114 protein-coding genes (2 of these 114 running past the window's edge) are annotated in these 111,447 nt (G+C 69.7%); 50 read left to right on the plus strand and 64 right to left on the minus strand.

Features of this window, described 5'->3' with window-relative positions; all coding sequences use genetic code 11:
- The 3 genes from L324_RS11340 to L324_RS11350 all read right to left on the minus strand — a co-directional run.
- Positions 1-230 carry the 5' portion of an ATP-grasp domain-containing protein gene (locus L324_RS11340; protein WP_037306260.1) on the minus strand. 1,027 nt of this gene lie to the left of the window's left edge, so 230 of the gene's 1,257 nt are visible here — the first part of the coding sequence; it begins with the start codon at positions 228-230; the stop codon falls past the left edge of the window.
- A gap of 269 nt (positions 231-499) precedes the next feature.
- Positions 500-868, minus strand: a complete 369-nt coding sequence (locus L324_RS11345) for a hypothetical protein (RefSeq protein ID WP_037306261.1) — start codon at positions 866-868, stop codon at positions 500-502.
- A gap of 144 nt (positions 869-1,012) precedes the next feature.
- The gene (locus L324_RS11350) at positions 1,013-1,420 is read right to left on the minus strand and encodes a VOC family protein (protein WP_037306262.1); all 408 of its coding nucleotides are present in this window, start codon (positions 1,418-1,420) and stop codon (positions 1,013-1,015) included.
- A gap of 333 nt (positions 1,421-1,753) precedes the next feature.
- Here L324_RS11350 and L324_RS11355 point away from each other — a divergent pair, with 333 nt between their 5' ends.
- Both L324_RS11355 and L324_RS11360 read left to right on the plus strand, forming a co-directional pair.
- Positions 1,754-2,233 carry a DUF2975 domain-containing protein gene (locus L324_RS11355; protein ID WP_037306264.1) on the plus strand — a complete coding sequence of 160 codons (480 nt, stop codon included), beginning with the start codon at positions 1,754-1,756 and terminating at the stop codon, positions 2,231-2,233.
- Positions 2,233-2,445: a helix-turn-helix domain-containing protein gene (locus L324_RS11360; RefSeq protein ID WP_037306265.1), complete on the plus strand. Its 213-nt coding sequence runs from the start codon at positions 2,233-2,235 to the stop codon at positions 2,443-2,445. Before L324_RS11355 ends, L324_RS11360 begins: the two co-directional genes overlap by 1 nt.
- Positions 2,446-2,451: 6 nt before the next feature.
- Here the strand turns inward: L324_RS11360 and L324_RS11365 are convergent, their stop codons facing one another.
- Positions 2,452-3,765: a cytochrome P450 gene (locus L324_RS11365; protein ID WP_037306266.1), complete on the minus strand. Its 1,314-nt coding sequence runs from the start codon at positions 3,763-3,765 to the stop codon at positions 2,452-2,454.
- 70 nt (positions 3,766-3,835) lie between these two features.
- On the opposite strand from L324_RS11365, the gene L324_RS11370 reads away from it, so the two are divergent.
- Positions 3,836-4,456, plus strand: a complete 621-nt coding sequence (locus L324_RS11370; protein ID WP_037306267.1) for a UdgX family uracil-DNA binding protein — start codon at positions 3,836-3,838, stop codon at positions 4,454-4,456.
- A 1-nt stretch (position 4,457) separates the two neighbouring features.
- Here L324_RS11370 and L324_RS11375 read toward each other — a convergent pair whose 3' ends face one another.
- Positions 4,458-4,652 (minus strand): hypothetical protein, encoded by a 195-nt coding sequence (locus tag L324_RS11375; RefSeq protein ID WP_037306421.1) that lies wholly within the window; start codon positions 4,650-4,652, stop codon positions 4,458-4,460.
- Positions 4,653-4,735: 83 nt separating this feature from the next.
- On the minus strand, positions 4,736-5,698 hold the full coding sequence (locus L324_RS11380) for a TIGR03557 family F420-dependent LLM class oxidoreductase (protein ID WP_037306268.1): 963 nt from the start codon (positions 5,696-5,698) through the stop codon (positions 4,736-4,738).
- Positions 5,699-5,809: 111 nt separating this feature from the next.
- On the opposite strand from L324_RS11380, the gene L324_RS11385 reads away from it, so the two are divergent.
- The 3 genes from L324_RS11385 to L324_RS11395 all read left to right on the plus strand — a co-directional run bounded on the left by L324_RS11385 (position 5,810) and on the right by L324_RS11395 (position 7,444).
- The gene (locus L324_RS11385) at positions 5,810-6,142 is read left to right on the plus strand and encodes a hypothetical protein (protein WP_037306269.1); all 333 of its coding nucleotides are present in this window, start codon (positions 5,810-5,812) and stop codon (positions 6,140-6,142) included.
- A gap of 64 nt (positions 6,143-6,206) precedes the next feature.
- Positions 6,207-6,659, plus strand: a complete 453-nt coding sequence (locus tag L324_RS11390) for an ATP-binding protein (RefSeq protein ID WP_037306270.1) — start codon at positions 6,207-6,209, stop codon at positions 6,657-6,659.
- Positions 6,656-7,444, plus strand: a complete 789-nt coding sequence (locus L324_RS11395; protein WP_037306271.1) for a SigB/SigF/SigG family RNA polymerase sigma factor — start codon at positions 6,656-6,658, stop codon at positions 7,442-7,444. Before L324_RS11390 ends, L324_RS11395 begins: the two co-directional genes overlap by 4 nt.
- Positions 7,445-7,746: 302 nt before the next feature.
- On the opposite strand, the gene L324_RS11400 is transcribed toward L324_RS11395, so the two are convergent.
- The 3 genes from L324_RS11400 to L324_RS11410 all read right to left on the minus strand — a co-directional run bounded on the left by L324_RS11400 (position 7,747) and on the right by L324_RS11410 (position 9,130).
- Positions 7,747-8,076, minus strand: a complete 330-nt coding sequence (locus L324_RS11400) for a DUF3140 domain-containing protein (RefSeq protein ID WP_037306422.1) — start codon at positions 8,074-8,076, stop codon at positions 7,747-7,749.
- Between the two features lie 30 nt (positions 8,077-8,106).
- The gene (locus tag L324_RS11405) at positions 8,107-8,571 is read right to left on the minus strand and encodes a hypothetical protein (RefSeq protein ID WP_037306272.1); all 465 of its coding nucleotides are present in this window, start codon (positions 8,569-8,571) and stop codon (positions 8,107-8,109) included.
- Between the two features lie 97 nt (positions 8,572-8,668).
- Complete coding sequence (locus L324_RS11410) at positions 8,669-9,130, minus strand: SRPBCC family protein (protein ID WP_037306273.1); 462 nt, start codon at positions 9,128-9,130, stop codon at positions 8,669-8,671.
- A 137-nt stretch (positions 9,131-9,267) separates the two neighbouring features.
- On the opposite strand from L324_RS11410, the gene L324_RS11415 reads away from it, so the two are divergent.
- The 6 genes from L324_RS11415 to L324_RS11440 are packed head-to-tail and all read left to right on the plus strand — an operon-like array spanning position 9,268 to position 13,894.
- Positions 9,268-9,681 (plus strand): phage holin family protein, encoded by a 414-nt coding sequence (locus L324_RS11415; RefSeq protein ID WP_037306274.1) that lies wholly within the window; start codon positions 9,268-9,270, stop codon positions 9,679-9,681.
- Positions 9,678-9,983 (plus strand): DUF3618 domain-containing protein, encoded by a 306-nt coding sequence (locus tag L324_RS11420; RefSeq protein ID WP_037306275.1) that lies wholly within the window; start codon positions 9,678-9,680, stop codon positions 9,981-9,983. The genes L324_RS11415 and L324_RS11420 overlap by 4 nt, the downstream gene beginning before the upstream one ends.
- The gene (locus L324_RS11425; protein ID WP_037306277.1) at positions 9,980-10,246 is read left to right on the plus strand and encodes a DUF4235 domain-containing protein; all 267 of its coding nucleotides are present in this window, start codon (positions 9,980-9,982) and stop codon (positions 10,244-10,246) included. Before L324_RS11420 ends, L324_RS11425 begins: the two co-directional genes overlap by 4 nt.
- 15 nt (positions 10,247-10,261) lie before the next feature.
- Positions 10,262-11,557 (plus strand): NAD(P)/FAD-dependent oxidoreductase, encoded by a 1,296-nt coding sequence (locus tag L324_RS11430; protein WP_037306278.1) that lies wholly within the window; start codon positions 10,262-10,264, stop codon positions 11,555-11,557.
- Between the two features lie 13 nt (positions 11,558-11,570).
- Positions 11,571-12,074, plus strand: coding sequence for a hypothetical protein (locus tag L324_RS11435; protein WP_037306280.1), 504 nt, complete (start codon positions 11,571-11,573; stop codon positions 12,072-12,074).
- Between the two features lie 29 nt (positions 12,075-12,103).
- Positions 12,104-13,894, plus strand: coding sequence for a thiamine pyrophosphate-requiring protein (locus L324_RS11440; protein WP_037306281.1), 1,791 nt, complete (start codon positions 12,104-12,106; stop codon positions 13,892-13,894).
- A 3-nt stretch (positions 13,895-13,897) separates the two neighbouring features.
- Here L324_RS11440 and L324_RS11445 read toward each other — a convergent pair whose 3' ends face one another.
- From L324_RS11445 to L324_RS11455, 3 genes are all read right to left on the minus strand, one after another.
- Positions 13,898-14,659: a glucose 1-dehydrogenase gene (locus L324_RS11445; protein WP_037306282.1), complete on the minus strand. Its 762-nt coding sequence runs from the start codon at positions 14,657-14,659 to the stop codon at positions 13,898-13,900.
- Positions 14,660-14,708: 49 nt separating this feature from the next.
- Positions 14,709-15,305, minus strand: a complete 597-nt coding sequence (locus tag L324_RS11450) for a TetR/AcrR family transcriptional regulator (RefSeq protein ID WP_037306283.1) — start codon at positions 15,303-15,305, stop codon at positions 14,709-14,711.
- Between the two features lie 232 nt (positions 15,306-15,537).
- Positions 15,538-15,906 (minus strand): winged helix-turn-helix transcriptional regulator, encoded by a 369-nt coding sequence (locus L324_RS11455; RefSeq protein ID WP_037306285.1) that lies wholly within the window; start codon positions 15,904-15,906, stop codon positions 15,538-15,540.
- Positions 15,907-15,968: 62 nt separating this feature from the next.
- On the opposite strand from L324_RS11455, the gene L324_RS11460 reads away from it, so the two are divergent.
- Positions 15,969-16,505 (plus strand): GNAT family N-acetyltransferase, encoded by a 537-nt coding sequence (locus L324_RS11460; RefSeq protein WP_037306286.1) that lies wholly within the window; start codon positions 15,969-15,971, stop codon positions 16,503-16,505.
- Between the two features lie 25 nt (positions 16,506-16,530).
- Here the strand turns inward: L324_RS11460 and L324_RS11465 are convergent, their stop codons facing one another.
- Positions 16,531-17,604 carry a TetR/AcrR family transcriptional regulator gene (locus L324_RS11465; protein WP_037306287.1) on the minus strand — a complete coding sequence of 358 codons (1,074 nt, stop codon included), beginning with the start codon at positions 17,602-17,604 and terminating at the stop codon, positions 16,531-16,533.
- Between the two features lie 106 nt (positions 17,605-17,710).
- Here L324_RS11465 and L324_RS11470 point away from each other — a divergent pair, with 106 nt between their 5' ends.
- Together L324_RS11470 and L324_RS11475 are read left to right on the plus strand one after the other, a co-directional pair.
- A complete protein-coding gene (locus tag L324_RS11470) occupies positions 17,711-18,901 on the plus strand; it encodes a cytochrome P450 (protein WP_037306288.1) in 1,191 nt (396 codons plus the stop codon).
- Between the two features lie 26 nt (positions 18,902-18,927).
- Complete coding sequence (locus L324_RS11475) at positions 18,928-19,785, plus strand: LLM class F420-dependent oxidoreductase (protein WP_037306290.1); 858 nt, start codon at positions 18,928-18,930, stop codon at positions 19,783-19,785.
- Here L324_RS11475 and L324_RS11480 read toward each other — a convergent pair.
- Positions 19,766-21,166, minus strand: coding sequence for a serine/threonine-protein kinase (locus tag L324_RS11480; RefSeq protein WP_081736295.1), 1,401 nt, complete (start codon positions 21,164-21,166; stop codon positions 19,766-19,768). The two genes, L324_RS11475 and L324_RS11480, sit on opposite strands and share 20 nt — an antisense overlap.
- A 230-nt stretch (positions 21,167-21,396) precedes the next feature.
- Between L324_RS11480 and L324_RS11485 the strand changes: the two genes are divergently transcribed.
- Both L324_RS11485 and L324_RS11490 read left to right on the plus strand, forming a co-directional pair.
- Positions 21,397-22,089 carry an IclR family transcriptional regulator gene (locus L324_RS11485; protein WP_037306293.1) on the plus strand — a complete coding sequence of 231 codons (693 nt, stop codon included), beginning with the start codon at positions 21,397-21,399 and terminating at the stop codon, positions 22,087-22,089.
- A gap of 342 nt (positions 22,090-22,431) precedes the next feature.
- Positions 22,432-23,994, plus strand: a complete 1,563-nt coding sequence (locus L324_RS11490) for an amidase (protein WP_051173856.1) — start codon at positions 22,432-22,434, stop codon at positions 23,992-23,994.
- A 38-nt stretch (positions 23,995-24,032) separates the two neighbouring features.
- Here the strand turns inward: L324_RS11490 and L324_RS11495 are convergent, their stop codons facing one another.
- The 6 genes from L324_RS11495 to L324_RS11520 form a co-directional block, all read right to left on the minus strand.
- Entirely contained in the window at positions 24,033-24,584 is a 552-nt protein-coding gene (locus L324_RS11495) for a TetR/AcrR family transcriptional regulator (protein WP_037306296.1), read from the minus strand.
- 171 nt (positions 24,585-24,755) lie between these two features.
- Positions 24,756-26,513, minus strand: a complete 1,758-nt coding sequence (kstD, locus tag L324_RS11500; protein WP_037306297.1) for a 3-oxosteroid 1-dehydrogenase — start codon at positions 26,511-26,513, stop codon at positions 24,756-24,758.
- 143 nt (positions 26,514-26,656) lie between these two features.
- On the minus strand, positions 26,657-27,694 hold the full coding sequence (locus L324_RS11505; protein WP_037306298.1) for an LLM class flavin-dependent oxidoreductase: 1,038 nt from the start codon (positions 27,692-27,694) through the stop codon (positions 26,657-26,659).
- Positions 27,694-28,212, minus strand: a complete 519-nt coding sequence (locus L324_RS11510; protein WP_037306423.1) for an SRPBCC family protein — start codon at positions 28,210-28,212, stop codon at positions 27,694-27,696. Before L324_RS11510 ends, L324_RS11505 begins: the two co-directional genes overlap by 1 nt.
- Before the next feature lie 48 nt (positions 28,213-28,260).
- Positions 28,261-28,776 (minus strand): winged helix-turn-helix transcriptional regulator, encoded by a 516-nt coding sequence (locus L324_RS11515; protein WP_037306300.1) that lies wholly within the window; start codon positions 28,774-28,776, stop codon positions 28,261-28,263.
- Between the two features lie 60 nt (positions 28,777-28,836).
- The gene (locus tag L324_RS11520) at positions 28,837-29,760 is read right to left on the minus strand and encodes an NsdA family TPR-like regulatory protein (RefSeq protein ID WP_051173857.1); all 924 of its coding nucleotides are present in this window, start codon (positions 29,758-29,760) and stop codon (positions 28,837-28,839) included.
- A gap of 546 nt (positions 29,761-30,306) precedes the next feature.
- Here L324_RS11520 and L324_RS11525 point away from each other — a divergent pair.
- Entirely contained in the window at positions 30,307-30,720 is a 414-nt protein-coding gene (locus tag L324_RS11525) for an SsgA family sporulation/cell division regulator (protein ID WP_037306302.1), read from the plus strand.
- A 177-nt stretch (positions 30,721-30,897) separates the two neighbouring features.
- Here the strand turns inward: L324_RS11525 and L324_RS11530 are convergent, their stop codons facing one another.
- Positions 30,898-31,878 carry an RICIN domain-containing protein gene (locus tag L324_RS11530; RefSeq protein WP_037306303.1) on the minus strand — a complete coding sequence of 327 codons (981 nt, stop codon included), beginning with the start codon at positions 31,876-31,878 and terminating at the stop codon, positions 30,898-30,900.
- A 143-nt stretch (positions 31,879-32,021) separates the two neighbouring features.
- Between L324_RS11530 and L324_RS42760 the strand changes: the two genes are divergently transcribed.
- Both L324_RS42760 and L324_RS11540 read left to right on the plus strand, forming a co-directional pair.
- Positions 32,022-32,768, plus strand: a complete 747-nt coding sequence (locus L324_RS42760; protein ID WP_161780848.1) for a hypothetical protein — start codon at positions 32,022-32,024, stop codon at positions 32,766-32,768.
- Positions 32,765-34,300 (plus strand): hypothetical protein, encoded by a 1,536-nt coding sequence (locus L324_RS11540; protein ID WP_037306305.1) that lies wholly within the window; start codon positions 32,765-32,767, stop codon positions 34,298-34,300. Before L324_RS42760 ends, L324_RS11540 begins: the two co-directional genes overlap by 4 nt.
- 51 nt (positions 34,301-34,351) lie before the next feature.
- On the opposite strand, the gene fgd is transcribed toward L324_RS11540, so the two are convergent.
- A complete protein-coding gene (fgd, locus tag L324_RS11545) occupies positions 34,352-35,356 on the minus strand; it encodes a glucose-6-phosphate dehydrogenase (coenzyme-F420) (RefSeq protein WP_037306307.1) in 1,005 nt (334 codons plus the stop codon).
- A 377-nt stretch (positions 35,357-35,733) separates the two neighbouring features.
- Complete coding sequence (locus L324_RS11550) at positions 35,734-36,234, minus strand: DIP1984 family protein (protein ID WP_235783494.1); 501 nt, start codon at positions 36,232-36,234, stop codon at positions 35,734-35,736.
- A gap of 132 nt (positions 36,235-36,366) precedes the next feature.
- Between L324_RS11550 and L324_RS11555 the strand changes: the two genes are divergently transcribed.
- Entirely contained in the window at positions 36,367-36,780 is a 414-nt protein-coding gene (locus L324_RS11555; RefSeq protein ID WP_037306309.1) for a four-helix bundle copper-binding protein, read from the plus strand.
- A 51-nt stretch (positions 36,781-36,831) separates the two neighbouring features.
- Here L324_RS11555 and L324_RS11560 read toward each other — a convergent pair whose 3' ends face one another.
- Both L324_RS11560 and L324_RS11565 read right to left on the minus strand, forming a co-directional pair.
- Entirely contained in the window at positions 36,832-37,248 is a 417-nt protein-coding gene (locus L324_RS11560; RefSeq protein WP_037306310.1) for a CBS domain-containing protein, read from the minus strand.
- Between the two features lie 62 nt (positions 37,249-37,310).
- Entirely contained in the window at positions 37,311-38,504 is a 1,194-nt protein-coding gene (locus tag L324_RS11565) for a zinc-dependent alcohol dehydrogenase (protein WP_037306312.1), read from the minus strand.
- Positions 38,505-38,602: 98 nt separating this feature from the next.
- Here L324_RS11565 and L324_RS11570 point away from each other — a divergent pair, with 98 nt between their 5' ends.
- Positions 38,603-38,962 (plus strand): VOC family protein, encoded by a 360-nt coding sequence (locus tag L324_RS11570; RefSeq protein ID WP_037306314.1) that lies wholly within the window; start codon positions 38,603-38,605, stop codon positions 38,960-38,962.
- Between the two features lie 23 nt (positions 38,963-38,985).
- Here the strand turns inward: L324_RS11570 and L324_RS11575 are convergent, their stop codons facing one another.
- The gene (locus L324_RS11575; protein WP_037306315.1) at positions 38,986-39,186 is read right to left on the minus strand and encodes a hypothetical protein; all 201 of its coding nucleotides are present in this window, start codon (positions 39,184-39,186) and stop codon (positions 38,986-38,988) included.
- A 129-nt stretch (positions 39,187-39,315) separates the two neighbouring features.
- Between L324_RS11575 and L324_RS11580 the strand changes: the two genes are divergently transcribed.
- Positions 39,316-39,822: a GNAT family N-acetyltransferase gene (locus L324_RS11580; protein ID WP_063624588.1), complete on the plus strand. Its 507-nt coding sequence runs from the start codon at positions 39,316-39,318 to the stop codon at positions 39,820-39,822.
- Here the strand turns inward: L324_RS11580 and L324_RS11585 are convergent.
- On the minus strand, positions 39,747-40,682 hold the full coding sequence (locus tag L324_RS11585) for a DMT family transporter (protein WP_037306317.1): 936 nt from the start codon (positions 40,680-40,682) through the stop codon (positions 39,747-39,749). The two genes, L324_RS11580 and L324_RS11585, sit on opposite strands and share 76 nt — an antisense overlap.
- A gap of 453 nt (positions 40,683-41,135) precedes the next feature.
- Between L324_RS11585 and L324_RS11590 the strand changes: the two genes are divergently transcribed.
- A complete protein-coding gene (locus L324_RS11590) occupies positions 41,136-43,418 on the plus strand; it encodes a helix-turn-helix domain-containing protein (protein WP_235783495.1) in 2,283 nt (760 codons plus the stop codon).
- Between the two features lie 77 nt (positions 43,419-43,495).
- On the opposite strand, the gene L324_RS11595 is transcribed toward L324_RS11590, so the two are convergent.
- Complete coding sequence (locus tag L324_RS11595) at positions 43,496-44,719, minus strand: cytochrome P450 family protein (protein WP_037306319.1); 1,224 nt, start codon at positions 44,717-44,719, stop codon at positions 43,496-43,498.
- A 140-nt stretch (positions 44,720-44,859) separates the two neighbouring features.
- Here L324_RS11595 and L324_RS11600 point away from each other — a divergent pair, with 140 nt between their 5' ends.
- Complete coding sequence (locus L324_RS11600) at positions 44,860-46,398, plus strand: GGDEF domain-containing protein (protein ID WP_037306320.1); 1,539 nt, start codon at positions 44,860-44,862, stop codon at positions 46,396-46,398.
- 21 nt (positions 46,399-46,419) lie between these two features.
- Here the strand turns inward: L324_RS11600 and L324_RS11605 are convergent, their stop codons facing one another.
- Positions 46,420-47,376, minus strand: a complete 957-nt coding sequence (locus L324_RS11605) for a phosphatase PAP2 family protein (protein ID WP_037306321.1) — start codon at positions 47,374-47,376, stop codon at positions 46,420-46,422.
- Between the two features lie 110 nt (positions 47,377-47,486).
- Between L324_RS11605 and L324_RS11610 the strand changes: the two genes are divergently transcribed.
- The 4 genes from L324_RS11610 to L324_RS11625 all read left to right on the plus strand — a co-directional run bounded on the left by L324_RS11610 (position 47,487) and on the right by L324_RS11625 (position 50,946).
- Complete coding sequence (locus L324_RS11610) at positions 47,487-48,179, plus strand: response regulator (protein ID WP_037306322.1); 693 nt, start codon at positions 47,487-47,489, stop codon at positions 48,177-48,179.
- Positions 48,176-49,588 carry an ATP-binding protein gene (locus L324_RS11615; RefSeq protein ID WP_037306323.1) on the plus strand — a complete coding sequence of 471 codons (1,413 nt, stop codon included), beginning with the start codon at positions 48,176-48,178 and terminating at the stop codon, positions 49,586-49,588. Before L324_RS11610 ends, L324_RS11615 begins: the two co-directional genes overlap by 4 nt.
- Positions 49,585-50,082, plus strand: a complete 498-nt coding sequence (locus tag L324_RS11620) for a GerMN domain-containing protein (protein ID WP_037306324.1) — start codon at positions 49,585-49,587, stop codon at positions 50,080-50,082. The genes L324_RS11615 and L324_RS11620 overlap by 4 nt, the downstream gene beginning before the upstream one ends.
- A gap of 195 nt (positions 50,083-50,277) precedes the next feature.
- The gene (locus L324_RS11625) at positions 50,278-50,946 is read left to right on the plus strand and encodes a VldE C-terminal domain-containing protein (RefSeq protein WP_037306325.1); all 669 of its coding nucleotides are present in this window, start codon (positions 50,278-50,280) and stop codon (positions 50,944-50,946) included.
- 10 nt (positions 50,947-50,956) lie between these two features.
- Here L324_RS11625 and rnhA read toward each other — a convergent pair whose 3' ends face one another.
- From rnhA to L324_RS11650, 5 genes are read right to left on the minus strand one after another with little or no spacing between them, the layout of a single operon-like run.
- Positions 50,957-51,439: a ribonuclease HI gene (gene rnhA, locus L324_RS11630; protein ID WP_037306326.1), complete on the minus strand. Its 483-nt coding sequence runs from the start codon at positions 51,437-51,439 to the stop codon at positions 50,957-50,959.
- A gap of 21 nt (positions 51,440-51,460) precedes the next feature.
- A complete protein-coding gene (gene dinB / locus L324_RS11635; protein WP_037306327.1) occupies positions 51,461-52,651 on the minus strand; it encodes a DNA polymerase IV in 1,191 nt (396 codons plus the stop codon).
- 42 nt (positions 52,652-52,693) lie between these two features.
- Positions 52,694-53,701, minus strand: coding sequence for a MerR family transcriptional regulator (locus L324_RS11640; protein ID WP_037306328.1), 1,008 nt, complete (start codon positions 53,699-53,701; stop codon positions 52,694-52,696).
- Complete coding sequence (locus tag L324_RS11645; protein WP_037306329.1) at positions 53,701-54,369, minus strand: HEAT repeat domain-containing protein; 669 nt, start codon at positions 54,367-54,369, stop codon at positions 53,701-53,703. Before L324_RS11645 ends, L324_RS11640 begins: the two co-directional genes overlap by 1 nt.
- A 39-nt stretch (positions 54,370-54,408) precedes the next feature.
- Positions 54,409-54,837, minus strand: a complete 429-nt coding sequence (locus L324_RS11650) for a DUF6010 family protein (protein ID WP_037306330.1) — start codon at positions 54,835-54,837, stop codon at positions 54,409-54,411.
- A gap of 92 nt (positions 54,838-54,929) precedes the next feature.
- On the opposite strand from L324_RS11650, the gene L324_RS11655 reads away from it, so the two are divergent.
- Positions 54,930-55,868: a GlxA family transcriptional regulator gene (locus L324_RS11655; protein WP_037306332.1), complete on the plus strand. Its 939-nt coding sequence runs from the start codon at positions 54,930-54,932 to the stop codon at positions 55,866-55,868.
- A gap of 106 nt (positions 55,869-55,974) precedes the next feature.
- Positions 55,975-57,714 (plus strand): discoidin domain-containing protein, encoded by a 1,740-nt coding sequence (locus L324_RS11660; protein WP_037306333.1) that lies wholly within the window; start codon positions 55,975-55,977, stop codon positions 57,712-57,714.
- A gap of 1 nt (position 57,715) precedes the next feature.
- Here L324_RS11660 and L324_RS11665 read toward each other — a convergent pair whose 3' ends face one another.
- The gene (locus L324_RS11665; RefSeq protein WP_037306334.1) at positions 57,716-58,006 is read right to left on the minus strand and encodes a hypothetical protein; all 291 of its coding nucleotides are present in this window, start codon (positions 58,004-58,006) and stop codon (positions 57,716-57,718) included.
- Positions 58,007-58,146: 140 nt separating this feature from the next.
- Between L324_RS11665 and L324_RS11670 the strand changes: the two genes are divergently transcribed.
- The 4 genes from L324_RS11670 to L324_RS11685 all read left to right on the plus strand — a co-directional run bounded on the left by L324_RS11670 (position 58,147) and on the right by L324_RS11685 (position 68,505).
- The gene (locus L324_RS11670) at positions 58,147-59,406 is read left to right on the plus strand and encodes an MFS transporter (RefSeq protein WP_037306335.1); all 1,260 of its coding nucleotides are present in this window, start codon (positions 58,147-58,149) and stop codon (positions 59,404-59,406) included.
- Between the two features lie 254 nt (positions 59,407-59,660).
- Positions 59,661-60,959, plus strand: coding sequence for a GGDEF domain-containing protein (locus L324_RS11675; protein ID WP_438938448.1), 1,299 nt, complete (start codon positions 59,661-59,663; stop codon positions 60,957-60,959).
- Positions 60,960-61,086: 127 nt separating this feature from the next.
- Positions 61,087-62,265, plus strand: a complete 1,179-nt coding sequence (locus tag L324_RS11680; protein WP_051173858.1) for an HNH endonuclease signature motif containing protein — start codon at positions 61,087-61,089, stop codon at positions 62,263-62,265.
- Between the two features lie 750 nt (positions 62,266-63,015).
- On the plus strand, positions 63,016-68,505 hold the full coding sequence (locus L324_RS11685) for an ATP-binding protein (RefSeq protein WP_037306337.1): 5,490 nt from the start codon (positions 63,016-63,018) through the stop codon (positions 68,503-68,505).
- A gap of 78 nt (positions 68,506-68,583) precedes the next feature.
- Here L324_RS11685 and L324_RS11690 read toward each other — a convergent pair whose 3' ends face one another.
- The 3 genes from L324_RS11690 to L324_RS11700 form a co-directional block, all read right to left on the minus strand.
- Positions 68,584-69,123, minus strand: coding sequence for a bifunctional nuclease family protein (locus L324_RS11690; RefSeq protein ID WP_037306338.1), 540 nt, complete (start codon positions 69,121-69,123; stop codon positions 68,584-68,586).
- An 11-nt stretch (positions 69,124-69,134) separates the two neighbouring features.
- The gene (gene ctaD, locus L324_RS11695) at positions 69,135-70,904 is read right to left on the minus strand and encodes an aa3-type cytochrome oxidase subunit I (RefSeq protein ID WP_037306340.1); all 1,770 of its coding nucleotides are present in this window, start codon (positions 70,902-70,904) and stop codon (positions 69,135-69,137) included.
- 107 nt (positions 70,905-71,011) lie between these two features.
- Positions 71,012-71,920: a LysR family transcriptional regulator gene (locus L324_RS11700; protein ID WP_037306341.1), complete on the minus strand. Its 909-nt coding sequence runs from the start codon at positions 71,918-71,920 to the stop codon at positions 71,012-71,014.
- 71 nt (positions 71,921-71,991) lie between these two features.
- On the opposite strand from L324_RS11700, the gene L324_RS11705 reads away from it, so the two are divergent.
- A complete protein-coding gene (locus L324_RS11705) occupies positions 71,992-72,984 on the plus strand; it encodes a YeiH family protein (protein WP_037306342.1) in 993 nt (330 codons plus the stop codon).
- On the opposite strand, the gene L324_RS11710 is transcribed toward L324_RS11705, so the two are convergent.
- Both L324_RS11710 and L324_RS11715 read right to left on the minus strand, forming a co-directional pair.
- Positions 72,962-74,137: an MFS transporter gene (locus L324_RS11710; protein WP_081736296.1), complete on the minus strand. Its 1,176-nt coding sequence runs from the start codon at positions 74,135-74,137 to the stop codon at positions 72,962-72,964. The genes L324_RS11705 and L324_RS11710 overlap by 23 nt on opposite strands.
- A 56-nt stretch (positions 74,138-74,193) precedes the next feature.
- Positions 74,194-75,090 carry a DMT family transporter gene (locus tag L324_RS11715; RefSeq protein WP_037306343.1) on the minus strand — a complete coding sequence of 299 codons (897 nt, stop codon included), beginning with the start codon at positions 75,088-75,090 and terminating at the stop codon, positions 74,194-74,196.
- On the opposite strand from L324_RS11715, the gene L324_RS11720 reads away from it, so the two are divergent.
- Positions 75,089-76,513, plus strand: coding sequence for an aminotransferase-like domain-containing protein (locus L324_RS11720; RefSeq protein ID WP_037306344.1), 1,425 nt, complete (start codon positions 75,089-75,091; stop codon positions 76,511-76,513). The two genes, L324_RS11715 and L324_RS11720, sit on opposite strands and share 2 nt — an antisense overlap.
- Positions 76,514-76,563: 50 nt before the next feature.
- Complete coding sequence (locus L324_RS11725) at positions 76,564-77,262, plus strand: Crp/Fnr family transcriptional regulator (RefSeq protein WP_051173859.1); 699 nt, start codon at positions 76,564-76,566, stop codon at positions 77,260-77,262.
- Here the strand turns inward: L324_RS11725 and L324_RS11730 are convergent.
- A complete protein-coding gene (locus L324_RS11730; protein WP_037306345.1) occupies positions 77,234-77,794 on the minus strand; it encodes a hypothetical protein in 561 nt (186 codons plus the stop codon). The two genes, L324_RS11725 and L324_RS11730, sit on opposite strands and share 29 nt — an antisense overlap.
- 12 nt (positions 77,795-77,806) lie before the next feature.
- Positions 77,807-78,403: a hypothetical protein gene (locus L324_RS11735; protein WP_037306346.1), complete on the minus strand. Its 597-nt coding sequence runs from the start codon at positions 78,401-78,403 to the stop codon at positions 77,807-77,809.
- A gap of 173 nt (positions 78,404-78,576) precedes the next feature.
- On the opposite strand from L324_RS11735, the gene L324_RS11740 reads away from it, so the two are divergent.
- Complete coding sequence (locus L324_RS11740) at positions 78,577-80,094, plus strand: sialidase family protein (protein WP_037306347.1); 1,518 nt, start codon at positions 78,577-78,579, stop codon at positions 80,092-80,094.
- Positions 80,095-80,150: 56 nt separating this feature from the next.
- Here the strand turns inward: L324_RS11740 and L324_RS11745 are convergent, their stop codons facing one another.
- From L324_RS11745 to L324_RS11765, 5 genes are all read right to left on the minus strand, one after another.
- The gene (locus L324_RS11745) at positions 80,151-81,560 is read right to left on the minus strand and encodes an MDR family MFS transporter (protein WP_051173860.1); all 1,410 of its coding nucleotides are present in this window, start codon (positions 81,558-81,560) and stop codon (positions 80,151-80,153) included.
- A gap of 173 nt (positions 81,561-81,733) precedes the next feature.
- On the minus strand, positions 81,734-82,201 hold the full coding sequence (locus L324_RS11750; RefSeq protein WP_037306348.1) for a UCP014422 family protein: 468 nt from the start codon (positions 82,199-82,201) through the stop codon (positions 81,734-81,736).
- On the minus strand, positions 82,202-82,471 hold the full coding sequence (locus tag L324_RS11755) for a DUF1905 domain-containing protein (RefSeq protein ID WP_037306349.1): 270 nt from the start codon (positions 82,469-82,471) through the stop codon (positions 82,202-82,204).
- A 40-nt stretch (positions 82,472-82,511) separates the two neighbouring features.
- Positions 82,512-83,018, minus strand: a complete 507-nt coding sequence (locus tag L324_RS11760; protein WP_037306350.1) for a flavodoxin domain-containing protein — start codon at positions 83,016-83,018, stop codon at positions 82,512-82,514.
- A gap of 90 nt (positions 83,019-83,108) precedes the next feature.
- The gene (locus L324_RS11765) at positions 83,109-84,317 is read right to left on the minus strand and encodes a nitric oxide synthase oxygenase (RefSeq protein ID WP_037306351.1); all 1,209 of its coding nucleotides are present in this window, start codon (positions 84,315-84,317) and stop codon (positions 83,109-83,111) included.
- A 389-nt stretch (positions 84,318-84,706) separates the two neighbouring features.
- Here L324_RS11765 and L324_RS11770 point away from each other — a divergent pair, with 389 nt between their 5' ends.
- On the plus strand, positions 84,707-85,723 hold the full coding sequence (locus L324_RS11770) for a CobW family GTP-binding protein (protein ID WP_037306352.1): 1,017 nt from the start codon (positions 84,707-84,709) through the stop codon (positions 85,721-85,723).
- 2 nt (positions 85,724-85,725) lie between these two features.
- On the opposite strand, the gene L324_RS11775 is transcribed toward L324_RS11770, so the two are convergent.
- Positions 85,726-86,361 carry a hypothetical protein gene (locus L324_RS11775; protein WP_235783496.1) on the minus strand — a complete coding sequence of 212 codons (636 nt, stop codon included), beginning with the start codon at positions 86,359-86,361 and terminating at the stop codon, positions 85,726-85,728.
- Positions 86,362-86,688: 327 nt separating this feature from the next.
- Between L324_RS11775 and L324_RS11780 the strand changes: the two genes are divergently transcribed.
- Positions 86,689-86,961: a hypothetical protein gene (locus tag L324_RS11780; protein WP_037306433.1), complete on the plus strand. Its 273-nt coding sequence runs from the start codon at positions 86,689-86,691 to the stop codon at positions 86,959-86,961.
- 71 nt (positions 86,962-87,032) lie between these two features.
- On the opposite strand, the gene ligD is transcribed toward L324_RS11780, so the two are convergent.
- The 3 genes from ligD to L324_RS11795 are packed head-to-tail and all read right to left on the minus strand — an operon-like array spanning position 87,033 to position 90,321.
- Positions 87,033-88,040 carry a non-homologous end-joining DNA ligase gene (gene ligD / locus L324_RS11785; protein WP_037306353.1) on the minus strand — a complete coding sequence of 336 codons (1,008 nt, stop codon included), beginning with the start codon at positions 88,038-88,040 and terminating at the stop codon, positions 87,033-87,035.
- Positions 88,037-89,116, minus strand: coding sequence for an ATP-dependent DNA ligase (locus L324_RS11790; RefSeq protein ID WP_177342623.1), 1,080 nt, complete (start codon positions 89,114-89,116; stop codon positions 88,037-88,039). The genes ligD and L324_RS11790 overlap by 4 nt, the downstream gene beginning before the upstream one ends.
- Before the next feature lie 50 nt (positions 89,117-89,166).
- On the minus strand, positions 89,167-90,321 hold the full coding sequence (locus L324_RS11795) for a DUF1015 family protein (RefSeq protein ID WP_081736297.1): 1,155 nt from the start codon (positions 90,319-90,321) through the stop codon (positions 89,167-89,169).
- A 111-nt stretch (positions 90,322-90,432) separates the two neighbouring features.
- Here L324_RS11795 and L324_RS11800 point away from each other — a divergent pair, with 111 nt between their 5' ends.
- Positions 90,433-91,953: an MDR family MFS transporter gene (locus L324_RS11800; protein WP_037306354.1), complete on the plus strand. Its 1,521-nt coding sequence runs from the start codon at positions 90,433-90,435 to the stop codon at positions 91,951-91,953.
- Positions 91,954-91,960: 7 nt separating this feature from the next.
- Here the strand turns inward: L324_RS11800 and L324_RS11805 are convergent, their stop codons facing one another.
- A complete protein-coding gene (locus L324_RS11805; protein WP_081736298.1) occupies positions 91,961-92,851 on the minus strand; it encodes a TIGR03854 family LLM class F420-dependent oxidoreductase in 891 nt (296 codons plus the stop codon).
- A 169-nt stretch (positions 92,852-93,020) separates the two neighbouring features.
- Between L324_RS11805 and L324_RS11810 the strand changes: the two genes are divergently transcribed.
- Positions 93,021-93,767, plus strand: coding sequence for a thioesterase II family protein (locus L324_RS11810; protein ID WP_201769652.1), 747 nt, complete (start codon positions 93,021-93,023; stop codon positions 93,765-93,767).
- A gap of 7 nt (positions 93,768-93,774) precedes the next feature.
- On the opposite strand, the gene L324_RS11815 is transcribed toward L324_RS11810, so the two are convergent.
- Positions 93,775-94,206, minus strand: coding sequence for a DUF6292 family protein (locus tag L324_RS11815; RefSeq protein WP_037306357.1), 432 nt, complete (start codon positions 94,204-94,206; stop codon positions 93,775-93,777).
- Positions 94,207-94,306: 100 nt separating this feature from the next.
- On the minus strand, positions 94,307-94,750 hold the full coding sequence (locus L324_RS11820; RefSeq protein ID WP_037306438.1) for a MarR family winged helix-turn-helix transcriptional regulator: 444 nt from the start codon (positions 94,748-94,750) through the stop codon (positions 94,307-94,309).
- Between the two features lie 115 nt (positions 94,751-94,865).
- Here L324_RS11820 and L324_RS11825 point away from each other — a divergent pair, with 115 nt between their 5' ends.
- Complete coding sequence (locus tag L324_RS11825; protein ID WP_037306358.1) at positions 94,866-95,258, plus strand: DUF5313 domain-containing protein; 393 nt, start codon at positions 94,866-94,868, stop codon at positions 95,256-95,258.
- A 25-nt stretch (positions 95,259-95,283) separates the two neighbouring features.
- Positions 95,284-96,219 carry a pseudouridine synthase gene (locus tag L324_RS11830; protein ID WP_037306359.1) on the plus strand — a complete coding sequence of 312 codons (936 nt, stop codon included), beginning with the start codon at positions 95,284-95,286 and terminating at the stop codon, positions 96,217-96,219.
- 7 nt (positions 96,220-96,226) lie between these two features.
- Here the strand turns inward: L324_RS11830 and L324_RS11835 are convergent, their stop codons facing one another.
- From L324_RS11835 to L324_RS44005, 3 genes are all read right to left on the minus strand, one after another.
- A complete protein-coding gene (locus tag L324_RS11835; protein ID WP_037306360.1) occupies positions 96,227-96,832 on the minus strand; it encodes a hypothetical protein in 606 nt (201 codons plus the stop codon).
- Positions 96,833-96,957: 125 nt separating this feature from the next.
- Positions 96,958-97,737 (minus strand): alpha/beta fold hydrolase, encoded by a 780-nt coding sequence (locus tag L324_RS11840; RefSeq protein ID WP_037306361.1) that lies wholly within the window; start codon positions 97,735-97,737, stop codon positions 96,958-96,960.
- A gap of 50 nt (positions 97,738-97,787) precedes the next feature.
- A complete protein-coding gene (locus L324_RS44005; protein WP_037306362.1) occupies positions 97,788-98,030 on the minus strand; it encodes a hypothetical protein in 243 nt (80 codons plus the stop codon).
- An 88-nt stretch (positions 98,031-98,118) separates the two neighbouring features.
- Between L324_RS44005 and L324_RS11850 the strand changes: the two genes are divergently transcribed.
- The gene (locus L324_RS11850; RefSeq protein WP_037306363.1) at positions 98,119-98,745 is read left to right on the plus strand and encodes an alpha-ketoglutarate-dependent dioxygenase AlkB; all 627 of its coding nucleotides are present in this window, start codon (positions 98,119-98,121) and stop codon (positions 98,743-98,745) included.
- Between the two features lie 3 nt (positions 98,746-98,748).
- On the opposite strand, the gene L324_RS11855 is transcribed toward L324_RS11850, so the two are convergent.
- A complete protein-coding gene (locus tag L324_RS11855) occupies positions 98,749-100,023 on the minus strand; it encodes a cytochrome P450 (protein WP_037306365.1) in 1,275 nt (424 codons plus the stop codon).
- 430 nt (positions 100,024-100,453) lie between these two features.
- Here L324_RS11855 and L324_RS11860 point away from each other — a divergent pair, with 430 nt between their 5' ends.
- Positions 100,454-103,582: an ATP-binding protein gene (locus L324_RS11860; RefSeq protein WP_051173861.1), complete on the plus strand. Its 3,129-nt coding sequence runs from the start codon at positions 100,454-100,456 to the stop codon at positions 103,580-103,582.
- Positions 103,583-103,600: 18 nt separating this feature from the next.
- Here L324_RS11860 and L324_RS11865 read toward each other — a convergent pair whose 3' ends face one another.
- The 5 genes from L324_RS11865 to L324_RS11885 form a co-directional block, all read right to left on the minus strand.
- Entirely contained in the window at positions 103,601-104,452 is an 852-nt protein-coding gene (locus L324_RS11865; RefSeq protein ID WP_037306366.1) for an ABC transporter permease, read from the minus strand.
- Entirely contained in the window at positions 104,449-105,429 is a 981-nt protein-coding gene (locus tag L324_RS11870; RefSeq protein ID WP_037306367.1) for a daunorubicin resistance protein DrrA family ABC transporter ATP-binding protein, read from the minus strand. Before L324_RS11870 ends, L324_RS11865 begins: the two co-directional genes overlap by 4 nt.
- Before the next feature lie 24 nt (positions 105,430-105,453).
- Positions 105,454-106,008 carry an NADPH-dependent FMN reductase gene (locus L324_RS11875; protein WP_037306368.1) on the minus strand — a complete coding sequence of 185 codons (555 nt, stop codon included), beginning with the start codon at positions 106,006-106,008 and terminating at the stop codon, positions 105,454-105,456.
- Positions 106,009-106,118: 110 nt separating this feature from the next.
- The gene (locus L324_RS11880) at positions 106,119-107,018 is read right to left on the minus strand and encodes an ROK family protein (protein WP_037306369.1); all 900 of its coding nucleotides are present in this window, start codon (positions 107,016-107,018) and stop codon (positions 106,119-106,121) included.
- A complete protein-coding gene (locus L324_RS11885) occupies positions 107,015-108,424 on the minus strand; it encodes an APC family permease (protein ID WP_037306370.1) in 1,410 nt (469 codons plus the stop codon). The genes L324_RS11880 and L324_RS11885 overlap by 4 nt, the downstream gene beginning before the upstream one ends.
- A 214-nt stretch (positions 108,425-108,638) precedes the next feature.
- On the opposite strand from L324_RS11885, the gene L324_RS11890 reads away from it, so the two are divergent.
- Together L324_RS11890 and L324_RS11895 are read left to right on the plus strand one after the other, a co-directional pair.
- Complete coding sequence (locus tag L324_RS11890; RefSeq protein WP_037306372.1) at positions 108,639-109,142, plus strand: hypothetical protein; 504 nt, start codon at positions 108,639-108,641, stop codon at positions 109,140-109,142.
- Complete coding sequence (locus L324_RS11895) at positions 109,139-110,038, plus strand: hypothetical protein (RefSeq protein WP_037306373.1); 900 nt, start codon at positions 109,139-109,141, stop codon at positions 110,036-110,038. Before L324_RS11890 ends, L324_RS11895 begins: the two co-directional genes overlap by 4 nt.
- Here L324_RS11895 and L324_RS11900 read toward each other — a convergent pair.
- Positions 110,035-110,868: an alpha/beta hydrolase family protein gene (locus L324_RS11900; protein WP_235783497.1), complete on the minus strand. Its 834-nt coding sequence runs from the start codon at positions 110,866-110,868 to the stop codon at positions 110,035-110,037. The two genes, L324_RS11895 and L324_RS11900, sit on opposite strands and share 4 nt — an antisense overlap.
- Positions 110,869-111,052: 184 nt before the next feature.
- Here L324_RS11900 and L324_RS11905 point away from each other — a divergent pair, with 184 nt between their 5' ends.
- Positions 111,053-111,447 carry the 5' end (the start) of a J domain-containing protein gene (locus tag L324_RS11905; protein WP_037306376.1) on the plus strand. The gene runs 688 nt beyond the window's last position, so the window shows 395 of its 1,083 coding nt (coding positions 1-395); the start codon lies at positions 111,053-111,055; its stop codon lies beyond the right edge, outside the window.

Here is a 111,447-nt window from a genome sequence, read left to right on the forward strand (position 1 = left end):
ACCCCGAGTACCGGCGTGGCCGCGTTCACCGCGCGGGCCGCGGCCAGTACGGCGTCGCGGTCCTGCAGATCCAGCACCGTGCCGCCGGTGATGTGACGCTCCTGCCAGGTCTGTTCGGTCCCGGTGAACAACCACAAGGGATGCCGGTGCCCGGCCGACGCCAACAGGTACTCCCGGTACGGCCGCATCCCGCAGCCGATGACCAGGACAACACCCTCCGCTGAGCTCATTCCCTCTCCCCACCAGCCCGTCGCTTCGTCGCGGGCTACTACATCCCGGGGATTGGTTGACCGGAACCCTTGATTCGCGCAGAACAATCAACGGGATGCGCTGGGAGGTCACGTCTCGCGGTGCCTGTCTGAAGTGCCTACGTCGCCGGCGGCTGCCCTCGCCCCCGGTCCGTGAAGGCCTCCTTGAGGGTCTCTGGGTCTCTCAAGGAGACCTTCACGGAAGTCGTGTTCGCTACAGACGGCACACCGGCACAGCCTCGGCGGCCGGTCTAGTTGCGGTTCCCGTAGGACTGCTCGCACGGATATCCGTCGCGGTCGGCGTCCCAGCTCAGCGGACGGCCCGCGGCCACCCAGGCGTTGAACGCGTACTCGAAGGAGTACCCCTCGGCGAGAAGCCGCTGACACGAAGTGAGCCGTTGGACCGTGGGCGCCCGGGTGACCGTCACCGGCGGCTCCACGACGACCACCGAAGTAGGCGGCGGAGGAGCGACGACCACGGCGGTGGTCGTCGCGGGCGGAACGAGCTCGCGCACCACGGTGATCGGGGTACCCGCGGTCGGTGTCCCGCACCCGCCCAGTCCCCACGCGGTAACGGCGGTACCTGCCGAAACCAGCAGTGCCGCGAACTTCCTGTTCATATCCTTGCCTCCCGATGGAACCGTCGGACCTTCTCCGGAAAAGGTCGGCGGTTCCATCGGTGTCATGACATGAATCGCGTGATCGAGGCCCTAAGTCCCCGGAAGTCGGGAGCCATGGCAGGGCCCGCACCGGGCCGGAAAGCCCTAGGACTGGACGACGTTCACCATCCACGAGATGCCGAACTTGTCGGTGCAGGCACCGAATTCGTCACCCCACATCTGCTTTTCGAACGGGACCGAAACGGTGCCTTCGGCGGAAAGTTTCTGCCAATACCCGCGCAATTCCTCACCGTCGTCACCACTGAGACTGATCGACAGATTGGTACCCGGCTTGTGCTCCATGCCCGGCGGCGTGTCCGAGGCCATGATCGTGTACCCGCTCGGCGAATCGAGCTGGGAGTGCATGATCTGGTCTTCCACGGGCGAACCCGCCATCCCGGATTCGCCGAAGGTGTTCAGCGTGAGTTCCCCGCCGAACACCGACTTGTAGAACTCCATGGCCTGCCGGGCGTCACCGGCGAAGCTGATATACGGATTGAGACGGGAAGCCATTGGACGCTCCTTCGGATCGGGTCACGAGCATCCTGACAGACACCCCCGGACGCGACAATGGCAGAACTACGGCCGGGTGAGTCCTTTCCGGCAGCGAAAAGGTGCGCGTGACAAGTAACGCATTCAGAGGACTAAATGCACGAGGGGAACTCGCGCCGAAGCCGACGTCACTTTGTCGCGAACACCGTTCCGCCGCCGGTACTTGCCGACGCCTCGCCCACGACGGCGCCACAGCGCACGCCGGGGCGCCACGGCGTGCGCCAGGACCAGGCCGGGCTCGTTAGGCGATAGCTACCGATTGACTTTCGATAGATAACGCGCGAAACTCGACGCATGATCACAGGGCAACGGGCGGTCGCGCCCCTCAGAGTGTTCCTCGTGCTGCTGTTCGGGATCCTGGTCCTCTTCCAGACCATGTCCCTGCCCGGCCAGTTCGCGCATATGGCGCGGCAAGACCCCGAAATGGCTTACCTGCGCTGGCCCGCGACGGCCGTTTCGGTCTTCTGGGTGCTGTGCGTCCAGGTCGTCGTGGTGGCGACCTGGCAGCTGCTCACCCTGGTCAAGAAGGACCGGATCTTCACCGAGGCGTCCCTGCGCTGGGTGGACGCGATCGTCTGGGCGATCCTCGCCGGCTGGCTGGTCCTCGCGGGCGTGTTCCTCTACGTCGGCTTCAACGCCGACGACCCTGGCCTGCCGCTACTGCTGTTCCTGGCGTTGATCGGAGTCGCCGTCCTGGGTCTCCTCATGGTCGTGATGCGCACACTGCTGAAGCAGGCCACCACGCTGCGGTCCGATCTGGAACAGGTGATCTGATGCCGATCGTCGTCCGCATCGACGTCGAGCTGGCCAAACGCAAGATGAGCGTCGGCGAGTTCGCCGACCTCGTCGGGCTCACCCCGGCGAACGTGGCCGTACTCAAGAACGGTCGCGCCAAGGCGGTCCGGTTCAGCACCCTGGAAGCGATGTGCCGGGTCCTCCAGTGCCAGCCCGGCGACCTGCTCGAATGGGTCGACGACGAGGCCTAGCCGCGCTCAGCCGGAGACCAGCTCGAACTTCAGGTGGAAGTTGTCCAATGTCGCGGGCAACGGCCGCTCCGGGCCGAGGATCGCGCCGGAGACCAGCGTGAAGCGGCGGTCTCGGATCAGGTGGGCGAGCATCGTGCTCGCGCAGAACAGCACCAGGTCCCGGCCGGGGCAGATGGCGGGCCCGGCGCTGAAGGGGACCAGCGCCGGGTTGCCCGCGGCGCTGCCGTCCAGCCAGATCTCGGGTTCGAACCGGTCGGCGTACGGCATGGACTCCGGATCGCGGTGGAAGAACGGGGTGAAGATCAGCACCGTGGTCCCCGGCGGGCCCCAGGCGGTGTCGGCGGTGCTCTCCCGCAGGAGCGCCGGCGTGGTCGGCCACAACCGGACCGATTCGAGGGCGCAGGCACGCAGGTAGGCGAACTGGTTCGGGCCACCCGGATCGGCGTCGCGGACTTCCTCGTCGGCCCGTTCGCGCGCGGCGGGGTGGGTGGCGAGCAGCGCGAGCGTACGGAAGGTGACGATCCCCGCGGCGTCGAACGCGAAGAGCCAATGAGCCACCTGGTCCGCGACGATCTCGGGTTTCCGTTCCGCTTCGGCCGACGCGATCACCTCGGCGAGGCTGCCCGGCTCGACCCGCTCCAGATGTTCGAGGAGCCGCGTGCGGAATCGGGCGTAAAGGCTTTCACGCCGGGGATGCGCGTAGGCCCAGTTCGCGTCCTTGCGCAGCCGGGCGAGCATGTCGGTGAGTACGTCGTCGTCCGCGGCCGACTCACCCAGGACGACCTGGCGGACGATCCGCCACCAGGCGATGTTGAAGGTGTCCCAATCCAGGGTTCCGTTGTCCCACAACGATTCCGCTTCCTTGGCGATCACCACCGCGAAGGGCTCGGCGAGGTCGTGCAGCGGACGGCCGGGTTCGAGGACCTCCTCGTTGAACCGACGGCGCGGGGGCCGGTCGGCCGCGTCCGAGATCAGCACGCCGTGCGGCTGGAAATGCCCGAGCGCGGCCCTCTTCTCCTTCGTTGACGGGCTGAAAGGCACCGGGGCGGCGGCCAGCACCTCGGCGACGTCCTCACCGGAAAGCGCCAGGTCGATCGACCGCCCGGGGACGCGCAAGCGCAACGGCCCCGGGCCGTACCGGGACCTCAGCCGCCCGAGCAGCCGGACCGCCGGCCGGTCCAGTTGCAGTTTCTGGGCCGCGGCCAGGCCGAGTGGCCTGCGTTTGATCACCCCGCCCGCGAGGGTGGGTAGAACGACCTGCGCGGCGACGCGGAGCGTGTCCTGGACGGAGGCGGTGGCCGGTTCGGTGTCGGTACCCATGCCGGTCGGTTACCCGCCGCGGTCGGCGTGAAACGGTTTGACCGCGCGACGAGCCGGGAAATCGGCCGGAATGGCGACCAAGGCACCCGGGGCGGCTCCGCCCGACACCACCGATCTGGACCGTCTCCGCGAGGCGGCGTCCTCCTGTCACGGATGCGATCTCTACCGCGACGCGACCCAGACCGTCTTCGGCGAAGGGCCTCGCCAGGCGGAGATCATGGTGGTCGGCGAACAACCCGGCGACCAGGAGGACCGGGCGGGCGCCCCGTTCGTCGGGCCCGCCGGGCGGCTGCTCGACCGGGCCTTCGACGAAGCGGGTTTCGACCGGCGGAAGATCTACGTCACCAACGCGGTCAAGCATTTCAAGTTCAAACGTGACGAACGGGGCAAGCGGCGCATCCACAAGACGCCGTCGAGGACCGAGGTCGTCGCGTGTCGCCCGTGGCTGCACGCGGAACTGACGGCCATCCATCCGGAGCTGCTGATCTTCCTCGGCGCGACGGCGGCGAAGGCGCTGCTGGGCGATGATTTCCGCATCACGCGGAGTCGTGGGGAGCGGATCGAGCTACCCGAATTCGACGTCACCGCGGTCGCCACGGTTCACCCGTCCGCCGTACTGCGCGCGCCGGACCGCGACGAGGCCTACCAGGCCTTCGTCGCGGACCTCGTGGCTGCGCGCGGCGGCCGCTGAATCAGGCCACTTCGGAGCTGCGGCCGCTGCTCTCGTGCAGGCCCAGCATGTCCAGCAGCTTCGCGCAGTCGTCCGCGCTCCTGGCGCGTGAGGCGACGGCGAGTGCCGCCTTCCGGCGTACCGCCTGCTGTTCCGGCGAGTCCTGTCCCTCCGGGAGCAGGTCCGGTACCGGGTGAAGGCCGAGTTCGTTGCTCATCTGTTCCCCCTTCGGATGAAGGCCGTCGTAGGGCCAAGTACCCACGACAGCCGGCTTGAACACAGGTGACTCCGTTCGGGTGATCAGCCCCGCAACGCCGGAAGCAGCTTGTCCTCGGCGAACCGGAGGAAACCCTCCTGCTGATCGCCGCCGATCTGGATCAGGGCTAGGTCGGTGAAGCCCGCGGCCTCGTACTCGGCGGCCTGCTTCACGATCTGCTCGACGTCCGGTCCGCACGGGATGGACGCGGCGACGTCCTCCGGTTTGACGAACTGCGTGGCCCCGGCGAACCCCGCGGGCCCCGGCAACTCGGCGTTGACCTTCCAGCCGCCACCGAACCAGCGGAACTGCTCGTGCGCGCGCTGGATGGCGGCGTCGCGGTCCTCGCCCCAGGAGATCGGCATCTGGGCGATCTTCCGGCTGGGCGGGCCGAGTTTGGTGGCGTCCCATTCCCGGCTCAGCGACGCGTCCGGCTCCACCGCGATCATCGCGTCGGCGATCGGGGCGAACCTGGTCACCGACTGTGACCCGGACACCGCGACGGCGATCGGGACCCGCTGCTCCGGGAGGTCCCACAGCTTGGCCGAGTCCACGCGGAAGTGCTCACCCGCGTAGTTGAAGTACCCGCCGTCGAACAGCCCGCCGATGATCTGGACGGCTTCGGCCAGCATCTCGTGGCGGACATTCGCCGGTGGCCAGCCCTGGCCGATGACGTGCTCGTTGAGGTTCTCCCCCGCACCGAGCCCGAGGGTGAACCGGCCGTCCGAGAGCGCCTGGACGGTCGCCGCCTTCTGTGCCACCACCGCCGGGTGATAACGCATGATCGGGCAGGTCACGAAGGTCATCAGTTCGACCCGTTCGGTGCTCTGCGTGACCGCTCCCAGCACGCTCCACGCGTACGGCGAATGGCCCTGTTCGTCCAGCCAAGGCGAGTAGTGGTCGCTCATCACCTCGAAGTCGAAACCCGCCTTCTCCGCTCCGGCGGCGTACCCGACCAGGTCCTTCGGTCCGGCCTGTTCGGTCATGAGTGTGTAGCCGATGCGCATCGAAGCCTCCCTTCGCGTCTGACCTTCGCGTACCCGCCGGTTCCCGCGATCAACCGGACGTTTATCCGGCGAATCGATCGGGGTACCTGACCCGGGAAGAGAGGAGCAGCCATGCCTCAGCAGAGTTGGAGCGACAAACGAGAACGTCAGTACGAACACATCAAGGAATCGGCGAAGGACCGCGGCGCGAGCACCGACCGGGCCGAGGAGATCGCCGCGCGCACGGTCAACAAGAACCGCGCGCAGGCGGGCGAGGCGCGCGAGGCGAGCCGCACCTCCGTGCAGGACATGTCACCTCAGCGGCGGGGTGGCAAACGCTCGGGGAAGCGGCTGGGCCCGAACGGCCCGACCAAGGATCAGCTGTACAACGAAGCGAAGAAACGCAACGTCAAGGGTCGCTCGAAGATGTCCAAAAAGGACCTTCAGCAGGCCCTTGGCCGTTGATCACGCGTCCCGCGGCGGGCTCCCTCCGCGGTTGTCCCACGGCGACGGACGGATAGGTTTCGGAATGGATGCACATGGACGGGGCGGTCTCACCCCCCAAACCCGGCCACCGTCGGACGGTATGTTCGACCGGGTCGAACTCCGCCTGCCCGCCGAGGCGGAACAGATTCCCCTCGTCCGCACGCTCACCCATGGGGTGGTGTCCCGTGCGGACTTCGGCTTGGACGCCATTTCAGACGCGAAGATGGCCGTCGACGAAGCCTGTTCCCAACTCGTCCAGCCCGCGGAACTGGGAGCCGTGCTGTGCTGTGTGTTTCACGAGATTCCCGAGGGCATCGCCGTCTCGATCTCCACGCGGACGACGAAGCCCTATCTGCCGAGCGAAACGACGTTCGGCTGGCATGTCCTGACGACCTTGACGCATTCGGTGACGGCGCACTGCGCGCCGATCCCCGGCGAAACAGGGGGTACGACGACGATCGACCTCGTCCTGGCCCCGGGAACGAGCGACGGGTGAGCGGGGAGCGCAAAACACTCGCCCGGCAAGCGGACGACTACGCCCATTGCGAACCCCTCTTCGAAGAGCTGGCCGCCTTGCCGGAGGACTCTCCGCGCCGCCGGGAACTGCGCGCCCGGCTGGTCACGGAGCTACTGCCGCTCGCCGAGCACATCGCGACCAGGTTCTCCGGCCGGGGCGAGCCCCGCGAGGATCTGGTGCAGGTGGCGCGAATCGGCCTGATCAACGCAGTCGACCGCTTCGACCCCGGCCGCGGCCACGATTTCCTCTCCTTCGCCGTACCCACGGTCATGGGCGAGGTGCGGCGGCACTTCCGCGACACCGGCTGGTCGGTCCGGGTACCGAGGCGGCTCAAGGAACTCCACGTTTCGCTCAGCCAGGGCACGGCCGCGCTGTCCCAGAGCCTCGGCCGCGCGCCGACGCCGACCGAACTCGCCGAGTACCTCGGGCTCGAAGTCAACGAGGTGCGTGAAGGGTTGCTCGCCGGCCAGGCGTACCAGACGTTGTCGGTGGACAAGCCGGTCCACGACGACGCCACCGAAGCCCTCTCCCTCGCCGACACGATCGGCGAAGAGGATCACGACATGGCGTTGGTGGAGACCCATGAGGCGCTGCAACCGTTGCTGCGGGAACTCCCGAAACGGGAACGCGCGATCCTCGTGATGCGGTTCTTCGGGGGCTACACCCAGACGCAGATCGCGGAGAAGGTCGGCATCTCGCAGATGCACGTTTCGCGGCTGCTTTCCCAGACGCTGGACCAGTTGCGGGGCAAGCTCTCGGAATGAGCCCCACACAGACTCGTGAGTGGTATTGACGGTTCTAACCGTCAATACCACTCACGAGCCTGAACCGACCCTGCCCCTTCGCCCCCATGCCCCGTATGAGGTCCGTGAAGCGATCCACCGGTAATGGTGGGTTGGGATGGTCGTGAGTGGTAAGTGTCGTTAGAACGACACTTACCACTCACGACCAGCGGCTCTGCGACTTGCCGGGACCCTGCTCTCCAGGTAGGGAATGAGCCCCAAAGACTCGTGAGTGGTAATGACGGTTCTAACCGTCATTACCACTCACGAGGGGTTGGGCACTGTCAGACGGGTTTCAGCGGGTCGTGCCCCAGCGACATCAGCCTGTGCCGCCAGTGCGCCTCACCCGCGACCGGTTCCAGGTCGTCTCGCCGCTGGTCCTCGACCCGCCGGACGACCGAGCGCATCACCCGCTCGTCCTCGGCGGTGAGGTCGGTCCTGCGCTTGCCGAGGATGCTGAGCACATGCCGTCCGGTCGGCGTTCCCGCCTGGTCCGGCAGCGCTTCGTCCTCGTCGTCGGCCGACCGCGTGCGCAGCCAGTCGGCCAGTTCCCGCGAGGTCATGTTGACCACGCGATGGAACTCGTCCCACAGTTCGTCTTCGATCTCGTGCACGGCGAAACCTCCTGCCAGCACTCGACTTTCCTACGGCGTCGTGTACGGCGCGTGCTGCTCGATCGACGGGCTCGCGGTCGGGAATCGTCCTTCCTGACCGGGAACCGGGGTCACCGTGGTGCCCTGCTGTTCGGGCTCGACACGCTGCCGCGGGCGGTTGATCACCGCTTCGGCCTCCTGCTCACCACGGATCCGCGAGAGCACGCTGAGCGTGATCGCGTGGGCGATGGCCAGCACCAGCAACAGAACACCCAGCCTGCCCACCACACCCGGCAGGTCACTGCCGCCGATGTCGACGGTCGACAGCAAGGCCAGCACGCCCAGCGTCGCGAGGTGGAACAACACCGTGACGAGCCAGGTCATGGACGCCCCGGCGGCCGGATCGCCGTGGGAACCTCGCAGGTAGCGCTTACCGCTCTGGTAGATGATCAGGCCGTCGAGCATGACCAGTGCCACCCCGATGACGAGGAAGGCTACGTACGCGTTGGTAGTCATGCCGGGACGCTCCCTTCGTTAAGGACCTCACCCACTGAAGTACCCGGGACCTTCGCCTGGAAAACGCCGCTTTCCAGGCGAAGGTCCCGGGAACGGGTCAGCTGCCGGGGCGGTCGACGTCGCCGCGCCACGCGCCGGACTCGTGACCGCGGCTCTCGATGAACTCCTTGAACCGCTTCAGGTCGCCCTTGACCCGGCGATCGAGGACACCGAGTTTGTCGGCGACGTTCTCGGCGAAGCCCTCGGGGTCGATCTCCATCTGCGCCGTGACCCGGGTCTTGTTGTCGTCAAGGCGATGGAAGGTGATGACGCCCGCGTGGTCGGGACCGGAGTCCGAGGTCCACGCGACGCGCTCGTCGGGATGTTGTTCGGTGATGGTCGCGTCGAATTCCCGGCTCACACCACCGAATTTGGTCACCCAGTGGGTGTGGGTCGCGTCGATTTGACGGATCTCCTCGACGCCCTCCATGAACTTCGGGAAGGACTCGAACTGCGTCCATTGGTTGTACGCGGTCTTGACCGGTACTTCGACGTCCACCATTTCGGTGATCGTGCTCATGCATCCTCCTGTCGGTTGGGTGCTTTTCGAGCCGGCACTCTTTCGGCTACCCGGTGCCCGGGAGGCCGAAACTCGCGGTGATTGACCGCCCGTACTCCCGGGTACCCGGCGAGCAGAACGCTCCGAGGAGGTGCTCCATGATCGAACAAACCCACCGGAAGCCGCCGTCAGACAAGTCGGTCGGCGAATTGGTCTCCGACCTGAGCGACGAGGTCAAGCACTTGGTGCGCGACGAGATGCGGCTGGCCGTATTCGAGTTGCAGGGCAAGGGAAAGCGGATGGGCGTCGGCGCCGGGCTGTTCGGCGCGGCCGGGATCTTCGCCCTGTTCGGCCTCGCGACCCTGATCGCCGCGGTGGTACTGGCACTCGCGCTGGTGATGCCCGCGTGGCTGGCGGCCGTGGTGACCGGCGCGGCGCTGCTGCTGATCGGCGGGCTTTCGGCCGTCATCGGCCGCAAGGAGGTCGCGAGCGCGACCCCGCCGGTGCCGGAAGAGGCCATCGAAGGCGTCCGCAAGGATGTCGACACCGTCAAGCAGGGAGTGCGCTCATGAGTGATTTCCCCAAGAACGCCGAAGAAGCCCGCGCCGATCGCGACGTGACCCGCGAGGAACTCACCGAGACCCTCGACGCATTGGGCCAGAAACTCGACGTGAAGGCCCGGGTCAACGACAACCTGGACGCCAAGGTCGACCAGGCCGGCGAAAAGATCGCCGAAAAGATTTCGGAGCCCGCCGCGGAAAAGTTCCGTCAGGGCACCGAAGTCGTCCGCGCCAACCCCCTGCCGGTCTTCGCCGGGATCCTCGCGCTGCTCGTGACGATCCGCCTGATCATGCGAAAGAGGTCTTCTTCGTGAACAAGGTCCTCTACAAACCGATGAACATGGTCATCAGCGCCCTCGGCGGGATCCTCGCCGGCGCCGCGTTCAAGCAGATCTGGAAACGCGTCAGCGGTGACGAGGACGCGCCGGACGCCATGGACCGGGACTTCACCTGGACCCAGGTGATCGTCGCGGCCGCCGCGCAGGGCGCGATCTTCGGCGCGGTGAAGGCGGCCACGGAACGAGCGGGCGCGGTCGGCTATCGCAAGGCGACCGGCGACTGGCCCACCAAGGACTGACCCGGAAGGGTGACGATGCGCGTAGTGATCATCGGCGGCGGCTTCGCCGGCTACAACGCCGCCAAGACCCTGCTCAAATCGGTAGATGACGACACTGAGATCGTCGTGCTGAACCCGACCGACTACTTCCTCTATCTTCCCTTGCTGCCCGAGGTCGCCGCCGGGATCCTCGAACCCCGGCGCATCTCGGTGTCCATCCCGGGGACCCTGCGCGGTGTGCGGCTGGTGCTCGGCACCGCGACGTCGGTCGACTTCGACGGCCGCAGCGTGAGCTATACCGACCCCGAAGACCGCGACTGCCGAATCGGATACGACAGGCTCGTGCTGGCCGTGGGCAGTGTCAACAAACTGCTGCCGATCCCCGGCGTATGCGAGTACGCCCACGGCTTCCGTGGCCTTCCCGAGGCGCTCTACCTCCGGGACCACGTCACCCGGCAGATAGAACTCGCCGCGTCCGCGACGGATCCGGCCGAACGCGACGCGCGGTGCACGTTCGTCGTCGTCGGCGCCGGGTACACCGGGACCGAGGTCGCCGCGCAAGGTCCGGCGTTCACCGCCGCGCTCGCCGCGCGGCATCCCGAACTCGAAGGCCAGAAGATCCAGTGGCTGCTGCTGGACGTGGCCGACCGCGTCCTGCCGGAACTCGACCCGCGCCTGGGCGCCACCGCCGACGAGGTGCTGCGGTCACGCGGCGTCGAGGTGCTGATGAAGACGTCGGTCGACAACGCCGGCGACAAGGGCGTGGAACTGACCTCCGGCGAATCCGTGCCGACGCACACCCTCGTCTGGTGTGTCGGGGTGCGGCCGGATCCGCTGGTCGAGGACCTGGGTCTCAAGACGGCCAAGGGCAGGCTCGTCGTCACGGCGCAGCTGAACGTCCCCGGGCGCCGGGACGTCTACGCGTGCGGCGACGCGGCCGCCGTCCCGGATCTGACGCGGCCGGGCGAGTACACGCCGATGACGGCCCAGCACGCCGAGCGGCAGGGAAAACTGGCCGGACGGAACGTGGCCGCGTCACTCGGGCATGGCTCGCACGGTACCTACCGGCACAACGATCTCGGCTTCGTCGTCGACCTCGGCGCCCATCAGGCCGCGGCGAATCCCTTGCACATCCCCCTTTCCGGGCTCGCCGCCAAGGCGGTCACGCGCGGCTACCATCTGCTGGCCATGCCGGGCAACCGGCTGCGGACCGCCACCGACTGGGCGCTGGAAGCGGTGGGCAAACGCCAAACCGTCCAATTAGGACTTGTCCGGTCAGGCTCAGTGCCATTGGACACCGATTCCCCGGAGCTTCCCCGTACCAGGTGTTAGAAGAAAGGTGACCATGTCCGGCGAATCCGATTCCGTCCGGGCCGAGGGACCCTCGGTCGTCACCGATGGCGGGAACGAGGCGGCGAAACTCGTCGTCCTCGATCCCGCGGGCGAAGGCAAGCACGGTGAACTCCCGGCGACCTGGCGGCCGCTCACGGCCCAGCGTCAGGTCATCTGGTGCCGTCTGCCGGTGGACGGCGCGTTGACCCAGGCCGAGGACGTGGTCGGCGACGCGGAACCCGGTGGCCCGCCGATCGACCTCGTGGCGAGCGGGGAGGCCGCCGCGGACGCGCTGCGGCTGGCCGAACGGCATCCGGGCGCGGTCGGCCACGTCCTGCTGGTCGATCCCGTACCGGACGAGAACTCCGAGCAGGCCGAGCGGGTGCGGTCGGCGGGGACCGAGGTCGAAGTGCTTCCCCACAGCACCGGCGAACCGTTCAACCGGATCCCGCCGCCACTGCCGCTCGGGCATCCGGACGTCGTCGCCGGGATCACCAAGATCCTCGAGGACGTTTAGCCGCCGGAGGGCGGCGGTATCCGGCGCCCATGAGCGAAACCGTTGCTGACCATGTACTGACCAGGTTGCGTGAATGGGACGTCGGGCAGGTCTTCGCCTATCCCGGCGACGGGATCAACGGGCTGGTGACCGCGTTCGGCGCGGCGGGCGACAAACCTCGCTTCGTGCAGACACGCCACGAGGAGATGGCGGCGTTCGCGGCCGTCGGGTACGCGAAGCTGAGCGGACGGCCGGGCGTCTGCATGGCGACGTCCGGCCCTGGCGCGATCCACCTGCTCAACGGCCTGTACGACGCCAAACTCGACCATGTGCCGGTGGTCGCGATCGTCGGGCAGACGGCGCGCAGCGCGATGGGTGGCAGTTATCAGCAGGAGGTGGACCTCCAGGCGTTGTTCAAGGACGTCGCGAGCGAGTACCTCGTCGAGGTGAACGTTCCCGAACAGCTGCCGAACGCGCTCGACCGCGCCCTGCGCACGGCGATGGCCCAGCGCGCGCCCACGGCGCTGATCATCCCGGCGGATCTGCAGGAGGAGACCTACCGCCCACCGCAGCACGAGTTCAAGCACGTGCCGTCCTCCCCGCCGGATCACCCACGAGCCAGCGTCATCCCGCCGACCGAAGAGATCACCCGGGCCGCGGAAGTGCTGAACGCGGGCGAAAAGGTCGCGATCCTGATCGGGCAAGGCGCGCGCAACGCCGTCACCGAGCTGCGTGAGGTCGCCGACCTCACCGGCGCCGGCGTGGCGAAAGCATTGCTGGGCAAGGACGTCCTGTCCGACGACCTGCCGTACGTCACCGGCTCGATCGGCCTGCTCGGCACCCGGCCCACCTACGAGATGATGCGGGACTGCGACACGCTCCTGATCGTCGGTTCGAATATGCCGTACGCGCAGTTCCTGCCGGAATTCGGCCAGGCACGCGCCGTCCAGATCGACATCGACCCCCGGTTCCTCGGACTGCGCTATCCCACCGAGGTCAACCTGCTCGGCGACGCGAAGGGCACTCTGCAGCAGCTGATCCCGGTGCTGGAACGCAAAACCGGACGCGGCTGGCGGGAGAAGATCGAGAAGAACACCGCCGCATGGCAGGAGACCGTGACCCGCCAGGCGATGCTGGAGGCGGATCCGGTCAACCCGATGCGCATCGTGCACGAACTGTCCCAGCGGATCCCCGAGGACGCCATCGTCACCGCGGACTCCGGTTCGGCGACCAACTGGTACGCCAGGAATCTGCGCATGCGCGGCCGGATGCGCGGCACGCTCTCCGGGACGCTGGCGACGATGGGTTCCGGTGTCCCGTACGCGATCGGCGCGAAGTTCGCCCACCCCGACCGTCCGGTTGTCGCGCTGGTCGGCGACGGGGCGATGCAGATGAATGGGATGGCCGAGCTGATGACCATCGCCCGGTATCGCGAACTGTGGGCCGATCAGCGATGCGTCATCTGCGTGTTCCACAACGGCGACTTGAACCAGGTCACCTGGGAGCTGCGCGCGATGGGCGGCTCGCCCAAGTTCGAACCTTCGCAGAGTCTGCCGGAAGTGTCCTATTCGGACTTCGCGCTCGAAGTCGGCCTCGGCGGGATCGCCGTCGACGATCCCGCCCGGCTCGGGGAAGCGTGGGACGTCGCGCTGTCGGCCGACGTGCCGACCGTGCTCGACGTCCGCTGCGATCCCGAGGTGCCGCCGATCCCGCCGCACGCCACCTTCGACCAGCTCAAATCGATGACCGAAGCCGTCCTCAAGGGCGAGCCCGACGCCTGGCACCTCGTGACGCAGGGGATCAAGACGAAGATGCAGGAACTGCTGCCTTCGCGCCATTAAGGCTCAGGCGCTCGCACCGCCGTCGAGGACCATGTCGTGCCCGACGACGTACGCGGATTCGTCCGAGGCCAGCCAGAGCACCGCCGCGGCGATCTCTTCGACCGCGCCGATCCGGCCGATCGGGATGACCGCACGGAGCCGTTCGGCGCGGTCGGCCTCGGTTTCCCCCGGCCGGAGCGACATGCCGGTGTCGGTGGCGCCGGGGCTGACGGCGTTGATGCGGATCCCTTCGGCGATGTGGTCGCGGGCGGCGGTGCGGGTCAGCACGCTCACAGCAGCCTTCGAAGCGGCATAGGCGGCCATCCCCGACAGGCGGCTGTGCGAGCCGAGGTTGGACGCCATGTTGACGATCACTCCCCCGCCACCTGCCCGCATCTGCGCGATCTCGTGCTTCATCGACAGCCAGGTGCCGGTGAGGTTGGTGTGCACCACGGCGGTGAACCCCTCTTCGTCGAGATCGGCGGTCGGCGCCGGGCTGCCGAGCACCCCGGCGTTGTTGAACGCGACGTCGAGTTTTCCGTGACGCCGCACGGTTTCGGCGACGAGGCGTTCGACCTCGGCGCCGACGCCCACGTCCGCGGTCACCGCGTCGGCCTTGCCGCCCTCGGCTTCGATCTCCTTCACCGTCTGACGCAGTTTCTCGCCGTCCCGGCCGGAGACGACGACCTGCGCGCCTTCACGCGCGAAGGCCACCGCCGTGGCACGGCCGATCCCGGAACCTCCGCCCGTGACCAGGACGACCTTGCCGCTGAATCGCTTCCCCACAGTAGCCAACTTTCTGGTCTGATCGTTCTAGTATTTGGTCCTGAAAAAATCACCGCGGACGAGCGGCTTCGAGTACCGCGATGGCCTGCTTCGCCGTCGCGCGGGCCCGCGGCGCGGGATCCGGCCCTTTGCTCAGCACCCGCATCCCCTGCAGGACGGTGAGCAGGAAGCCGGCGAGCGCCTCCGGATCCGCGGTGGCGTCGAGTTCGCCTTGCGCCTTCGCCCGGCTCAACGCCATCCGCAAGGCCAGGTCGAGCGCGTCCCAGCTGCGCTCGACCACGCGCGCGACCTCGGGATCCTTCGGCATCATCTCCATGGCCGCGTTGACCACGAAACAGCCGTGGCGCCCCGATTCGCCGAGGATCTCGGCGAGATAGCGCTCGATGAGCCGCCGCACCCCCGCGAGTGCGGGCCCCGGTCCGGCGAAGTCCTCGACGAACCGCTCGTTGCCCCGGGCGACGTACCGGTTCAAAGCCGTCAGGTACAGCTCGTGCTTGGTACCGAACGTCGCGTAGAGACTCGCTTTGCCGATACCGAGCGCGGAGACGAGGTCGTTGACCGAAGTGGCCTCGTAACCCTGTCGCCAGAACAGTTCCAGCGCGGCGTCACAGGCCGCGTCGACGTCGAATTCCTTCACCCGGGACACGAGAGTCAACCTACCCGTATCTGGAACAGTCAGTCAAATAAGTACCGGTGTGCCCTGGGTCTCTTGAGTGGTCGGCGCGCGCAGCTTGATCAACACAGGATCAGGGACATACCCCGGAACCCGGCGCACCCCGAGTGTGGAGGATTCGGGACGTTCAACGTCCCGAATCCTCCACACTCGAACCCCACACGGCTTTGTGAGTGGCGATGACGGTTCTAACCGTCATTACCACTCACGAGGGCGAGTCGTAGGCCGACCGGGCCTTCTCCACCTTCGGCAGGTTCTCCGTCGACCAGTCCGCCAGGGTCGCGAACAGTGGCGCCAGGCTCCGGCCGAGGTCACTGATCTCGTACTCCACCCGGGGCGGCACCTCCGCGTGATAGGTCCGCGTGACCAGGCCGTCGCGTTCCAGCTGCCGCAGCCGCTGGGTCAGCACCTTCGGCGTGATCGTGCCGATGCGCCGCTCGAGTTCGACGAACCGCTGCCTGCCGAACTCGTTGAGCGCCCACAGGATCGGCGTGGTCCAGCGGCTGAAGACGAGGTCGACCACCGGGGCGATCGGACAGGCCTGCTCGGGGGGCGTCGAGGTTTCGGCACGCATACGGGACTCGCTTTCCTGAGGATACCAATGCTACCCGGACGAGGACGGCGTAACGTTCTGTCATGGACTTGACCACCGAAAGGCTCGTCGTCCGTGACTGGTCCGAGGACGACGCCGAAGCCGCGCTGGCGATCTACGGCACCACCGACGTGACCCGGTGGCTGACCCCGGCGATGGACCGGGTGGCCGACGTCGCGGCCATGCGCTCGGTACTGCAGGCCTGGCAGCAGGCGCAGCCCAATCTCGTGCCGCCGCGCGGAAGATGGGCGGTGCGGCGCAAGGAAGACGGCGTGGTCGTCGGCGGGCTGGGCATCCATCTGCTGCCACCGTACGAAGAGGACCTGGAGATCAGCTGGCAGCTGCATCCGGACGCCTGGGGCGAGGGGTACGCCGCCGAGGCCGCCCGCGCGCTGATCTCCTGGGCGTTCACCCAGGACACGGACGAACTCTTCGCCGTCGCGCGGCCGAACAACGTGCGCGCCATCGCGACCGCGAAACGGCTCGGCATGGTCTGGGTCGGGGAAACCGAGAAGTACTACGGACTTCGCCTGCAGGTGTACCGGATCCGGCACACGGACCTCACGTCTCGTGAGTGGTGATGACGGTTCTAACCGTCATCACCACTCACGAGACCGTAAGACCGCCCGTCACCGAGACGGCGTGCCCCGCACCGCGCCCGTCCGCGCCGGCGGTGATCCTCCCCCGTTCGACCCGGACCGCGGCCTCGGTCTCGTCGCTGACGGCGAGCACCCCCGCGGCGGCCGCCAAGGTCCCGGTCACGTCGCACACCACACGCAGCCCCGGCCAGGCCCGCTCCGGGAAGGCCTGTCGCAGGCCACCGCACACCTCCGCCACGAGCAGCCGGGTCAGCGGGACCAGTTCGTCGGGCTCGCTGGTCACGACGGCCACGGTGACGTCGCCGCCGTAGGCCCGGACGGCCTCCTCGGCGCCGGCCAGCCGGTGGGTGCCCAGGACGACGACCACGCCGTCGGCGGGCACGAACGGTTCGGCGCGCACGAGGTCCACGGCCTCGGGCGGTGACCAGGGCCGGTCGGCCGCCTGCGCGGTGGGCGCGAACACCGGCGGCGCCCACCAGTCGTTGAGGGACAGGCCCGCCAGCCGTTCGCAGGCGCTCACGACGTCGAACGGTTCGACCAGCCCCGGCGCCGCGGCCGCCAGCTGGCCCGCGCCGTGCAAGGTGGTCAGCACGGTCTCCGCGAGCCGGACGCGCCGCGGGATCGGCGCTCCCGCCGGGCGATCCGGCGGGTCCAGGCGCTCCAGCGCGAGCCCGAGCACCAGCCCGTTGAGCTTCACCAGCTGCGCGAAGGGACGCCGGATCCGCTCGTCCGCGAGTACTTCCGGCATCAGGTCGCGGGCGAGGCCCGCCTGCTCGTCGTCCAGGGGGAACGCCGCCACCCTCGCCCTGGCCAGCGCCCCCAGCGCGTCGTGCGGCGTCTCGCCCGGCACGGCGTGCGGCGCCCCGGCGGACCGTTCCGCCAGGTCGGCCAGTACGGCGAAGTACAGCGCGCGTTTGCCGGGGAAGTTCGAGTAGACCGCGCCGCGGGTGAGTTCCGCCCGTTCGGCGATGACGTCGATCTTGGCCTCGCGGAAACCCCGCGCCGCGAACTCGTCGCGGGCGGCGGCCAGCACTTTCGCGCGGTTGCGCTCCTGCGTCTCCGCCCTGCTCAGCCGGACCATCGGTCTCCTGTCAGCCACCACGATTGCCCTCGGACCCGGATCAAGATACCTTGACCATTCAGATGATGAGAACATCTGATTTGAACATCCGAACTGGGAGACCACTTTGTCCGACGTTCCCGAGATCCTCCTGACCGACCCCGACGTCCTGCGGGATCCGTTCACCGCGTACAGCCCGGTCCGCGAACGCTCCCCGATCGCCAAGCTCTCCGCGCCGGGGTTCTCGATGTGGGCGGTCCTGCGCCATGAAGAGGCACGGAAGATGCTGAGCGACCCGCGCTTCGCCCTGAGCCCGGCCAGCTACCAGCGCATGGAGATCCCCGAGCACTGCCGCCCGTACATGCGGTCCATGCAGGAGATCGAAGGCCCGGAGCACGTCCGGCTCCGGCGTCTCGTGTCCCCCGCGTTCACCCCGCGCAAGGCCGCCGCGCTCCGCCCGGGAATCGAGCGGCTCGTGGACGACCTCCTCGACGACCTCGCCGGACAGGACCGGATCGACCTGGTCACCGCCTTCGCGCGCCCCCTGCCGGTCGACGTGATCTGCGCACTGGTCGGCATTCCCGAAACCCACCGTCCGCGCTGGCGCGAGTACGGCACCATGGTCGCGGCCGGCGACGGTCCGGGGCTCGCGAAGGCTGTCCCCGGGATCGTCGAGGACTCGCTCGCCGCCATCGCGAACCGGAAACTCGAACCCGCCGAGGACGTCGTCTCGCAGTTGCTCCAGATCCAGGCCGAAGACGGCGACAGGCTCAGCGAAACCGAACTGGTCGCCCTCGTCTGGCAGCTGGTACTGGGCGGTCAGGTGCCCGGCAACCTCATCGCCAACGCCGTCGAGGTCCTGCTCGCCCATCCCGCCCAGCTGGCCGCGCTCCGCGAAGACCCGGACCTCATGCCCGGCGCGGTCGAGGAACTGATGCGCTGGTGCAGCCCGCAGTTGCTGACGGTCCCCCGGATCACCACCACCGACGTCCGGATCGGCGACGTCCTGATCCCCGAAGGAGAACCTGTTACCGTCGCGATCGCGGCGGCGAACCGGGACCCGCGGGCCTTCCACGACCCGGACGTCTTCGACATCCGGCGCGCGGCGGGACCGGCGTGGCACCTGGCGTTCGCCCACGGCCCGCATTTCTGTCTCGGCGCCTCGCTGGCCAGGGTGCAGACCGAAGTCGCGCTCACCGCACTGCTGCGCCGATTCCCCGATCTGGCGCTCGCGGACGGCCTGCTCAGGATCCCGGACCCGGGCACCTGGCGACTGAACGCCCTGCCGGTCACCCTGCGTGCGGCGGTTGCGAACTGAAACACGTTCTAATAATGTGACCGGCTGTGAGACACGGGATCGTGCTGTTCACCAGTGACCGGGGCATCACCCCGGCGGCCGCCGCCCGGGCGGCGGAGGCCGCGGGCTTCGACGCCTTCCACGTGCCCGAGCACACGCACATCCCGGTCAAACGGGAAGCTCCGCATCCGCGCACCGGCGATTCGTCGCTGCCCGACGACCGCTACCTCCGCACGCTGGATCCCTGGGTCGCGCTGGCCACGGCGGCCTCGGTGACCACGCGGATCCGGCTCGCGACGGCCGTGGCCCTCCCGGTCGAGAGCGACCCGATCACGCTGGCGAAGACGATCGCCAGCCTCGATCACCTCTCGGCCGGGCGGGTCACGCTCGGCGTCGGCTTCGGCTGGAACGTCGACGAACTGGCCGACCACGGTGTCCCGGGCGGCAGACGGCGGACGGTCCTGCGCGAGTACCTCGAAGCGATGCGCGCGCTCTGGACCGACGACGAAGCCTCGTACGCGGGCGAATTCGTCTCGTTCGGGGCGAGCTGGGCCTGGCCGAAACCGGTACAGGCGCACATCCCGGTGATCGTCGGCGCGGGCGGGACGGAAAAGACGTTCCGCTGGATCGCGCAGTCGGCCGACGGCTGGCTCACCACGCCGGGTGACACGGATATCGAGGACAAGGCCCGCAGGCTGCGCGAGATCTGGCGCGAAGCGGGCCGCTCCGGGGAGCCGGAGATCTCGGCGCTCGGCGTCCGCCCGGACCCGGGGAAACTGGCGGCGCTGGAAGCGGCCGGGGTCACCGAGACGATCTTCGGTCTTCCAGACCGTTCCCCCGAAGAGGTCGAAGCCTGGCTTCAGCGCCTCGCCGGGAAACTCGGCCTCAGCGCTGGGAGTCGATGAGGTAGCGGCCGTCCTGCTGCACCATGACGAAGGTGGCCCGCTCCGTCGTCGTCCCCCCGGACGCCTTGACGTAGGTGAGCGTCGCCGTCACCGTGGTGCCGGATTCGGACACGTTCGACACGGTCACCGCGCGGTAGTCCTTCCAGAAGTTCGAGTACCGCTCGAAACTCTGGTTCTTGGTCCGCTTGAAGTTGTCGGTCAGCGTCGCGAAACCGGCCTGCAGGTTCCCCGGGATGAGGCCGTAGTACGCCGCGAGCGCCTGCCCCGGCGTCTGTGCCGGAGGCGGCGGCGCCGCCGAAGACGACGAGGTCGGTGGCGGCGGTGACGAAGACGGAGGCGGCGAGGAAGGTGTCGGCGACGGTTCGGCGGACGACGGCGCCGGGGTGGCGGTCTGCGACTGCGAACCGGCGGGCGGTGCCGCGTCCGAGGGGGTGTCCTCGCCGCGGGTGAGCACCACGACCACGGCGGCGATGACGGCCGCGAGCACGAGGAACGCGACGATCACGCCGATCAGGACGCCTTTGCGCGCCCGCGGCGGCGGCTCCTCGGCGACCAGCGTCGTCGGCTCCCCCGCAGCCAGCGCCCGCAGCTCCCGCTCGGTCTCGGTCATCGTCGGCCTGCTGTCCGGCCGGACGTCGAGCAGCCTGGTCAGCAGCGGGGTGAGGATGCCCGATTTGACCGGTGGGGTGATCTCCCCGCTCGACGCGCGGTACAGCAGCGCGATCGGGTTCTCCGCCGTGCCGTAGGGCGTGCCGCCTTCGAGCGCGGTGTACAGCGTCGCGCCGAGCGAGAACACGTCGGAAGCGAAAGTGGCGTCCTCACCGCGGGCGACCTCGGGCGCCAGGAACGCCGGCGTCCCGGAGATCTCGCCGGTCGCGGTGAGCTGGACGTCACCCATCGCCCGCGAGATCCCGAAGTCGGTGATCTTGACGGTGCCGTCCTCGCCGAGCAGGACGTTGCCGGGCTTGATGTCGCGGTGGACGATGCCCGCCCGGTGCGCGGCCGCCAGCGCCGAGCACAGCTGGATGGCGAGCCGGATGACGTCGTCGACCTCCATCGGCCCTTCGCGGAGTTTGTCCGCGAGGCTGGTCGAGGGGAGGTACTCCATGATGATCCACGGGCGGTCCTGCTCGTCGATCACGCCGAAGACGGTGATGGCGTGCGGATGCACCAGCCTCGCGGCGATCCTGGCCTCGCGCAGCGCGCGGTTCTTGGCCTCGTCGGCCTTCTGTTCCCCTTGCCCGTGCGGCAGAAGGAGTTCCTTGACCGCGACCGTGCGCTCCAGGTTGTCGTCACGCGCCCGCCACACGGTGCCCATGGAGCCGCCGCCGACGGGCTCGATGAGATCGAACCGGTCGGCGAGGCGGCGGATCTCCTCCATTATCGACGTCCCCCTGGAGCTGTGGTGTTCGCGCGAACCTTGCCAGCATGCCAGGAACGTGCCGGGACGCCGGACCCGGCACGGCCGTTTCCGGGCGCGGTGTCGGTCACGTCGCGGACTGGGCCGTTCAGCGGAACGCCGCCCCTACGGCTGCCCGAAAGTTCGTATCCCGGACCGCCGTGAGCGCACTTTACTTCTTCGGTGTGGCCTGATCTCGAGAAAGGGCGGCGATGCGGGAAACCATCGGCGGACGCGGCGTACTGGAAGGCGCGTTCGCCTTGCTCGAAGCACTCGACGAGCTCGGCGGGCAGGCCGGGCTGACCCAGCTGGTGCGGACCACCGGGCTCCCGAAGACCACCGTGCACCGGCTCCTCGACCAGCTGACCGACCTCGGCGCGGTCGAGCGGGCGGGCCGTGGTTACCGGATCGGCTCGCGGGTGTTCCGGCTCGGCCGGTTCTGGCAGCCCGAACTCCGGGACCTGGCCAGGGAATGGCTGCCGGTGCTTTCCGCGCGGATGCGCGTGAGCCTCGTGCTGGTGGTGCCGAGGGAGGGCCGCGCGCTGGTCGCGGCGGGGGCCGTCCTGCCCGCCGACGAGGTCCCCGTGTCGCCGGGCAGCCCGTTGCCGCCGGGGACCGCCGCCGGACGGCTGCTGGCCGCCCATCACCCCGCGCTCGCGGAACCCGACGCCGACGCGCTGGAGATCCGCGCGGCCGGGTACGCGGCGGAATCGGAGACCATCGCGGCGGGCCTCGCCTGCGCGGCCGTCGGCGTCAGGACCCCGGACGGCCGGGTCGGCGCGGCACTGGCCGCCGTCCTGCCCGCCCGGCGCGACCCGGTTTCGGCGGTCGCCGGACTGGCGGGCACCGCGCGTTCTTTCAGCGCCGCGCTCGCCGAGAGTTCACCGGCGAACCGGGCCGGATGATCGACGAAAGCCGAACAATTCACGATCAATTCAAGCGGTACTTTCGTCGCCGAATTCCGGTGGAATATTTCTGACGAAGTGCGCCATTTTCGCGAACCGTCTCACGCTGCGTCCGCGACCGGGAGCACCGAGTGCGGAATCCGGCCATTTTCCCTTGCCGTTCACTCATTTCCGTGACCACTCGCTCACCGGCGGCCGAGCGGCCGACAATTCAATCGCTTTTCCTCCTGCTCCATTCGGCGGTTCTGGACGGAGGCGGCCCACGTACGGTTCAGGCATTCTTTCGACATAGGAGGGAATTCCTTGAAAAGACGTCTTGCGGCCGTGTCCGCATTTCTCGTCATGGTGTTCGTCGCGTCCGCGACCTCGGCCGTCCCGGCGCAGGCCACGTCCCTTTCCGGACGTCCGGTCGTGGCCGGGATCGACCTGGAGCGGGCGACGATCCCCGATCTGCAGCGGGCGATGCGCTCCGGACGGCTGTCCTCGGTCGAGCTGACGGCCTTCTACCTGCACCGGATCCGCAAGCTGAACCCGACACTGCACGCGGTGCTCACCACGAACCCGGACGCGCTGCGGCTCGCCGCGGCCAGTGACCTGCGGCGGCTCCGGCACCAGTCGAAGGGCCCGATGGACGGCATCCCGGTGCTGCTGAAGGACAACATCGACACCGCCGACCGCCAGCCGACCACGGCCGGATCGACCGCGCTGCTGGAATCCCGCCCCTACCGCGACGCCGGCGTGGTGGAGAACCTGCGTGAGGCCGGGGCGGTCATCCTCGGCAAGGCCAACCTGTCGGAGTGGTCGAGCTACCGTTCCACCAGTTCGTCGAACGGCTGGAGCCCGCTCGCGGGCCAGACCGCGAACCCCTATGTCCTCGACCGCAACCCGTGCGGCTCGTCGGCCGGTTCGGGGGTCGCGGTCGCGGCGCATCTGGCGACCGTCGCCGTCGGGACCGAGACGGACGGTTCGGTCACCTGCCCGTCCGGCGCCAACGGCATCGTGGGCGTCAAGCCGAGCCTCGGGCTGGTCAGCCGCAGCGGGATCGTGCCGGTGTCGAAACAGCAGGACACCGCGGGCCCGATGGCGCGCAACGTGGTCGACGCCGCGATCCTGCTCTCGGCCCTCAACGGCGCCGACCGCCGCGACCCGATCACCGTCGACGCCGCCAGGCAGTCGCTGGACGACTACACGAAGTTCCTGCGCCCCGATGCCCTGCGCGGCAAGCGGATCGGCGTCTGGCGCGAGGTGTACACCCCGGACGACGCGACGAAGGCGGCGTTCGAGCAGGCACTGACCAGGCTCCGGAAGCTCGGCGCGACCACGGTGGAGATCACGATCCCGTACCTGGACGTCATCGCGGCCAACGAGTTCCCCGCGATCAGGACCGAGTTCAAGCACGACATGAACGCCTACCTCGCGTCCACCGGCGGCAAGCACCCCGCCGACCTGGCCGGGCTGATCCAGTACAACCTGGACCACGCGGCGGTCGAAATGCCGTACTGGACCCACAACCTGTGGGACCGGTCGCAGGCCACCACCGGTGATCTCACCGATCCGGCCTACCGCGCGATGCGGGAAGCCGCGACGAGCGCGGCCCGGCGGGGTCTCGACGAGACGCTGCGCGGCGGCGGTCTGGACGCGATCGTGGCGCCGACCAACAACGCCGCGTGGAAGACGCAGCTCGGTGTCGGTGACGGCGCGCTGCTCATCGACTCGTCCGGACCGGCGGCGGTGTCGGGGTACGCCAACATGACCGTCCCGATGGCCTACTCCGGGCCGTTGCCGCTGGGACTGTCGATCATGGGCGGCCGGTTCAGCGAACCGTCGCTCCTGGCCATCGCCTACGCCTTCGAGCAGGACACGAAGGTCCGGCGGCTGCCGACGTTCATCCCCACCATCGGCTGAGCATGGCCCGCCGCCGGACCGATCCCGGCGGCGGGCCGCTACCCGGCCTTGGCGTCCACCAGGAACGCGAGACTGCGATCGACCTCAGTGACCGCGGAACCCGGCTCGACGTGGCCGTCGATCACCAGCGTGGCCAGGCCGTGGAGGAGGCACCAGAGGGTGCTGGCGAACCCGCCGGGGTCGGCGCCCTCCCCCAGTCGTTCGGCCAGCACCACACGGGTCGCCCGGTGCGCCCCGGCGAGTTCCGGGTACCCGGCGCGGTCACCGATCCCGGCGCCCATCATCAGCCGGTACAAGGCGGGATTCTCCAGTGCGAAGCCGAGGTAGGAGTGTCCGAGCGCGGTCACCGTCCCGGCGCCGCAGCCCCGCAGGCACGCCTGCAATTCGGCATGTCCCTCCAGCGCGACCGCCACGAGCAGCGCGTCCTTGTCCCGGAAGTGCCGGTACGGCGCCGCGGTGGACGCGCCCACCTTCGCGACCGTGCCGCGCAGGCTCACCCCTTCGGGACCTCGCTCGACGAGGACCTCACGCGCGGCCAGTACGAGCGCACGACGCAGGTCCCCGTGGTGGTAAGCACGTTTGATGATCATGGCGGACCCCCCAGTCCTTGCTGCCACGGAACGCCTCACCTTAGCCGAGGCGGGAGCGCCGCGGGTCCGGTGCGCCACTAGAGCGGCTGAAGGACGCTTTCACCGCATCCGATGCGGGGAAAGCGCCCTTCACCGCGTGAGATGAGAGCAAAGGGCCCTTCAGCCCGTCCGTTACGTCGGCTGATCGGCCAGGTCGTTCGCCGCGACGTACCCGAAGGTCATCGCCGGCCCGATCGTCGACCCGGCGCCCGCGTAACTGGGGCCCATCACCGCCGCACTGGCGTTCCCGGCGGCGTACAGGCCGGTGATGACCGAACCGTCGGGGCGCAGGACCCGCGCCCGCGCGTCGGTGCGCATCCCGCCCTTGGTGCCGAGGTCGCCGGGGACGATCTTGAACGCGTAGAACGGCGGTTCCCAGAGCGCGGCGAGGCAGGAGTTCGGCAGGATGTACGGGTCGGTGTAGTAATGGTCGTAGACACTGGCGCCGCGCCGGAAGTCACCGTCCACACCGGACAGTGCCTGGCCGTTGAACCGGTTGACCGTGGCGCGCAGCGCCTGCGGCGGGACGCCGATCGCGGTGCCGAGCCCCTCCACGGTCCACGCCTTCTTCACCGCGCCCGCCGAGTACCACTCATCGGGAAGGGGCAGCAGCGGCGCGATGTCCCGGAAGAGGTAGCGGTTGCGGTAGTTCTGGTCGACGACCAGCCACGCCGGGATGGTGGGCGACGTCGGGTTCCGGTCGTACATCGTGTGCACGACGTCGCTGTAGGGCGCCGCCTCGTTGACGAACCGCTTGCCCGTGCCGTCCACCATGAGGCCGCCGGGCAGGGTCCGCTCGGCGAGGCAGAAGTACGGCTCCCCCGGCAGCGGGATCGCCGGGCCCCACCAGGCGTCGTCCATCAGGTCCAGCGCGGCCCCGGCGCGTTTCCCCGCCAGGATCCCGTCCCCGGTGTTCGACCGGGCCCCGACCGTCCATTGTGTACCGATCGGCTGGCGCTGGTATTCCGCCCGCATGGCGGCGTTGTGCTCGAAGCCGCCCGAGCCGATGATGACGCCGCGCCGGGCTTTGACCACACCCGCCGCGACGGTGACCCCGGTGACCTTCCCGCTCTCGATGACGAGATCGGTCAACGGCGTGTTCAGCCAGACCGGGACGCCGGCCCGCTGGAGCCCGGCCCGCAGCCCCGCGGCCAGCGACTGTCCCATGGTGAGCGGTTTCTGCCCGGCGAGCGCGGCGGCGGTGCCGCGCGCGAGGCAGGCCGCGGCCACGGCGGCGCCCTTCGGGTTGACCGCGGCCAGCGCGAGCCATTTGTAGTCCGCGCTGAACACGACCATCCCGGCGGGCGTGGCGAGGTAGGGCGGATTCAGGTTGGCCAGTTCGGCGCCGAGGACGTTCCCGTCGAGCTGGCCGGGTTCGATCGAGCGGCCGTCCGGCATCCCGCCGGGCAGCTCCGGGTAGTAGTCGCTGTAGCCCTCCATCCACCGGAACCGCAGCGGGCTGTTGGCCATCACGAACGAGAGCATCGCCGGGCCGTTGGCGAGGAAGGCCTGTTGCCGGGAGACGGGGACCGACGGGCCGACCACGGCGGCCAAGTACCGGGCGGCCAGTTCCGGGCTGTCGCGGACGCCCGCCGCGGCCAGCACCGGATTGCACGGAATCCAGATCCCCGCCCCCGACCGGGCCGCCGAACCGCCGAATTTCGCCGCCTTCTCCAGTACGACACAGCTGAGCCCGCGTCGGGCCGCCGTCAGCGCGGCGGTCATCCCCGCCGCGCCCGCGCCGACCACGACGACGTCGTACTCACCGATGACCGCGGCGTCGGCCGAAGCCGTCCCGGCGAACGGCAGGCCCGCGACGAACGCGATCCCGGCACCGGCGGCGGTACCGCGGAGGACCTGGCGTCTGGACAGCCGGCTGTCGGGCTTCATGAGTCCTCCTCGCGTCGCGATCGAGCGAGGTCATGTTCTCCAGCCGACGGCGAAAGTGAAACAAGTTCTACCCGCTTGGAGCACGCCGGGACGGCCACGCTCGGCCGGTCACCCCAACCGGCGCGGGCATTCGGCCGAACTCCTCAGTCCACGGCCCGCACCAGGTCCAGCGCGCGGCCGAGCGTGGTGAGCCGGTCGGCGACCGTCTCCCCCGCCGGATACAGCCGGACCGTGCCGACCCCGGCGGCGCGCCACACCCGCAGCCGTTCGGCCACCATGGCTTCGGTGCCGATCAGCGTCGTGCCGAGCACCATTTCGTCGGTCACCAGCCCGGCCGCGCCTTCCCGGTCGCCCGCCTGCCAGCGCTCCCGCACCGCCTCGGCGGCTTCGGCCCAGCCCTGCCTGCTGTAGGCGTTGTTGTAGAAGTTCGTCTTCGCCGAGCCCATCCCGCCGAGGCTGAACGCGAGTTCGGCCTTGCGGCCCGCGACCATCCCGCACAACTCGTCTTCATCCCTGGCGAAAGCGACCTCGGCGCCCTGGCAGATTTCGAGATCCGCCCGCGACCGGCCTGCTTTGGCGAGACCCGCGTCGAGATGCGAGAAGTAGGCTTCCGCACCCTCCGGCACGAAACTGGTGCCCAGCCAGCCGTCCGCGATCTCGCCGGTCAGCTCCAGCAGCTTCGGCGACAGCGTGGCCAGATGGATCGGGATGTCCGGATTCGGCGTCAGCGAAAGCCGCATCGGCTTGGCCTCACCCGGCCGCGGGATCTCGAATTCCTTGCCGGAGAAGGCGACCTTCTCCCCCGCGAACGCCTGGCGGATGATCGCGACCGTCTCCCGCATCCGCGTCAGCGGGCGGGCGAACGGAACGCCGTGCAGACCCTCGATCACCTGCGGTCCCGAAGCGCCGAGTCCGAGGACGAACCGGCCGCCGGAGAGTTCCGAAAGCGTCAACGCCGCCTGCGCGATCGCGACCGGCGACCGGGTGCCGAGCTGGATGATCCCCGAGCCGAGCCGGATCCGCCCGGTCCGCGCGGCGAGATAGCCGAGCACGGACGGCGCGTCCGACCCCCATGCCTCGGCGACCCAGCAGTCGTCGAGGCCGAGTTTCTCCGCCTCCAGCACGAAATCCAGCGTCTCCCGCCAGCCGCGCGAGGCCTCGACCGTGGTCGCCGTCCGCATCACGCGCGAGCCGCCTCGGCCCGCTCCTTGATCGCGGCGAGCGTCCCGGTCATCGCGTTCTCGAACTCGCGCAGCCGGACGAAGACGATCTTCTCCTCCTTGTCCGGCATCTGGTCGATGGCCAGCGAAAGGCCCGACCGTCCCGGCCCGAGCCGCATCCATTGCCGGAGCTTCGTACCGCCGTTCTCGGGCTCCAGCGTGAAGCGCCACAACGCCGTCGGCGTCTCGGGATCGTGAACCGCCCAGGCGAACACGCGCGGCGCCTCGCATTCGACGACGTGCGACGTCGTCTCCCATTCGCCCAGCGCGTCGTGTTTGCTGCGCCCGACGAACCGCCTGCCCACCGCTGCGGTGCCCTCCTGGCCGTCGCACCATTCGGCCGCCTGGAGTTCCGGGCTCATCTCCGGCATCAGCCGTACGTCCGAGACGATCGACCAGACCAGTTCCGGGGCAGCATCGACCCATGCCTGGACCTCCACCGTCGGCCTGTCGGCGTATTTGGCGCCGGTCCACTCCATCGTGGCCACCTCCGCGTGCTCGTGACCTGGATAGTTGCGTAGATAGACCTACCTTGTCAAACCTTCCTGGGCGGCGAAGCGGCGCACCACGTCGGGGCGGCTCGCGAGCTTGGGCGGGTATCCGGGCCCCAGCCGCGCGCGGGTGTTCTCCGCGGTGAGCGTCCCGGCGCAGTGCGCGCAGACGACCTCCGCGTGCGTGTCGTGCCCGCAGGTGTCGTGATGGAGGGTGACCGGCGGACCGGCCTCCTCGGAGAGCCAGCGGTCCCCCCAGCGCGACATCGCGGCGAGCACCCCGTAGAAATCGGCGCCCTTCTCGGTCAGGACGTAGTCATAGCGGACCGGCTCGGTCTGGTAGGCGCGCTTCTCCAGCAACCCCTCGCCGACCAGGCGGCGCAGCCGGTCGGCGAGGGTGTTCCGCGCGATCCCGAGCTCCTGCTGGAACTCGTCGAACCGGCGGATCCCGTAGAACGCCTCCCGCAGGACCAGCGGCGTCCACCAGTCGCCGAGCAGGTCCATGGTGCGCGCGATCGAGCACGGCCACTGCGCGAACGAAGTCCGTTTCATGTCGGCGAGCCTACGCCCGGTGAAATTGATCCGGTCATTCCTCCACCTATTCTCCCGCGATCAGGCACTGGCGCGAAATGTTGCGATCCGGTCAAGGAGATCCCGCGCATTAATGTCACTTACCCGCCTCCGCACGCATTCCGACAGCGGCCGCAAACGATCCCGCGTGCGGGCGGAACGGATTCCGCCCGCGATCTCCATCGCGGCCAGCCCGACCTCCGCCGCGTGGTCGAGATCGCCCTCCAGGGCGTGGTCGACGGCGAGCCAGATCATCGTCAGCGACCGGCTGCGCGCCATGTCCGGGCCATAGCCGTCGACGGCTTCGGTGAGCGCGGGGATGGCCTCCCGGCTGTGACCGACGTCGACGAGCCTGGCCAGTTCGGTGCGCACCGTGCCGATCATCGCGGCCATGTCGTTGACGGTGAAGAACGCCGACCACGACGGGGCCGCGTCCCCGCAGCAACTCGCGAACTGTTCCGGCGCACGGGAAAGCTTGTCCAGCGCTTGCCGGACATCACCGAGCAGCGCGTAGGCCCACGCCTCGTTCGCCGACAGGATCGCCTGCGAAAGCGGCGTTCCCGCCCGCCGTGCCGCGAGTTGCCCTTGCCCGAACTGATCGAGCGCCTCGGCCGGGGAGCGGTGATGCAGATACATCCGGCCGAGCCGGTAATGGACGTTGGCGACGAGATCGTCGTTGCGGGCCTCCGCCGCGAGTTCGAGCGCGCGACGGAAGTGCCGCTCGGCGCGGACGGGACGGCCGGAGTCGAATTCCGTCCAGCCGACCAGATTGTGCAGATCCGCTACCACTCCCGCCAGCCGCCGGGCCAGCGCCTCGGACATGATCCCCCGCCGCAGCGCGGCGCCGTAGGGTTCCAGCACCCGCAGCAGCTCCCGGCACGCCCCGCCGCCTTCCCGGTAGTCGCGGGCCCGGAGTGCCTTGATGACACCCTCGAGCCGGTCGATGTCGGCCTGCCCGACGCGCATCGGGAGCCGGTCAATCACGACGGCGCTCCTGGACACGCGGCACCGCCGGACCGGTCCCCCGCCCGGCCCGGCACGAAACCGGGAGGCGCTCCGGCGACCCCTGCGGCCGCGAGCCGGAAACGACGTCGCGCCGCCGATGATCTTGCCCGGGAATGGTGACGGTGATTCGCACACCCATTGAGAGGTCCTTCCCAATCCACAACGGCCAAAGCTCGTCGAGGTCCAGGACAGAGCCGCGCCGATCCCTGACGAATTCTCGAACGGCGCCAGATGATGTTAACCACGATAAATATCGAAACCATCCGCCGAATGGTGGGGCAATTATCATTCACCGGAATATGCACGTGCGGAATCTCTTTCTTTTGCACGGATGCCCGCTTTCCCGCGACGCTCACCGCACGTGCTCAGCGAAGACCGTCCGTGAGCACATGAGACACAGCTCTCAGCCGAACGTGTGAAAGTTGTCAACTCGGGTCACGAAAAGGCTTCACATTGCGTTATCCATAGCTGAAGATCAACAGCAACCGAACGTAAGGGGCTGAAGCGTTGGACAAGGAAAACGACCTCATCCGGGGGACGATCGTCTTCGGTCTGCGCACTTTCGGTGCGGACCCCCTCCCTGTCCGCGCCGACCTCGAGTACGACCCCGAAGACCCCTACGCCGTTGTGGTGGCTTACCACTCGGGCGGCGGGACGGTCCGGTGGATGTTCGGCCGCGATCTGCTCGCGGACGGCCTCCTCACCCCATCGGGTGAGGGCGACGTGATCATCAGCCCGGCCGACGACGCCTCGATCGTGATTTTCGCCCTCAGCGCACCCGACGGCTGCGCGGTCCTCGAAGCCCCGGCGCAGGAGCTGGCCGAGTTCCTCGACCGCACCTACGACGCGGTCCCCGCCGGTTCCGAGCCCGAGTGGTTCGACTTCGACCAGGAGATCGGCAAGCTCGTCACCGAATCCTGACCGGCCTGGGGGCCTAGGCCGTGTCCTGCAAGTCTTGTTCGCGGTCTTCGCGCCCAGGCGGCCCCTGACGGCACGGGCGGATGCGGCCGAGTACGACCCGGTACGAGGCCGATCCGCCCGCACCGCCAGGAACCACCTGGATCACGAAGCCCATCGAACAGACTTACAGGACACGGCCTAGACCACCGAATCGACGAGGAACACCTGGGCGGCGGTGCCGTCGCACCGATCCTGGATGAGCTGGACGCCGGTCTCGCCGCTTCCCTTGTACACCCCGACACACCACCTGGCGCCGGCGGCCGACTTGAGCAGGTACCCCTTCACCGGCGCGGCCACCGGCTCGAAGGCGAACCGCTGATCGGCACGTCCTGGCTCGCAGTTGTCACCCGCCAGCAGGGTCGACGCGTCCGTGCCGCCGTAGTCGACGGTCACACAGCCCTCGCCGTGCTCCGGACTGTGCAGGAGCAGCCGGTACCCGCCCTCGACCTTCTCGACCGACATCGGCGGCGACGCCGTCGCGCAGTCCTGCTGGCCGAGCACGATCCGCTCCTCCCGCACGAACTTCTCCGGCCCCTCCCCCACGCACAGCCCGGTATGCGCGAGCCGGACTCGCGTCCGCCCGGTCGGCGGCGCGGCCACGTCGGCGTTCTCGGCGTCCGGAACCGTCGTCGGAGCCGGTGCCGCGGCTGACGAAGAACCCGTGGTGACGACGGGCTGGTCCCGCGGCGGATCGTCGAATACCACCAGCCCGGCCACCACCAGGAGCGCCACGGCCGCCACCCCGGCCACGGGCCAGAGCAATCTCGGCCGCCGTCGCGGGGAAGCCTCCGGGACACTCTCCGGCTCGGCGGGCTCGGGCGCCGGTTCCGGTTCCCGCTCCGACGCGGCCAGATCGGCCCGCACCGCCAGCCAGCGCTCGACCGTCTCGTCGTCGGTGCCGCAGGCACGGACGAACGCCGCCAGCAGATCGGCCCTCGGCAGGGTGTCCCGCGAAAGCGCCCCGCTGATCGTCGAACTCGGCAACGGCGTCCCCGCCTTCGCGGCCCGGCGTTCGAGAACGCGGTAACTCAGATCGCTGCGGACGCGAAGGGCGCGCATCGCCGCGACGAACTGCGCCGCATCGGTGACTTCACGCGGATCCGGCCAGTCTTCGGCCACGACGGTTCCTCCCCAGGTCGGTGGACCCGGCCGAGTCTAGGGGTGTCCGGGATCGTCCGGAACCGTCCGGAAAACCTTGTCCGAGCTGGGGCGGACGGCTTCATTCGGCAACGTCCGACGCTGAGGATGAAAGGAAGTGCCGAATGCCGCGACGTCAATTCCGCCCGGTCCGGCGGCGACGAGCCCCCGGCCCGCTGGCCTGGGCCGGGTTCGCGGGAGGGGTGACCATGGGAGCGCTCGCGGCCACGCTGATCGCCGGGAACGACGGGCAGCCGCCGCCCCCGACGACCCAGCTCGCCGCGGGCGAACTGCCGGAAACGCTCAAGAACCTCGTCACCGAATACCTCGCCGAGGAGGGGTACCGGCCGGCCGCGGGTGCCGGTGAAGAACCGCCTCCCGCCCCGCCACCGGCTCCGGCCGACGTCCCTCCCCCGGCACCCGCACCCGCCGTGCCGGTCCCCTTGCCCGTTCCGATGCCGGTTCCGGTGGCACCCGTTGCGACCCGCACCGGACCGGGATCCTGGCCGATCGAGTCCGCGCCGGAGCCGGTCGCCCTGCCCCTTCGGGTTCCACCGCCGGTGATCCAGGCCGCGGCGGCGGACGTGGGCGCCGCGATCGAGGCGGTACCCGACGTGGCCGAGGCGGCGCCCGAGGTGGTGAAGGCCGCCGTCGACACCGCGCCCGTCACCTCGCGGACCGAGATCGGCACCCCGCCCGAGCCGGCCGTGGTGGCGGCGGAAGACCAGGTCTCCTTCGCGGCCCAGGAAAGCACGCCCCGGATAGCACGTCAGGTCGAAGCGGCCCCCGAACCCGAGGTCTCGGCCCACACGATCACCGAGGTGAGTTCGGGCGACGCGATCGTCGTCCCGGCCGAGAGCGAGGTCGGATGAATCCGCTGGTGAAGCCTCCCCGGGCCCTCGGGACCGGCACACTCGCCGTCGCGGGCCTGATGACCGCGACCGTTCTGATGTCCGGATTGTCGAACTCTCTCGACCCCGCGCCGGGGACGGGAATCCAGCAGGTCGCGTTCACCACCGACCCGCCGCCCGAGAACACCGGACCGGCCAAGGAGAAACTGAAGGCCAAGATCCTGGCCAAGATGCTCGATCTGGCCGCACCGCTCGACCCGGCGGACCCGAAGTACCACCGGAAGCTGTATCAGCAGGTGCTGGCCAACCGGGCCATCGCCAAGCTGAGCAGCCCGAGCATCTCCTCGACGGACATCCAAAGCCTGCTGACGGACGCCTTCGAGATCCACCGCAGGTCCCGGCAGACGGCGAAAGGCCTGCTGGATCGCATGTCCAAAGTGGACGAACAGGTCGCCGCCCTGCGACGGCAGGTGGCCGCCGCGAAGACCGAGAAGGCGCGAGCCAAGGCCACCACCAAGCTCACGCAGGCGACGAACAGCCGCAGGGAGCTGAACAAACTCCTCAAAGCCGCCGAGCACCACGCCAAGCCGTTCAACCGGGACGCCTACATCCAGACTCTCAAGCGCGCGATCTGGGGACTCGAGCAGCAGGTCAACAGCAAGCTCGGCAAGGAGTCGAAGAAGAAGGTCAACGATCGTCTCGACCAGGCCCGCAAGGACCTGGCGACGGCGGTCGAGGATCGCGAGCGCGGCCGCAGGCGCGGCGACGACGACGGCGGCACTCCGGCCAGGCGCGGGGATCCCCGGCAACCACCGAAGAACCCGACGACCGGTGCCAGGACTTCGGTGACTCCGAAGACGGGGACGGGGCGCGTACCGACGTCGGGCTACGGTGTCGACAAGGCGCTACGAGGGTCGAGCCAGGTTCGGGCCGGCATCGGCGCCATGCAGGGTGTGGTGCCGCCGTTCTCCATCAAGGAGGTCCACGACAACCCCTATCTGCCCACCGCGTACCGGTTCGCCGAAGCACTGCAGTCGGCGCCGACGGAGAAGAACAGGCGGTTCATCGAGGACGCGATCCTCCGGCACGTCCTTCCCGATCCGCACAAACGGAAGACGTTCCTCCAAGCCCTGCGGGACACCTACCGGCCGCAGATCGTGCCGGACGGCAAGGGCGGCTACGTCAAGGCCGTCAACCCGATCCGGAAGGAGTGGGAGGACCACATCACGAGGGCCTTCCCCACGAAGGTGCCGACGCCGCGTCAACAGGCGATCCGCAAACAGGAGCAGATCGATCGCGCGGACACGCGGCGCGGCGGCGCGATCAAAAAGCCTCTCACGCCGAGGGAAGCGGCGATTCTCAAACAGGAGCGGATCGACCGGGAGGACACGCGACGCGGTGGCCCGATCAGGAGGCCGGTCTATTCGCGTCAGGACGCGATCGCCAAACAGGAACGTATCGACCGCGCGGACGCGCAACGGGATGGCACCGCCAAGAAGTCCACGAAGAAGCCGACGGGGAAGAAGGGCAAGAACCTGCCGTCGGCGGTGTGAAACCGGGGGTACGGGTAGCGGTGCCGTGCGGGCGCCGCTACCCGTTCCGGGTCAGCCGAGTTCGCGCAACCCGGGGACGACCTGCTCCGAGAACGAACGCAGGAACCGCTCCTGGTCGTGGCCGGGACCGTGGAAGACGAGGTGGTTGAACCCCGCCTCGACGTAGGGCTTGATCTGCTCGACGGCGTCGGCCGGATCGGAGGTGACGATCCAGCGGCGGGCGACCTGCTCGATCGGCAGCGCGTCCGCGGCCTTCTCCATCTCCGCCGGGTCCTCGATGCCCGCCTTCTGTTCCGGGGTGAGCGAAAGCGGTGCCCAGAACCGGGTGTTCTCCAGCGCCTGCGCCGGATCCGGGTCGTAGGACAGTTTGATCTCGATCATCTTGTCGATGTCGCCGGTGCTCCGGCCCACCTGCTCGGCGCCTTCGGCGACCGCCGGGAGCAGCTTCTCGGTGTAGAGGTCCATCCCCTTGCCGCTGGTGCAGATGAAGCCGTCACCCTGCTTGCCGACGTACTTCGCCATGACCGGGCCGCCGGCCGCGATGTAGATCGGCACCCCGCCCTCGGGACGGTCGTACACGGTGGCGTCGGTGGTCTGGTAGTACTCGCCCTCGAAGGTCACCCGCTCCTCGGACCACAGTTTGCGCATCAGCTCGATCGCCTCGCGCAGCCGCGCGAACCGCTCCTTGAACGCGGGCCACTCGATCCGGGCCACCGCGACCTCGTTGAGCGCCTCGCCGCTGCCGACGCCGAGCAGGATCCGGCCCGGGTACAGGCTGCCGAGGGTGCCGAACGCCTGCGCCACCACGGCCGGGTTGTAGCGGAACGTCGCGGTCAGCACGCTGGTGCCGAGGACCACCCGTTCGGTGCGCTCGCCGACCGCCGCCATCCACGCGAACGAGAACGGCGCGTGCCCGCCCTGATGCCGCCAGGGCTGGAAATGGTCGCTGACCATCACGCTGTCCAGCCCGACCTGCTCGGCGAGCACGGAGTACTCGACGAGGTCGCGCGGGCCGAACTGCTCGGCCGACGCCTTGTAACCGATCTTCAGTGCCATCCGGGGTCACCACCTGGGCTCAAGGGTTGTTCTCCCTCACCTTGGCACAGAGTCGATCAGGTCCGCCCCTGCTTCGACCGCGCGAAGGGTGTCGGGAACACCACTCGGATGGCGGGAATGCGGAGCGCGTGCCGGTGGGGGCACTCGCGATTCCGGGCCGGACGTGGAAATGCCCCGTACCCACCCTCACCTTCCGGGACCGGCACGTGGTGATGAACTGTGCCGTTTGCGCCGTCACCTGTGCGCCGTGCTGGGCTGAGTTGTGATCGGGGAGTCGAACCCCACGCTGCCCACCACGTACCAGGCGAGCCGGTGAAACCGCCGGCCCTCGGCTTGTGCCCGCTTCCCGGAGGGCTACCCGCTTTCCACGTCCGGCCTCAGTCGAGGAGGTCGGTTTCCCAGTTGACGCGCTGGATCCGGACGTCGACCGCCCGGATCTCCTCCGCGACCCGGTCCGCGCGCGACCGCAGTTCCGCGACGGGGAGCGCGGAGAAGTACCGCAGTTCCGAACGGAGTTGACGGCCGTAGCCGCCCTGGTTGCGGCCCGCCGCGGCGTCGGCGGCCGCGGTGAGGACGCCGTGCCGGAGGCGGAGGACGTCGCGGCGCGCGATCGCGTCGGTGATCGTGCCTTCCCCGAGCGGGGTCGCGGCGTTCGTCCGGTTGATCCGCTGGATCAGCGATTCCAGTTCGTCCAGCGTTGTTTCGGCTTCGGCGAGCAGGGCGACCGCGTCTTCGGCGGGCTCCTCACCCTCTTGGTGCCGCGCGTTGTCGACGATCCGGGCGCGCAGTTGCTCCACCTTCTTCGTCGCGTCGGCGCGCAAGGCGAGCGCTTCGGCCAGCTTGATCCGGTTGGCACCGGCTCCCTTCGTTTCGGACATGCCGGAAGTATCGCGAAGATCGACGGGGAGAGCATTCGATTTTCCGGCTGAAGACGCCGAGATCCCTGCTTCCCCAGGTGTGGAAACGGGCCGGACGGGGTACTCCTCCAGGCCCGAATCCAGGAGGTGTGGATGACCACGACCGACGACATGCTGCGCAGCCATCCCGGCGACCTGGCCCCACTCGACGAGGGGGCGCTCGCGCGCTGCGTCGAAGCATGTCTCGCGTGCGCCCAGGCGTGTGTCGCCTGCGCGGACGCCTGTCTCTCCGAGCCGGACGACGTCGTCCCGGCCTTGCGCGCCTGTATCCGGCTGACCCAGGACTGCGCCGACTTCTGCACGGCGGCCGCGAGAGCGGTCTCCCGCCAGACCGGCGCCGACCACACGGTGCTGCGCGCGGTCCTGCGCGCCTGCGTGACGATCTGCGGTGCCTGCGCACGCGAATGCGAGACCCACGCCGGACGGCACGACCATTGCCGCGTCTGCGCGGAACAGTGCCGCGCGGGCGAGAAGGCCTGCCAGGACCTGCTCGACACCTTGCCCTGACACGAAAGGGGCCCCACGCGTGCGGGGCCCCCTTTTCCGTGACGGCGGAACTCAGTCGTAGGACAGCGCCTCGACCAGTTCCCCGCTGTCCGGGTTGGGCAGCGCCTTGGCCACGTCGGCCTGCGCGACGATCCCGACGAGCTTGTGCCCGTCGATCACCGGCAGCCGCCGGACCTTGTGGTTCGCCATGGTGCGCATGATCTCTTCGGCGTCGTCGTCCGCACCGATCGTCACCGCTTCACCCTGCGCCAGTTCCGAGGCGTGCAAAGCCCTCGGGTCCTTGCCCTCGGCCAGGACCTTCACCACGATGTCGCGGTCGGTCAGCATGCCCTGGAGCTTGCCGTCCTCCCCGCAGATCGGCAGCGCGCCGACCGAGTGGGAGGCCATCTTCTTCGCCGCTTCGAGGACGGTTTCGGAGCCGGACACACAGGTCGCGTCCGCTGTCATGATGTCCCGCGCGGTAGTCATCCTTCACTCCCTTCGTTGAGGATCCGCTGCTATCGGGTACCCGCTGCGCGCGAACCGACACCTCAAGCCGCCGAAGGCCGCAGAAGGATCTTGACCGCGCCGTCCTGTTTCTTCTGGAAGATCTCGTAGGCGTGCGGCGCCTCGTCCAGCGGCAGCTTGTGCGTCGCGAAACCCTCGACACCGAGGGGGTCGGCGTCGTCGGTGACCAGCGGCATGACGTCGTCGATCCAGCGCCGGACGTTGGCCTGCCCCATCCGCAGCGTGATCTGCTTGTCGAACAGTTCCATCATCGGCAGCGGGTCGAGCATGCCGCCGTAGACACCGCTCAGCGAGATCGTGCCGCCACGCCGGACCGCGTCGATGGCCGCGTACACCACGCTGAGCCGGTCGATCGCGGCCTTCTCGGTGATCTTCGCGCCGATCGGATCGGGCAGGAGGCCGACGAGGTTCTGCGCGAGCCGCCCGACCGGGGCGCCGTGCGCCTCCATGCCGACGGCGTCGATCACCGAGTCCGCTCCCCGGCCGTCGGTGGCCTCGCGGATGAGGTCGCCGATGTACTTGTGCTCGCGCGTGTCGTAGGTGACGACCCCGGCCGCGGCCGCCTTCGCGAGGCGTTCGGGCACCAGGTCGATGCCGATGACCTTGCCCGCGCCCCGGTGTTTCGCGATGCGGCAGCAGAACTGCCCGATCGGGCCCAGCCCGAAGACGACGACCGTGCCGCCCTCGGGGATGTTCGCGTAGTCGACGGCCTGCCACGCCGTCGGCACGACGTCGGACAGGTAGACGAACCGCTCGTCCGGCGGGCCGTCGGGCACCTTGATCGGGCCGTACTGCGCCTGGGGCACGCGCAGGTATTCGGCCTGGCCACCGGGAACCTGGCCGTAGAGCTTGGTGTAGCCGAGCAGCGCCGCGCCCTTGCCGCGGTCGGTGACCTGCGTGGTCTCGCATTGCGACTGCAGGCCGCGCTCGCACATGAAGCAGTGGCCGCAAGAGATGTTGAAGGGCACCACGACGCGGTCGCCGGGCTTGAGGCCCGTCACCTCGCTCCCGACCTCTTCGACCACGCCCATCGGCTCGTGCCCGAGGATGTCGCCCTCGTCGATGAAGGCACCGAGGACCTCGTACAGATGCAGGTCGGACCCGCAGATCCCGGTCGAGGTGATCCGGACGATGGCGTCGGTCGGTTCGACCAGCTTCGGATCGGGCACGGTGTCCACCCGGACATCGCGTTTGCCGTGCCAGGTGACGGCCTTCATGATGCTCCCTCCGGCGAATGCGGCGAATGGCTCTGTCGCCCGCCGGATGCCCGGATGCGCATCCGGCAAACCTCGCCGGTCCGTGGCACCGTGGAAGGATGCGAACCCGGATGCTCGCCGTCGCCGTCGACTGCCGAGAAGCCGAAGCACTGGCCGCGTTCTGGAAGGAGGCACTCGGCTATCCCGAAACCGAGCGCTGGACCGACGGCCACGGCGTGACCTACGTCGAAGTGAAGAGCCCTGGCCTGCCGAGCCTGCTCTTCCAGCCGGTCCCCGAGGAGAAGTCCGGCAAGAACCGGCTGCACCTCGACCTCGCCCCGACCGAACTCGAGCAGCGCGAAGAGGTCGCCAGGCTCGTGTCACTCGGCGCCAAGATCATCGACGACCCCGAGTCCGACCACTGGGTGGTCATGAGCGACCCGGAAGGCAACGAGTTCTGCGTGCTGCCCCGGCACTGAGGCGTCCTGTGTCCCGTGTGGACTCAGGCGGCCTCTTCGCCGGATCCGGTCGCGGGCGCGGCGTGCAGCCCGAGCATCTCCAGCAGCATCCGGCAATCGGTCGCGTCGCGGGCGTTCGCGACCACCGTTTCGGTCGCCTTGCGCAGCACGGCCGCGCGCACGGCCGTTTCCCCGCCGTCGACCAGTTCCCCGGCCGGGCGCAGTGCTTCGTACGGGTTCCCCATGACCCACCTCCACCCTTCCCTTTCGTTGATACCTGATTTCGGCTGAGAACACCCCCTGTTTTCTTGCGGTTCCCGGCGCCGCTCACGTTCTAGACTGGCGCCACTCGAAACGAGCGGACGGAGCGGGAACTGACCACCGAGTTGCGCGGGGAGATCGTGATACTGGCCCCGGTCACCGAAGCCCACGTCCCGGAACTGCGGCGGATCATCGGCACGGCCGAGGTCAGGGCGCGCTGGGGCTCGGTGGACGATTCCCCCACCTGGCCGTTCGACGACCCCCTGACGACCTGCTTCACCGTCCTGGAAGACGGCGCCGTCCGGGGCCTGGTCCAGTACGGCGAAGAAGAGGACCCGATGTACCGGCACGCGTCGGTCGACCTCTTCCTCGACCCGGCGGCGCACGGCCGCGGGCTGGGCACGGACACCGTCCGCACGATGGCCCGCCACCTCGTGCACGATCGCGGGCATCACCGGCTGGTGATCGACCCCGCCGTGGACAACGACGCCGCGATCCGCTGTTACAAGGCCGTCGGCTTCCGCGAGGTCGGCGTGATGCGCCGTTACGAACGCGACACCGAGGGCGACGGCTGGCACGACGGGTTGCTGATGGACTTGCTCGCCGAAGACCTCACGTAGCGCGTCAGCGCGACACCGAGCAGCACCACCGCCATCCCGGCGAGCACGCGCGGGCCGAGGTCCTCGCCGAGGACCACCGCGCCCAGCGCGACCGAAACGACCGGCAGCAGGTAGCCGACCGTCGCCGCGGAGGTCGCGCCTTCGTCCTCGATGAGCCGGTAGTTGAGATAGAAGGTGACGCCGGTGCCGAAGATCCCGAGGACGACGACGGCGATCAGCGCGGTCACGTTCAGCGGCCCGGTCGGCGTCGCGTCGAACGGCAGCGCGAGCGCGCTGAGCCCGGTGGCGGTCAGCAGCTGCGCGGCCGAGATCGCGATCGGCCCGCCCTCGCCGACGAGTTTCCGTCCCATGTAAGCGAAAGCGACGGCATAGCTGACACCGGCGCCGAGCAGGGCCAGCGTCCCCCAGCCGAGCAGGCCGCTCTTCTGCCACGGCGCGAAGATCAGCAGGATCCCGGCGAAACCGAGGACCAGCCCGCCGACCCGGACCGGCGTGACGCGGCGTTCGCCGCCGATCCCGATGCCGATCAGCAACGACCACAGTGGGGTCGTCGCGTTCATCACCCCGGCGACCCCGGAATCCACGGTCAGTTCACCGATGCTGAACAACGCGAACGGCAAGGCGTTGCAGAAGAAGGCGGCGACGAGCAGCCTGCCCCAGATCCGGCGGCCCCGCGGAAGGCGCTGTCCGGCCCAGCGGCTCAGCACGAGGAGGACGGCCGCGCCGAGGGCGCAGCGGACGACGGTGACCTGGATGGGCGACAGCCCGGTCAACGCGAGTTTGATCCACAGGAATCCCGATCCCCACAGGAGGGCGAGAACGCCCATCCGGACCAGGGTTCCTGGCGCGCCGATGCTCACGTTGATCCTTTCGCCGGGCTGCTCGATACCTCTCCAAGCTGCCTCGGCGAACCCGACAGGACAAGTGAAAAGATCTTCACCGACGTTAAGGGGTGCTACATGTTCCGAACGGTCACGGCCGTGGCCGCCGGGAAGGCGACCACGACCGGCTCCGAGGAGATCAGTACTCGCCCGGTTGCTCGCAAGGCGGAACAGGGCCTGCTCACATTTCACGGTCGCGCATGATCCACCTCCCTCTCGACGGGCGCACCGGTGGGGAACGGGCGCGTTCTCGCACAGTTTGGAGGCTTTCTTTCCTTCTCCGCACACCCGGTGGCCGTGTTGTGACCCATGTAATGGGAAGGTTGTCGCGCGCGGAGCCATTCCGCCCAGCGTCGAATCGGCAGATGGCCCTGCCCGCCGTCGCGCCGGTATGGCACGATCTGCCGCGGAGCAGGGAGAAAGGTGCTTCTGGTGACCGAGAATTCCGGCTCGGCCAGATCCGGGGAAACCGGGAAAGCACGGGCGGAACCACGGCCGGTTTCGACGGCCGCGTGGGCGTTCGGGCGCGCATTGCGGCAACGGCGGCAGGCGAAAGGCCTGGCGCTGCGCGAACTCCAGAAACTCGCCTATGTCGACAAGAGTCTCATCAGCCGGGTCGAACGGGGGCTCACCCCGCCGAGCGCGGAATTCGCCGAAGCCTGTGATCGCGCGCTGGAGGCGGGCGGGACGCTCATCGTGCTCGCCGAGGCCGCCCGCGCGGAACCCTACGTTCACCTTCCCCCGCCGCCGAGCCATTTCGTCGGCCGTGAAGAACACTTCGCGCTGCTCGACGAAAAAGTGTTCGAAGGACCGGCCAAAGTGGTCTTCGTGGCCGGCCCGCCCGGGGTCGGTAAGACCGCGCTCGTCCTGAAATGGGCGAACCGGCGGCAGGAGGAATTCGACGGCGTCCTCTGGTCGGATCTGCGCGGATACGCGGCGGGTTCCCCCGCCCAGCCCGCCGACATCCTCGACGATCTCCTCCGCTGCGTCGGCGTGCGCCCCGACCGGATCCCCGCCGAGGAGCACATGCGGCTCGCGCTCCTGCGCGGTCTGCTGCGCGGCCAGCGCACACTCGTCGTACTGGACAACGCCCTCGACTCGCACCAGGTACGGCCGGTGCTGCCCGGCACCCCGGACACCACCGTGCTGATCACCAGCAGACGACGGCTCTCCGGCCTGGTCGTCGGCAGCGGCGCGGTCCAGGTTTCCTTGGAGCCACTGGAAGATCTCGAAGCGACGCGGCTCATGGCCGACCTCATCGGCGACGAACGCGCGGCGGGTGATCCCGAAGGCGTCGGCAGGCTCGTCCGGCTGTGCGCGGCGCTGCCGCTGGCGGTGAACATCGCCGCCGAACGGGTCGCCACCCATCCGCACCAGAGCGTCGGGGACCTCGCCCGCGAACTCGTCGCCGAGGGACGGCGGCTGGAACTGCTCGCGGTCGACGACGACGCCGTCGGGGTCCGTGCCGCCTTCAGCTGGTCCTACCGCGCGCTCGACGCCGACACCGCCCGCATGTTCCGGTTGCTCGGCCTCCACCCCGGCCCGCGGTTCACCGCCGCTGCGGCCGCCGCGCTCGCCGGACTGCCCGAACACGACGCGAGACGCCTTGTCGACAAACTCGTCCAGGCGCATCTCGTGCAGCAGGTCGGCGCGCGGTACTACCGGTTCCACGATCTGCTCCGCGTCTACGCCGCCGAAGAGGCCACCGCCGGACAATGGCGGGACGAGCGGCAGGCGGCGGTATCCCGGCTGACCCACTGGTACCTCTACGCGGCCAACGCGGCGAGCTGGACGCTGACCCCGGCCCGCGACCACCACGTCGACCTCGGCCCCGCCCCCGAAGGCGTCGAGCCGTTGCGGTTCGCCACCTTCGACGAGGCCTACATCTGGTGCGCGTCGGAGATGCCGAGCATCACCGGCGTCGCGCGGCTGGCGCTGGACCACGGGCTGTACGAGATCGGCTGGCGGCTGCCGGTGGAGATGTTCGACTACCACCTGCTCGGCAGGCCGTGGCAGACCTGGATCTCCAGCCACGACGTGGCCATCGAGTCCGCGAAGGCGGGCGGCGACCTCGGCGGGCTGGCGTGGTCGGCGATCAACCTCGCCGAGGCGCACCGGCGGCGCGGCGACCTCGACCGCGCGCACGAGCTGTACAGCCAGGCCGTCGGCATCTCCGACGAGATCGGCGAGAACCCGAGTCTCGGCTGGGCGCTGGTGGGTCTCGGCAACATCGCGCACGAACGCGAGGACTACGCCGAAGCCGTCCGCCTGGTCGAACAGAGTGTGGAGGTGAACGCGCGGATCGGGTACCAGCTCGGCGAAGCGACCGCGCGGGTCCACCTCGGCCGCGCCTATCGCGACCTCGGCGACCGCGACCTGGCCCTCGACCACGGCCGTCGCGCCCTGGACGTCTACGCGAAGGACGCCGACCAGCACGGCATGGGCTTCGCGCTGGTGCCGCTGGCCCGGACCTGCCGCCGCTTCGGCGACCTGGAGCAGGCGCTCGAGTACTGCGAGCAGGCCCTGACCGCCTACCGGAACTGCGGCGACGTCTGGGGCCAGGCCGACGCGCTCGACGAACGCGGCTGCGCGCTCGCCGCGCAGGGCAACCCCGAAGCGGCGAGGGCGGCCTGGCGGGACGCGCTCCAGCTCGTCATGGACCTCGACGACCGGAAGGCGAGCGTGCTGCGAGGCCGTCTCGAAGGTTCGGCCTAGCCCTCGGACACGATGGTCGTGAGTGGTAAGTGCCGTTAGAACGGCACTTACCACTCACGACCACCTGGGCACGTGGCTCAGCCGAGCGTCACCGGCAGGTGGTGCAGGCCGCGGGTGATCGCGCTCGGCCACCAGACGAGCCGGTCTTCGGACACGGTCAGCGTCATCGACGGTGCGCGGTCGAACAACGTCTCCAGCGCCGCGGACGCCTGCATCCGCGCGAGCGCGGCGCCGATGCAGATATGCGGGCCGAGACCGAAGGCCACGTGCCGTACCGGCCGCTCGCCCGGGCGGAAGGCGAGCGGTTCGGGGTGGACCTCCGGGTCGCGGTTGGCCGCCAGCAACGACAACAGGATCGGGTCGCCCGCCTCCATACGCCGCCCGGCCAGTTCCATCGGCTCGGTGACGAAACGCCAGCTGGTGTTCTGCAACGGGGTGTCGCGACGCAGGACCTCCTCGATGACGAGCGTCAGCCGCGAGCCGTCGGCGCGGACGCGGGCCGCCTCCTCCGGATGCGTGATGAGGGTCAGCGCGGTGGACGCGATGAGACTGATCGTGGTCTCGTGCCCGGCGATCAGCGTGAGGAACGCCGTCGCGGCGACCTCCTCCTCGGTGAGCTTTCCGGCGGCCTCCTGCGCGAGCAGATCGCTGATCAGGTCCGCGCCGGGTTCGGCCCGTTTCCGCGCGACGACGCCGGCGAGCAGTTCGTCCAGGTCGTCGGTCGCCTTCAGCATCGACGGCATGTCGGTGACGTCGCCGGCGGCGACCACCAGCGCGGGCGGGCGGACCTCGTCCAGGAGGGTGTCCGGGATGCCGATCAGCTCGCAGATCGACCGGATCCCCAGCGGGTAGGCGAAATCCTCGACGAGGTCGCCCTCGCCGCGCTCCAGGATCGGGTCGAGCAGTTCGTTCGCCAGCTGATGCGTACGGTCACGCATATGCTGCAGCCGCCGCGGCCCGAACGCGCCGGCGCACGCCTTCCGCAGCCTCGCGTGTTCGTCGCCCTCGACGTTGTTCATATGCCCGATGAGCGTCGGCCGGTGGTCCGCGGGCAGTCCGAGATTGGCCTTGCGCCAGTGGTCCGCGGCCACGGACGGGCATTTCGACAACCGGGGGTCGGCCATCGCGGAGACGACGTCCGCGTGCCGGGTCAGCAGCCAGGTCCAGGTGTCGCCGGGCAGCGGAAGCCGGAACGCCGGGGCGTTCGCACGCAGCCATTCGTAGGCGGGTGAGGGATCCCGGTCGAATTCCGGCCCGAACATGACCGGGCCCGCTTCGGCGTCGTATGCGGCGTCTGGCATACGAGCCACCCTGCCAGCTTGTGGCGGCACCGAGTACGGCGAACGCAGGTATTGCCCTGTCTCACGCGATCGTCAACGCGGTCCCCCTGTCACCCTCTTGTGGTGACCAGCAAGATCGAGGCGGGTGCGGTGCGTAACGGATGGAGGTGGCCCTCGTCAGCGACTTCGGGCTACGGGAGGAACTGAAGACCGGTGACCGTGACGTGGTCTCCGAGCGGGAGACCGGGTCGGTCCGCGGGTTCGCCGACACCGTCGGGCTCGCCGCCGCCCGCGTCTGGCGGCTGCGAAGCCGTGCCTGGAACACCCTGCGGCATCCGGCGGGCTGGGAACTGTGGCGGCTGCCGCCCGCGGCCGTCGTCTGGATGCTCGGCACCGAACTCGCCGTCGCCGGGTGGGCGCTGTACAGCGTTTTCAAGGCCTCCGCCACCACCACGGACCTCGTCCGCTTCGGCGTGATCGCGGGCTGCGCCATCTGGTACCTCGTCCAGACCCAGCATCCCGAGGAACAGCGGCGCGCCGACGACCGGCGCGGCGAGCACATCGACCAGACCGCGGTCTGGCTGGGCAGCGCGGCCGTCCTGCTGCCGCCCGCCTACTCGCTCACGCTGCTGCTGATGGTCCGCGTCCAGCGCTACTCCATCGCGCACAAGGCGATGACGACCTTCCTGTTCACCACCGCCGCGCACGCCGCGTCCATCCTCGGCGTGCACACGATCATCGAACTGACGGCGCTGCACACCTGGCTCGAATCGGGCACGCTCCCCCAGCGGCCCGGCGACATCCTGTTCGCCGCCGTCGCGCTGGTGGGCACCGCCCTCTGGTACTTCGCGTCGCAGACCCTCCTGATCAGTATCGCGCGCGGCCTGGCCTGGGGCGGCTGGCGACGGCAGAAACTGATCGGCAGCTGGGCCGACAACGCGGACTTCGTCTACGCGCTGCAACTCGCCGCGTGCACCACGATCCTCGGCGCGGTCAACATCGCGCTGGTGCCGCTGGTGATGATCGGCGTCGCGCTGCGCTCGACCCGGCTCTCGCAGGCGCTGGCGGACACGATCGCGCGCAGCCAGCGCGACCGGAAGACCGGCCTGCTGACCGAGGACTCCTTCCACGCGCCCGCGGCGTTGAGGCTGCTCGAAGACCAGACCGACCGGCGGCCGACGGCGTTCCTCATGCTGGACCTGGATCATTTCAAGCAGTGGAACGACAAGTACGGGCATTCCGGCGGCGACATCGTGCTCGGCTGCGTCAGCGCGGTACTCCGGCAGAACACCCGCGCTTCCGACGTCGTCGGGCGCTGGGGCGGCGAGGAGTTCGCGGTACTGCTGCCGGACACCACCCGCGAGGAGGCCATGCGGGTCGCCGAGCGGATTCGGGAGGCCGTAGCCAAGACCGCGATCACCGGGCTGACGGAACTCGCCAGCGGGCACGCCACCAACGAACCCCGCGCGGTGGGCCCGATCCACGGCTGCACGGTGTCGATCGGCGTCGGGCTTTCGCCCGAGCACTCGACGGATTACGGCGAGCTGTTCCGTGCGGCGGACTCGGCGATGTACGCGGCGAAGCGGGCCGGGCGGAACCGGGTCGTTCTGGCCCCTTCGGCGTCTTCCGCGCCCGAACCACCCTCGCCCAGGGCCCCGACCTCGCCGCTGAGCCGGGCAGGCGACTCGCGCCGGGAGTGACGACCCCACGCATTTAGTCCTCTAGATGCGTTCGGGGCGCTGCACGAGGCGGGTTTCGAGCAGGTCGTCGACGACCCGGGTCTCCACCCCGGTCCGCCGTTCGAACGCGGACCCGCGCAGCGGCCACAGCGTGACCAGCACGATGCCCACCGCGGACAGCGCGCCCAGCACCAGCGCGGCGACGAACTGGGCGGCACCGGCGGTCGCGGTGTTCAGCACCGCGAACCCGATCAGCACGATCCCGGTCGGCGCCACGGTGGCCAGGGCCACGAGGACGGCGGGCGTGCGGCGGAGGTCCCGGCGCCGCGTGGTCAGCCAGGCGGCGAGGAGGCAGGCGAACGACGCCCCCAGCAGGCAGGCGCCCGCCGTGTCGCTCAGCCGGTGCCAGCCCAGCGCGATGGTCGACGACGCGACCCAGGCGACGGCGATACCGCCCGTCCCGATGATCGCCGGGCGGAACCGTTGGGGCAGAACAAAAGTGAGCGCCATCAGGATCGCCATGGCGGCACTGACGTGGCCGCTCGGGAAACTGTTGTGCCCGGGACCGTAGCCGCCGTCGGGCAGTTCGGGGCGTTCGAGCAGGTACAGCTTGAGCAGCTGTGCGGTGACGAGCGGGAGTACGAGGACGCTCAGCGCGGGAACGAGGAGACCGGGTTTGCGTCGGAGGAGGGCCAAGCCGACCAGCACGATGGCGGCCGCGCCGAGCACCAGCACCATGTCCTGCTCCCGCAACGGTCCCGCCCAGTCCATTGTGGACCAGCGGCCGGACTGCGCGCTGCGGACTACGCCGTTCTCCGCGAGCTGTCCGGCCGACGTGTGCACGAACAGCACGTAGGTCACGACGAACGCGGCGGCCAGTCCCAGTCCGGTGGCGAGCTGGAACACGGCCCTGGACAGGGTGAGCCTGGCCTCGGCGTGCCGTCCGGGCGCGGGACGGTGGGCGGGGGTCGGCTTCGTTTCGTGGGTGAGTACGGCCATGGGTCCCACTGTCCCCACGGCGTTTAGCGGAGAGGTCCGGACAATGTCATGGTTCTGCTACAAGATCGAGCCGAGTCGCACACGCGCGGCGATATCCGAATAATGGCGGCGTGGCAAGTGTCCTTTTGATCGAAGACGACGCGTCCGTCCGGGAGGGTCTGGAACTCGCGCTGCGCCGTCAGGCGCACACCGTCCACACCGCCGAGAGCGGTGAACTCGGGCTGGAGAAGCTGCGGGTGTTCCAGCCCGACATCGTCGTGCTGGATCTGATGCTGCCGGGGATCGACGGCTTCGAGACCTGCCGCCGCATCCGCGCGGCCGGCGAGGTGCCGATCATCATGCTGACCGCCCGCAGCGACGATTTCGACATCGTGGCCGGGCTGGAGGCGGGCGCCGACGACTACGTGACCAAACCGATCGAACCCCGCGTGCTCGACGCGCGGATCAGGGCGGTGCTGCGGCGCGCGGTGAGCGAGAAACCCGCGAGCGAGGAGGACCCGGCCGAGGAACGGCACGGTGGGCTGGTCATCGACCGGGCCGGGCTGGTGGTCACGAAGAACGGCGCGCCGGTCTCGCTCACCCCGACCGAGCTGAAACTGCTGCTGGAACTGTCGCGCACACCCGGCCAGGTCTACAGCCGCCAGCAGATCCTCTCCGCCGTGTGGGATCACGACTACCTCGGCGATTCCCGGCTGGTCGACGCCTGTGTCCAGCGGCTGCGCGCGAAGATCGAGGACGTGCCCGCGAAACCCGACCACGTCCAGACCGTCCGGGGCTTCGGGTACCGGTTCGGCCGTTCATGAAGCTGCTCTCCGGCCTGCGGCCCCGGCTCATCCTGGCCTTCGCGGTGATGACGATCATCGGGGCGGCGGCCGCGGCGGGGGCCAGTTATGTCTCGGCCCGCAACGCCATCCTCGAAGCGGTCCAGAACGCGGCGATGAACCAGCTGAAGGACCGGGTCGCCACCTACGGCCGTCCGCTGTCCACGCCGCCGACCCAGGAACAGCTCAACGACTTCGCCGGAAGCCTGCGGCTGAACGCCGTCGCGGTCTACCGGGACCTGCGCTCGGGCAACGGCCCGGACCTGACCACGTTCTCGCCCGAGCTGCGGGAGACGGTCGCCCACGACAACCGCATCCAGTTCCAGCGGCTGAATCGCGACGCCACCCCGGAACTCCTGGTCGGGTTGCCGGTGCTGGAACGGCAGCCGGACGGGACGATGGGGCCCACCGGCATCGAGGTGTACTCGCTGACCTCGCTCGTCCAGCAGCAGCAAGCCATCGAGGAACTCGCGAAATCCGCCTGGCAGACGGCCGCGCTGGCGTTGCCGCTGGCCGTCGCGCTCGCCCTCCTCGCGGCCAGACAGGTGCTGCGGCCGGTCCGCGCGCTCAACACCGCCGCCGCCCAGCTCGGCGAAGGCAGGCTCGACGTCCGGCTGCCCGCCAAGGGATCCGACGAGCTGGCCGAACTGGTCACCACCTTCAACAACACCGCCGCCGAACTGGAACGCACGGTCGGCGAGCTGAGAGCCATGGAGGCCGACGCGCGCCGGTTCGTGGCCGACGTCTCGCACGAACTCCGCACCCCGCTCGCGGCGATGAACGCGGTCACCGACGTCCTGGACGAGGACGCCGAGGCGCTGCCGCCGGACACCGCCGTCGCGGCGCGGCTGGTCTCGGGCGAGACCCGGCGGCTGACCCGGCTCGTCCAGGACCTGGTCGAGATCTCCCGGTTCGACGCGGGCCGCGCCGAACTCGTGCTCGACGAATGGGATCTCGCGACGGCGATCCGGGACAGCCTCGACGCCCGCGGCTGGCACGAAGGCGAAGACCTGGTCACCGACCTGCCGGAGGGGGTGCTCGCCCGCGTCGACCGGCGGCGGGTCGACCTGATCGTGGCGAATCTGGTCGGCAACGCGCTCCGGCACGGCGCCGCCCCGGTCGAAGTCCGCCTGCGCGCCGACGGCGACGGCGTCACGCTGGAGGTCGACGACCACGGCCCGGGGATCGACCCCGCGGTCCTGCCGCATGTGTTCGACCGGTTCACCAAGGCCGACACCGCCCGTGCCCGGTCCGAGGGCAGCGGGCTGGGCCTGGCGATCGCGCTGGAGAACGCCCGCCTGCACGGCGGCGACATCACGGCGGCCAACACCGGGCACGGTGCCCGGTTCGTCCTGCGCCTGCCGCACCGGGCCGAGGGAGGGACGCGATGAGGAAGACGCGGATGCTGCCCGCCCTCGCGGCCGCGACACTGGTGGCGGCCTGCGGAGTGCAGCCGACCGGGGTCGTCCCGGCCGGGCCGGGACCGTCGATGCGCGCCACCACCGGCCCGGCGGTGCTCACCGGTCTGACGCTGTACTTCGTCTCCGACGGCCGGGTCGTCCCGGTGACCCGGCCCACCGAAGGCTTCATCTCCCCCGAAGGCGCGATCACGATGCTGCTGAAGGGGCCGACGGAGCGGGAGGCCGCGCAGGGACTCACCACGTTCGTTCCGCCCGAGGTGGGACGGGTCGAGGTGTACTCGAACGACCCGCCGTCCATGGCTCTGCCGTTCAGCGTGCGCAAATTCTCCGACCAGGCCCTCAACCAGCTGGTCTGCACCGCGATCTCGGCCACGGCGGCGACGGGACGGGCTCCGCGCGCCCAGGGGATGACCGTGACCTCGCCGGACGGCACGCTGTACTTCCAGAGCTGCAAGGCCGGCTGAATTCGTCACTCACAGTGCTCACAGAAACGCGCTCTTGAGGCTGTACGGATGTCAGCCCTGTTCGGTTCACCGATCAAGGTAACTGTGGGCGAGCACACTCGCACGTGACTTTGCCGTGTCCATTTCGTAATGTTGCCCGGAGCTCGCGGCCCCCGACGCGAGTTCCCGTCCCCGAAGTGGTGAGTGATCAGAGAAATGGCCGGCAGACATCGCAAGAAAAAGGCTCCGCAGTGGAAGCTCCCCGCGGGTATCGCGGCAGCCGTCGCCACGGCGCTCCCGGCGTCGATGTGGCTGACCACCGCAGGATCCCCTGACGTCGAAGCGGCCAGTGCCGCGCTCGCGCTGCAGGCTCCCCCGGTCTCCAGCGTGACTCCCCCGCCGTCGACCAGCAGTACCCCGCCCTCCAGCCCGGCACCGCCCCCCTCGACCACCGCGGCTCCCCCGAAGCCGACGACGTCGACCAAGGCGCCCGCCCCGGTGAAGAAGACCGTGCCCGCCGCGACGGCCTCGTGTTCGACCAGCCTCGCCGGCACCAAACCGCATGTGGCCCAGGTCGGCAACCACATCAAGGCGAAGTTCGGTGTCACGAACATCGGCGGCGTCGCGGGCCGCGCGAACGCCAGCGACCACCCGTCCGGCCTCGCGCTGGACTTCATGGTCGACACCGCCACCGGCAACGCCATCGCCGACTACATCCTGGCCAACCAGAAGGACTTCGGCGTCACCTACGTCATCTGGCGCCAGCGCTACAACGACGGCAGCGGCTGGGACACCATGGAGGACCGCGGCGGCGCGACCGCCAACCACATGGACCACGTCCACGTGTCCTTCGCCAAGAGCGCGAAGGTGAACGTCAGCTGCTGACGACCCCTTCTTAACGACGCCGAGCGGACCGCTCGCCGGGCTGGACCACGGGTCGCCCCACGACCTCTTCCACGCCCCGGACGGCGAGCCGGTCCGCTCGCTCGTTCTCCGGATGCCCGGCGTGGCCCTTGACCCAGTGCCATTCGACGTCGTGCCGCGAGGCGGCTTCGTCGAGGCGGCGCCAGAGGTCGGCGTTCTTGACCGGGGTCTTGGCGGAGGTCATCCAGCCGTTGTTCTTCCAGTTCCGCACCCAGCTGGTGATGCCGTTCCGGACGTAGGTGCTGTCGGTGTAGATGTTCACCGTGACCCGGCGCTTCAGGCTTTCCAGCGCCTCGATGGGCGCGGTCAGCTCCATCCGGTTGTTCGTGGTGGGCCCGGGATCCCCGCCGTAGATCTCCTTCTCGACCGTGCCGTACCGCAGGACCGCGCCCCAGCCGCCGGGGCCGGGATTCCCGCTGCACGCGCCATCGGTGTAGATCTCGACTTCCGCCACCGGGACACCCTAGCGACGGGGTCAGTCCGGCAGCAGTGGCACCCACGGCTCCTCGGCCTGCCCGAGATGCACCGCCCGCGTGATGGACTTCGTCCCGAAGCGGTCCCGGACGGTGTCGAGCGTCGAGTCGAGCGTGTCCCTCGGCTTCGCCCCGAACGGCAGGACCAGCTGGATCGCGTCGTCCGACGACAGGTTCGTGAGCGCGAGGCCGATCAGGGTGAGCCCGCGTTCGTCGATCAGCGGTCTCGCGGCGGCGAGCAGTTCGCGGGCCGCCGCGACGATCGCGCCGGTGTGTTCGGTCGCCTCCGGCAGCGTGTGCGAACGCGTCGCCTTGGTGAAGTCGGCGAACCGCAGGCGCAGCACGACCGTCCGGCACACCCGGTGCGCCGCGCGCAGTCGCCGGGCGAGGCGATCGGCCAGCGTCAGCAGCGTCGCGTCGAGTTCGGCGGGGGAACGCGGCCTGCTCCCGAGCGCGCGCTGCGCCCCGATCGAGCGGCGGCGGTGACCGGTCCGCACCCGCCGCGGATCGTCGTTGTGGGACAAGGCGTGCAGGTGGACGCCGACGCCGCGGCCGAGCAGCCGGACGAGTTCCTTCTCCCCGAATCCCTCCATCTGGCCGACGGTGGTCACGCCGCGCTCGCGCAGCTTTTGCGCCGTCACCTTGCCCACGCCCCACAACCGTTCGACCGGCAGCGGGTGCAGGAATTCCAGTTCCTTGTCGTGCGGCACGACGAGGAGGCCGTCGGGTTTCGCGACGCCGCTGGCCACCTTCGCGAGGAACTTCGTCCGGGCGACGCCGACGGTGATCGGCAGCCCGACCTGCTCCAGCACGTCCCGGCGCAGTTTCGCGGCGATCCGGCTCGGCGTGCCCGCGATCTTCAGCAGCCCGCCGACGTCGAGGAAGGCCTCGTCGATCGAGATGCCCTCCACCAGCGGTGTCGTGTTGTCGAAGACCGCGAAGACCGCCTTGCTCGCCTCCGAGTACGCGTGCATCCGCGGCGGGACCACGATCGCGTCCGGGCACAGCCGCCGTGCCTGGCCGCCGCCCATCGCCGTGCGGACGCCGTACGCCTTGGCCTCGTAACTGGCCGCCAGCACGACGCCGCCGCCGACGATGACCGGCCGTCCGCGCAGGCTCGGGTCGTCACGCTGCTCGACCGACGCGTAGAACGAATCCAGGTCGGCGTGCAGGATGGGACCCTCGGGCGGCATAGAACATATGTTCGCATCGATCGGCCCAGCGGCCAAGCCATCTCACCCGGGTGAGCCGAGTGCTCCCGCGAGGGCCGAGGCGAGCAGGGCGACGGTGCGATCGTCGTCTTCGGCCAGCTTCCGCAGCACGCCCAGCACGAGGTCCGGCGGCATCTCGACGAGGGCCTGCGTGAGGCGGATCCGTGACGCGGGGGCCGCGGCGGGCGCGGCGAGCTCGCCGGTCAACGCGCTCATGATCCGGTCCGCGCAGCCGGCGTCGCGCGCCAAGGTCCCGAGGACCTCCGCCGCCTCCACGTCGGAGGTGCCCTCGACCACCATGCGGACGAGCGACGGCACGGCCGCGACCTCGCCCCGCGAACCCACGGCGAGCGCGGCGCGGGCGCGGACCGCCGGATCCGGGTCGCCGAGTACCTCGGCCAGTGCGGCGGTCGCCTCGTCACCGGGCATCCCGGCGAGGGCGAGCACCGCGCGCCGCCGGACCTCGACGTCCGCCGAACGCACGCCGGAAACCAGACTCGTCACGCCGTCGCCGCCCGCCCTCGCGAGAGCCCACCTCAGTGCCCCGGCGACGTTCGGATCGGCTTCCGCGAGGACCGCGCCGGCCAGTACCTCCGTGGGCACCGGCACGTCGTCGGCCGGGGCCAGGACGGCCTGCTGCCGCCGGGCGGCGTGGGGCGAGTTGAGCCCGTGCAGGAGCTCGACGATGCGCAGGACCCCTTCCCAGCCCGTGGGTGCCGAGCCGTCGACAGCGCGGAGGCGGTCGAGCAGTTCCTGGTCCCGTTTCAGGCGTTCCTCGGTCCGCCGGATGAGGTCGCCGACCAGATCGGACGGCTCGAAGGCGGGATCCGCCAAGGCACGTCCGATCTGGCGCAGCGACAGGCCGAGTGACCGCAGGCTCTCCACGTGGAAGATCCGGCGGATGTCCTCCTCGGCGTATTCGCGGTAGCCGCCGACGGTGCGGCCGGTCGGCCGCACCAGCCCGAGGGAGTCGTAGTGCCGGAGCATCCGGCTGCTCACCCCCGAGCGGCGCGCCACCTCACCGATCAGCATCAAGCTCCCCCCGCTCGTTCCGGGCCCAGCGCGACGATCCGTTTCGACTCGTCGAATCCGGCGTCCGGATCGCGCAGGAGCCGCTCCGTGGCGCGGGCGTGCGCGGACACCTCCGGGTCGGCACTCGCCAGGCCCGTCCGCAAGACGGGCCCGATCGCGTCTCCGAGCGCGACGAGCGCCCTGCTGAGACTCAGCCGCACCGTCCGGTCACCCCGGCCGAACCGGGTGGCCAGCTCACCGGCCAGCCGCGCCCGCTCCCCGTCCGGGACGAGGACCACGGCGGCCCGCCACGCACTGCGCGCGACCTCGTCGTCGGCGTCGTGCAGCAGCGACCGGGTGATGGCCGGCCACGCGGCGCGGTCGCCGATCTTGGACAGCGTGTGCAACGCCTGGCTCCGGGCCTGGGCGACCCCGGAACCGAGCTCCGCCAGGAGCGCCGGCACCGTGCTCGCCGCGGGCAGCCGGGTCAGCGCCCAGGTCAGCATGTCCCGGACGTAGAAGTCCGGCTCGATCGCGCACCGCGCCACGAGCGGGCCGACGAACCGGGTGTCCGGTTCCGTCCCGGCCGCCAGCGCCGCCTGGAGCCGCGTCGACGAGTTCTCGGAACCCAGCGCGTCGAGCAGGCGCAGGTCCGGTGACGTCCTCTGTGTCGTGTTGATGGGGATCACCTCCTGCGCTCCAGTGAAGACCTTGTCACGATGTCAAGGTCAAGGACGGAGTGACGGGGCCCGCTCAGCCGAACGGGAACCGGCCCGGGCGCGGACGAAATCCGTCACCGAGCGCCCGCCCGCGAAACACCAGATCGCGATCACCGGGTCGCAGATCGCGCAGCCGAACGAGGAATGCTCCGCGAACGGGATGATCGGAGCGCCCTTCAGGTGGTGCACGACGTCCCAGCCGGTGTGCAGCAGCCAGGCGATCCCGATGAACGTCCACGAATCGAGGCCGCGATAGGCCACGTAGGTCACCACCGCGGCGAACGCGAACTCCCAGATCCCGAGGCCGCCGCCACTCAGGTAGGCGGCACCGGCACCCGCCACCATGATCGCGTTGAAGCGACGGCGGTGCGGTTCGTGGATGAGCGACATGAGCACGACGTAGCCGAGGCCGACCAGAATCGGCGCGATGATCATCATGGCTCGACGCTAGGACGCGGCGGTGCCCACTCCCAGTGGCGTGAACGACGCCTTCCACCGGGATCCCGCCATCGGCGCGGTAGGTTCCGGGCATGCACACCGTCGCCGTGCTCGCGCTGGACCAGGTGATCCCGTTCGACCTGTCGACCCCCATCGAGGTCTTCACCAGGACACGGCTGCCGGACGGTGGCGCGGGCTACCGGGTGCTCATCTGCGCCGAACACCCGGAGGTCGACGCCGGGCACTTCACCTTGCGCGCACCGTGGGGCCTGGAGCGGCTGGCCGAGGCCGACACGGTCATCGTCCCCGGCACCGCCGAACCCACGCGGCCGCTGTCTCCGGCCGTCCGGGACGCGCTCACCTCGGCGGCCGCGAAGGGCACGCGGATCGCGTCGATCTGTTCCGGCACCTTCATTCTCGCCGCCGCGGGCCTGCTCGACGGCCTCCGCGCCACCACGCACTGGGTCGCCGCCGGGCTGCTCGCCGAGGCCCACCCGGCCATCGACGTCGACCCGGACGTGCTCTACGTCGACAACGGGCAGATCCTGACGTCGGCGGGTGCCGCCGCGGGCCTGGATCTGTGCCTGCACCTGATCCGCCGCGATCACGGCGCGGCGATCGCGGCCGACGCGGCCCGCCTTTCGGTGATGGCGCTCGAACGCGAAGGCGGGCAGGCCCAGTTCATCGCGTTGCGGCATCCCCCGGCTCCCCGCGGCTCGGCGCTGGAACCCACCCTGCTGTGGATGCAGGAAAACCTCGCGCGCGACCTCAGCCTGGCCGATATCGCCGCCCGCGCCGGGATGAGCACCCGCACGCTGATCCGGCACTTCCGCGAACAGACCGGGACAACGCCGCTGCAATGGCTGCACCGGACCCGCGTCCGGCAGGCGCAGCATCTGCTGGAGACCACCCAGTACGCCGTCGAGCGGATCGGCGCCGAGGTCGGCTTCGGTTCGCCGACCTCGTTCCGCGACCGGTTCAAGCGCACGACGGGCGTCAGCCCGGCCACCTATCGACGCGCTTTCCGTTGAGCGGGAACGCCTCTTGCCGGTGACGGGGCCGCACGGCGACCATGGCCGTACCCATCACCGAGCACGTCTTCTCCCGCCGTAGGGGACGTCGTCAGGAGGCAAGCTCGTGCTGCGCAAGACCTTGTCCGTTCTCCTCGCCGTCATCCTGCTCTTCGCGGGACTCACTCCCGCGAACGCCGAACTGAACCATCCCCGCCAGAGCTGGTTACGCGCCTCGACCGCGGGACTGTTCCTGCACTGGGGAATGCGCACTTCGCCGGGCTACACCAGTTGCGCCGCCTGGGAAAAGGCCGTCACCGACGGCGGATGGGACGCGAAGTACTGGATCGGCGAAGCGAAGAAGCTGCACGCGCAGTACGTCGTGCTGGCGTCGTTCCACAGCAAACTCGGCTACGCCAGGGCGTGGCCGTCGGCCGTACCGGGAAGTTGTTCCACCACAAGGGATTTCCTCGGTGAACTGATCGCCGCGGGCAAGGCCGAGGGGATCAAGGTCATCAACTACATGACCGACGATCCCCAGTGGTACAACGAAGGTCTCGGCTCGGGCAAGAGCTGGTTGAACTCGTCCGCGTACTCGAAGTACAAGGGCAAACAGGTGGACCTGCACACCCGCGACGGCTTCGGGGAATTCGGCTACGACAACTTCGTCGAGATCATGCGGCGCTACCCCGATCTGGCCGGGTTCTGGATCGACAACGACAACGCCTACTGGGAGCGCAACGGCCTCTACGAACGCGTCCGCCGGGACCGGCCGGACTACCTGCTGAGCAACAACAACGAAGACACGCCGATCATGGACACGATCAGCAACGAGCAGAAGACCGGGATGACCCCGGCCTACGACTACCCGCAGGCCGTCTACACCGCCGCGCCGCGGCTGATCGAGGCGTGCTTCAAGCTCCCCAGTTCCGGTGCCTGGTGGTACAGCGGTTCGAACTCCGCGGTCGACTACAAGCTCACCCTCGGCCGCTACCTGACCAACAAGGGCTCCGACGTCAAGTCCCTGATGGCCGAGACCGCGATGGTGAACGGGCGGTTCCCGTCGAACCAGGAGGCGTTCAACGACTTCGCCGCCGGGTTCTTCGGCAAGATCCGGGAATCCGTCGAAGGCACCTACGGCGGCGGCTACGACCACGGAGGATTCAAGCCGGGCTTCTGGAACGACGGCGCGCACGGCGTGACGACGGTGTCCAAAACCGATCCGGACAAGCATTACCTCCATGTGCTCACCAAACCCTCGGGGAGCACACTTACCTTGCGGGACAACGGATACAAGGTCAAGCGGGTGACCGACCTGCGCACCGGCACGGTCGTCGCGCACAGTCAGGCGGGCGGCAGGCTCACGCTGTCGGGGATCTCGTCGTGGGATCAGTACGACACGGTGTTCAAGGTCGAGACCGGCGGCCGCGAGGGCGTCTACCCGGCGTCGTCGTACACGATGAGCGCCAGCGCCTCCGGTGGCGGGCATCCGGCGCAGGCCGCGGCGGACGGCGACTACGCCACCTACTGGGACGCGACTTCGGCAGAACCGGTGTCGCTGCGCTTCGACCTCGGCGCGCCGAAACGGATCCAGTACCTCGGGATCAACCAGCGTGAGGATTCGACCACGTACCCGGCGTCGAATTCGGCGCGGATCAAGAACTACCGGGTCTACGTCAGCGCGGACGGGAAGAACTGGGGCTCACCGGTGAAGACCGGTTCGCTGCCCAATCATCGGGGCGTGCAGTTCATCGACCTGCCGGTGACGACGGCGCGTCATGTGCGGCTCGAGAAGGTCGACGGTCACGGCGTCGACAGGCTGCGCGTGGACGAGGCCTGGATCGGCTCGGCCTATCCGGCGGGCTGAATCAGGCGGCGAGCGGCAGGGCGGTGTCCGAGGCCCGCTCCCTGGCCTGTTCGGCGAACCGCTTCCGGGCGACGACGACTCTGAGCCATCGTTCGGAGCGCTCGGCGTCCAGTTCGGAGGTGGCGCGGGCGAGCACCTCGGCGGCGTGCGCGGCGGAATCGATCTCCGCGGCGGCGCCGAGGTAGTCGCCCGCCTCGATCAGCTTGTACGCGTGGCGCATCTCGGTCTGCGCGGTCGAGTAGATGGCGTAGGCGGCCAGGTTGTTCGCCAGCGGGCCCAGTGAATGCGACATCGGATTCTCCGTCCTCGGTCTTTACTGCCTCTCTACTGACACGTCGAGCGGAGACGCGACGGTTCGACATCGACCCGGATATTTTTCGAATTTCCTCACGGGGTTGCGCAAAGTGGCCGCCTCACGACAGCCTGAAGCGCATGCCAGCCCGGGCGGCGTCGTTCCGCAGTGTCTTCGCGGTCGCCGGATTCCGCCGGATCTGGCTCGCGCATCTGCTCTCGGTCGCCGGTGACCAGCTGGCCAGGGTCGCGCTCACGGTGCTGGTGTTCGACCGGACGTCGTCGGCGGGATGGGCTTCGGCCGCGTACGCGCTGACGTTCGTGCCCGACCTCCTCGGTGGCGCACTGGGCGGCATCGCGGACCGCTTCTCGCGGCGCACCGTGATGGTGGTGACCGACGTCGGCCGCGCGGTCCTGATCGCGCTGATGGCGGTCCCCGGTCTGCCACTGCCCGCCGCGGCCGCGCTGCTGTTCGCCGTGCAGCTCATGGCGGGCCCGTTCTACGCGGCCCGCCAGGCGCTCCTGCCGGATCTGCTCGACCCGGACCGGCTGGTCGTCGGCCAGGCCGTCATCTCCTCCACGTACCAGGCCGGGCTCGTGGTGGGCTTCGGCGCGGGCGCCGCCGTCGTCACCGGCCTCGGGGTGCCCGGCGCGCTGCTGATCGACGCGGGGACGTTCGCGCTCTCGGCACTCATGCTCCGCTTCGGGCTGGAGCGGTACCCGCCCTCGACACCGCGTCATCACCGGCGCCCGTCCCTGATCGCCGGCTGCCGTCTGGTCGCCCGTGACCGCAGGCTGCGGTGGCTGCTGCTCATCGCCTGCTGCTGCGGGTTCTACGTGGTACCCGAAGGCCTCGCCGTCCCTGTCGCCGCCGAACTGGGCGGCGCGGGCGCGCTGCCGTGGCTGCTGGCCGCGAACCCGGTCGGCTCGGTGCTCGGCGGGATCCTGCTGAGCCGGATCCCGCGGGAACGGCAGGTCCGGGTGCTGGGCGTGCTCGCGGTGGCGAGCAGCCTGGTGCTGATCCCGACCGGCTGGGCGCCGGGCCTGGTCACGATCGTCGTGCTGTGGACGATCTCGGGGATGTTCTCCGCGCACGACATGATCACCCAGACGCAGTACAGCCTCGCCGCGCCACCCGACCATCGCGGTCAGGTGATCGGGGTCGCGATCGCGGCGTTGCGGGCGGCACAGGCGGCGGGGATCGCCGCCGCCGGGCTGCTGGCACAGGTCGTCGCGCCCACCACCGTGGTCACCGTCGCGGCGTCCGCGGGCGTGGCTGTCGCGGGCGTCGCCGGAATCGGCTGGTCACGGGCGGTGTCGTCCCGCCGCGGCCCGGAGGATCACGCGGATCCCGTCGGCCCGGCGGGCGGAACGACACCCGTTGGTGAGCACGGTTCCTGACCAAGGCCGATCATCACGTCCAGTTGTTGTCACGACGGGTCGTCCAGTTGTTGTCACGCATGATGTTCACCTCCCTCGAAATAGCGATGAATCCGGCAAATAACTCACCAGTTGTTGTCCTGCATCGGTACACCTCCCTCGTTTCGGTTGGGCTGTCCGGGGGAATTCGCGGCCGCGCTTCTTATCGTCCGGACAACGACGGTCGTCGCAGTCCCGGTTCGATTACGGTGTAGATCACCGACGGAAGAGGGTGCGTGAACGGACGACTCGGTGGCGCGCGGCGGCGGCTCAAGGCCTGGCACCTATGGAGCCTGCCGCGACCTGTGCGTTCCTACGTGCTGGTCGTGAATCTCATCGCAGTCCTCTCGACCGCCGCCACGGCCCGGCTCGTCCCGGTCACCGGCACCGACCTGGTCCGGTTCGGCGTCTTGACGCTGTGCGCGGCCATCGCGATCGAGGGCACCCGGCAGATCGAACGCCAACGGGAGTACGACAGGGCCCCGTCGGTCGCCTACGTCGACACCAAGGCGGTCTGGAGCGTCGCCGCCGTCATCGCGCTGCCGCCGGTGCTCGCCGCCGCGATGGTCGTGGTGACCTACACCATCGCATGGCTGAGGATCTGGCCACACCAGCGACCGGTGCTCCCCCATCGGTGGATCTTCTCCGCCGCGACGGTGCTGTGCGGTACGCAGGCCGCCGTCGTCGTCCTCAGTCTCGGCATGCGCCACTACCCCGGCTCGCCCGATTCCGGCCTGCTCGCCGGGCTCGGTGACCTCGCCGTCATCATCGTGGCCGCCGCCCTCCGCTGGGCGATCAACACCGTGCTGGTGATGATCGCGATCGCGCTCTCGTCGCCGCCGAAGTCGATCGGCGAACTCTTCTCCGGCTTCGGCGACCAAATCCTCGAAGCGGGCGCGCTCGGCCTCGGCCTGGTGACGGCCGTCGTCCTCGTCCAGGCCAACCCGCTCGTACTGGTCGGCGTCGTCATCGCACTGGTCGCCCTGCACCGCGGTCTGCTCCTGACCCAGTACCGGCGCGACGCGCACACCGACGCCACCACCGGCCTCGTCACGAAACGCCGCTGGCGCCAGCTCGCCGAAGAGCAACTCGGCCGCACCCGCGCCGGCCGCAAGCTCGGCGTGCTCTTCCTCGACCTCGACAACTTCAAGACGATCAACGACACCTACGGTCACCCCAACGGCGACCTCGTCCTGCGCGCCGTCGGCGACGCGCTGCGCGCCGAGATCCGGGAACAGGACGTCTGCGGACGCTGGGGCGGTGAGGAGTTCGCGATCGTCATCCCGGACGTCCACAGCGAAGAGACGCTGCGCCAGGTCGCCGAACGGATCCGGCACCAGGTCGCGGTGGTGTCGGTCGCCCTCCCCGATCGCGACACCGTGCTGACCGATCTGACCGTGTCGATCGGCGGGGCGCTGTACCCGGCCGACAACATCTCCAGCGTCGACGATCTCCTCGTCGCCACCGACATGGCCCTGTACCGCGCGAAGCAGGGCGGTCGCAACCGCGTCGAATTGGCGCCACCCGCTCCGTGATCATTACCGTATTTCGACAACGGCTTTCGCGAATCCAAAATTGTCGGTGGCCGGTCGTAAGGTTCTCGGCGTGGAAACTCAGGTCGCCACCGTGGCGCTACTCGAGGAATTAGCCGATCCAGACACCATGGAGGTCATCAACAATGCACTGAATACGTTGGACGACAACGATTCTGTCGCGGTCGCGCAGGCCGCTTCCGCGGTGATCGCGAAGTTTGAAGCTATCCGCTACCGCGCGCTGGCTCAGCTGGCCCGCCATCGCGAAAACGTGGGAAGCGCCGCCCAAGAAGTCGCGTTCGCACTGTCCATGGTGGACGGTCACGCGGCAGCGATGGTCGAAACGGCCACCGCGTTGACCACGCGGCTGCCCCGCACTCTGCACCTGATGGACCAGGGCCGCCTGGACGGGTTCGGGGCGATGAAGGTCGCCACGGCGACCGCCTGGCTCTCCGACGAGAACGCCCGCGCCGCCGACGCTCTGCTGGAAGAGCGCTTGCCCGGCAAGAACTCCGACCAGATCCGCAAGGCCGCGAACCACGCCGCGGCCACGGTCGACCGCGAGGGCGCGGACAAGCGCTGCAAGCACAACCGCGAGGGCCGCCGCCTCGTCCTGCGACAGGGTGAGACGGGAGTGGGCTCGATCGAGGTCGAGGACGGTCCGGTGGAGAAGGTGAACGCCGCCTACCGCCGGATCGACCGCGAAGCACGCGCACTCAAAACCGGCGACGAAACCCGCACCCTCGACCAGTTGCGGGCGGACGTCGCGCTCGATCTGCTGCTCGGCGGTCAAGGCGGGACAAGCGAACGCACCGAAGTCTTTCTCTACATGGACTTGTTCACCTATCTCGGCCTCAACGACGATCCCGCCGAACTGGCCGGACACGGCCACATTCCCGCCTCGCTGGCCCAGCACATCGCCACCGGCCCGAACACCGTCCTGCGCCGCATCATCACCGACCCGCTCTCCGGGCAGGTACTCGACCTCGGCCGCGACCGCTACCGCCCCACCGCGGGCCTCGGCGAATTCGTCCGCGTCCGCGACCGCGAATGCCGAAGACCCGGCTGCCACCGCCCCGCACAGACCTGCGACCTCGACCACGCCGTGCCCTGGCAGTTCGGCGGCACCACCGACGCCGCGGATCTCATCAGCTTCTGCCGCCGCGATCACCGGCTCAAGGACGAACCCGGCTGGAACTACCGGCTCGCGGCCGACGGAACCCTCACCATCACCACACCCACCGGACAGCGCTACGACAGCACGCCCCCGCCCCTTCACGAACCCCGCGATGAATCACCGCCCTTCTGAGCCGTCACGTCGCCTGGACTCGGTACGGCGCCTGCGGCTGTCTTGGGCCTGTCGTCGGCTTGTCGAGGGCGCGGTTTTCAGATGCGGGCTGTCGGTGGTTGAGCTGTTGCCGGAAAACGGCCACGCCAATTACGCGAACACGTCCCAAGACCTACGCGACAACATCCGCCATCCCAACCACCACACCGGTCTGTCTCCGGAAAACGGCGATACCCGCCGTGAGCTTGGCTCCGAGCCAGACGACCGCGCACCGGCCCCCGACGAGCCGCCGCTTCCACACCGTTGCCGGAAAACGACCACGACCACTTACGCCAACCCACCCCACGACCGACGCGACACCCCCTCCCGACACACCGCCCCCCGCCACCCCACAACCCCATTGCCGCAAAACGGCAACCCCAGCCCACCCCAGACCGACCCCAAAACCACCCCAACCCCAACCGACCCGCCCAAGCGACCATCCAGACCAGCCCGATGAAACCGGCGTGAACACCTGATGACACCCCGCGAACCCCAACCCCCGACCCCAGCCCCGATTGTCCACTCCATGACGTCATTCACCCCCTCGACGAGGTGTTCCAGGCCACTTTTTGGCGGGTTCCTACAACACCCGGCCCTCGGCATGCGCCACCGACGACATTCTCGTACCGGCCGGTAAGAGGCAGGCTGTAAGGCAGGTACAGGTGACTGTCCCGCGCGTGATCCGGCGGGCCGTCACCTGTTGTGCTGCGTACTTGGGAGGCTCAGTCGGTGTTCAGTCGTGTCGCCATCGTCAACCGCGGAGAAGCCGCGATGCGGCTCATCCACGCCGCCCGCGAGCTTTCGGCGGAGACCGGACAGCGGATCGAGACCGTCGCTCTCTACACGGATGCGGACCGGTCGGCGACGTTCGTGCGGGAAGCCGACATCAGCTACAACCTGGGTCCCGCGTCGGCGCGTCCGTATCTGGACTTCGCCGTGCTGGAGCGGGCGCTGACCGAGTGCGGGGCGGACGCGGCCTGGGTCGGCTGGGGGTTCGTGGCCGAGGATCCGGCCTTCGCCGAGCTGTGTGAGCGGCTGGGCATCACCTTCATCGGCCCGAGCGCGGACGCGATGCGCAAGCTCGGCGACAAGATCGGCGCGAAGCTGATCGCCGAAGAGGTCGGCGTCCCTGTCGCCCCGTGGAGCCGCGGCGCCGTCGCGGACCTCGACGCCGCCATCAAGGCCGCCGACGAGATCGGCTATCCGCTGATGCTCAAGGCGACCGCGGGCGGTGGCGGCCGCGGCATCCGCGTCATCACCTCAGCCGACGAACTCAAGGAAGCCTACGAGCGCACCAGCCTGGAGGCCGAGCGCGCCTTCGGCAGCGGCGTCGTGTTCCTGGAGCGCCTGGTCACCGGCGCCCGGCACGTCGAGGTCCAGGTCATCGCCGACGGCCAGGGCACCGCGTGGGCGCTCGGCGTCCGCGACTGTTCGGTGCAGCGCCGCAACCAGAAGATCATCGAGGAGTCCGCCTCCCCGGTGCTGAGCCCCGAGCAGGCCGACGAGCTCAAACGGTCCGCCGAGCGGCTCGCGCTCGCCGTCGACTATCGCGGCGCCGGCACGGTCGAGTTCCTCTACCACCCCGGCGACAAGCTGTTCGCCTTCCTCGAGGTCAACACCCGTCTGCAAGTCGAGCACCCGATCACCGAGTCGACCACCGGCATGGACCTGGTCAAGGCCCAGCTGCACGTCGCCTCCGGCGGCAAGCTCGAAGGTCCCCAGCCCGCCGAGGCCGGTCACGCGGTCGAGGCGCGGCTCAACGCCGAGGACCCGGACCGCGACTTCGCCCCGTCCCCCGGCCGCATCGCGCGCCTGGCCCTGCCCGCGGGCCCCGGCATCCGCGTCGACACCGGGGTCAGCGAAGGCGACACGATCCCGGCCGACTTCGACTCGATGATCGCGAAGATCATCGCCTACGGCCGCGACCGTGACGAGGCGCTCGGCCGGCTGCGGCGCGCGATGGCGCAGACCACGGTCATCATCGAGGGCGGCGCGACCAACAAGAGTTTCGTCCTCGACCTGCTCGACCAGCCTGAGGTGATCGACGGCAGCGCCGGCACCGGCTGGATCGACCGCGTCCGCGCCGAGGGCAAGCTGGTCACGCACCGCCACTCGGCGATCGCGCTCGCGGCCGCCGCGATCGAGGCCTACGAGGACGAGGAAGCCGTTGAGCGCCAACGACTTCTCTCCACCGCGCACGGTGGCCGCCCGCAGGTCCAGCATGAGAGCGGCCGTCCGCTCGACCTCAAGCTGCGCGGCGCCGCGTACCGCGTGAGCGTGGCCAGGATCGGCCACCGCCGGTTCCGCGTCGGCGTCTCGGCGGGCGGCGGCGAGATCCACCCCGCCGACGTCGAGGTCGACCGGTTCGACGAGCACACCGGCCAGATCACCGTCAACGGCACCCGGTTCCGCCTGGTCACCGGCACGCACGGGCCGATCCACCTGGTCGAGGTCGACGGCGTAACCCATCGCATCAGCCGTGACGAGGGCGGCGTCGTCCGCTCCCCCGCCCCCGCGCTCGTCGTCGCGACGCCGCTCGAGGTCGGCGCGGAGGTCGAGGCGGGCGCACCGGTGCTGGTGCTGGAAAGCATGAAGATGGAGACGGTGCTCCGCGCCCCGTTCCGCGCGAAGCTGCGCGAGTGCGTCGTCTCGGTCGGCAGCCAGGTCGAGACCGGCGCCCCGCTGCTGCGCCTCGAGCCGATGGCCGAGGAAGGCGAAGAGGTCGCCGAGGACACCGGCAGCGTCGAGATCGAGCTGCCCGCGGAGCAGGACAGCGCGACGACGGCGCAGCGGATCGCGCGGGGACAGCAGGATCTGCGCAGCCTCCTGCTCGGCTTCGACGTCGACCCGCACGACGAGCGCCGCACGCTCAGCGCGTACCTGTCCGCCAGGGCGGAGGTGGAGGCCAACGGTGACCGCCCGCTGGCGGGCGAGGTCGACCTCCTGACCGTGTTCGCCGACCTGTCCGAGCTGATCCGCAACAAGCCGGCGGGCGAGGAGACCAAGACCGACACCCGGGTGCACAGCGCCCGCGAGTTCTTCCACTCCTACCTGCAGAGCCTCGACGTGGAACGCGCCGGCCTGTCGGAGTCGTTCCAGAACAAGCTCAAGAAGGTACTGGGGCACTACGGCGTCAAGGACCTGGAACGGACGCCGGAGCTGGAGGAGGCGGTCTTCCGCATCTTCCTCGCCCAGCAGCGGGCCGCTTCCGACGTCGCGATCGTCACCGCGCTGCTGCGCAAGTGGCTCACCGAGGCGCAGCCGTTCGAGTCGATGCGCGAACCGGCGGGCAAGGCGCTGGAGCAGCTCATCGCCGCCACCCAGCTCCGCTTCCCGGTGGTCAGCGACCTCGCGCGCAGCGTGGTGTTCCGCTGGTTCGCCCAGCCGCTGCTGCGCCGCACCCGCGCCGAGGTCTACAACGAGGTCCGCAAGCATCTGCGCCACCTCGACCGGCACCCGGACTCGCCGGACCGCGCCGAGCGGATCGCGAGCATGCAGGCCAGCGCGCAGCCGCTGGTACGCCTGCTCGGACAGCGGATCGGGCGCCCCGGCACCGACCACACCCCGCTGCTCGAAGTACTGAGCCGCCGCTACTACGGCAACCGCGCACTCACCGGCGTCGGGCAGGTCACCGTCGGCGACTGCACCTTCGTCACCGGTGACTACGCCGACGACGGCGAGCGGTTCCACATGGCCACCACCGCCGTCGACCGCGCCGGTCTCCCCGGCGCGATCAAGGCGGTCGCCGATCTCGCCGCCGGGCTCCCCGCCGACACCGACGTCGAGGCGGATCTCTATCTGACCTGGGACGACGAGTCGGCCGACGACGACGCGATGGCGGCCGGGCTGCGCGAGATCCTCACGGCCGAGTCGCTGCCCAGCCGGATCCGGCGGGTCACCACCACGGTCGCGGGCCACAGTGGCGCGGTCGCGCACCACCACTTCACCTTCCGCCCGTCCTCGACCGGCTTCACCGAGGAGCGGCTGATCCGCGGTCTGCACCCGCTGATCGCCCAGCGCATGCAGCTGCAGCGGCTCGCGAACTTCGACCTCACGCGGCTGCCCTCCGGCGACGAGGACGTCTACCTGTTCAAGTGCGTCGCGCCGATCAACCCGTCGGACCAGCGGCTGGTCGCGCTCGCCCAGGTCCGTGACCTGACCCCGTTGCGGGACAACGACGGCAAGCTGCTGGCCCTGCCGGCGGTCGAAGGCACGCTGGCGGGCTGCCTCGACGCGATCCGTGAGGTGCAGGCGAAACTCCCGCCGAAGAAGCGTTTCGACACCAACCGGATCATGCTGTACGTGTGGCCGACCAGTGAGCTGACCGCCGAGGAGCTGAACACGGTCGCGCAGCGCGTGCAGCCGTCGACCGCGGGCGCGGGGCTGGAAGAGGTCCAGTTCCTCGGCAGGCAGCGCGACCGCGCGACCGGCGAGGTCACCGAGGTCGCCGTGCGGATCGGCTACGACGTCAGCGGCGGCGTGCAGATGTCGCTGTCCGAGCCCACGACCGAGCCGATCCTGCCGCTCGACGACTACCGCCAGAACGTCCTGCGCGCCCGGCGCCGCGACACGGTGTACCCGTACGAGCTGACCAAGATGCTCGGCTCGTTCACCGAGTACGACCTGGACGACACGAACACACTGGTCCCGGTCGACCGGCCGAAGGGGCGCAACAAGGCGGCGATCGTCGCCGGCGTGGTCACCACACCGACCGAGCGTTACCCCGAAGGCGTCACGCGGGTGGTGCTGCTGGGCGACCCGACGAAGGCGCTCGGCGCGCTCTCGGAGCCGGAGTGCGCGCGGGTGATCGCGGCGCTGGACCTCGCCGAACGGATGCGGGTCCCGCTGGAGTGGTACGCGCTCTCCGCCGGTGCCCGGATCTCGATGGAGTCCGGCACCGAGAACATGGACTGGGTCGCGGCCGCGCTCAAGCGGATCGTGCACTTCACCCAGGACGGCGGCGAGATCAACATCGTGGTGGCCGGGATCAACGTCGGCGCCCAGCCGTACTGGAACGCCGAAGCGACGATGCTCATGCACACCAAGGGAATCCTGGTGATGACGCCGGATTCCGCGATGGTGCTGACCGGAAAGCAGTCGCTCGACTTCTCCGGTGGCGTCTCGGCCGAGGACAACTTCGGCATCGGCGGCTACGACCGCGTCATGGGGCCGAACGGGCAGGCGCAGTACTGGGCGCCGAACCTCGCCGCGGCCCGCGACGTGCTGATGTCGCATTACGACCACACCTACATCGCGCCGGAGGAGACCGGTCCGCGCAAGGCCGTCACCACCGACCCGGTCGACCGGGACATCTCGTCCTTCCCGCACGCGGCCGTCGACAGCGACTTCACCACGGTCGGCCAGATCTTCTCGCGGGAGGCCAACCCGGACCGCAAGAAGCCGTTCGACATCCGCACCGTGATGCGCGCGCTGTCGGATCAGGACCACCCGGTGCTGGAGCGGTGGCCGGGCATGGCCGACGCGGAGACCGCGGCCGTGCAGGACGTGCACCTCGGCGGGCGGCCGGTGTGCCTGCTCGGGATCGAGTCGCGTTCGGTGCCGCGCCGCGGCTTCCCGCCCACCGACGGCCCCGACACCTACACCGCGGGCACGCTGTTCCCGCGGTCGTCGAAGAAGGCGGCGCGGGCGATCAACGCGGCCAGCGGCAACCGGCCGCTGGTGGTGCTGGCGAACCTGTCCGGCTTCGACGGCTCGCCGGAGTCGATGCGGAAACTGCAGCTGGAGTACGGCGCGGAGATCGGCCGGGCGATCGTCAACTTCGAGGGCCCGATCGTGTTCTGCGTGATCTCGCGGTACCACGGCGGCGCTTTCGTGGTCTTCTCGAAGGCGCTGAACCCGAACATGACGGTGCTGGCGCTGGAGGGTTCGTTCGCGTCCGTCCTCGGCGGGGCGCCCGCCGCGGCGGTCGTGTTCGCCGGTGAGGTCAACGCGCGGACCGCGGCGGACCAGCGGGTGCGGTCGCTTTCGGAGAAGCTCAGCGGGGCGACCGGCGCCGAACGCGCGGCGCTGGCCGCGGAACTGGCCGAAGTCCAGTCGTCGGTGCGGTCCGAGAAACTGGGCGCGGTGGCCGCCGAGTTCGACGGCGTGCACAGCATCGAGCGCGCGGTGAAGGTCGGTTCGGTGGACGCGATCATCAGCGCGGCCGAGATGCGCCCGCGCATCATCGAGGCGATCGAGCGGGGCCTGGCGAAGCAGTAGCCCCTCCCCTAACGCGCCATGAAAGGTCCTTTCCTTGCGAATTTTGCAAGGAAAGGACCTTTCATGGCGTCTCCGGGGTTAGACAGGCGGCTCAGGAGGCAGGTCCCCGAAGTCCTCGGGCACGATCTTGTCCAGCGCCGCGCGGAACTCCTCCACCTCGCGCTCCTGCTCGACCGGGTCCGCCGGTACCGACGGCAGTTCGGCGTCGGGCCCGGAGCCGACGATCTCGACCCGTACCGAAGCGACCTCCAGCACCGAGTCGGCCACCTTGATCGCGACACCGGCACGCAGCCCGATCGCGACCGCGTCACTCGGCCGGGCGGAGACGCGGATATCGGAGTCCAGGACGAGATCCGCGAAGAAGATGCCGTCCCGCAGCGCGGTGACCTCGACGCCGGTCACGTGATGCCCGAAAGATTCCACCACCTGACCGATCAGTTCGATCGTGCCGGGCCGGGGCAGCTGGATCTTCTCCTGCGCGAGCGCCACCGCGCTCGCCTCGGGGCCGCCGATCGTGATCGCCAGCCAGCGACGTTCGCCCTCTCGTTCTCGCAGCAGCATCACCGGCGCCGCTTCCGGAGCCAGGACTGCCATCCCCTCGACGTCCATCGGGATCATGCGCGGGTACCTCATTCCTTCGGTGGGCCGGTGTCGTCGTCGGCCAGTGCCTTGTCCGCCACCACTTCCGACGGTGCCATCCGGTCGCGGCGCTGGAACGGGGTCGTATGCCCCTCGGCGCGCAGCCGGGGGATCATGTGCGGGTAATGGAGTTCGAACGCCGGGCGTTCGGACCGGATCCTCGGCAGGTCGAAGAAGTTGTGCCGGGGAGGCGGGCAGGTCGTCGCCCATTCCAGGGAATTCCCGTGCCCCCACGGGTCGTCGACCTCGACGATCTCCCCGAACCGGTAACTGCGGACGACGTTCCAGAGGAACGGCAGCACCGACGCGCCGAGCAGGAACGCGCCGATGGTGGAAATGGTGTGCAGCAGGGTGAAACCGTCGCTGCTCAGGTAATCGGCGTAGCGGCGCGGCATTCCCTGGTTGCCGAGCCAGTGCTGGACCAGGAACGTCGTGTGGAAGCCGATGAAGGTGGTCCAGAAATGCAGTTTCGCGAGCCGTTCGTCGAGCATCCGCCCGGTCATCTTGGGGAACCAGAAGTAGATCCCGGCGAAGGTGGCGAACACGATGGTGCCGAACAGCACGTAGTGGAAGTGTGCCACCACGAAGTAGGTGTCGTGGATGTGGAAGTCCAGCGGCGGCGCGGCGAGGATGATCCCGGTCAGCCCGCCGAGCAGGAACGTCACCATGAACCCGATCGACCAGAGCATCGGTGACTCGAAGGTGAGCTGTCCCTTCCACATGGTGCCGATCCAGTTGAAGAACTTGATCCCGGTCGGCACCGCGATGAGGAAGGTCATGATGGAGAAGAACGGCAACAGCACCGCGCCGGTGGCGAACATGTGGTGCGCCCACACGGCGAACGACAACGCGGTGATCCCGATCGTCGCGAACACCATGAGCTTGTAGCCGAACAGCGGTTTCCGGCTGAACACCGGGACGATCTCGGTGATGATGCCGAAATACGGCAGCGCGACGATGTAGACCTCGGGATGGCCGAAGAACCAGAACAGGTGCTGGAACAGGATCGCCCCGCCGTTGGCCGGATCGAAGACGTGCGCGCCGAGCCGTCTGTCCGCCTCCAGCCCGAACAGCGCCGCGGTGAGGATCGGGAACACCGCCAGGATCAGGATGGTGGTGAACAGGATGTTCCAGGTGAACAGCGGCAACCGCCACATGGTCATCCCCGGCGCCCGCAGGCAGAGGATGGTGGTGATCATGTTGACCGCGCCGAGGATCGTCCCGAGCCCGGAGACGATCAGGCCCATGATCGCCAGATCGGCCCCCACCCCCGGGGTGTGCGCGGCGTTCGACAGCGGCGTGTACATCGTCCAGCCGAAGTCGGGAGCGCCGCTCGGCGTGAGGAACGCGCTGAGCGTCATCAGCCCGCCGAAGAGGTAGAGCCAGTAGGAGAACGCGTTCAGCCTCGGGAAGGCGACGTCCGGGGAGCCGATCTGCAGCGGCAGGATGTAGTTGGCGAAGGCGAAGAGGTTCGGGGTCGCGTACAGCAGCAGCATGATGAGGCCGTGCATGGTGAACAGCTGGTTGTACTGCTCCTGCGAAAGGAACTGCAGCCCCGGCCTGCCCAGCTCGCCGCGCATCAGCAGGGCCATGAATCCGCCGACGAGGAAGAACCCGAACGACGTGCACAGGTAGAGCAGGCCGATCGTCTTGTGGTCGGTGGTGCGCACGACGTTGAGGAACACGCTGCCCTTGGGGGCGCGAAGTCGTCCGCCGAAGCGCACGGCCTCCGGGCGAGACGAGGTCTTCACCGCGGTCATGGGCGACTCCCAGCACGAGGACACACCTTCAGAAAGCTGGTACCCCTCCAGGAGAGCCCCTACACCCCGGCTTTTCAAGAGCCGGCGGACGATTCGTCCGTTCGCCGTCAGCCGCGCGGATTCCGGGAGCGGACCGCGAGGGCCAGCAGCGCGGCGGCCGGTCCGGCGAGCCGCCGCCCGGCGGGCCACACCGCGCGCAGTTCCCGCCCGAAGTCGACACCCTCGACGGCGACCGCGACGAGCCTGCGGTCGGCGACGTCGCGGGCGACGTCGAGTTCGCTGATCACCGCCGGACCGGCGCCCGCGATCACGGCGTTGCGGACGGCGGACGCGGAACCCAGTTCCAGCAACGGTTTCGCCGGACCCACCCCGGCCTTGCGCAAGGCGGTGTCCACGGTTTCCCTGGTCCCGGAACCGGGTTCGCGGACCACCAGCGGCGTGACCGCCAGTTCGGCCGCGGTCAGCGCGCGGCGCCTGCGCGCCCACGGATGGCTTCCGGCCACGACGAGGACCAGGCGATCGGTGGCCACCCGCTTCGACGAGAGGCCGGGCAGCGCGCCAGGCGACTCGACGAACCCGAGGTCGACCTTGCCCTCCCTGGCCAATTCGGCCGCTTGATCGGAGTTCGTCACCTCCAGTCCGAGGTACAGCCCCGGGTTCCCGCGTTTGAGTTCGCCGATCCAGCCCGGGACCAGATGTTCGGCCAGCGTCATGCTCGCGGCGACGCGGAGTTCCGCCTCGTGCTGGGTGCGCAGCGCTTCGGCGCCGTCGAGGAGACCGTCGAGTTCGGACAGCACGCGGTGCGCCCAGCCCGCGATGACCCGGCCGTCGGGGGTGAGCGCGGACCCCCGCCGCGTGCGGTCGACCAGCACCAGCCCGAGCCGTCGCTCGATTGTGGACAGTCGTTTGCTCGCCGACGGCTGCGCGATCCCGAGCCTGGCCGCGGCCTGCCCGATGCTGCCGAGTTCGTCCACGAGCACCAGCAGGCGCAGGGAGTCCAGATCGGGTGCGGTCATAGCCCAAGTCTATGACCTACCCCCAGTATTCACCGCTACCGAGGCCGCCTCTTCGGGACGAGGCTCGAACCATGAGCACCACGCACGCGAGACCGACGAGGCCCTACCTGACCGCCCTGGCCATCACCGGCGCCGGAGTGGCCGCCGCCTACCTGGTCGGCACCGCGGTCCCGGTCGTCAGCGCGCTCACCATCGCCGTCGTGCTCGGCATCCTCGCCGGCTCCCTGCCCGCGTTGTCGGACGAGACCCGGAAGGCGATCTCCGGCGTCACCAAGAAACTGCTCCGCGCCGGTGTCGTGCTGCTCGGTCTGCAACTCTCACTCCCCTCGGTGCTGGCGCTCGGCCCCGGCACCCTGCTCGCCGTCGTGCTCACGGTGGGCATCACGTTCCTCGGCACGATCGGCCTCGGCAGGCTCCTCGGCGTGCCGCGCGGACTGGCGATGCTGGTCGCGACCGGCTTCTCGATCTGTGGCGCGTCGGCGATCGCCGCGATGGAAGGCGTCGTCGAACGGGAGGACTCCGACGTCGCGACCGCGGTCGCGCTGGTCACCTTCTACGGCGGGCTCGCCATCGCGGCCGTCCCGCTGCTCGGCGGCTGGCTGCGCCTCGACGCGGTCCGGATCGGCGAATGGGCCGGGCTCAGCGTGCACGAGGTCGCGCAGGTCGTCGCCGCGGCCACCCCCGCGGGCGGCGCCGCCATCGCGGTCGCCATCGTGATCAAGCTCAGCCGGGTGGTCCTGCTGGCCCCGATGGTCGCCGCGGTCGGCGTGCACGAACGCCACCGCCCGGCCGACGGCGGCAAGCGCCCGCCGCTGGTTCCGCTGTTCGTCCTCGGTTTCCTCGCGATGGCCGCCCTGCGCAGCACCGGGATCGTGCCGGGCGCCGCGCTCGACGTCGCCAAGGTCGGCTGCACGCTGCTGCTGGCCGGGGCGCTGTTCGGACTCGGCTGCGCGGTGCGGATCGGCACGCTGGTCCGCACCGGGGGCCGTGCCCTGCTGCTCGGCCTGCTCTCGACCCTGCTGGTCGGGACCACCGCGCTGGTCACGCTGGCCGTACTCGGCTGAGCACGGCCACCGCGAGCAGGGCCACCGCGCCGCCGGTGAACATCACCGCCGGGACGGACACGGCGTCGACGACGAAGCCACCCAGCAGCGCGCCCGCCGAGAGGGTCGCCTGGAACGACGAGGTGAACAGCACCGACGCCGCCTCGGGATAGCGCGGTGCCGCCTTCGCGAACCACGTTCCCGAACAGACCGGGACGGCGCCATAGGCGAAACCCCAGATCACCAGCAGCACGAGCGCGCCCGCCCGCGTGTCGCCGGCGAACGGCAACGCGCAGGTCGCGACCCCGATCAGCCCCGCGGCGGCGAGGAAGGTCAGGCGGAGGTCGCGGGCGATCGCCGCACCCGCGGCGAAGTTGCCCGCGATCCCGGCGGTGCCGTAGACGAGCAGGAAGACGGTGATCAGCTCCGGGCTCACCTGCGTCACTTGGCGCAGGAGCGGCGTGACGTAGGTGTAGGTCCCGAAATGGGCGAGCACGACCAGCACCGTGACGAGCAGGCCGAGTCTGGTGGCCCGCCCGCGCGTCATCTCGCGCAGGACGTCGAGCCGGGTGCCGCCCGCCGACGGCAGTGGCGGCAGCGACAGGGCCAGCGCGGCGAGCACGCCGAGCGTGAAGACACCCATCACGGCGAAGGCCGCTCGCCAGCCGAGCAGTTCGCCGACGAACGTTCCCGCGGGCACACCGAGCACGGAGCCCAGCGGCACGGCGGAGAAGATCACCGCGGTCGCCGTCCCCGCCCGCGCGGGGCCGACGAGCCGCGTGGCGAGCCCGGAGCCGATCGCCCAGAACGCGCCGATCACCAGTCCGACCAGGATCCGCGAGACGAGCACCGCCCAGTAGGCCTGCGCTGTCGCCGCGAGGACGTCGGCCAGCGCCAGCACCACCATCAGGCCGCACAGCAGGACGCGGCGGTCGAGCCGTCCGGCGGCGACGGTGACCGCCGGGGCGGCGAGCGCGGCGACGAAGCCGGGCAGTGTCATGGTCAGGCCCGCCGTCCCCGCTGTGATCCGGAAGTCCTCTCCGATCGGGGTCAGGAGGCCGATCGGCAGGATCTCCGTGGTGACGAGGGAGAAGATCCCCAGCGTCACCGCGAGGACGGCGAGCCATCCCTTCACCGGTGTCCGCGCGGAGGTGTCGAGGGTCGAAGCGGTCATGCGCTCCAGCCCATCACCGCGCGGGCACCGTGGTCTGGCGGATTCGCGACGTGGATCTAGCTCCGGGAGCGTTGGGTCACCACGATGCAGGCGACGACGATCAGCGCCGTCACCGGCGCGGCGGCCGGGAGGTGCTCACCGAGCAGCAGGACCGCCCAGACCAGCGTCAGCAGCGGCTGGGCGAGCTGCAACTGGCTGGCCCGCGCGACCCCGATCTCCGCCATTCCCCGGTACCAGGCGAAAAACCCGCCGAACTGGGAAATGAGGGCGACGTACAGCAGGCCGATGATCCCCTCACCGGTGACGTGCAGCGGCTCGGTCGCGAGCCCGAAGACGGCGAACGCGCCGGTGACCGGCAGTGCCATGACCAGCGCCCAGGCGATCACGTGCCAGCCCGCCATTTCCCTGGCCAGCCTGCCGCCCTCGGCGTACCCGAACGCGCACAGCACGAGCGCGCCGAACAGGAACAGGTCCGCTGTGGACAGTCCGCCGCCGCTCTGCGCGACGGTGAACACCACGACCGCGCTCGCGCCGACCGCGGCGGCGAGCCAGAACCGGCGGGACGGCCGGTGCCCGGTCAGCTTCGAGGAGATGACGGCGGTGGCCAGCGGCAGCAGCCCGATCACCACCGCGGAATGCGCCGTCGAGGACGTCTTGAGCGCGAGCGTGGTCAGGATCGGGAAGGCGAGGACACAGCCGAGGGAGACCACGGCCAGGCCCCGCCATTGGTCGCGCCTCGGCAGCGGGACCCGGAAGACCTTCAGACAGGTGCCGGCGACCAGGGCGGCCAGGACGCTGCGCAGCCCGGTGGCGGTCCACGCGTCGAAGCCCTTGAGCGCCCACACGGTGGCGGGGAACGTGAACGAGAAGGCGAGGACACCCAGCGCCGCCAGCGCGGTCCCGGAGCGGACCGCTACTGCCCGGTCCGCGATAGCGCTATCATCCAGTCTCATGTCCGATGGTAGCAGCGTCACCAGCCTGGTCACACAGCTGCGGGCTGACCTCGACCGCTATCCGGTCGACGGAAAGCTCCCGTCGAGCCGGGAACTCGTACGGCAGCTGAAGGTGAGCCCCGTGACGGTGTCGCGCGCCATCGCCGCACTCGCCGCGGAAGGCCTGGTGATCACCCGCCCCGGCGCCGGGGTCTTCCGCGCGCCGCCGCCGCGCGAGTCGTCGGTGACCGGCGACGTCTCCTGGCAGGAGGTGTCGCTGAGTTCGCAGTCCGGTATCCGCGCGATCGACGCGACCGGCGTGCTCGCCGCGCTGAGCGACCCGCCCTCGGGGGTCATCGACCTCAACGGCGGCTACACGCATCCCAGCCTGCAACCGGAACGGGACCTCGCGGCCGCGTCGGCCAGGGCCGGACGCCGTCCCGGTGCCTGGACCCGGCCGCCGATCTGCGGCCTGCCCGAACTGCGGGCCTGGTTCGCCAGGGACATCGGCAGCCCGGTGAACGTCGAGAACGTGCTGGTCACCGCGGGCGGGCAGAGCGCGCTGACCACGGCGTTGCGCGCGCTCGGCGCCCCCGGCGCGCCGGTGCTGGTCGAATCCCCGACGTACCCGGGGATGCTGGCCATCGCGCGGGCGTCGGGGTTGCGGCCGGTCCCCGTGCCGATCGACCGCGACGGCGTCCGGCCCGAACTGCTCGCGGACGCCTTCCGCGACACCGGTGCCCGGTTGTTCGTCTGCCAGCCCGCGTTCCAGAACCCGACGGGCGCGGTCCTCTGCGCCGAACGGCGGGCCGAGGTCCTGCGGATCGCCCGTGAGGCGGGCGCTTTCGTCATCGAGGACGATTTCGCGCGGCTGATGGCCCATCCCGGCAGCCCGCCGCCCCCGCCGCCGCTCGTGGCCGACGACCCCGACGGCGTCGTCGTGCACATCCGGTCGCTCACGAAACCGGCGTCACCGAGCCTGCGGATCAGCGCGCTGGCCGCCCGCGGGCCCGCCTTGGAACGCCTGCGCGGACTGCACGCCGTCGAGAGCTTCTTCGTGCCCCGTCCACTCCAGGAAACCGCGCTGGAGCTGGTGAGTTCTCCCGCCTGGGCCCGTCATCTGCGGACCCTCACCGCCTCGCTGCGCGAACGTCGCGACGTCGCCGTCTCGGCACTGCGGGAATTCCTGCCTTCCTGGAGCGCCGTCCCGGTTCCGACCGGGGGCTATCACCTGTGGCAGCCGCTCCCCGGATCCGCCGACGAAATGACGTTGACCAGCGCCGCTTTCCGCGCCGGAGTAGCGGTCACCCCCGGCAGGTTCTACTTCGCGGCCGAGGCGCCGGGGCCCTATCTGCGCCTGAGCTACGTCAGTGCCGCGACCGGCGCACAGGTGCGGGACGGGATCCGGCGCCTCTCCCAGGCGTATCACGAGCTCCCCGGTTAACGCCGGACGGCGCCTGCTCGTACCATCGCGCACGGAGGCGACGAGAAGGCATGACACAGCCGGCGGCGGAGCCGCACGATTCACCGGGCAGGCTCTGGGAGCTGCTCGACGACGTCCAGCGCAAGGCGCTGCGCGCCGCGGCCGAGCTGCGCCGGTACCCAGCCGGGACGGTGATCATCCGCGAGGGCGACCGCTCGGACTGGGTGCTGATCCTGATGACCGGGCGGGTCAAGATCACGTCGGTGTCCACCGGCGGTTACGACGCCGTGCTGGCCGTCCGCGACCCTGGCGACATCATCGGCGAGATGGCCTCGATGGACGGCAGCCTGCGTTCGGCCACGGCGATCGCCGTCGAACCGGTCACCGGGCTGTGGCTGTCCTCGCGGGCGTTCAACTCCGTGCTCCGCGAACACGCCGGTATCTCCGTGGTCCTGCTCCGGATCATCACCTCCCGGTTGCGCTACGCCAACTCGCGCCGCACCGAATTCGGGGACAGCACCGCCGCCGAGCGCATCGCCGCGATCCTGGTCGACCTCGCCGAGCGGTACGGCGTCCCCGTACCCGACGGCACGCTGATCGCCTTGCGCATCAGCCAGCGCGATCTCGCGGGACTCGCGTCCGCGTCACGGGAAGCCGTCGCCAGGACGTTGCGGACCCTGCGCGCCGACGGGCTGCTCAGCACCGGGCGCCAGCGGCTGGTCGTCCGGAGCCTGCGCGACCTCAGGAAACTCGCGCCCGACGAGCACTGAGCCGCCACGGCAGGCCGAAATGCCGTTCCACCCGCGCCCCGGTGGCCGAGAGCAGCTTCCGCACGCGCGGCTCGTTCTCCGGATCGAAGTCCGGCGTGGTCTCGATCAGGCCGCCGAGTTCGCGGACGAGCCGGGCCGCGGCCGTCCTCGGCACCAGCAGGACCCGCACCGGCGCGAGACTGCGCACCGCGGGCGGTGGCGCGACGAGGTCGATCCGGGCCCGCATCAGACCGGTCAGCCTCGCCAGCCAGAGGAACGCCCCTGTCACCGCCCAGGCCACCAGTTCCGCCAGGAGGACCGGCGACAGGATCAGCGCGAGCCCCGCCACCTGCGTGGCGGCGAACCCCAGCATGAGCAGGTCTTCGAAGCCCAGGCGTTCCTTCTCGGCGGACCGGCCGCGGTGCCGGGTGAACGACACTTCCCGGTAGCGCTCGCTTTCGGTGACGATGGCGATCGGGCGGATCCGGCGCAGCCACGGCGCGAACCGGCGCACGATCAGCCACTCGCCGCCGTCGGCATCGGTCACCCGCATCGCGTTCCTCCCTCATCGGTGACCGGATCCTGACACAGATCTCCGCCAGAGGAGGGTCCGATGGGATTCCACCCGCGCGCCGAACCGGGTGAGTGCCTCGCGGACGGCGGGCTCGCCGGGATCGAACATGACGCGTTCCCGGAGCAGGGCGCACAGCTCGATCGTCAAGGGCTTCGCCAGGTCGTCGTGCACCCTGAGGATCGTCAGCGAGACCAGCCCGCTCTGATCCTTGTGCCAGCCGGCGACGTCGACCCTGGCCGGCGCGTTCCGGAACCACCGCACCAGCCGCGCGACGGAACCCGCGACGGCCTGGCCCGCCATTTCCAGCAACAGGAACGGCAGCAGGAAGATCCCCAGCAGCAGGTACACCGGGAACTTCACGAGTGCCTCCAAGGCGACCAGCACCCCCACCGTCCCGACGAGCACCTTGTCCACGGGCGTGTCCTCGTGGCCCTCGACGCCGTCGCCGGACTCGAGCTTCCAGTACGCGGTGAGCTCGTAGTGCCGGTAACCGCCGGTGAGTCCGGCGAAGGGCTGGACCCACCGGCGCCACGGCGCGAACCGGCGATCGACCACCCACCCACGTCCCTCGGGATCGATCACCTTCATCGGCCCTCCCCTGCTCTCGCGCCGTGTCCGACGAGACCGACTCTGTCAGCGAAAGCGCCGCGGTTCTGCGTCACCTGACACACAGCGCGAAACCGGGTTGTACGCGCCTTGTACGACAGGGAAGGACTCTGATCTCCCGTCACCCGGAATCGCATCCAGGACGGAGTACTCCCGTGAAGATCTCCCGCGTCGCACAGGGCCTGTTCGCGGCCCTCGTCGCCACCGCGGCGGTCGGCGCATCCCCGGCCACCTCCCTCGCCGCACCGGTGTCCACCGACCAGGTCTCGGCCGCCGCCGTCGGAAACACGTTGGTGTACAAAGAGAAAACCGAAGGTTACGACTGCTTCAGAATCCCCGCCGTGGTCAAGGCGAACAACGGCGAACTGCTCGCCTTCGCCGAAGGCCGCAAGGGCGGCGCCAGCTTCTGCAACGACCGCGGCGACATCGATCTCGTCGTGAAGCGCTCGGCCGACAACGGGAAGACCTGGAGCGCACCGAAGATCGTCATCGAAGGTTTCGGTGACACCAAAGGAAACCCGACGCCGATCGTGATCCCGTCCACCGGGCGGATCGTGCTGCTCTCGGTGATGGAATGCGTCAAGAACCCCGACTGCAACCGGATTCCGCGCGTGTCGATCAGCGACGACCACGGCAAGACCTGGACCGCGCCCAAGGTGCTCACCACGCAGCTCGGGTTCAGCTCCGCGCCGGGCTGGCTCGCGACCGGCCCGTCGCACGGCATCGTGCTGACGCGGGGCGCGCACGCCGGCCGGATCGTCGCGGGGATGAGTTACACCATCGGCACCGCGAACAGCGGCGCGCTCATCTACAGCGACGACCAGGGCGTCACCTGGAAGCGCGGCGCCACCGACACCCCGGCGACCACCGCGCTGAACCCGCAGGAGATCAGCGTCACCGAGCTGCTCGACGGGCGGGTCTACGCGGCGGCGCGCAACCAGGCCAACAACGACGACAAATGCCTCAGCGGCGGTGCGAAGAACCGCGCCTACGCCCTCAGTTCCGACGGCGGAGCGAGTTTCTCCACCAAGTTCACCTTCGAAGAGGACCTGATCACCCCGGTCGTCCAGGCCTCGACCGCGCGGATGACCGCGACCGACAAGGCCGGCAAGTACAACCGGATCCTGTTCGCCGCGCCGTCGGTCTGCGACCGCCGCAAGGAGCTCGTCGTGCGTTCGTCGTTCGACGAGGGCGCGAACTGGCAGGGCAATTCCGCCGGAACGCTGGTGTGGAGCGGTGACGCCGCCTACTCCGACATGGTCCAGCTGTCCTCGGGTTCGGTCGGCGTGCTGTACGAAGCGGGTCCGGCCGGCAACGCCAACGAGACCATCCGCTTCTCGACCGTCACCGAGACGACGCTCGGCGCCCCGGCGTGCGGCGGCGGCTACGGCGTCATCGATTCGGCTCCGCTCGGGACCGCGGGCACGGTTTACCTGTCCTACAACGCTTCCAACGGACAGAACTGTGTCAGCACGATGAAGAGCACGTCGGCGGGCACCGCCACCGCGACGTCGGCCTACCTCGAGGTCCAGGGCTCGTCCCGGATCACCGACTCCGGCTCGTTCGCCTGGTTCGCGGGCCCGGTCCGCGCTTCCGCCGCGGGCAAATGCGTGAAGTGGGGCGGTTCCGCGGGCGGGACGGCGTACAACAGCCCGGTCGAACACTGCGACTGAGCAGCCGGTCTCGTGAGTGGTAATGACGGTTCTAACCGTCATTACCACTCACGAGGTCAAGCACGCCGCGAAACCCCCCAGAGCCTGATTCCCAGTGCCACCGCGATCACGGCCGCGGCGGTGAGCCACCAGAACGTCACCCGGAACGCCATCGCCGTCCCCGACGGCAGCAGGTTCGCCAGCACGACGGCGAACAGCGCCGTCCCCGCCGCCCCGCCGACGCGGCTGACGATGTTGATCTGCGCGACGGCGTCGGGCAGCTGCTCCTTGGTGACGGCCGCGTAGCCGGCCGTCGTCGCGGGCAGCAGCAGGAAGGCCACGGCCAATCCCCTGGCCACCAACAGGATCTGCACGACGACACCGTCCGGCGGGAAGCCGCCGATCGCGAACGGGACGGTGGTGGCGAGCGTCGCGGCACTCCCCCACGCCGCCACGAGGCCCGCGCTGTACCGGTCGGTGAGCCTGCCGGAGACCGGCAGTGCGATCGCCGTGCCGACCCCGAGGCTCATCAGCAGCAGGCCCGTCTCGATGACCCCGTTCCCGCCCTGCACCTGGAAGTACAGCGGCAGCAGGAAAAGCGCGCCGAACAACGCCGGGGCGGCGAAGAAGGAAAGCGCGACAGCCGCGGTGTAGACCCGGCTCCGGAACAAGGTCAGGTCCATGACCGCGTCCGCCCGCCCCCACGAGCGCCGGACGAACAGCGCCAGCAGCGCGATCCCGGCCGCGAGCGGCGCCAGCACACCCACACCGAACTCCGCGCCGCCCTCACCCCAGGTGGTGAGCCCGTACAGCAACGCCGGGATCCCCAAGCTCACCAAGAGGAAACCGAGCCAGTCGGGACGCGCCGCCGCGCCCTTCTCGCCACGGGGAACCAGGCGCAGGCCGAGCACCAGGGCGACCACGCCGATCGGGATGTTGATCAGGAACAGCCATTCCCACGACAGCCCGCGCAGCAGGACACCGCCGAGGACCGGGCCGAACGTCGGGCCCACACTCATCACGATGCCCAGCGTTCCCATGACCCGGCCGAGCCGGGCGGGCCCGACGGCCTGGCCGAGCACCGTCTGCCCGGCGGGCACGAGCAACCCGGCGGCGAGGCCCTGCAGTACCCGCAGCCCGATCAGCCAGCCGACGTTCCCGGCGAGCGCGCACAGCGCCGACGCCACGGTGAACGCCGCCAGCGACATCAGCCAGACCCGGCCCGCGCCGAACCGGCGGCTGAGCCAGCCGCACAACGGCAGCGCGATCGCGAGCGCCACCAGATACACGGTGAAAACCCATTGCACGGAAGCGATTCCGGCGCCGAGTTCCTGGGTGAGCGTCTCGGCGCCCACCGCGAGGACCGTGGTGTCCAGCATGGTCATGAACGCGCCGAGCACGATCACCCAGGCCATCCGCCAGGCCTCGGCCGGAACCTTGTCCGGCGGCGGGGCCGCCTCCGCCCGCCGTTGTGCCGATACAGCCATCGGGATGTTCTCCTCACGTGCCAGGGGATCTTGACCTGGCCCACGCTAAAACCTCTACTTAACTCAAGGTCAAGCGAAGAACACCCGTCTCATAAGGCTTCGCAAGGATGTCGTGAGTGGTAAGTGTCGTTAGAACGACACTTACCACTCACGACCTGCAGCTCGCGCCTACCTCACTTCGGCGGCCGCAGCCGCGGGGAGAGCTTGGTGAGCGCCAATTCCTCCAGCCGACTGGAGATTTCCGCGAGTCCGGCGTCGAACCGGTCCAGGTCCACGCCACGCTCGGACAGGTCGTCACGGACGTGCTTCTCGACCTTCGCCCAGTCGTTGCGATACCGGGTGGCGAGTTCCTTCCACGGCACGCCCGCCAGCTCGGCGGCGAGGGCGCTGTCGTAGGCGAGCAGGCCGCGCACCATCAGGTACGCGATGCCCGGATAGCCGAGATAGCCCTGCCAGTACGACCCGTTGTCGTTGGCCGTGATCGATCCCGCGGCCGGATCGTGGCGCACGTCGTACGTCTTCGCCTTGTCCGAAGACGTCACGCGCGCCGTGTCACCGTCGACCTCGACCCGCCCGTCGGCGACCGCGCCGAGCGCCTCGTAGATCTTGATGACCGGCGACGGCTTCCACTCCGCGGCCACTCAGCCCTCCAGCCGTTCGAGCAGGACGACGTCCACGGTGTCGCCCTCCTCCTTGCCGATCGCCTTGCGCACTTCGGCCTTCACCGGGAGTTTGTGGGTACCGTCGCCCAGCGCCATGAACGAGCTCCGGAACGGATGCCCGTCGATGGTCCCGCGGACCTTGACCAGGCCCTTGGTGCCGAAGAATTCGGCGGAGCCGGGCATGACCACGTATGTCCAGCCGCCCTTTTCCGGGCTCTTGAGCAGCGTCGCGGTGAACCTTTTGTCCATAAAGGCACCCTACGACAGGGCACCGACGAAACCGCGGGTTTCAGAGGGTGACGCGGATGCGCACCCGGTGGCCGACGTCGCGCGCCCAGGACCGGATCAGCGCCCAGTCGCGGAAGTCGCCGGCCCACGGGCCCGCGGCCATGATCTTCCAGAACAGGCCCTTCGCGGTGGCCGGGGTGAGCCTGCCGCCGAAGGTGGCGGTGCGTTCGGCGTCGATCCGCGCGGCGAGCAGGGCGACCCCGGCTGGCAGGCTGATGTGTTTGCCCGCGGCGAGCGGTCCGCAGGGACCGCTGTGGAACAGCCAGACCGGGCGGTTCCGGAGCGCCTCCTCGTGCTCGGCGAGCAGGCGTACCGCCTCCGGCCGCCAGCGCCGCCGGTACAGCGCGCTCCCGACGATCACCGCGCCGTACGCTTCGACGTCGTCGACCTCGGCGGCGTCCAGCAGCTCGGCCGTCAGGCCGGCCTCCCGCAGTTCGGCGGCGATCACCTCGGCGATCTCCCTTGTCCCGCCGGACTTCCCGGCATGGGCGACGAGTACTGCGGTCATGCCCCCATTGTCCGCGCGGCCGCAACCCGTACCGCCGTCCGGCCCATCGACACGCCGCATTCGGTTCACCCCTTCACCCGTCGGGGGCGTTCACCCAGGGGGCAGGAACGCCGGTCTCAAGGCCGGATCGGGTTCGTCGTAGTAGCGGTGGAACACCGCGGTCTGCCCGCCGGACAAGGGCGGGACGATCCAGCTCCACTCCGCCTGGCAGCGGCGGCCCGCGCGTTCCTCCTTGGCGATATGTGTGAGGAACCGCCGCGATTCGGTGTGATGGTCGGCGACGGTCACGCCCGCCGCGTCGAAGGAGTGCTGGACCGCCAGCGTCAGCTCGACCAGCGCGCGGTCACGCCACAGGGTCCGTTCCGACACCGTCGACAGGCCCATCAAGTCCGCGATCACCGGCAGCAGGTCGTAGCGGTCGGTGTCGGCGAGGTTGCGCGCGCCGACCTCGGTGGCGAGGTACCAGCCGTTGAACGGCGCAGCGGGGTAGGTGATCCCGCCGATCTCCAGGCGCATGTTGCTGATCGCCGGCACCGCGTGCCAGCGCAGCCCGAGCCCGGCGAACCACCGGTGGTCGGGATGCGACAGCGGGACCTCCAGCACCGCGTCCGGCGGCAGCCGGAACAGGCGCCGCTCCCCCGCCTCGGACTCGATGAGCAGCGGGAGCACGTCGAAGGAGCCCTTGCGCTCGGGCGGGCGCCACCCGTGTTCCTGCACGGACTCGGTGAAGTCGGCGTAGCGCGGATCGCCGAGCACCGAACCGTCGCTGAGCCGGTAGCCGGCGTACCGGATGAGCTGGTCGTTGTGGATCTTCGGACCGGGCCCGGCCGGGCCGTCCGGCGCGAACACGGTGATGGTCGAGCGGATCCGGCCGCCCCTGGTCGCCTCGCGCAGATGGGAGACGCATTCTTCGGCGATGGCGTCCGCGCCGGTGACGTCACGGCGGTCACGCACCTTCAATCCGTGCCAGTACAGCCTGCCGATGCACCGCGCGGAGTTCCGCCAGGCCACCCGTGCGCCGAACTCCACCTCGGCCGTGGTGTGCCGGTAGGTCCCGGTCTCCTCGATCTCGGCGCGGACCCGGTCGAGCCGCTCGCCCAGCCGCGTTCCCCCGTCGTCCGTTTCGGCGTGGAAGAGCCGGAGGAAGTCCTCCGCCTCGGCCACGTCCACGCTCCGTCCCCGCGGGGCCACCTCCCGCGGCAAGCGGGGGATATCCGTCACCCGCATGGACGCCGTCGATACTTCGGCTTCCCACTCTCCGAATTCGACGCCGGTGCCGGCGGCGGGAACGATCACCATTCCTCCTGCGCTTCGGAAATGCCCGGAGGATCATGCCTGATCGGCGAGATGGCCGGGTCCGGACCAGACGGAAGACGATACCCCACAGAAACACGGACACGATCCACCAAATGGCAGAAGCTCCATGCGGGACAACGTTTTCCCAGCTAGATCGTGCGCTGACGACAATATTTGGAATTGCTTTGAACTTCGCGGAAGATTCACCGAATTGCGCCCGGTGAAATGATCACCCTTTTCCAAGGTCTCTTTTGTGATCGTTCCACACGATAGCATTGATCACTCTTTCGAGTGCATTTCCCCGTTCGGACTTCTGTTCTTTCGCCAGACCGGTGTATTGACCCGCGGCCGCCGTCGCTAGAGTGCGGGGAACTCCGGCGGAAAGGAAGCACGTGGTCGACAGGCGGATCCCGGTCATCCTGATCGCGGGCTTCCTCGGTTCCGGGAAGACCACCTTGCTCAACCATCTGCTGGCCAACCGCCAGGGCGCGCGGATCGGCGTCGTGGTCAACGACTTCGGCAGCATCGCGGTGGACGCGATGGCCGTCTCCGGCCAGGTCGACACGATGATGTCGTTCGGCAACGGCTGCCTGTGCTGCGCCGTCGACGCCAGCGGCCTCGACGCCATGCTCGCCAAGCTTTCCGAGGCCGAGGCGGGCATCGACGTCATCGTGATCGAAGCCAGCGGGCTCGCCGAACCGCGCGACCTGATCCGCCTGATGATCGCCAGCGAGAACCCCGCCATCGCCTACGGTGGCCTGGTCGAACTCGTCGACGTGGCGGAGTTCGAGGCCACCAGGCGGCGCCATCCGGAACTGGACGAGCACCTCGGCTTCGCCGACCTGGTCGTGCTCAACAAGACCGACCGGGCAGGCGAGGACGCCTTGGCCAAGCTGCGCGGCACGATCGACGAGATCGCGCCCGGCACGCCGGTGATCGCGACCTCCCACGGCCGGATCGACCCCACGCTCTTCTTCGACGCCCGGCCGCGCGAGCGGGTGGGCCAGCTGTCGTTCGACGACCTCCGCGAGGAGGAGCACGACCACGAGCACCACTTCCACACCGCGTACGACAGCGTCTCCTTCACCGCCGAGCGGCCGCTGGACCCGCGACGGCTGATGGACTTCCTCGAACAACGGCCGGGCGGGCTCTACCGGATCAAGGGTTTCCTCGACTTCGGCCCGAACGGCCCGCGGTCGCGGTTCGGCCTGCACACGGTGGGCTCGTTCATCCAGGTGGAACGGTCGGCGTGGCCGTCCGGCCGCCCGCGCCGGAGCGAACTGGTGCTGATCGGTTCGGGGATCGACACCGAGGCCGTCACCGCGCGCCTCGAAGAGTGCGTCGCGGACGAGCCCGACGTCGTCGACGAGCGCGGCATGCTCCGTGTCCTGCGGTTCGTCCAGGACTGAGTTCAGCAGCCCGCGCGACGGAGTCGCTCGCGCGCCTCGGTCTCCGACAGTGAGGTGACGGGCTGCCCGACGGCGTGCTGGTACTTGGCGTCACAGGCCCTGGTCCAGACGCCTGCCGCCCACGCCCGCCGGAGTTCGTCTTCGCTGAACTCCCGGCCACGCGCACGGACATACGCGTCGAGGAACCGCTGCGTGTCTTCGATAGTGGCCAGCGCGTCGGCGCTGACGGTCGAATACAGCGCGGCGGCGAAACCGGCCAGGACGGCTTCGCTTTCCACGATCACGCTGTCCCAGTCATGCACCACCAGCAGCTTGTCGCCGTTCCAGCGCAGGTTGCCGGCGAGCCAGTCGCAGTGGCCGATCACGGCGTCGGACCCGCCTGCGCGCAGCCGGTCACGGGCACGGCGCCCGGCGTCGTCGATCCACTCCGCGCCGGGCACCTCGTCGAGGTCGACCTCTGAGTCCTCCGGACGCGGCCACAGTCCGTCCCCGTCGTGGTTCCAGGCCGCCCACGACGGCACCGGGTCGAGCGTGGGCACCTCGTCCGGCCGCGGAGCCAGCCGGATCAGCTCCGCGAACGCCCCGGCGAAGGCCACGGCCGCGTGCTCCGCGCTCGGGAGCACCGCCCCGCCGGGCACGTAGGCCTCCGCGGTGGCGACGTCGTCTCCAGCCGCAGCCCGATGACGGCGGACAGGAACCCGGATCTGAACAACTCCTCCGACGGCGGGCTGCCCAGATGCTCCACGCACCACCGGGCGAGGCGGCCAGGATCGACGGCACGCGTGCGACGTGACATCGGAGCATCCTCACACGCACCGGCGGTGTCCCGCATGGAAAAGGAAAAGAAGAAGCCGTGGCCGCCACGCCGAAAGGGACCGAAATACCGGGAATCGCGGCGTGTTCCATTGACACTGGAATACGGAAGGAATCTCGAGCTGGACCACCTGTATCGGGAGGACAGTTCCATGACGAACACCGCCGGACGCTGGTATCTGGTCGGCGCGCTGCCGGAGGACTCCCCCGCCGCGCATCTGATGACCCGCTCCGAAGATCTCCGCTATCGGCGTTCCGCCTGCGGGGACAAGGAATCCCGCCGGTGGACGCCGGTGGACCTCACCGGCACCGACGTCGTTCCGTGCCCGCGGTGTGCCGCGACCCTGCCGGGCCACCGGTCCACCCGCAAGACCGAACGCGCCACCACCACTACTACGCAACTGGCCTTCGACCTCCCGCTCTGACACCCCGCCGGAAGCCCGCGTTTCGTCCTCTGGATGCGGTAGTTGCACGCGCAAGTACCGCATCCAGAGGACTAAATGCTTTCTTTCTTCGCCCGGCTCGGCGCGACCCGGGGTGGTTCGTTGGGCATCTTCGGGTAGACGGGCGGCCATGGCGCGTCCATGAGGCCGTTCTCCATATCCCTCCGGGACATTTCCAGCAGCGGCTCGATCGACTGCGGTTTCGTTTCCGCCCAAGGGTCCCCGCGTTCGGCGAGCCGAGCGGGCACAGTGGACAGCGTGAGCTTGTCCGGCTCGACGGTCTCCAGTTCGTCCCAGCCGATCGGCGTCGACACCTGCCCGCCGACCCGCGGCCGCACGCACCACGCGCCGAACACCGTCTTGTGCGGCGCGTTCTGGTTGAAGTCGACGAACACCCGGGAACCGCGCTCTTCCTTCCACCACTGCGCCGTCATCTCCTCCGGATGGCGGCGCTCCAGCTCGCGGGCGAGCGCGACGGCGGCGGCGCGGACCTCGTAACCGTCCCATTTCGGTTCCAGCGGCACGTAGAGATGCAGACCGCGCGAGCCCGACGTCTTCAGCTGCGCGGTGATGCCCAGTTCCGCCAGCAACGCCTTCGTCAGGACGGCGCCACGGCGCAGTTCGGGGAAACCGATCCCGGGCGACGGATCGAGGTCGACGCGCAACTGGTCGCTGATGTCCGGCGCGTCGGCCCGGTTCGGCCACACGTGGAAACCGAGGCAGCCCTGGTTCACCGCCCAGATGACATGCGCGAGATCCTTCGCGACGAGCGCGTCCGATGTGGTCCCGTTCGGCGTGGACACCACGGTCGTGGTCAGCCACTCCGGCGCGTTCTTCGGGACCCGCTTCTGGAACCACGACTTCCCGCCCGCGCCGTCGGGATAGCGCTCCAGCAGCAGCGGCCGCCCGCCCAGCTGGGCCAGCAGCGGCACGGACACCGCGCGGTAGTACTCGACGAGGTCCAATTTGGTCTCGCCGTTCTCCGGGAAGTAGACCTTGCCCGGATTGGACACCGTGAATTCGACGCCGTCGAGATCCAGCGTGACCGGTTCCGCCTTCATGTTTCCCCCAGCTCGGTGAACATCGTGGCCAGCTCGGCGGGCGGGACCTCTTCGAGCTGCGCGTAGGTGCAGGAGGCCGGGTCGCGGTCAGGGCGGAAGCGCACGAGCCTGCCGCCGTGGCGGAACCGCGTGCCCTCGACGTGCTCGTAGCGGACCTCGGCGACCCATTCGATACGGACCGGCTCCCAGCTCAGATCCTTTTGCGGCGCCCAGCGGCTGCCCGCGCCGGGCATCCGGCCACCCGCCTCCTCGTGGGCCTCGACCCACTCGCGCCAGGGATGGTGCTCCAGCGCGTTCTCCCGCAGCGGCGCGAGTTCGTCCACCAGCTCACGGCGCCTCGCGGCGGTGAAACTGCTGGCGACACCCACGTGATGCAGGACGCCTTCGTCGTTGTAGAGCCCGAGCAGCAGCGACCCGACGCCGACACCGTCCTTGTGCCACCGGAACCCGGCGACGACGCAGTCCGCGGTCCGCTGGTGCTTGACCTTCCACATCACCCGCTTGTCCTGTTCGTACGGCGCGTCGGCGGGTTTGGCCATCACGCCGTCGAACCCCGCGCCCTCGAAGCGGGTGAACCAGTCCTGGGCGACGTCGGGATCTTCGGAGAGCGGGGTCAGGTGGACACGGGCGAACTTCGTGTCGACGACGCTTTCGAGCAGTTTCCGCCGCTCCCCGAACGGCTCCGGCGTGAGATCGCGGTCGTCGAGGGCGAGCAGGTCGAACACCACGAAACTGGCCGGTGTCTCCGCGGCCAGTTTGGCCACCCTGGACGCCGCCGGGTGCAACCGCAGCTGCAGCGCCTCGAAATCGAGTCCGCCCTCGGTGACCAGCACGATCTCGCCGTCGACGACACAGCGTTCGGGCAGCGCGTCCTTGAGCAGGTCGACCAGTTCGGGGAAGTACCTCGTCAGTGGCCGGTCGTTGCGGGAGCCCAGCACGACCTCGTCGCCGTCGCGGAAGACCACGCAGCGGAAGCCGTCCCATTTCGGCTCGTACAGCAGCCCCGGCGTGCGCGGCAGTTCGTGCACGGCCTTGGCCAGCATCGGCTTCACGGGCGGCATCACGGGCAGTTCCACGAGGCGATCCTAGGCCGGGCCACCGACAAAAGCTCCCGGAACGACCGGGGTCAGAGCTCGGCCAGCAGGAGACCGCTGCGTGGTTTCGGCGTGAAATAGGTGGCCTTCCTCGGCATTCGCAGCCCGGCCGCGTGCACGGCGAGCACCTCCGCGTACGGGACCGGCGCCAGCAGCAGCACCGCGTCCGCGTCTTCGGGCACCGGGGCGCCCGGCAGCAACGGCCGCACGGCCGGTCCGTCCGGATCGACGCCGAGCGCGCCGCGGAGCAGCTCCTGCTCGACGACGGCGTGGTCGCCACCCGCCTTGCCGAGCAGCACGCGGAACGCCGATGCCCCCGCCAGCACGGTCACCTCACCGGCTTCGGACGGCGGTTCCGGCGGGCCGGGGTGGACGTCGAATCCCGCCTCCGTCCACCGACGGACCAGCGTGGCCGCGTCGAGACCGGTGCCGGCGAGGACCCGGTGGATGGGCCCGATCCGCAGCCCCGGTCCTCCGGTGACCAGCGCCAGCAGCGCGCCGCGCCCCGACGCCGCTGCGGCCGCGACCCGGTGGTTGCCGTCCGCGACCAGGAGATCCAGCTCCTCCAGCGCCGCCAGCAGTTCGTCCTGATCGTCGCCGGGACCGGTGAGCCACAGTTCGTGTTTCCGGCCCGCACCGTCCACGGTGGACAGCTCGGGGACGTGGCCGCGGCAGAGCCGTTCGATCAGCGCGGTCAGCTCGCGGCCACCGGTCGCGGGGACCAGCATGGCGGCGCTCGTGGCGACGCCGAGTCCGGCGAGCATCGCGGCGCGCTCCGCGACGACGTCCGGATAGACGTCCTCGGTGTGCCGGACCCGCGTCATCCCATCGGCCCGGACGGCGAGCCGGGTGTCGACCAGGCACAGCACGCCCAGCGCGACGCCGTCCGGCCCGTCGATGCGATACGGCGCGACGACGGAGGCGACCGGGCGGTAGTGGCCTTCCCGGATGCGCCCGAAGGTCGCCCTGGCCTGCGGCAGCGCCGCCTCGATCGACAGGCCGCCCGCCAGCGCGGCCGGGGTCCGCGCCGGATGCTGGACCGCCAGCAGGCTGTCACCGCGGGCCCCGGCGAGCGCGGCGACCACCCGCTCCGGGTCGGCGAACTCGTCGACGTCGGGGCCGGGGACGGTGTCGCGGACAACCCAGCCACGGTCGATCGGGCGGATCCAGGTGCTCATCCGATCCATTTTGCGGGATAGCTCACGGAAAAAATCGATCCCATGACCGGGTGTCTCCATGGAATGCTTACCCATGCGAAGCAGTTGACGCCCTTCATGAGCCCGAGGAGATCGCCACAGATGCCCACCCCGGCCCCGGTCACCGCGAAGGAAGGGGTCGGTTTCCGGTCCGAACGCGGCCCCGTCCTGATCGCCGTGATGCTGTGTTCCGGCCTGATCGCGCTGGACTCGACCATCATCGCGACGGCGGTGCCGTCGGTGGTCGCCGATCTGGGCGGGTTCTCGCAGTTCCCGTGGCTGTTCTCGATCTACCTGCTGACCCAGGCGGTCACCGTGCCGCTGTACGGCAAGTTCGCCGACGTGCTCGGCAGGCGGCCGGTGATGTTCTTCGGGATCGCCGCGTTCCTGCTGGGTTCGGTGCTCTGCGGCGCCGCCTGGAGCATGCCGGTGCTGATCGCCGCCCGCGCGGTGCAGGGCATCGGCGCGGGCGCCATCCAGCCGATCGCGCTGACCATGGTCGGCGACATGTACACCGTCGAGGAACGCGCGCGGGTGCAGGGCTATCTCGCCAGCGTCTGGGCGATCTCGTCGGTGGTCGGGCCGACGCTGGGCGGGGTGTTCGCCGAGTACCTCGACTGGCGCTGGATCTTCTTCATCAACCTGCCGCTGGGCGCGCTGGCGGCGTGGATGCTGTTCCGGAACTTCCGGGAGCGCGTCGAACGCCGGTCCCACCGCATCGACTACCTGGGCGCCACGCTGCTCACCCTCGGCTGCTCGCTGCTGATCCTCGGCCTGCTGGAGGGCGGGGTCGCCTGGGGCTGGGCTTCCGCGCCGAGCCTGGTGATCTTCGCCGCCGCCGTGGTGCTGCTGGTCGCGTTCGTGCTCGTGGAACGCAAGGCCGAGGAACCGGTGCTGCCGCTGTGGATCTTCACCAAGCGGACGTTGATCGGCGGGAACCTGGTCGCCGTCGTGGTCGGCATGCTCCTGATGGGCCTGACCTCGTATCTGCCGACCTACGCCCAGGGCGTGCTCGGCACCGGGGCGCTCGTCGCCGGATTCGCGCTGGCGGCGCTGACCGTCGGCTGGCCGATCTCGGCGTCGCTGGCGGGCCGGGTCTACATGCGGATCGGGTTCCGGGACACCGCGCTGATCGGCAGCGGGATCATCATCGCGGGCGCGGCGATCACGGTGTTCCTGGCGACGGGGACGTCGATCTGGCTGGCGGCCGCGGCCGCGTTCGTCCTCGGGATCGGGCTGGGCCTGGCGTCGAGCCCGACGCTGATCGCCGTGCAGTCGACCATCGGCTGGGAACGCCGCGGCGTCGTCACCGCGACCAACATGTTCAGCCGTTCACTGGGCAGCGCGGTCGGCGTGGCGATGTTCGGCGCGATCGCGAACGCGACCCTGGCGAACCGCTTCGCGAACCCGCCCGCCGGTGTCACGGGCCTGCCCTCCGGCGTCGACGCGACCAGCGTCGTCCTGGAAGGCCACGGTGAGCCCACGCCGACGACGACGTTCGTGCGTGACGCCCTCGCGGACGCCACGCACCACGTCTTCCTGGCGATGCTGGTGGTCGCCGTGCTCAGCGTCGGCGCGCTGCTGCTGATGCCGCGCCGGACCGAGGAACTGAAGTTCGACTAGTCCTTGGCTAGTTCTGCAGCGGGACGGCGTGCTCGAGGAAGTTCTCGACGAACCGCTCGATCGGCTCGGGCCCGGCCGGGTAGAGCACGAATTTGCTGAGCCCGGCGTCGATGTACTCGGCGACCAGGTCGCGGGCGGCGCTCCAGCTGCCCGCGATCAGCCGGGACGGATCGGCGTCGGACCGTGCCGCGACCGAGGCCGCGAGCGCGCCGGGGATCCCGTCCTCGGCGACGAGGAGGCTGATCCCGAAGTGGTCGGCCTCGACCTCGCGCTCCGCTTCGGCGGCCGCCTTCTGGATCGCCTCGCGCCCGGCTCGGGCCTCCTCCGGGGTGAGGAAACTGGCCAGCCAGCCGTCCGCGAGCCTGCCGACGCGCCGCAGCGCGCCCGGCGCCTTCCCGCCGAGCCAGAGGTCGAGCCGCTTGACCGGGCGCATGCCCAGCCCGGCACCCTCGACGCGGAAGAACTCGCCCTCGAAGGTCACTTCCTCCTGTTCCAGCAAGGCCCTGATCAGCCGCAACGACTCGTCGAACACCGCGGCGCGGCGGCCTTGCGGCACCGGGAAGAGCGGCAGTTCCGCGTCGCGTGCGGGCTTCAGGCCGAAGACCGGGAGGACCCTTTTCGGCGCCAGCGCGGCGAGTGAGGCGAGCTGTTTGGCGACCAGCACCGGGTCACGGCCGGGCAGCACCATCACGCCGGTGCCGACCTTCAGTTTCGAGGTGCGGGCGAGCGCGTGCGTCAGCCCGACGACCGGGTCGATCCTGGCCGAGTACACCGCCTCGGGCAGCCAGAGCGAATCGATGCCCGCCCGTTCCAGCAGGTCGACCGCGGCGCCGAACTCCTCCGCCGGCGTTCCGCTCCCCAGCCCGACGCCGAGCCGGATCTTCAGGTCCTCCGCCACACTCGCTCCCTTCCGCCGGGCCCGGACGCGGGCCAGGGTCCAGTGTTCCAGGTGAGGCGGCGGTTTTCGTCCGCCTCGGCGGGTTCGCGGTGGTGGACTCGCCCCGCGGATCCCCCGTACATTCCAGGGGTGTGCGGGCCACTTCCGCATACCGATTGGGGGAATTCCGATGGCAGGGCAGGGTCTATCCGGCTGGACGCGTTGCTTCCACCCGGCACCGGCGGCCGAGATGAGGCTCGTCGCCTTTCCGCACGCCGGCGGATCGGCGAGCGCGTACCGCGCGCTTTCGTCGCTCCTCTCCCCCGCCATCGAGGTGCACTCCGCCCAGTACCCGGGACGCCAGGACCGCCTCGGCGAACCGGTCATCGACGATCTGCACGTCCTCGCCGACCGGCTGGTGGACGTCGTTTCCGCGCTCCCCAAGCCTTTCGCCCTCTTCGGCCACAGCATGGGCGCCATCGTCGCGTTCGAGGTCACCCGGCGGCTCGAAGCACGTGGCCTCGTCCCGGCGGCGCTGTTCGTCTCGGCGCGTCGCGGTCCGGACCTGTACAAGGAGAAGTCGCACCACCTCGCCGACGACACCACGTTCCTCGCCGAGGTCGGCAGGCTCGGTGGTACGGCCGCGATGGTCCTCGACGACCCGGACATCCGCGCACTCGCGTTGCCCGCGCTGCGCGGCGACTACAAGGCCGTCGAGACCTATCGCTACCGGCCCGGTCCCGACGTGTCCTGCCCGGTGGTGGCGCTCGCCGGGGACGCGGACCCGGTCCTGGACGTCCAGGATCTCGAGAACTGGCGCGAGCACACCACGGGCAGCTTCGAGACGGAACTCTTCAAGGGCGGGCACTTCTACCTCGACGACAATCTGGACGCCGTCGCCGCCCGCGTCCTCGGCAAGCTGACCGTCAGTCCCTGACGCCTGATCAGGCCCAGGCGGAGAGTTCCTTGGCCAGCGCGGTCGGTCCGCCCGCGGTGCGCAGCGTCGGCGGGCCGGGCCAGCAGTCCTGGTGATCGCCGGTGCGCAGGGTCTCGGCGAAGCGGGCGACCCGGCGAGGCTGCGGCGCCACCGTCCGGCCGCCGAGATAGCCGACGACGACGTGGTGATCGTCGCCCGTATGCGTCGCCACGGCCGCGGACCAGCCGTGCTCCTCGTGCCACAACAGGTCGACGTCGCGCTCGGGAAAACCGGGAAGCCGCCAGTTCAGCCGCATCCTCGCGGTGACCGGGCCGGTGAGGTCGGCCGTGCACGAATCCATCCGTATCCCCAAGGCCGAAGCCACGTCCTCCAGATACGCGTTCAGCCTGGTCGTCAGATCCAGACCTGCTTCCGAGGGGGCGGGGGTCGAGGTGGTCACGGTCCCTCATCTTCCTGTCATCTTGAGTTGGCGTGACAGGAGTTACCCACCCGGACGCGGCTTCACACCCTCATTTCGTCACACCCCGGTTTCGGTCCGCTCAAGCCGTGGCCTCGATGACCCGGGTCAGCGCTTTGTGCAGCGCCTCCAGCTCCGAGACCTCCATTCCGAGCTTCTCCACGACGCGGTACGGGATCTTCTCCGCCTCCGCCCGCAACGCGCGGCCCGATTCCGTCAGCTCGACGGTCAGCAGCCGCTCGTCCTCGGCGCTGCGCCTGCGGGTGACGTAACCGATCGACTCCAGCCGTTTGAGCAACGGCGACAGCGTCGCGGGTTCGGCGCGCAGGGCGATGCTCAGGTCCTTCACCGCCTGAGGTCCCCGCTCCCACAACGCCAGCATGACCAGGTACTGCGGATGGGTGAGCCCGTGCGGCTCCAGCAGCGGGCGGTAAATGGCGATGACACTGCGCGAAGCCACCGAGAGCGCGAAACACACCTGACGCTCCAGCGCGAGCGGGTCCTCGCCCAGGTCGATCGACTTCATCTCCGGCCCCTCCGAACTCATGCCGCCGATCCTAGCCGTGGTCTCGGCAACACTAATGATTAGCGTACTAACGATTAGTGTACTGTTCCGGTTGTCGAAGGAAGGGAGCCATCCGATGCCCCGCAAGCGCCCGGATCCGATCCGCTGGCTCTGGTACTCACTCGGCGGCAGGCTGCCCGAGCGCTACCACGACTGGATCCTCCACGACGCGACCACCGGAAGCTGGCGCTGGCGGCACGTCGCCCGCAGCACGGTGATGATCGCGCCGCTCTGCGCGGTGTGGCTGCTCCTTCCCGGCCCGCTCACCCTGCGGCTGGCGATCGTGCTGATGGCCGCGCTCGTGGCGTACTTCTACTCGATGGCCTACATGGAGGAGAGCATCGAGCACCGGCTCGCCAAGAACGGCTTCGAGCCGGGCATCGGCCGCCGGACCCGCGCCGAAGCCACCGCGGCCGCCGAAGCCGACGTCACCGAGCGCTATCTGGCCCGCTACCGGGATCAGGCCTGACGAGCCGCGACTACAGTGCGCGGTGATGAGACGCAAGCTCCGCCCGCCGCTCCCGCCCCGCCACGGGCTCGATCCCGCGAGGCTGAAGATGCCCACCGAGGGGCCGTGGACGACGTTGCGGGAGCATCTCGTCGAGCGGCTCCCCCGGGTCGCGCCCGAGCGGATCGAGGAGATGCTCCGCGAGGAGCGCATCGTCGGGCTCGACGGGCCGCTGGGCGTCGACGCGCCGTTCGTCCCGGACTCGTTCATCTGGTTCCACCGCGACCTGCCCGACGAGGTCGAGGTGCCGTTCGAGGTCTCCGTCGTCCATCGCGACGAGCACATCCTGGTCGCCGACAAACCGCATTTCCTCGCGACGATCCCGCGTGGACGGCACATCCTGCAGACCGCGCTGGTCCGCCTCCGCCGCGAACTCGGCCTCCCCACGCTCAGCCCCGCGCATCGGCTCGACCGGGTCACGGCCGGGCTCATCCTGTTCGTGATCACCCCCGAACTCCGCGGCCGTTATCAGACGATGTTCCGGGATCGCCTGGTGCACAAGGAATACGAGGCGATCGCACGCTACGATCCGGCCGTCGTGCTGCCGAGGGAGATCAGCAGCCGCATCGTCAAGGAGCGCGGGGTCATCGCCGCGCAGGAGATCGACGGGCCGCCCAACGCCGAAACCCGCGTCGAACTGATCGAGCACCGCGACGGCCTCGGCCGCTACCACCTGCTCCCCGCGACCGGCCGCACCCATCAGCTCCGGTTGCACATGAGCGGGCTCGGATTGCCGATTCTCGGCGACGACTTCTATCCGGAGCTGACCGAGACCCCGCTCGACGATTTCACCGAACCCCTGCAGCTGCTGGCGAAGGTCCTGGAGTTCACCGATCCGGTCACCAAGGAACGCCGCCGCTTCGAAAGCGGGCGGACCCTCGAAGCGTGGACGGACCTCGACGCGTGGCGCCGAGGTCCGTGACACCGCCTCATTTCCGCCAGAACCTGATCCCGCTCCAGGTCACCTTGACCGGCCCCGCACCGCTGGCCGTGCGGTAGGCACCGAACTTGTCGTAGTAGCTGCCGGCGCTGCTGCTCACGGTCTGCTTCAGCGACCCGTTGATGTACACCTTGTGCGTACTGCCGACCTGATGCACGGTGTTGACCCGCACCGAGGTCCCGACGGTCGCCCCGCTGCCCAGCGTCTCCCCGCCGTGGACGGCGTAGAGCCGCCCGCCGCGTTCGACCGCGAGCATGAAGTACGGCCCGGCTGTCGGCGCGTCGCGGAAGGTCTGTTTCAGGCTGATCCGGGACCCCGCCATGCTGGTGATCCGGAACGAACCCTCGAACTGTCTGGTCCCGCCGGTGTAGGTCGCGTAGCGCCGTTCCGCCCGCTGATCCCCGCTCCCGGTGGAGCAGGTCAAGGCGAAGTCGAGCCCGTCGACGGTGCCGCAGCCTCGTTCCTGGACGGTGAACGACGGGTTCTCCGCCGTCCACGGCCCGGTTCCGACCTGGGCGCTCGCCGGCATCGCCGACGCCACCAGGCCGAGAACGGCCGCCGCGACCACCCCGGTGGTCCGAAGTCGTCTTCGCATCCTGCCTCCTGCGCAGTCAGGGCGGCGGTGGTCCAGACCAGGACCAGGCTGCGACTGTACGAGCACGAACCGTCATCGGACAAGGACCGGGCACGCCGGTGTCCCGCTGACCGGACAGCGGTTTCTCACGACTCGCGGTAGAACGCGCCGAGTTCCGGAGCCAGCCGCCCGGCCGGTACGTCGTGGAACTCGCCGTCCAGCTGAACCTGCTTCGCGCCGGGGATCGCTTCGGCGGTCACGACGGCGGCGGTCTTCAGCCAGTCGGTGCTGCCGTTGCTGTTCACGACGAGAACGGGAATCGCGATCGACGCCAGCCGCTGCGCGGGCACCTTCGAGTCGCCCATCACGAAGGCGTCGTACACGAGCGTCGGCGCGAACGACCGGAGTTCGGCCCACATCGGCGTCGCCTTGGCCTCCTCCACCGCCTCCGCGGGTGAGCCGACGGCCGCGGTCATGAACAGCGCGGCGGCGTCGTCCCACCGGTCCGCCGCGACCAGGTCGCGCATCTCGGCGGCGTACCCCTCGGGGACCTCTTCCGCCTCGCCGCGATACGGCGCCTCGAAGACCGACAGCCGCGCCATCGGCACCCCGGACGCGGCGGCCAGCAACGCGAGTGCGCCACCGGAGGAGATGCCGTGCACGATCACCGGTTCACCGATCGAGGCGACCACCGCGGCGAGGTCTTCGATCTCGCGCTCGACCGCGTACGGCGCGGTGTCCCCGCTGTCGCCCCGGCCCCGGCGGTCGTAGGTCACCACCGAGAACTCGGCCGCCAGTTCGGCGACCAGCGGTTCGTCACCGTGCCGGTCGTTCGAGGCACCGGCCACGACGACGACCACGGGACCCGTGCCGCGTCGTTCGAGGACGATCGGCGTTCCGTCTTCGGACCTGACTGTGTCGATCATGCGGACTATCGTGCCAGGCGCCGGAGTTGCCCTTCGTGCACGTCGCTCACTCACTCCCAGCCGGGCTTGGCCGACGGGCCGATCCGCGGGCCGGCGGAAATCCGGGCGTCCCGCAGGGCGAGCACATACGCCCGATCCTGGTCGATCCTCGCGCGTACGTCGTCATCTCTGCCGACGGAGCCGTGCCCGGGGACGACGACCAGCACACCGCTCCCGCCCCGCACCACGACGGTGTTGTTCTGGAGCAACTCGCTCCGGTGGACCAGCACATCGTCCGCGACCTGCTTCAGCATGGGGTTCCTCCCGCTCGTGGTCCGCCCATCCATACCCGCTCGAACACGCGTTCGACAAATAGTGGGAGCCGGGGTAGGTTCGGTCGCCATGACCCCCGCGCTTCAAGCCTCGCTGTTCGACGAGTGCGCCGCCCTCGGGCTCGGCTCGCTCGGCGCGCTCCGGCGCACCGAGCTGACCAGGGGCGCCTGGATCGACGTCCTCCCCGGCTGGCTCACCGGCGCGGACGAGCTGTTCACCCGGCTCGCCGAGGATGTGCCGTGGCACGCCGAAAAACGGCAGATGTACGACCGCGTCGTCGCCGTGCCCCGGTTGCTGAGTTACTACCGCGAAGGGATGCCGCTCCCCCACCCGATCCTCACCGAAGCACGGGAGGCGCTTTCGGCGCACTACGCGGACGAGCTGGGCGAGCCGTTCGTGACCTCCGGTCTGTGCTTCTACCGGGACGGGCGCGACAGTGTCGCCTGGCACGGCGACGACACCGGCCGCTCCCGCACCGAGGACACCATGGTCGCGATCGTCTCGGTCGGCGCGGCGCGGCAGCTCGCCCTGCGCCCGCGTGGCGGGGGCGAAACGGTCCGGCACGCGCTCGGCCACGGCGACCTGATCGTCATGGGCGGCAGCTGCCAGCGGACCTGGGAACACGCCATCCCCAAGACGGCCAAACCGGTGGGGCCCAGGATCAGCATCCAGTTCCGGCCGAGGGGAGTCTCCTGAGACTCAGTCCAGCAGCACGGGGAGCGCGTCGACGCCGTAGACGATCGAGACCTTCCGGAACTCCAGCGCGTCCTCTTCGATCGCCAGCCGCATCTCCGGGAAGCGGCGCACCAGCGCGGGATAGGCGGCGCGGAGTTCCATCCTGGCCAGTTCGGCGCCGATACAGCGGTGGATGCCCCAGCCGAAGGCGAGATGCGACGTCGGCTCCCGGGTCGCATCGAACTTCTCCATGTCGTCACCGAGGACGCCGTCACGGTTCGCGACGCTGAGCGAGCACAGCACGATGTCGCCCTTCGCGATCCGCACGCCGGCGACCTCCAGGTCCTCCTTGGCGAAGCGCGGGAAGGCCATCTGCACGACGGTCAGGTACCGCAGCAGTTCCTCGACGAACTTGTGGACGGCGTCGTCGTCCCCGCGGACGGTCTCGAACAGCGCGCGGTCCTTCAGCAGTACGAGCGCGCCGAGCGCGAGCATGCTCGCCGTGGTCTCCAGCCCGCCGGTGAGCACGCCGTCGGCGAGACCGGCCAGTTCGCGGTCGTCGATCTCGTCGCCGTGCTCCTTGATGAGCATGCCGAGCAGGCCGTCGCCCGGATTCTCGCGCTGCTTCTTGACGATGTCGTCCAAATAGGACAGTGACTCGGTGATCGCGCCGAGCGACGCGCCCGCGCCGCCGAAGAGGTCGAACCGTGCGGTGCTCAAGCGCTGGAAGTCGTCGCGGTCCTCGTACGGGACGCCCAAGAGCTCGCAGATCGTCAGCGACGGGATCGGCAGCGCGAAGGCCTGCCAGAGATCGACCGGCCCGTCCGCCTTCTCCATCGCGTCGAGCTGGTCGGCGATGATCTCGTCGATCCGCGGGGTGAGCCGCGCCAGCCGCCGCATGGTGAACTCCGGCGTGAGCAGCCGCCGGAGCCTGGTGTGCACCGGCGGATCGGCGAACCCGAGCCCGCCGGGGTTCTGGTCCTCGGTCACGCCCGCGTTGCCGACCAGGTTCGTGAAATCGCTGCTGAACTCGGTCACCTTGCCGAGGACGGCCTTGGCCTCGTCATAGCCCGTGACCAGCCAGGCGTTCATGCCGAACGGCAGATCCAGCTTGCTGATCGGCGCTTCGGCGCGGAGGCGGCCCAGGTCGGCGACCGGGTCCAGGCCGTCGCGTTTGAGCGGCTTCAGCGCGTTGTCCGGGAGGATCGACATCTTGGACAGGTCGAAGCCGTTCTTCTGCTGACGCGCGAGGTAACGGCGGCCGATCCATGCCAGAACACGCGAGCGAATGCTCCCCATGGACCCCACCCTACTCCTGCCGCGTAGCGCCTGACCTGGCACAACAGGCCGCGGTCCCACTCGATTCGTCACGTTCAGGAGGTCGCGCGCGGACCGCGCGGGGTTCCCGGCCAGTGGGAGACGTCGATCACCGCCCTCCGAGCCCACGGCCTCGTGAGTGGCAAGTGTCGTTCTAACGGCACTTACCACTCACGACCCGCTGACCATCCAAGTCGCCAAGGAGGTCCGGACCCAGACAGCGGCGCTGTCGCGAGGGACCCCTTTGCGACGTTCACCGTCTCAAAGGGGTCCTTCAGGACAGCGCCGCGGTAGCCGCTGGGTCGCGGGGGTCGTGAGTGGCAAGTGTCGTTCTAACGGCACTTACCACTCACGAGGCCTGACAGCGGGCGGGCGTCGTGAGATTGTCGGACCCTACTGGGAGGATTCGGACATGTCAGCCGTGCTCATCGGACGCGACCATCCCGCGGGGGTACTCCGCGCGGAGATCGCGCGCGCCACCGAAAGCCACGGCGGGCTGGTCCTGGTCACCGGTGAGGCCGGGATCGGCAAGACCACGCTCGTCACCGGCGCCGCCGAAGAGGCGAAGCGCCTCGGCGCGCTGGTGCTCAACGGATCCTGCTGGGACTCCGCCAGCGCGCCCGGCTACTGGCCGTGGACGCAGGTGGTCCGCGGGCTGCGGCGCTCGGTCGAGCCGGGCCGGTGGGCCGCGATGGCGGACAGCGAACTGGACGTCCTGCTCGGCGAAGCCCGCGGCGACGGCGCGCCCGACGGCTTCCGGCTCTACGACGCGGTGACGAGCGCGCTGGTGTCCGCTTCCCAGGCCCAGCCGGTCGTGGTGGTGCTCGACGACCTGCACTGGGCCGACACCGCGTCGCTCCGGCTGCTCGAGTTCGCCGCCCAGCACACCTGGTTCGAACGGCTGCTGCTGATCGGCACGTACCGGGACGTCGAGGTCGAGACGACCGACCACCCGCTCCGTTCGCTGATGCTGCCGCTGCTCGCGAAGGCCACGTCGGTCACGCTCACCGGTCTCGAACCGGACGAGGTCGGCGCGCTCATGGCCAGGACGGCGGGTGCGGAACCGGACTACGAACTGGTCGCCGAGGTCCATCGCCGCACCGGCGGCAACCCGTTCTTCGTCGAGCAGACGGCCCGGCTGTGGCACAGCGGCGGCTCCGCGGAGACGATCGCGCCCGGCGTCGCCGACGCTCTGCAGCGACGGCTTTCCCTGCTCCCCCAACCGGTTCTCGAACTGCTGACCACCGCGTCCGTCCTCGGCCGGGAATTCCACCGCAGACTGCTCGCGGTGGTGGCGCCGGCACCCGTGCCGCAGGTGGACAGGCTCCTCGAGCAGGCCGTCGCGGCGCGGCTGGTCGTGGTGCGGGGGCAGGGGCGCTTCGCGTTCGCCCACGACCTCGTCCGCGAGACGTTGTACGCGAGTATGTCCGATTCGGAGCGACAGAAGCTGCACGCCGCCGTCGTCGACGCCGTCCGCGAGCCGACGGCGTCGACGGACCGGCTCTTCCCCGCCGATCTGGCCCGCCATGCCCTGCTCGCCGGCCGGGAACTCGATCCGGACCGGGCCGTCGACCTGATGCTGGCCGCGGCGGCCGACGCCACCGGCCGGATGGCCGTCGAGGAGACGGCCGCGCATTACCGGCGTGCGATGGAGACCGTCCGGGATCGGCGGCGCCGCGCGGTGATCGCCCTCGAACTGGGCGCGCATCTGACCCGCCATCACGACTCCGAAGAGGGCAGGCAGGTCCTCGACGCGGCCGCGGCCCTCGTCCGCGAACTCGACGACGACGATCTGCTCGCCCGGCTCGCGCTGACCCTGATCCGCACCGACCACAAGAGACTGCGCGCCGGCGAGACCGCCGTGCTGCTCGCCGAGGCGCATCAACGGCTCTGCGGACGCGCGCCAGGGGAAACCCTATCCGCCGACCGGATGACGCAGGAACTGACAGCGCGCATCATGGTGACCGCCCGCGACGATCAGGACGACTCGGCGCTGCAGTTCGGTTTGTGGGCCCGGCACGACGCGATCTCGGGCCCCGGCACCGCGGCCGAGCGGCAACGGCTCACCGACGAACTGATCGCGCTCGGCCGCCGGACCGCGAACGCGGAACTGGAGCATTTCGCGTCCTCGTTCAAGTGGGTCGCGCTGCTGGAACAGGGCGACCCGCGCTATCTCGGGCAGTACCAGGACTTCGTCGCCATGGCGGACCTCGGCCGGGTGCCGAGTTCCCATCTCGCCGCCATGATCGACCAGAGCATCATCGCCACGATCCAGGGCCGGTTCGACGAAGCCGAGGCACACCTCCAGCGCGCGATCTCCGGCGACAGGAACCAGGACCATCCGCATTTCTGCGATCTCACCCGGCTGCAGCGGTGGTCTCGATGGTGCCTGCAGGGCCGGTTCGACGACCTAGCGGTGCTGCACCGCGAGAGCACCCACGACAGCGGTCATTCCTATGGACGGCTGCTGGAGGCGATCACCGCGGCACAGCGGGAGGACGCCGCGGAAGCCGTACGGCTCACCGATCTCGCGGCCGAGGCGAAGCCGTACTCCCGCGACCTGGAGGCGATGTGGCTGCGCTGCCGGGCGCAGACAGCGGCGGTCTCCCGCGATCCCGAACGCTGCGAGGCGGCCCGCGCACTCCTTTCGCCCCACCACGGGGAATGGCTGGTTTCCCTGCACGGCTGTGAGATCTCCGGCCCGGTCGATCTCTGGCTCGGCAGGCTCGATCTGGCGCAGGAGCGGTGGAACGACGCCGTGGAGAACCTGACCGGCGCCGCGCTCTCGGCCGAAAGACTGCGGGCCGCGGCCTGGGCCACCGAGGCCAAGTCCTGGCTGGCGCAGGCACTGCTCGGGCGGAACCTCGAAGATGACGCGACCACCGCGGCGACCATTCTGTCCGAAGTGGACAGAGAAGCCGCCGCGCTCGGCATGCGCCAGGTCGCGGCCAGGGTGAAGGAGACCCGGGAAGGCGCGCGGGCCCCGGCGGCGCGTCCTGCCGAGTTCCGCCGCGACGAAGCCGTGTGGACCCTGTGCTTCGACGGCGTCACCACCCGTCTGCCGGACTCGAAAGGCTTGCGGGATCTGCATTTCCTGCTCGGCAGACCGGGTTCGGAGGTGCCGTCGGTCCGGCTGCTCGCCCCGGAAGGCGGTGAGGTCGTGGTCGCCGCCAAGAGCGTCGGCGGTGACGCCGTCCTGGACGACGAGGCGAAGGCCCGTTACCGCGCGCGGCTGGCCGAACTCGACGACCTGATCGACACCGCGACAGGACTGGGCAAGGACGCCAGGGCCGCGGCACTGGACCGGGAGCGGGACGCGCTGCTGGCGGAACTGCGGTCCGCCGCCGGGCTCGGCGGCCGCACCCGGCGCCTCGGCGACGAGGCCGAACGCGCCCGCAAGACGGTGACCGCCCGGATCCGGGACACGCTGCGCAAACTCGACGAACTCCACCCCGCGCTGGCCGCGCATCTGCGCGCGTCGGTCACCACCGGGTCGTCGTGCCGTTACGCACCACAGGAAAAGGTCCCCTGGCGGCTGTGAGCCGCCAGGGAACCCCGGTCATTTCCTGTTGTAGAGCCGCATCGTCAGCGTGCCGAAGATCGCCAGGATGACGCCGCCCGCGATGAGCACCCAGGTGATCTCGCCGCCGTCCCAATCACCGTCCATCATGGACCGGACAGCGCCGACCACGTGGGTCACCGGGTTGACGTCCACGAAGGCCTGCAGCCAGCCCGGCATCGTCGCCGGGTCGACGTAGATGTTGCTGAGAAAGGTCAGCGGGAACAGCACCATCATGCTGACCCCCATCACCGACTTCTCGCTGCGCAGCAGCAGGCCGAACATCGTCCAGATCCACGAGAACGCGAACGAGAACGCCAGCAGCAGGAGGATCGCCGCGGCCACGCCGCCGAATCCGCCGCCGGGCCGGAAGCCCATGATCAGCCCGACCCCGAGGATCACCAGCGACGCGATGAGATAGCGCAGCATGTCGCCGAGCAGGTAGCCGACCATCGCCGACGGCCGCCAGATCGGCAGCGTGCGGAACCGGTCGAAGACACCCTTCGCGATGTCGGTGTTCACCGCGACCCCGGTGTACATCGTGATCATTAGGATGCTGCTCGCCATGATGCCCGGCAGCACGAACTGCAGGTACTGCGTCGGCGAACCGGACAGCGCGCCGCCGAACAGGTAGGTGAACATCAGCGTCATCATGATCGGGAACGCGGTGACGTCGAACAATTGCTCGGGTACGTGCTTGATCTTCACCATCGCGCGCCACCCGAAGGTGATCGAGGCCGACAGCGCGCTCGGGCGCCGCGGACGGTTCTTCGCGATCAGGATGGCGGCGAGGTCCTCGGGCTTCGGTGCCGCGAGGACCGGTTCGGTTTCTTTGACTGCCGTGCTGCTCAAGCTGCACTCTCCTCAGGCGTGACGGTGCGGTCGGTGAGGGCCAGGAAGACCTCGTCGAGGCTCGGCTGGCCGAGGGAGAACGTGTCGACGACGATTCCCGCGCGGGCGAGTTCGGCCAGTGCGCGCGCGGCGTGCTCGGCGGCGCCCTGTTCGGTGCTCTCCCCCGAAAGCCGGGCGGTCAGCGCGACCGGATCCGGTTCCAGCTGCACCCGCGCCTCCAGGATCCGGTTCAGCAGCTCCTCGGCCTCGGGCCGCTGATCGGCATCGCGCAGCCGGACGTGGACGGCGCCCGCACCGACCGAGGCCTTCAGCTGCCCCTTGGTGCCTTCGGCGATGACCTTGCCGTGGTCGATGACCGCGATCCGGGACGCCAGCTGATCGGCCTCGTCGAGGTACTGCGTGGTCAGCAGGACGGTGGTGCCGTGCCGCACGATCGCGCGCACGATGTCCCAGACCTGGTTGCGGCTGCGGGGATCGAGCCCGGTCGTCGGCTCGTCGAGGAAGAGCACGTCCGGGGTGTTGAGGATGCTCGCGGCGATGTCGATCCGCCGCCGCATCCCGCCGGAGTAGTTCTTCACCTGCCGGCCCGCGGCTTCGGTCAGGCCGAACGCCGCCAGCAGTTCCGCCGCCCGCGCCCGGGCGGCCGGTTTGCGGTGCCCGGTCAGCCTGCCGATCAGCACCAGGTTCTCGGTCCCGGTCAGCTCCTCGTCGACCGAGGCGTACTGCCCGGTCAGGCTCACCATGGACCGGACGGCGTCGGCCTCGCGGACGACGTCCTTGCCGAAGACGCGGGCCTCACCGCCGTCGGGGCGCAGCAGGGTCGCGAGCATCTTCACCGCGGTGGTCTTGCCCGCGCCGTTCGGCCCGAGGACGCCGTACACGGTGCCCGCGGGGACTTCGAGATCGAGCCCGTCGACCGCCCGTTTCTCCCCGAACACCTTGACCAGCCCCGAGGCTTCGATGGCCAGTTCACTCATTTTCCTTGTTCCTTCCCGAAGTTTTCAGCAGACGTACGGACGGGCGGCCCGCGCCTCGCGCAAGGCGAGGCCCCACCAGAGGAGTTCGTCGAGCAAGGTGGTCACGGCCTGCCCCTGCCCGTCGGAGTCGGAGGGAGTGCCGTCGAGGAGGTTGAACGCGACCGTGTCCCGCATCGTCGCGGTGTGCAGCTCGGTGAAGATCGAGCGAAGCTGCTCCACGGCGTAGAGCCCCTGTGACCGGTACCCGTAGGAGACGAAGCCGACCGGTTTCGCGCGCCACTCGTCGTAGGCGCAGTCGATCGCCTGTTTGAGCGACGCCGGGAAGCTGCGGTTGTACTCGGGGGTGACGACGACGAACGCCTCCGCCGCGTCGATCCGCCCGGCGAACCGCTTCATCTCCCGCGTCGCCTGCTCCGGCAGCCCGGAAGGCAGGTCGAAATCGACCAGGTCTAGCACGTCGAGGACGAGACCGTCCCGGTCTCCCGCACGGCCGGTGAACCACTGGGCGACGGCGTCCCCCACCCGCCCTTCGCGGGTACTGCCGATGATCACCGCGACCCGCAGCGGACCGTTGCCCATGACCACCCTCCCTCGCCTCATCCCTCAGGCGCGAGAAAGCCGCCGGGCGTTCGCTAGATCGGATCTAGCGAACGCCCGGCGGCTTCGGTCGGTGATCTCGCCTGCGGCTGCTAAGCGTCCAGCGCGATCGCGATCGCGCCCAGCAGGGAGGCGTCCTGGTCGAACTTCGCCGACACCAGTTCGGGCGGGAACGGCACGGCCTGCGCCAGCCGCTCACGCAGCGCGGGCAGCAGGACGTCGGCCGAGCGCACCAGTCCCCCGCCGACGGCGATGCACTGCGGATCGAGCGCGATGGCGAGGTTCGCGACGTGCATCGACAGTTCGTCGAGCGCCGCGGTGACCAGTTCCTTCGCCTGCGCGTTCTCCCTCGCGAGGGAGAACAGCTCCCCAGCGGTGACCGGGCGGCCGAGCAGCACACTCGCCCGGCCGCCCAGCCCTCGTCCACCGACGACCTCCTCCAGCGGCGCCGCTCCGCCGGCGAACCCATCGGTGTCCTGCGGCGAGCGAAGGTTGTACCCGATCTCGCCCGCGGCTCCGTTGGCGCCGGTCAGCAACCGGCCGCCGACCAGGACCGCCGCCGCGATCCCGGTCCCCAGCGACAGGAACACCGCCGGATCGGTGCCAGCCAGCGCTCCCCACCGCCATTCCGCGAGCGCCGCCGCCTTGGCGTCGGTGCCCACTTCGATGCCGACGTCGCCGAACTCGTCCGCGACCAGTTCCCGCAGCCGCAGTTCCTCCCAGCCCGGCACGTTGGGTGCCAGCAGGATGCGGTCCTCCAGCACGATGCCGGGGCTGACGACGCCGATCGCCGCGAGGCGGTCGGCGGCGCCTTCGTCGGCGAGCAGTTTCCGCGCGGCGGCGAGCGCCCGGCTCACCACCTGTCCGGCGCCCGCCTGCGCGTCGGTGTCGAGCCGCCGGGTGACCAGCAGGCTCCCGGTTCTGTCCGCCAGCCCGATCGCGACCTTCGTCCCGCCGAAGTCGATCCCCAGGATCAGCTCTTCCCCCGTCACTTCCCCGTCCCCTCTGCCGCCCCCGCGAACGATTCCTGGATCCCCTTGGGCCCGAACGGCCACACGCGCTCCGCCTTCGCGTAGGCGAGGAACGCCGCCACGCCGAGCGCGATCCACGCCACCGAAAGCCCGATCGAAAGCCAGGTGGCCGAGAAGTAGATGTAGACCCAGCCGAGCAGCGCGATGACCGTCGGGATCGGGTACAGCCACTGCCGGTACGGCCGGTCCAGCTCCGGCCGCCTTCGCCGCAGCACCACGATCGCCGCGACCTGGGCGAGCGACTGGACGATCACCAGGACCGTCACCGCCGCGTTGATCACCGCGGTCAGCGTGAACAGCGAGCCGATCGCGGTGATGAGACCCATCGTCAGCACACCGGCGGTCGGCAGGTTCAGCTTCGGGTGCAGCTTGGCGAACACCGGCAGGAACACCTTGTCGCGCGCGGCCTCGAACGGGACCCGCGAGCCGCCGAGCAGCCCGGCGAACACCGAACCGACCGCGGCGATCACGATGAACACGGTGATGACCTTGGCCGTGCCCGTGCCCCACGCCTGTTCCAGCACGGTCGAGGCGACCGACGTGGCGGTCTTCAGTTCCTCCAGCGGGACCGAGCCGAGCACACCGAGCTGCAGCAGGAAGTACAGGCTCATGATGCCGAGGATCGAGAAGATGATCGACCGCGGCAGCGTCCGGCCCGGATCGCGGACCTCGCCGCCGAGATAGGCGCTGGTGTTGTAGCCGAGGTAGTCGTAGATGGCGATGACCAGGCCCGCGCCGAGCCCGGCCCAGAACGCGCCACCGCCGAACGAGAACGCGCCCGGCGTGAAGGCGAACGCTTGCGCGCCGTCGAAACGCGTGAAGGCCGCGACGATCACCGACAGCGCGGCGAACAGCATGACCGCGAACAGGACGGTGGTCAGCTTCCCGATCTCGCCGATCCGCCGGAACAGCGCGAGCACCACGAGCGCGATGACGCCGAGCCCGATGACCTTGCCGAGCCCGGTGGTCCCGCTCTCGTCCGCCACGCCCGGGATCAGGTACCCGAGGTACTGGACGAGGCCGATGACGCCGGTGGACATGATCAGCGGGATGAACAGCACCGCGCTCCAGGCGAACAGGAACGGCATGAGCCTGCCGGTGCGGAAGCCGAACGCCTCGCGCAGGTAGACGTAGGTACCGCCGGCGCCCGGGAGGGCGGCGCCGAGTTCGGCCCAGATCAGGCCGTCGGCCAGCGCGATGACCGCGCCGATGAGCCAGCCGAACATGGCCTGCGGACCGCCGAGGGTCGCCACCATCGCGGGGATGGTGACGAACGGGCCGATCCCGCACATCTGGGTCATGTTGATGGCGGTCGCCTGCAGCGGCCCGATCTTCCGCTCGAGCCCCGGCTGCGGGGGTGAACTCAAAACGCGCCTCCCTATTAGTTAGTAAAGTTTCTTAACATAATTTGCGGCGTGTCGGAAGGCCAGGCGGCGAAGTTGTCGCGCGCCGGTCCACCCGGATCTGCCCGAAAGGGCGGAATCCGCGAAATACGCCCGAATGGACCAACCCGGCACGTATCAGGGGCCCGCCATTCCGCGTCCTTATCCGAAAGGGCGTCTTCCCAGGACGGTGAGGTCCATGAAACGGCTGCTCAGCACGGCGATGGCGATCGCCGTCCTCGGATTCACGGCGGGCTGCGACGGAACCTCCGCGCCCCGCGACACGGCCCCGGCCGACGCGACCACGGACAGCGGGGTGACGACGGAGACCGCGCCGACGGCGTCGTCGATTACGGCCCCGCCCGGACAAGGAGGCGGCCACACCAGGGACCCCGGTCCGCCCGGCGTGCCCGGCAGCCCGATCGTCTACGACCACACCCGGCTGGGCGCGTCTCCCCCGATCGCCCGTTCGGAGATCGAGGGCGACATCCGGAAGGTCTGCGGGCCGAAGCTGTGCGGCGTCAAGGTCGTGATCACCGGCTCCGGCGAATGCATCAGCAGCATCACGCACTCCCCGGTCAAACCCGGCGGAACCGTCACGATCAAGGCCGTCGCGTGCAAACCCGAGGTCACCGAGGAGACCACGACCTCGGAAAGCCCGGCTTCGACCGGCGAGCAGCCCACCGAGACCACCTCCGGATGACCGCGCGGCGCGGGCTGCGCAGGCCCGAGACGAAAGCACCCGAGCCCGACTCCGGCCCTCCGCAGGCACTCAAGCTCGTCGGCACCGTGCTGGCCAACACGACGCTGCTCACCGCGCTGCTGTACTTCTTCGGCCTGGTGGAGACGCAGGTGTTCTTCGCGTACTTCCGCGTGCACTACACGCTGCTGGGGCAGACCCCGGACGAGATCTTCGCGCGCGGTGTCGACGGCGTCCTCCTGCCCCTGGCGGGAACGGCGGGTTCGGCGCTCGGTTTCCTGATGCTGGCCCGCTTCCTCCGGATCCGGCTTTCCGAGGACGGCTGGGCGCGGCTGCTCCGGATCGGGACCCCGATCGCGGCCGGGCTGGGTGCGGCGCTGATCGTCGCGGCCGTGCTGATAGCGCTGGACCCGGTACCCTTCCGCCCCTATCCCGGGCTTCCCGGACTCGGCTTCGCGCTCGGCGTGCTGATGGTGCTTTTCGCCTGGCGCCGCTGGGCTTCGGCGCACCGGTCGCACCTGCTGGAACTCGTACTGGGGTACCTGCTGGTCAGCATCGGGCTGTTCTGGGCCGTCAGCGACTATTCGGCCTCCGTCGGCGTCCGGCGCGGTTTCGAAGTCGCGGCACAGATCCCGACGCGGCCCGCCGCGACGATCTACAGCGCCGAAAGCCTCAACCTCACCGCGGGCGGTGTCCTGCAGGTGAAATGCGCGGACCCCGACGCCGCCTACAAATACCGGTACACCGGCCTGAGACTGCTGTTGCAGTCCGGCGGCCAGTACGTCTTCGTTCCCTGGACGTGGCGGGCGGGGACCGACGTCGCGTTCGTCCTCCCGAAGAGCGACAAGCTGCGGCTCGAATTCGGCCCCGCGCGGTCGGTCCCACCCGCCGCCTGTTAGCGCAGGTGACGCTCCAACCAGGCGGTGACCGTGTCATCGACCACCTTCGCGATCGGCAGTTGCGGCGCCGGTGCGATACCCGGCTCGTCGGCCAGCGGATGCGCCAGATCGGCGATCCGGTCCAGGCGGACGTCGTCCGGTGTGGCGTACTGCCCGCGCAAGGCGGAGACGAGTTCGTCGGCGTCTTCGCGGAACGACGGGAAATCGTCCTCGCCGCTGACGACCAGCAGCGGAACTTGGGTTTCCCTCGCCGAAATTTCACCCGATCGTGCGACGAAGTCGAGCTGATCCGCCGCCTTCTCCGCTTCGGCGTTCCACGGATACGGCTGTTCCAGCATGCCTTCCACCAGGCCCACCACCGAACGCGCGCGGACCGCGGGGTTGACCAGTGCCGCGGCGCGGACCGGGATCTCCCGCGTGGCCAGGATCGTCAGCGCCACGGCGCCACCCAGCGAACCGCCCGCCACGGCCATCCGGGAGGTGTCGAAGCCGAAGCGTTCCCGCAGGACGGCCAGTGCGGCGGGGAACTCCAGCGCCGCCTGCCGGACGAACGGGTCGAGGTAGGCGAGCATCGCGTCACGGCGGGCCCGCTCGATGACGGCGTCCATCCCGCCGTCGACCATTCTGGCGCCGCACAACGGCATTCCGAGGTAGACGCGCCACGCCGGCACCCCCGCCAGCGGCAACGCGGCCGCGAACGCGGCGTCCGAACGGGGCGCGTCGATCATATGCCAGGCGATGACCACCGGCGCGGGGCCACTGACCTCGGCCGATGGCGGCAAGGCGGTGAACGGTACCCCCGCGGCGGTACCCGTGACCGGTTCTTCCACCGCTGTCCTTCCTGGTGCGCTGTCGATCTCCACGATATCCAGGACGCATCGGAGGTGGACCTCGTTCCGCCACAAGCGAAACAGTATGCCCGCGAGGTCACCCCGACGCGCCGCGGAGGTGGTTGCGGACCACCGGCGGCGGCCGAATAGTGTTGCGGCCCGGCCCTTTGGAGGTGAACCGCCCGTGCCCGATGTCGATTACTACGAGGTGCTCGGCGTGGGCAAGGCCGCCTCGGCCAACGAGATCAAGACCGCCTACCGGCGCCTCGCGAAGTCACACCACCCGGACACCGGGGGTTCCGCTCTCACGTTCCAGCTGGTCCGCGAGGCCTACGACACGCTCAGCGACCCGATGCGGCGCGCGGGCTACGACGCGGGCGGGCGCTCCGTGCGCGTGCCGGTCCGGCCGCGGCCGAGACGGCGCTTCGGCGACGAACCGGGCTACGAGCCCGCGCAGGTCGTGATCGATCCGGAAGACCTCGAATGGTGGGAATTCGCCGCACAGGACGACCGCGTGCGGCACGGACGACGGCGCGGTCCCGGGCATACCCCGGTCGTGGCGGCGGTCGGCGGGATGGT

This window comes from Amycolatopsis orientalis DSM 40040 = KCTC 9412, assembly GCF_000478275.1.
GTDB classification, from domain to species: Bacteria; Actinomycetota; Actinomycetes; order Mycobacteriales; family Pseudonocardiaceae; genus Amycolatopsis; species Amycolatopsis orientalis.

Coding starts and splice junctions, on each gene's coding strand:
- L324_RS11495 (WP_037306296.1), bottom strand. CDS start 24,584: ATGATCATCAAACGTGCTTACCACCACGGGGACCTGCGTCGTGCGCTC.
- L324_RS11555 (WP_037306309.1), top strand. CDS start 36,367: ATGACCACGACCGACGACATGCTGCGCAGCCATCCCGGCGACCTGGCC.
- L324_RS11415 (WP_037306274.1), top strand. CDS start 9,268: ATGATCGAACAAACCCACCGGAAGCCGCCGTCAGACAAGTCGGTCGGC.
- L324_RS11700 (WP_037306341.1), bottom strand. CDS start 71,920: ATGACCGCACCCGATCTGGACTCCCTGCGCCTGCTGGTGCTCGTGGAC.
- L324_RS11455 (WP_037306285.1), bottom strand. CDS start 15,906: ATGCGTGCCGAAACCTCGACGCCCCCCGAGCAGGCCTGTCCGATCGCC.
- L324_RS11435 (WP_037306280.1), top strand. CDS start 11,571: ATGTCCGGCGAATCCGATTCCGTCCGGGCCGAGGGACCCTCGGTCGTC.
- L324_RS11485 (WP_037306293.1), top strand. CDS start 21,397: ATGCGGGAAACCATCGGCGGACGCGGCGTACTGGAAGGCGCGTTCGCC.
- fgd (WP_037306307.1), bottom strand. CDS start 35,356: ATGGCACTGAAGATCGGTTACAAGGCGTCGGCCGAGCAGTTCGGCCCG.
- L324_RS11670 (WP_037306335.1), top strand. CDS start 58,147: ATGCCAGCCCGGGCGGCGTCGTTCCGCAGTGTCTTCGCGGTCGCCGGA.
- L324_RS11795 (WP_081736297.1), bottom strand. CDS start 90,321: ATGGATCGGATGAGCACCTGGATCCGCCCGATCGACCGTGGCTGGGTT.
- L324_RS11355 (WP_037306264.1), top strand. CDS start 1,754: ATGATCACAGGGCAACGGGCGGTCGCGCCCCTCAGAGTGTTCCTCGTG.
- L324_RS11465 (WP_037306287.1), bottom strand. CDS start 17,604: ATGGTCCGGCTGAGCAGGGCGGAGACGCAGGAGCGCAACCGCGCGAAA.
- L324_RS11780 (WP_037306433.1), top strand. CDS start 86,689: ATGACGAACACCGCCGGACGCTGGTATCTGGTCGGCGCGCTGCCGGAG.
- L324_RS11550 (WP_235783494.1), bottom strand. CDS start 36,234: ATGTCCGAAACGAAGGGAGCCGGTGCCAACCGGATCAAGCTGGCCGAA.
- L324_RS11575 (WP_037306315.1), bottom strand. CDS start 39,186: ATGGGGAACCCGTACGAAGCACTGCGCCCGGCCGGGGAACTGGTCGAC.
- L324_RS11665 (WP_037306334.1), bottom strand. CDS start 58,006: ATGTCGCATTCACTGGGCCCGCTGGCGAACAACCTGGCCGCCTACGCC.
- L324_RS11850 (WP_037306363.1), top strand. CDS start 98,119: ATGACCCCCGCGCTTCAAGCCTCGCTGTTCGACGAGTGCGCCGCCCTC.
- L324_RS11735 (WP_037306346.1), bottom strand. CDS start 78,403: ATGAAGGTGATCGATCCCGAGGGACGTGGGTGGGTGGTCGATCGCCGG.
- L324_RS11380 (WP_037306268.1), bottom strand. CDS start 5,698: ATGCGCATCGGCTACACACTCATGACCGAACAGGCCGGACCGAAGGAC.
- L324_RS11365 (WP_037306266.1), bottom strand. CDS start 3,765: ATGGGTACCGACACCGAACCGGCCACCGCCTCCGTCCAGGACACGCTC.
- L324_RS11615 (WP_037306323.1), top strand. CDS start 48,176: ATGAAGCTGCTCTCCGGCCTGCGGCCCCGGCTCATCCTGGCCTTCGCG.
- L324_RS11840 (WP_037306361.1), bottom strand. CDS start 97,737: ATGATCGACACAGTCAGGTCCGAAGACGGAACGCCGATCGTCCTCGAA.
- L324_RS11800 (WP_037306354.1), top strand. CDS start 90,433: ATGCCCACCCCGGCCCCGGTCACCGCGAAGGAAGGGGTCGGTTTCCGG.
- L324_RS11385 (WP_037306269.1), top strand. CDS start 5,810: ATGCCTCAGCAGAGTTGGAGCGACAAACGAGAACGTCAGTACGAACAC.
- L324_RS42760 (WP_161780848.1), top strand. CDS start 32,022: ATGCCGCGACGTCAATTCCGCCCGGTCCGGCGGCGACGAGCCCCCGGC.
- L324_RS11830 (WP_037306359.1), top strand. CDS start 95,284: ATGAGACGCAAGCTCCGCCCGCCGCTCCCGCCCCGCCACGGGCTCGAT.
- L324_RS44005 (WP_037306362.1), bottom strand. CDS start 98,030: ATGCTGAAGCAGGTCGCGGACGATGTGCTGGTCCACCGGAGCGAGTTG.
- L324_RS11715 (WP_037306343.1), bottom strand. CDS start 75,090: ATGAGACTGGATGATAGCGCTATCGCGGACCGGGCAGTAGCGGTCCGC.
- L324_RS11360 (WP_037306265.1), top strand. CDS start 2,233: ATGCCGATCGTCGTCCGCATCGACGTCGAGCTGGCCAAACGCAAGATG.
- L324_RS11345 (WP_037306261.1), bottom strand. CDS start 868: ATGAACAGGAAGTTCGCGGCACTGCTGGTTTCGGCAGGTACCGCCGTT.
- L324_RS11870 (WP_037306367.1), bottom strand. CDS start 105,429: ATGAGTGAACTGGCCATCGAAGCCTCGGGGCTGGTCAAGGTGTTCGGG.
- L324_RS11515 (WP_037306300.1), bottom strand. CDS start 28,776: ATGAAACGGACTTCGTTCGCGCAGTGGCCGTGCTCGATCGCGCGCACC.
- L324_RS11895 (WP_037306373.1), top strand. CDS start 109,139: ATGACCGCGCGGCGCGGGCTGCGCAGGCCCGAGACGAAAGCACCCGAG.
- L324_RS11690 (WP_037306338.1), bottom strand. CDS start 69,123: ATGATCCCGATGGACGTCGAGGGGATGGCAGTCCTGGCTCCGGAAGCG.
- L324_RS11600 (WP_037306320.1), top strand. CDS start 44,860: ATGGAGGTGGCCCTCGTCAGCGACTTCGGGCTACGGGAGGAACTGAAG.
- L324_RS11375 (WP_037306421.1), bottom strand. CDS start 4,652: ATGAGCAACGAACTCGGCCTTCACCCGGTACCGGACCTGCTCCCGGAG.
- L324_RS11855 (WP_037306365.1), bottom strand. CDS start 100,023: ATGGGGAGCATTCGCTCGCGTGTTCTGGCATGGATCGGCCGCCGTTAC.
- L324_RS11480 (WP_081736295.1), bottom strand. CDS start 21,166: ATGGAGGAGATCCGCCGCCTCGCCGACCGGTTCGATCTCATCGAGCCC.
- L324_RS11705 (WP_037306342.1), top strand. CDS start 71,992: ATGAGCACCACGCACGCGAGACCGACGAGGCCCTACCTGACCGCCCTG.
- L324_RS11755 (WP_037306349.1), bottom strand. CDS start 82,471: ATGGACAAAAGGTTCACCGCGACGCTGCTCAAGAGCCCGGAAAAGGGC.
- L324_RS11565 (WP_037306312.1), bottom strand. CDS start 38,504: ATGAAGGCCGTCACCTGGCACGGCAAACGCGATGTCCGGGTGGACACC.
- L324_RS11460 (WP_037306286.1), top strand. CDS start 15,969: ATGGACTTGACCACCGAAAGGCTCGTCGTCCGTGACTGGTCCGAGGAC.
- L324_RS11710 (WP_081736296.1), bottom strand. CDS start 74,137: ATGACCGCTTCGACCCTCGACACCTCCGCGCGGACACCGGTGAAGGGA.
- L324_RS11520 (WP_051173857.1), bottom strand. CDS start 29,760: ATGCGCGTCGGGCAGGCCGACATCGACCGGCTCGAGGGTGTCATCAAG.
- dinB (WP_037306327.1), bottom strand. CDS start 52,651: ATGCCGCCCGAGGGTCCCATCCTGCACGCCGACCTGGATTCGTTCTAC.
- L324_RS11430 (WP_037306278.1), top strand. CDS start 10,262: ATGCGCGTAGTGATCATCGGCGGCGGCTTCGCCGGCTACAACGCCGCC.
- L324_RS11875 (WP_037306368.1), bottom strand. CDS start 106,008: ATGGGCAACGGTCCGCTGCGGGTCGCGGTGATCATCGGCAGTACCCGC.
- L324_RS11540 (WP_037306305.1), top strand. CDS start 32,765: ATGAATCCGCTGGTGAAGCCTCCCCGGGCCCTCGGGACCGGCACACTC.
- L324_RS11890 (WP_037306372.1), top strand. CDS start 108,639: ATGAAACGGCTGCTCAGCACGGCGATGGCGATCGCCGTCCTCGGATTC.
- L324_RS11405 (WP_037306272.1), bottom strand. CDS start 8,571: ATGACTACCAACGCGTACGTAGCCTTCCTCGTCATCGGGGTGGCACTG.
- ligD (WP_037306353.1), bottom strand. CDS start 88,040: ATGAAGGCGGAACCGGTCACGCTGGATCTCGACGGCGTCGAATTCACG.
- L324_RS11410 (WP_037306273.1), bottom strand. CDS start 9,130: ATGAGCACGATCACCGAAATGGTGGACGTCGAAGTACCGGTCAAGACC.
- L324_RS11640 (WP_037306328.1), bottom strand. CDS start 53,701: ATGCTGATCGGTGAGGTGGCGCGCCGCTCGGGGGTGAGCAGCCGGATG.
- L324_RS11825 (WP_037306358.1), top strand. CDS start 94,866: ATGCCCCGCAAGCGCCCGGATCCGATCCGCTGGCTCTGGTACTCACTC.
- L324_RS11725 (WP_051173859.1), top strand. CDS start 76,564: ATGACACAGCCGGCGGCGGAGCCGCACGATTCACCGGGCAGGCTCTGG.
- ctaD (WP_037306340.1), bottom strand. CDS start 70,904: ATGACCGCGGTGAAGACCTCGTCTCGCCCGGAGGCCGTGCGCTTCGGC.
- kstD (WP_037306297.1), bottom strand. CDS start 26,513: ATGAAGCCCGACAGCCGGCTGTCCAGACGCCAGGTCCTCCGCGGTACC.
- L324_RS11625 (WP_037306325.1), top strand. CDS start 50,278: ATGGCCGGCAGACATCGCAAGAAAAAGGCTCCGCAGTGGAAGCTCCCC.
- L324_RS11765 (WP_037306351.1), bottom strand. CDS start 84,317: ATGGTGATCGTTCCCGCCGCCGGCACCGGCGTCGAATTCGGAGAGTGG.
- L324_RS11760 (WP_037306350.1), bottom strand. CDS start 83,018: ATGACCGCAGTACTCGTCGCCCATGCCGGGAAGTCCGGCGGGACAAGG.
- L324_RS11655 (WP_037306332.1), top strand. CDS start 54,930: ATGCACACCGTCGCCGTGCTCGCGCTGGACCAGGTGATCCCGTTCGAC.
- L324_RS11835 (WP_037306360.1), bottom strand. CDS start 96,832: ATGCGAAGACGACTTCGGACCACCGGGGTGGTCGCGGCGGCCGTTCTC.
- L324_RS11510 (WP_037306423.1), bottom strand. CDS start 28,212: ATGGAGTGGACCGGCGCCAAATACGCCGACAGGCCGACGGTGGAGGTC.
- L324_RS11350 (WP_037306262.1), bottom strand. CDS start 1,420: ATGGCTTCCCGTCTCAATCCGTATATCAGCTTCGCCGGTGACGCCCGG.
- L324_RS11650 (WP_037306330.1), bottom strand. CDS start 54,837: ATGATGATCATCGCGCCGATTCTGGTCGGCCTCGGCTACGTCGTGCTC.
- L324_RS11745 (WP_051173860.1), bottom strand. CDS start 81,560: ATGGCTGTATCGGCACAACGGCGGGCGGAGGCGGCCCCGCCGCCGGAC.
- L324_RS11420 (WP_037306275.1), top strand. CDS start 9,678: ATGAGTGATTTCCCCAAGAACGCCGAAGAAGCCCGCGCCGATCGCGAC.
- L324_RS11730 (WP_037306345.1), bottom strand. CDS start 77,794: ATGCGGGTGACCGATGCCGACGGCGGCGAGTGGCTGATCGTGCGCCGG.
- L324_RS11680 (WP_051173858.1), top strand. CDS start 61,087: ATGGAGGTCATCAACAATGCACTGAATACGTTGGACGACAACGATTCT.
- L324_RS11570 (WP_037306314.1), top strand. CDS start 38,603: ATGCGAACCCGGATGCTCGCCGTCGCCGTCGACTGCCGAGAAGCCGAA.
- L324_RS11595 (WP_037306319.1), bottom strand. CDS start 44,719: ATGCCAGACGCCGCATACGACGCCGAAGCGGGCCCGGTCATGTTCGGG.
- L324_RS11820 (WP_037306438.1), bottom strand. CDS start 94,750: ATGAAGTCGATCGACCTGGGCGAGGACCCGCTCGCGCTGGAGCGTCAG.
- L324_RS11620 (WP_037306324.1), top strand. CDS start 49,585: ATGAGGAAGACGCGGATGCTGCCCGCCCTCGCGGCCGCGACACTGGTG.
- L324_RS11390 (WP_037306270.1), top strand. CDS start 6,207: ATGGATGCACATGGACGGGGCGGTCTCACCCCCCAAACCCGGCCACCG.
- L324_RS11810 (WP_201769652.1), top strand. CDS start 93,021: ATGGCAGGGCAGGGTCTATCCGGCTGGACGCGTTGCTTCCACCCGGCA.
- L324_RS11440 (WP_037306281.1), top strand. CDS start 12,104: ATGAGCGAAACCGTTGCTGACCATGTACTGACCAGGTTGCGTGAATGG.
- L324_RS11505 (WP_037306298.1), bottom strand. CDS start 27,694: ATGCGGACGGCGACCACGGTCGAGGCCTCGCGCGGCTGGCGGGAGACG.
- L324_RS11860 (WP_051173861.1), top strand. CDS start 100,454: ATGTCAGCCGTGCTCATCGGACGCGACCATCCCGCGGGGGTACTCCGC.
- L324_RS11370 (WP_037306267.1), top strand. CDS start 3,836: ATGGCGACCAAGGCACCCGGGGCGGCTCCGCCCGACACCACCGATCTG.
- L324_RS11720 (WP_037306344.1), top strand. CDS start 75,089: ATGTCCGATGGTAGCAGCGTCACCAGCCTGGTCACACAGCTGCGGGCT.
- L324_RS11490 (WP_051173856.1), top strand. CDS start 22,432: ATGGTGTTCGTCGCGTCCGCGACCTCGGCCGTCCCGGCGCAGGCCACG.
- L324_RS11560 (WP_037306310.1), bottom strand. CDS start 37,248: ATGACTACCGCGCGGGACATCATGACAGCGGACGCGACCTGTGTGTCC.
- L324_RS11605 (WP_037306321.1), bottom strand. CDS start 47,376: ATGGCCGTACTCACCCACGAAACGAAGCCGACCCCCGCCCACCGTCCC.